Raw genomic sequence first — 114,560 nt, 5'->3', positions numbered from 1 at the left:
CGTGATCGCGCGGTCCAACAGGCGGGTCGCCGTCTCGAAATCCTTGAACAGAAACGAATGCACGTGACCGTCGATCGCCAGCGCGAGCGCATCGTTGCCATCGCGCTCGATTGCCCTGGCGGCATTGCGCGACGCCTCCATGCTGTCGGCCGCGGCGTCGGTGGACCAGCCCTGGCCGACCCTGAACATGTACCAGTATGCGAGGTAGGAATAGGCCGGCGCATAGTTGGGGTCATGCGTGATGGCCTGCTGCAGCAATCCGCGCGCCCGCGAGAACGAGTCATAGTCCATGCGGTACAGATAGCTCAGCGCCTGAAGAACCAGATCGTAGGCGGTCAAATTCTGCGGATGCTTGCGCAGAGCCCGTGCACGCTCCCACTCGCGAACATGTGGCGCGATCGTCGTGACCACGCGCGTCGAGATTTGCTCCTGCAGTGCGAACAGCTCGCTGAGCTCGCCTTCGTGACGATCGGAGTAAATGATGTTGCCCGACTCGGTATCGTTGAGCTCGGTATTGATACGCAGCCGTCCGCCGGAGCGGCGAACACTGCCGTAAAGCACATAGCGCACGCCCAGTTCGCGACCGATGGCGCGGACATCGATGATCTCGCTGCCATAACCCAGCGTCGACCCGCGCGATATCACGAACAGTTCCTTCAGCGCGGAAAGCGCGTGAATGATCTCGTCGACAATTCCCTCGGCGAAATAAGCATCATCCTGACTGGCAAGATTGCGGAATGGCAGAACGACGATGGATGGTCGGCCCTGCGCTCTGATTGGACTATCTGCCACCGCATGCGGTGAACGCTCGATGCGCAGCCCGAACGCTTTGACGGGGCGCGACAGATTCCGAAGATGCAGCTCGCCGAAGTCGACGACGGAGACGCCGGCCTGTTCACTGATCTGATCCGCGACAGCACCCGAGACGACGATGCCGCCGGGCTCGGAGTAGGTCTGAAGCCGAGCGGCGATGTTCACGCCGTCGCCGTAAATATCCTCCCGTTCAAAGATCGCGTCCGCAACGTTGATTCCCATCCGGAGACTGATGAAGCGATGTTCCGGTTCTTCCGCCGACATCGCATTGGCGCCGTGCTGAATTGCAAGCGCGCATTGGGAGGCGTCATTTGCACTGTCAAACACCGCAAGAAAGCCGTCTCCGGTGTTCTTGATCACTTGCCCCCTGTGCTTTGCGATCGTCGGGTCGATAATTGTCGCGCGGAGCGAGAGGACCCGCTTGTGGGTATCTTCCTCGTCCGCTTCCATTAATCGGCTGTAACCCACAATGTCGGCCGCGAGCACGGCCACCAGCTTGCGCTGACCAGCAGCAACCTCTCGCGCGGCGTCCGGCCCTACAGGCGCGTCGAGTCGCGGGCTGGCATCGGGTTCACGGGGGATGGCCATAGTGTATCCGTGGTCACTCTGATGCGTGGGTCCTTGCCGCCGTTTGGATGCTGTTCCCTTAGCTAAGCCCGTTTTTCCCGGTTTCACAAGCCGCGGTTGTTTCGCGCAAATAGATTAATCCTCATTTTCGCAACCAGCCCGTGAAATACGGTCAGGGGCAGGTCGCGATTCCTTGGCGAAAACGGCACCGGCCTATGGCGCGTGCGACGGAAACGGTCTGGTCGATAGCCGATCGCCGGCTTGTGACCCCATCGCGGACTTCAGTCTCCTTCGATCCAAATTCCTGCTTCGCTCAGGGCATTGAGAATGAGGTCTATGTCTTTGGGATCAAGCATTGCCCCCTCACAGAGCTTATTCAGCTCATCGAAGGTAATACGACCGTCAAGTGTACCGATCTCGATGGCTCGTCTGATGATTTCCGGCACGATCAAGTTCTCTCCGTTTCGGCAGCGCCTACTATGGGGGAGAGAGTCGAAGTCTCATCCTAGGCGATGGTCTGCGCCCGCCGGACTAGGGAGTAGCCCGGACCTGAATGCCGGAGCGCCTGGAGCCGAAGCTTGCCCCAAAGTACAGGCCGGGCAGTCGCAATCATTTGAACTCTATGTTTCATGCGGACGAAAGCATGCTTAGCTATTGTGGTTGCAGGGCAAACAAGACGGTTCATCCCATGCCGAAATGGCTTGTTGTACTTGTCGCGCTCCTCGCCGCTATGGCCTACATCCCTCGGGTTCGCCACGGGGTGATCAGCTGGCTTAAGACGCACCCTGTGCTCATTGGACCAGCTCTGACCATCGCCGGAATAATGGCAGCCGTGTATTTGCTCGTGGATCCTACCACGGTCCTGTTCTTGGCGGTTATCGCGGTCGTCTCCGGTCTGTCCGCATTTTTTGACCCAACAACCTATTCGAGCCGATGAGAGCCTCTTACGAACGGCAGCTCGCGGCCTTTGAAGCTGCATATGGCGAATTGCTTCTCCTGGCTTTGCAAGCGTGCGCCAAGGGAGAATGGAGGCTCTTCGGCTCGTATGAACGGGTCGGCTTGCGCAGCCCGGCAAGGGAGAAACTGCTTGAATTGGGCTTAAGAATCGAACGCTTGCGCGACAAGTGCGGTTTGGAACCCTTCGCGCTTCATGCACGTTTCTTGCAGATGGGCTCTCGCCTTTCAAACACTCCGGGTGAGCCGAAACTGGCTCAGAGGTGGTTGGACGAGCTCACGTAAGCAATCCCACCGCTACGATCCTGTGCAGGCCACTCCACATGTTCTATTTCGGAGTGCCGGTCTGACCACCCGAGCCGGTGGTCTGCTCACTTCCCGGCCGGCCCGGAGGATGCGCCGAAGCGGCCGGCTTGTCTTGATCGGCCACGTATCCGGACTCTCCGGAGTTGCGGGTCTTGATCCCTTTGTCCGCATCACGCTGCATCTGCTCGTTGGGCTGGCCAGCCTTGAGCTCCCGGTCCACGTCGCGCTTCATCTCCTCCTTGGTTTGCTCACTGGGTGCGGCCTTTTGCTGTTGGGCCGTTGCTGGGAAGGTCATTGCGCTTCCGGCAACTACAATCAGTGCGAGAATTGCTGTTCGCATGGTTTTCCTCCACCGTTCGCTCCGGCCCCTAAACGCGCGAACGTCCCAAGGTTTCCTAGTTCCAACCATTATTGTCGAAAGTCACGGAGGGCTAACCAAAGAGGACCCGGACGGTCTTATGCGCACGCGCCCTAGGCGAGTCCGCCATCGACCCTGAAACACTGGCTGGTGATGCGCTGGCTTTCGTCGGAAGCGAGGAATAGCGCCATGTTGGCGATGTCCTCGGGCGTTACCGCATCCGGAACGGCCTGGCGCGAGCGCATCTCGGCAATAACCCGATCGTCCGGATACCACAGCCTGCGCTGGCGCTCGGTGATCACCATGCCCGGCGCGATCGCGTTGACGCGAATGCGGTCGGAACCGACCGACCGCGCCAGCGAGTTGGTGAAGCCGACGATCGCTGCCTTCGCCGCGGCATAGACCGGCAGCGCCGGCGCGCCGCGCATCCAGGCGATCGAGGACATGTTGATGATCGAGCCGCCGCCGCGCGCCCGCATCTGCAGCACCACCGCTTGCGCCGCGAAGAAAACGTGCTTGAGATTGACGCCGATCATCCAGTCGAACTCGGCTGGCGTCACCTCGGAAAGAACCTGGCGCTGATCGTTGGCGGCGTTGTTGACGAGAACGGCGGCATCGCCGAGCGAACGGCGAGCCTCTGCCATCGCCGCGCGCAAGGCATCGATGTCGAGGAGATCGCAGGGCACGAATAGCGGGCCGGTCCCGGACGAGGCCGCTATCTCCCGTACCAGGGCTTCGCCGGCGTCCTTGTCGATGTCGAAGAAGGCGACCCGGGCGCCTTGGCCCACGAAGGCCCGGACGAAGGCGGCGCCGATGCCGCTGGCGCCTCCGGTGATCAACACCACGCGGCCGGCAAGGCTGGAATAGGTCGTCTTCGTCATGCGATCAGGCGCTCCGTCTCGGGGTCGAACAGGCAAATGCGGCGGGTGTCGAGCGCGAAGGCGGCGGACGTGCCGGGCGCGGGGCGGATATCCGGCGAGACTCGCGCCATCGCGGGCTCGCCGCCGAGCCGCAGGAGCACCATGGTCTCGGCACCGGTGGGCTCGACCAGCTCCACCGGCGCCTCGACGAGGACAGGCGCTTCGCTGGAAAACGTACGGCTCCCCTCGGCGATGCATTCCGGCCTGATTCCGAACACCACCTTGCGCCCGACGAAGGGTGCCGCGGCGTCGTATCCCGTGAGGCGCAGACGAAGCTCGTCGGGCCGCCCCGCGCCGATCACGACGATCGGCCCGTCATTTTCGGCCTCGAGCCGCGCCGGCATGGTGTTCATCGGCGGCGAGCCCATGAAGCGTGCGACGAACAGATTGGCCGGATAGCGGTACACGGTGTCGGGATCGGCGAATTGCTGCACGCTGCCCTGATGCATCACGGCGATCCGCGTCGCCATCGTCATCGCCTCGATCTGGTCGTGGGTGACATAGACGATGGTGGCGCCGATGCGCTGATGCAGGCGCTTGATCTCCATCCGCATCTCGACGCGCAGCTTGGCGTCGAGATTGGAGAGCGGCTCGTCGAACAGGAAGAGCAGGGGATTGCGCACCAGCGCGCGTCCCATCGCCACCCGCTGGCGCTGGCCGCCGGACAATTGCGAGGGCTTGCGGCCGAGCAGCGGCTCGATCTGGAGCAGTTTTGCGACATTGCCGACCGCAGCGTCCTGCTCGGCTTTGGGAACGTGACGGCATTCCATGCCGAAGGTGATGTTCTGGCGCACCGTCATGGAGGGATAGAGCGCGTAGGATTGGAACACCATGGCGATGTCGCGGTCCTTCGGCGCGACGTCATTGACGACGCGGCCGCCGATTTCGATCGTTCCCGCACTCGGGCGGTCGAGCCCGGCGACGATGTTGAGCAGGGTGGACTTGCCGCAGCCGGACGGGCCGACCAGCACGGTGAACTCGCCGCTCTCGATGTCGAGCGCGATGTCCTTCAGCACCTCCAGATTGGCGTAGCGCTTGGACAGGGCGCGAATGCTCAGTGCTGCCATGACAACTCCATCATTTCACGGCCCCGGCAGTCAGGCCGCGGACGAAGTACTTGCCGCCGAGAAGGTAGATCAACAGCGTGGGCAGCGCGGCGATGATCACCGCTGCGCTCTGCACGCCATGCTGCGGGATATCGGCGATTGCGGCCGACAGCGCGATGAGAGCTGCGGTGACGGGTTGCTGCTGGCCGGTGGTGAACGTCACGCCATAGAGGAACTCGTTCCAGATGTGGGTGAACTGCCAGATCACCGTGACGATCAGGATCGGCCCGGAGAGCGGCAGGATGATGCGCCAGAAGATGCGGAAGAACCCGGCGCCGTCGATCCGCGCGGCCCTGATCAATTCGTGGGGAACGGCGACGTAATAGTTGCGGCAGAACAGCGTGGTGAAGGAGAGCCCCTGAATAGTGTGAATCAGCACGAGGCCGGTCAGCGTGTTGATGAGGCCGACGTCCCGCAGCACGATGGTCCAGGGCAACAGGCGCATCTGCTGGGGGAGGAACAGGCCAAGCGTCACGATGCCATAGATCCAGTTGTCGCCGCGAAAACGCCAGAGCGACACGGCGTAACCGGCGATTGCGCCGAGCAGGGTCGAGATGATCGTCGCCGGAATCGTGACGAGCGCGGAATTCAGCATGTAGGGCCGGATGCCGGCGCAGGTCTCGGCGACGCAGAAGCCGCTCCAGGCCCTCGCATAGTTGTTCCAGGCCCATTGTTGCGGCCAGCCGATCATCGAGGCCTGCGCGATCTCCTCGTTGCTGCGGAGCGAGTTCAGGACGACGACAACCAATGGCGCGAGATAGGCGGCCGCGACCAGCGACACGACGAGATAGATCAGAAGCCGGCTCGGCGCGAAGGTTCGCTCACGCATGGGTGGTCCGCCGTTGTCGGACATAACGCCAGGCTGCATAGGGCAGCAGCACCGCGAGCAGAATGAGCAGCATGAGCACCGCCGCTGCCGCGCCGCGGCCGAGCTGGCTGCGTTGGAACATGAGGTCGTAGACGACGAGCGCCGGCAGCTGGGTCGCGATTCCAGGCCCGCCATTGGTCAGCGCGCGGACGAGATCGAAGGCCGAGATCGCGAATTGCAGCTGAACCACGACCACGGTGATCGTGATCGGCCAGAGCGTGGGCAAGACGACGCGTCGGTAGATTCGAATCGGCCCGGCGCCGTCGATCTGCGCCGCCTTGATGATGTCGGCGTCGACGGATCTGAGACCGGCGAGAAAGAGCGCCATGGCGAAGCCGGAGGATTGCCAGATCGCGGCGATGACGATGGTCCAGATCGCCATGTCGCGGTCGACCAGCCAGTCGAACCTGAAGGATGTCCAGCCGAGGTCGTGAACGAGCTTCTGGATGCCGATGCCGGGATTGAGCAGCCAGCTCCAGACCGTGCCGGTGACCACGAAGGACACGGCCAGGGGGTAGAGGAAGATGGAGCGCAGCACGTTCTCGCCGCGAATGCGCTGATCGAGCAGGATCGCGAGCAGGAGACCGGTCATCAAGCTCAGCAGCACGAAAGCACTGCCGAACAGCAGCAGATTGTCGAAGGCGATCTGCCAGTTCCGGCTCACCAGGACCGCCGAGTAGTTGCGCAGACCCACCCAGCCCGTAACAGGGACCAGGGTGGAGGGGGTGAACGAGATCCAGATCGTCCAGAGCGAAAACGTCACGAGATGCGCCGCGGACAGCAGCAGCGGCACCCAGATCATCAGATATTCCGGCAGCCGGCGCACCCAGTCGGGCGTCGCCGGCCGCGCTGCTGTTGCGACCACGTCAGTCAACGCGCACCCTCGACGGCATCGGCAAGACGAGTGACCGCCTGCTCCGGCTTGATCGTCTTGTTCTTCACGTACTCGGTGAGCACGTCGATCATCGCGGCGGTCAGGCCGTTTTGCTGTGCCATGTTATGGGCGAGGCTGAGGACGGCCTGATTGTTGGCGACCGCGTCCTTCAGCGCGGCTGCGGTCCGCCGTTGGCCGTCCGACCAGCCTTCGCCGGAGAGGTCGACATCGGTGCGCACCGGGATCGATCCGGTGATCTGCGAATACATGGTCTGGATCGCCGGATCCATGACGAGCTGGGCCATCAGCATCTGGCCGGCCTGCAAGTCAGCCTCCTTGCGCTGCCAGAAGATGAAAGCATCGGCATTCAAGAGGAAGACCGGCTTGCCGTTGTCGCTGGGTCCGGGCGCGATGATGAAATCGTCGAACTTGAACCCGGCGTTGCGCAACACGCCCTGGGCCCATCCGCCCTGGATCATCATGCCCATGTCGCCGTCGATGAAGCGCTTCAGATTGGTGGCATAAGGCTGTGCGCCAACATTGGGGTCGCACCAATCGGCGATCTTGCGGGTTTGTGCGAACGCAGCCTTGATCTCAGGCCCCTCCAGCGCCTTCTTGTCGAGGTTCATGATCGCTGCGCGATATGCGACCGGGCTGATGCCGGCAAAGGAGGCCTCGAATTTTTGCCCGTCATCGGGACGGGTGCCGCCATTGGCGAGTGGGTAGTTCATTCCGGCCGACTTCATCTTGTCGGCAAGTTCGTTGAAATCAGCCCAGGTGACGGGAATCTTGTCGGCCTTGGCCTTGTCCATCCCGCGCTTGGAGAGGAACAGCATGTTGGTGCTGTAGATCTGGAGCGGCAGGGCGATCCACTTGCCTCCCGGCTTGTGCAATTTTGCAAGGTCCGGCGCGACCACCTTCTCATATCCGGCGGCGGCGACAATGCTGTCGAGATCCACGGTCGGAGCAATCTTCGACCAGGCCGCGATCTCGGGCCCCTTGAGCTGTGAACAGGCCGGCGGATCGCCGGCAATGATCTGGGCCCGCAGCTTGTTCATCATCTCCGTGGTGAAGCCTGGGACGGGCGAGTGCTGCCAGACCCCGCCCTTCTCCTCGAATTTCTTGCCGAGCGCCGTAATGGCCGCCCCGTCGCTGCCCGCCGACCATTGCGAGATCGCGGTCAGTCGCGGCTTGGCCGCGCCTTGCGCGCGGGCAAAGGCCGGAAATGCGAGCGCGGCAGCAGAGCCAGCGAGCAGACGACGCCTTGTTGTTGTGATCGGCATGGCAGTTCCTCCCGGTGTGAAATCTTTCGCCCTTGCGGGCCGTTTGGGCTCAGCGCATGTCAGGCCGCCTCCGTCGATGCCGCGGGCATGCCGCCACGGCTGGCGAGACAAAAGGCGGCGAAGGCGAGCGCAGCCTGCGGATCGTTGCCCGTCGACGGCGGCACGAAGGCGAGGGAGACCTGCGCCAGCTCGCGTCCGCCCAGCAGGCAGGCGTCGATGCCATCGACCAGCGCTTTCCGATCCTCCTCAGCGAGAAGCGACGGCCAGCCGCTGATCGCAACGCCGCCGCACGGCTTGACGTTGAGCGTATTGCCGATCGCAAGGCCGAGCCGGAACAGCCGCCGGCGCAAATCCTGCCGCACGCGCGCTGAGATCGGGACCGTGTTGACCCATTCGTTGCCGAGCTGGAGCAGCTCGGTCTCGGAAACGCCGAGAAGCGCGGCCAGCGCGGGAATCGACGTATAGGCCTCGACGCAGCCGTGATGTCCGCAGCGGCAGCGCGGTCCGTCAGGCCCGAACACCATGTGGCCGAGCTCGATCGGCTGCAGAGCATCGGCCTCGGCCGGATCATCCATCCAGGCGCCGGCGACGCCGTGGCTGACGAGCACGAACAGATGCGTGTCGTTGAACGGGTAGTTTTCCGTGCGGCAGCGGTGAAAGGTGGCATGCGCGACGACCGAATTGGTGAATTCGAGCGGCACGCCCGCGAACATCTCGCCGAACATGTCGCTGATGCGAGCGACGTCGCAGGGAATGATCGGATTGGCCGATATGCTGAGACGGCCGAGGCCGGGAATCGAGACGCCGATCTGCGAGAGGGTGATCCGGCGGCGCCGCGTCCAGTCGCGCAACAACGCCATCGCTTCGCGAAATGCCCGGCCGACGGTCTCCACATTCGGCGTCTTCGGGAGCGGCACACGCTCGGTGTAGTGCAGCTCACCCGACAGGCCGCCGACCCCGACGCTGAGCCGCTGCGTCGTCAGCTCGAAGGCTGCCAGCGCCACCGCGCCGTCGAGCGACACGAGACCGGTCGGGCCGCCGACGTAGGGGGCAGGGCGCCGCACTTCCTCGATCAGGCCCTCGGCCTTCAGGTCGAGCAGGATGCGCGACAGGCTCGCCTCCGATAGACGCACGGCCTTCGCCAGTGGCGGACGAAACGAGCCGCCCGACTGAAGCAGATGAGTCAAAATGGCAGCGCGCGTCTGCCGCCGACTTCTCGGCTGCTCCGGCATTTCCATCCCTGTCGTCATTCTTACTTAGAGTAAGAATGCGCGCGGAGCATTTCGGCTGTCAAGGCGCTTGCCGCCGTGAGCACGGACTTGTTGTTGTGCGTGGCAGCAAACCGGCCGATGGCGTACCACCACCGGCGGCTCATTTAGAGGGCGCGGCGAAGCGACGTCAGCAATCGATGAGGATGAGCGCGCAATGATGTGATCTCGTCACGCACCTCAGATCGTGAACGTCTTCGCGATCGCCGCGGCCGTCTCCTTCTGGGCAAAATAGTTGGTGTGGTGCACGTGGGGGTTCGTGCCGAAATCATGGACGATCGTCACCTGGCGCCCGTCCGCGACTTCGGACATCGACGAAGTATCGACGACCAGGTCGTTTTCGGACTCGAAGATGATGTCGGCGCCGAGGTCGCCGAGACGCTGCATCGGCTTGGAGAATATCCTGAGGAAATTCCAACCGATCTCCGTCGGCTCGAAATTCGATTTGATCGCGAAGTACTGGATGGGCTGGGCGCCAAACTCGCCGCTCCCGGTATTCATGCGCAGACGTCGAATCTCCTCATTGTTTCCGGTGCGTGATTGCGCATCGAGCCCGGGAACGAGAGCCAAGGCGGCATCGAATATCGGTGTATTAGCGGCGAGATTGGTGACGGTGCTGAACACCCGCAGCAATCCGCTCGCCGCAAGGAAGAAGGGGTTGGCGGCGGCGAGATCCGCGCCCGCCCGCAGGACGTCTGCGATGTTTGTCAAGAGATCGAGCGTGCTGCGGAGACGTGGGGCAGCCGCCAGGCTGGTGCCGCCCAGGGGCGAGCCGACGAAGATCGCCCGGCGCTTCAGTGCGGGCTCGCAAAATCCTTCGCACAGCCACCGGGCCACCAGTCCGCCGCGGCTGTGGCAGACGATGTCGAGCTCCTTCGGCGCAGGTCGCAACAATGCGGCCAGATCGAAAGCATTCATCACCGGGCTCACGCTGAGGGTGGGGTGGTCGTAGGCGATCACCAGGTCGTATTTCGCCTCCGCTCTCGTCAGCAGCTGTTGCCCCTCGGGAACTTTCGCCAGTCCGTTCTTGATGAGAGCCGCAGATCCGCTGAACGTCCCGTGGATCAACAGCAATACGCGCTTTCCCGCAACATCGGCGAGGTCGGCCAGTGTGAGCGGCTGGAGTTGGCCCTGCACCAACCGCCTGAGGCCCGTCGACGGTTTGGCCGCATAAGACGCATCTGGAGTCAGCGTCCTGTCGAGCTTGAGGAGCGCATCATAGACCTGCGACGTGTCGAGAGTCTCAAAGGCGTACTGCTTTACGATCTGTCCCGTCGGGAGCGCGGCGCGCGATCCGGCGCGACTGGACATCATCGGAATGGCGGCGCCGAGGCGCCATCTCAGGATCCCGCCGTCGCGCACGAGTGAAATGATCTGCTGATCCGGCAGCCGGTCCGTCGGATCCGTCGGCGGGCGCTGGCGCCGATAGGTCGGCCGGTAGGATTGCGGCCGCATGCCGTCCGTGAGCCGATCGAGCGGCCGGACGCCTTCAATTTCCGGCATCGACGCGAGCCAATCGTCGAAAGAAAGGAGCGTGGTCATGCGGGCTCCGTGTTTTGTCGCGAGGCGCTAGCCAAGCCGGTCCAGCAGGGGAAGTGGGGTGACGCTTTCGCCGCGGGCGGATTGAATGTCGATCATTGCATCGAAGCTGTGCGGATGCAGATTGCTCGCGCCCCGTTCCAGGGCCTGGAAGAAGCCCTTCCGCGCGGTCACGAAGGTACTCTCGAACGGTACGAGCTCGCCTTTCTGAACGTAGCTCAGGAGCTCGGCGAGATTGTCAGTGCCGGTGAACATCCAGCTCTCGGTCTGGCCTTTGGTATTGGCCGACTGCCCCGTCGTGAAGCCGTCCTGACTACGGCCGATCTGCCCGGGCATCTGCTGTTCGCTCTGGTCGAATCGAAAGCTTTTCATGCGCCACCAGGCCTTGTTGCTTCTCCAGTAGGCCGGAAACGCGTGTCCCGTAATCAGGAACACCGACGAATAGATGCCCACGAACTCCAGGCACGATGCGAACAGAAGCGCAAGATCGATGCAGGTGGCTGCATTGCCCTTGAATATCTCCGTCGGCGTTCGAAGCCGCTGCGACTGGCTCGTGTAGGACGGCGGCGGGTTGATGTAGCTGACGGGCAGATCGTGCTGAAGGGCCGCCCAGATCGCCTGAACCTGAGGATCGACCACGTTGGGAGCATTGGAATCGTCCTCAACCACTTGCTGGTAGCCGTCGAAGCCTGCAGAGCAATCATCGAGCAATGTTTGCAGATAACGCTGGGCACAGGCGACGACCTTCAACACCGTCGGGTCTCGGGGCAGAACGAAGCTGGGCAGCCAGCGATGATCCTCGCCGTCGTCCCGCCACTCGTCTGCCGGAAGCACAGTCACGCGCTCGCTGGACTCGCGCAAGATCCGGTCGCCGCATTGGACCTTGATATAGAGGTTGCTCCTCAAGCTTTCGCTGGTCTGCCGCAGCATGCCCGCGACGAGAGGGAGCCGGATCTTGTCGAGAAGATTGAGTGTGGCGTCTTCCTCCGGCAGTTCCTCCGAGAAGCGGCAGCGGCATGATTCCGTACCGACTTCCAGCACCACTTCGACTTGAAGCAGATCGAGGGGACCTGCCTTGGTTTTGTGGACCGTGAAGATACTGAACGGCGAGCGGTCGTTGTGAAGCAGCGAGTAGTTCAAACTCGCGCTCGAGGTCTTACGCATCCGACCGGGAACGGATTTGTCCTGGACCAAAGTGATGTCCAGCCTGAGATCCTTGTAGGTTGCGCCGTGCTTCGCGGCTCTTCTCGACTGCGCGGAGCGGGCCGCGATCGTTCCAGCCTGAGAGCTGTCGAGGAGCGAAACTTGGCTCCAGAGTGCTACTCCCGAGCGCTGTTCGTTGTCGCCGCCGGGCTGGGACATCCACTGTTGCCGGGCACGAAGGAAAGCGTCCTTGATGTTCCAATCCTGCGTCAAGGTCCGATAGAAGACGCTGAAGAACAGCATGGCGTCGGCATCGGTGATGGTGTCGACGAAACCGATTGCGTGCCTGGCGCCTTGCCCGGTGGCAAGAGGAGCAAGGCGCTGCGCGCTGTAGCAACTGCTGATTGCCACCAGCAGGGGTTTCTGCGCGCCGGCTGTGACGATCGAGGCCAGGTCGACTGAACCGACGGCGTCGTAGGCTTGAGTGCTTCCTTGGGAGCTTCCCTGCGAGCTTGCGCGGAGAACAAAGCCGTCCTCTTCGTTGGTCGCCTGGTCGATGAGCTTTTGCTCGACCAGAGACATCGGGTCTACGCCCACGAGATGCACGATCGAAGGGGAAAGCGCTTCGATCCTCGCGCGAAGGCCTTGACGGTCTGGATCCCGGATGATTTCGGTCCGGACCTCTTTCAGCGCGCTGCTGACCATCTCGATCTCTCGCGCGAATTCGTAGAGCGCGCGCAGTTTTCCGGGTCCGCTGTCGACCGCGAGCGCCGTCAAGGGTGCCAGCTGGTGATGATATGGCGATCCAACTACCAGATGGCGGACGACCGCAAATTCGCTTGGCTCGCTGCGATAGGGGGCGGTGGCCAACCACAGCGCGCTCTCCCAGGGGAACAGTCTTGCCGACCACCCGACTTCCTCCGCACTGTAAGGGATTCCGACTTCGACAAGTTTGGCAGCCGCCATATCCTTGATCCGCGAGAGGATCTGGTCTTCGTCGACATTGTGAGCGTGATCCTTTATCAGCTGCTGAAGCTCCCGGCTGAGATCGTCGCGTGTCGAACGGACGATCCGTCTCCGATTGGCGATCACGTAGCGCCAGCGCTGGACAGAGGGGTAGAATGCCCGATCGTCAATCGGAATGATGAGCTCGTCCAGGCCCTTGCGGCCTCCATAGCGGATTCGCACCACGTACTCGCCGGACTGCTCTTCGACGGGCACGGGCGGTAAATCCTGGCCGGTGTCGTTGGTCGTCGCATCCGTCGTGCGGCGCCGCCGCGCTCGCGCCTTGGCGGCGGGCCTTTTGGCTTTCCGGCGGTCGGCCTTCGCTCGTGGGGACGCTACAGTCTTCGCGGACATGACCGGTCTCCGGGCTTCGCGACCACGGATGCAGCATGCCAGAAAACTCGCGTAGATTGAAAGGAAATCATGCCGGCCATCCGGACGGCACGCAAAATGAAAACAGCGTCACCCGTGGGGTGACGCCGTTTCGCAGGACGATAAAGTCCGGACTTACTTGCGATCGCCGATCGGCACATAATCGCGCTTGGCGACGCCGGTGTAGAGCTGGCGCGGGCGGCCGATCTTCTGCTGGGGATCCTCGATCATCTCGCTCCACTGGCTGATCCAGCCGACGGTGCGGGCGACCGCGAACAGCACGGTGAACATCGAGACCGGGAAGCCCATCGCCTTCAGCGTGATGCCCGAATAGAAATCGACGTTCGGGTAGAGCTTGCGGTCGATGAAGTACTGGTCGCTGAGCGCGATCTTCTCGAGCTCCATCGCCACCTTCAGCATCGGATCGTCGCCATGGCCGGTCTCCTTGAGCACGGCATGACACATCTTCTGCATGATCTTGGCGCGCGGATCGTAGTTCTTGTAGACCCGGTGGCCGAAGCCCATCAGGCGGACTTCGGAATTCTTGTCCTTCACCTTGGCGATGAACTCGGGGATCTTGTCGACCGTGCCGATCTGATAGAGCATGTTCAGCGCGGCTTCGTTGGCGCCGCCATGGGCCGGGCCCCAGAGGCAGGCGATGCCGGCCGCGATGCAGGCGAACGGGTTGGCGCCCGAGGAACCGGCGATGCGCACCGTCGAGGTCGAGGCGTTCTGCTCGTGGTCGGCGTGCAGGATGAAGATCTTCTCCAGCGCGTCGGCGAGCACCGGGCTGACCTTGTAGTCTTCGCAAGGCACCGCGAAGCACATGTTCAGGAAGTTCTCGGCAAAGCCGAGCGAGTTCTTCGGATACACGAAGGGCTGGCCGACGGTGTATTTGTAGGCCATCGCGGCCAGCGTCGGGATCTTCGCGATCATGCGCATGGAGGCGATCATGCGCTGCTTCGGATCGTTGATGTCGGTGCTATCGTGATAGAACGCGGCGAGGGCGCCGACGGCCGCAACCATGATCGCCATCGGATGGGCGTCGCGGCGGAAGCCCTGGAAGAAGCGGGCCATCTGCTCGTGCACCATCGTGTGATGGGTCACGCGGTAGTCGAAATCCTTCTTCTGCGCGGCGGTCGGCAGATTGCCGTAGAGCAGGAGGTAGCAGGTCTCCAGGAAGTCGCCGTGCTCGGCGAGCTGCTCGATCGGGTAGCCGCGGTATTCCAGCACGCCCGCGTCGCCGTCGATATAGGTGATCTTGGACTGGCAGCTCGCGGTCGAGGTGAAGCCCGGATCGTAGGTGAACAGGCCGGACTGGCCGTAGAGCTTGCCGATATCGATGACGTCAGGCCCGACGCTGCCGCTGAGGATCGGGAGATCGAAATTCTTGTTTCCGACCGTCAGCGTCGCGGTCTTTGGGCTGTCTTTTGCGTCCATCAGAGGTCCCCGATGTGTGGTGAAACGGGCCGGAGCCGGAGACCCCCAGGGCGATCATGGGGGCAGGCCGGATGTTCCAGAATGTGGGGGAGATGGGTATATTATTGCTATGTGCGCTGCAAGATCGCCGCACGCATGGTCGACTTACGTCGTAGACTGATCCATGAGCCGGCCGAGGCTTTCCTGTCGCCCCAGCACGTCCAAAACCTCAAATATACCAGGGGACGTCGTCCGTCCGGTGAGCGCCGCCCGAAGCGGCTGGGCGACTGCGCCGAGCTTGAGACTATTTTCCTCGGCAAAGGCGCGCAGCGCCGCTTCCGTGGTGGTGCCGCTCCACGTCTCGACTTTCTCCAGCGCGGAATGAAGCTGGCCGATCAGCTTGCGGTTCTCGGGCGTCAACAGCGCCTGCGCCTTGGGATCCGGCGCCAGCGGCCGGTCGGCGAAGATGAAATGGGCGCCGTCGATCAGCTCGATCAACGTCTTGGCGCGCTCCTTCAGGGCCGGCATGGCCTTGAGCAGCTGCGCGCGCGTGGTGTCGTTTAACTTGGCCTTGATCTCGTCGCGGCTCGGCACGATGTGGTCCAGCACGTCCTCGAACATCCTCACGAGCGATTGATCGTCGGTGTGACGGATGTAGTGGCCGTTGAGGTTTTCCAGCTTGGCGAAATCGAAGCGGGCGGCGGCGCGACCGACGCTGGCGAGATCGAACGCGCCGATCATCTCCTCGGTCGAGAAGATCTCCTGGTCGCCGTGGCTCCAGCCGAGCCGAACGAGGTAGTTGCGCAGCGCAGCTGGCAGGTACCCCATGGCGCGATAGGCATCGACGCCGAGTGCGCCATGCCGCTTGGACAGTTTCGAGCCGTCCGGGCCGTGGATCAGCGGGATATGGGACATGCTGGGCAGCGCCCAGCCCATCGCATCGTAGATCTGCTTCTGGCGGGCGGCGTTGATCAGGTGATCGTCGCCGCGGATTACATGGGTGACGCCCATGTCGTGGTCGTCGACCACCACGGCGAGCATGTAGGTCGGGTTGCCGTCGCCGCGCAGCAGGACGAGATCGTCGAGGTTCTCGTTCTGCCAGACCACGCGGCCCTGGACCTGGTCCTCGATCACGGTCTCGCCGGTCTGCGGCGCGCGCAGGCGAATGGTGGGCTTGACCTCGCTCGGAGCCGTCGCCGGGTCGCGGTCGCGCCACATGCCGTCATAGAGGCGGGTGCGCCCCTCGCTGCGCGCCTTCTCGCGCATGGCGGCAAGCTCCTCGGCGGTGGCGTAGCAGCGATAGGCCTTGCCGTCGGCCAGCAGCTGCTCGGCGACCTCACGGTGCCGGGCGGCGCGGGCGAACTGGTAGATCACCTCGCCGTCCCAGCCGAGCTCGAGCCACTTCAGCCCGTCGAGGATGGCGCCGATCGCCGCCTCCGTGGAGCGTTCCCGGTCGGTGTCCTCGATCCGCAGCAGCATCTTGCCGCCGTGCTTCTTGGCATAGAGCCAGTTGAATAGCGCCGTGCGGGCGCCCCCGATATGGAGGAAGCCGGTCGGCGAGGGAGCGAAGCGCGTGACGACGGAATCGGACATTCTTGGCAGGGCCTATGCATTGGAGGCGGTGGTGTATAGCAGGAACGGGACATAACTAAAGGGCGACGGCGGACCCGGCAGGCCTTGCTTATGCTCTTGGCGCGGCCACGCGAATTTGGCAGAAGGACCGCTGATTTCCCTACAGGATTTTCGTAATGACAGAACCGGTGGCAGCTGAGGTTGGGCGCGATTTCATTCGTGACATCATCCAGGCCGACCTCGATCAGGGCAAATACAAGGAGATCGTGACCCGGTTCCCGCCGGAGCCGAACGGCTATCTGCACATCGGCCACGCCAAGTCGATCGCACTCAACTTCGGCGTCGCCCAGGAGTTTCCGGGCCGCTGCCACCTGCGCTTCGACGACACCAATCCGGTCAAGGAAGAGCAGGAATATATCGATTCCATCCAGGCCGATGTGCGCTGGCTCGGCTTCGACTGGGGCAAGAACCTGTTCTTCGCCTCGGATTATTTCGACCGTCTGTACGAATGGGCGGAGAAGCTGATCCGGGACGGCCTCGCTTATGTCGACGACCAGACCCAGGAAGAGATCCGCCTCACGCGCGGCACGCTGACCGAGCCCGGCAAGAATTCGCCGTTCCGCGACCGCAGCGTGGAGGAGAATCTCGACCTGTTCCGCCGCATGAAGGCGGGCGAATTCCCCAACGGCGCGCGCGTGCTGCGGGCCAAGATCGACATGGCCGCGGGCAACATCAACCTGCGCGATCCCGTGCTGTACCGCATCCTGCATGCGCACCATCCGCGCACCGGCAACGCATGGTGCATCTATCCGAGCTACGACTATGCCCACGGCCAGTCGGATGCCATCGAAGGCATCACGCATTCGATCTGCACGCTGGAGTTCGAGGATCACCGGCCGCTCTACGACTGGTTCATCGAGAAGCTGCCGGTGCCCTCGCAGCCGCATCAGTACGAATTCGCGCGGCTCAATTTGACCTACACGCTGCTGTCCAAGCGCGTGCTGACCCAGCTCGTCCGCGACGGCCATGTCGCGGGCTGGGACGATCCGCGCATGCCGACCATGGCGGGCATGCGCCGCCGCGGCGTGCCGCCGGCCGCATTGCGCGAGTTCGTCAAGCGCATCGGCGTCGCCAAGGCCAACAGCGTCGTCGATGTCGGCATGCTGGAGTTCTGCATCCGCGAGGAACTGAACCGCACGGCGCAGCGGCGCATGGCGGTCTTGAAGCCGCTCAAGGTGGTGATCGAGAATTATCCGGAAGGGCAGACCGAGGAGCTCGAGGCGATCAATCATCCCGACGATCCCTCGGCCGGCACGCGGAAGATCACGTTCGGCCGCGAGCTCTATATCGAGCAGGACGACTTCATGGAGAACCCGCCGAAGAAGTTCTTTCGCCTGTCGCCTGGCAACGAGGTGCGGCTGCGCTACGCCTATTTCGTCAAATGCACCGGCGTGATCAAGAACGACAAGGGCGAGGTGGTGGAGCTGCGCTGCACCTATGATCCCGCGACCAAGGGCGGCAATGCGCCCGACGGCCGCAAGGTCAAGGCGACCATGCACTGGCTGCCGGCGGCGGCATCCAAGCCGGCGGAGATCCGCATCTACAACCAGCTGTTCGCCAATCCGAGCCCGGACGCTTCGAACTTCGCGGCCGACCTCAATCCGAACTCGCTCGAGATCCTCACTGAGGCGCGGGTCGAGGCGTCCGTTGCGGACAGCAATGCGACCGAGCCCATGCAGTTCGAGCGCCAGGGTTATTTCGTGTGCGACAAGGACTCGACGCCGGACAAGCCGGTGTTCTCCCGCACGATCGGCCTGCGCGACACGTTCGCGAAGGAAGTCGCCAAGGGTTGAAAAGGGCTGAGGTAAGGGCATGAGCAGCGACGCCGACGCCATCGTTTCCGCCATCATCGCGAAATGGTGCGCCGGCTTCGCGACGCTCGATGCGGCCACGCTGTCGTCGCTCTATGCGAAGAACGCGTTCTTCTTCGGCTCCAATCCGAAGCTCTATCGCGGCCGGGATGGCGTCGCCGACTATTTCAACGGCCTGCCGCGCTGGGGGAGACCGAGCGCGACCTTCTCCGACGTGAGCGCAGCGCAGGCAGGTCCTGATCTGATCAACATGGCCGCGACCATCTCGTTCGACCTCGCCGGCGAGCGGGACGATCTCGTGGTGAAGATGAGCTGGGTCATCATCCGCGAGGACGGCGACTGGAAGATCGTCAATCACCACGCCTCGTCGCAGGCGCCGCTGATCTAGCCAGGGCGTGATGAAAGAGGAAAAGTAGGGCGCTCGTCGCCTGTTCCCGATCCGTACCGCTATTCGCGCCGCCGCACGGTCCGGTAGCCTCCGCAGCCGTCGCGTATCGTAAGGTGCAGGGGAATGGCGGAGCCGGGCCGGCCAGGACGGTCCCAGGGAGTTGCCGGGACGTGGCCGGTCGGCCGCGCCGCCCCGGCCGGCGGCTTTGTGCCGGCAGGCTTTGGCATCTGGCCGGCGATCGTCGACACGCTGCGCCAATGGGCGCGGGCCGAGGCCGGGCCTGGCCGGCTGTTGCCATGGGTGCCGGTAGCGTTTGGCGGCGGCATTGCGCTTTACTTCGCCGCCGATCATGAGCCGGTGCTGTGGGTGGTTGCCGCCACGGCCATCGCGCTGATGCTCGGCGCGGTGCTGCTCCGGCGGAGCCGGCTGTTTGCGCCCGCCATCATGCTCGCGGCGGTCGCTGCTGGTTTTGCCGTGGCGACCTGGAAGACCGCGCGTATCGCGCACACCGTTTTGGCAAAACCGCTCTATTCGGTGTCGCTGTCGGGCTTCGTGGAAGCGCGCGACATCCGCGAGCGCACCGATCGCTTCGTGCTGCGCGTCAGCGCGATGGAGGCGCAGCGCAGCGACGTCAAGCTCGAGCGCGTCCGCCTCTCGGTGCGCAAGGGCACGGCACCGGAGGTCGGCAGCTTCGTGCAATTGAAGGCGCGGCTGATGCCGCCGATCTCGCCGGTGCGCCCCGGCAGCTACGATTTCTCGCGCGACATGTTCTTCCAGGGCATCGGCGCCTCCGGCTTCGTGATGGGCGCGATCACGGCGTCCACACCGCCGGATGCCGGCGGCCTGCGGCTGCGCTATGCCGCCTTCATGCAGGGCCTGCGCGACGCGATCGATGCGCGCATCCGCGCAACGCTCGAAGGCGACAACCGCGCGGTTGCGACCGCGCTGCTCACGGGGCGGCGCGATGCGATCACCGCGCCCGTCAACGATGCCATGTTCGTCTCGGGACTCGGTCATGTGCTGTCCATCTCCGGCTATCACATGGCGGTCGTCGCTGGCGTCGTCTTCTTCGCGGTGCGCGCGCTGCTGGCCCTGATCCCGGGGCTGGCGGCCGGCTCTGCCATCAAGAAATGGTCGGCGGCGGCGGCGCTGGTCGCGGCGGCGTTCTATCTTCTGCTGTCGGGCGCGGAGGTCGCGACGCAAAGATCTTTCTTCATGACGGCGGTGGTACTGATCGCCGTGATGGTCGACCGCCGCGCCATCACCTTCCGCACGCTGGCGGTGGCGGCGCTGATCGTGCTCGCGGTCGCGCCCGAAGCGTTGGTGCATCCGAGCTTCCAGATGTCGTTTGCGGCAACGCTCGGGCTGGTGGCGCTGGTGCAGATCGGTATGCCGAACCTGCTCGCCGCGCCCGATCATTCCGCGACGGCGCGGATCGCGTTGTGGGGCGGCCGCGAGATCGCGATGCTGTTTTTGGCCTCGCTGATCGCAGGGCTCGCGACCACGCCCTACGCCGCCTTCCACTTCCATCGCGTGACGCCCTACGGCGTGCTCGCCAATCTCGGCGCCATGCCGGTGGTCTCGGCGCTGGTGATGCCGGCCGGGCTGCTCGGACTGCTGGCAGCACCCTTCGGGCTCGACAGCGTGTTCTGGTGGTTGATGGGGATCGGCATCGAGTGGATGGTGCTGGTCGCGCGCTGGGTGGCTGCTCTGCCGGGAGCGGTCGGCCGCATTCCCGCCTTCGGGATCGCGCCGCTGATCGCGGCGAGCCTCGGGCTCATCGTGATGGGGCTGTTGCGCACGCCCTTGCGCTGGTCCGGCGCCCTGGTGCTGCTGGCAGCGATCCTCTGGGGACTGTCGGTGCGGCAGCCCGATATCCTGATTGCCGGGGATGGCGCCAGCGTCGCGGTCCGGGGCGGGGATGGGCGCTTGCAGGTGATCCGCGCCGGCAAGGACAGCTTCCTGCTGAAGGAGTGGTTGGCTGCCGATGCCGATCCGCGCGATGCCGGCAACGCCTCGTTGGCGAGCGGGGTGTCGTGCGACGAGTCCGGCTGCGTGGCGCCGCTCGCGGACGGACGACTGATCGCGTTGGCGACGCGCATCGACGCGCTGGCCGATGATTGCAGCCGCGCCGCGCTGGTGGTGACGGCGCGGCCCGCGCCGTCCGATTGCGCGGCGATGGTGGTCGATCGGGCCCGTCTTGCCAGTCAGGGCGCACTGGCTCTGACGCGAAGCGGAGAGGGTTTTTCGGTGCAGGCGGTGAGGGCGAGAGGGGCAAGCCGTCCCTGGCTGCCGGCCGGCGCCGGCGAGGGGGATTTCGATGGCAGCCTCGTGCCGAAGGCGGCCGTGCCCCGCTACCGGGATGCAACGCCATCGGAAACCGACCTGCAGGCCGACGATTGACGCGGATCACAAATACCAGGCCAGCACGGCGTCAAGCCTTCCGTTGCCGATGACCGGCAGGGCCACCATTCGGCTCAGCCCGGCTGCGCAGGCTTCGGAGCCGGCGATCGAGCCGTCACGGGTGAGATCATCGTTGAGCGCGGGCATGCCGGCGGCCCAGGCGCCGCCGATGCTGCCTTCGCCCCTGGCGATGGACTGCGCCGTATAGCGTGCAGCGAGGTCGGTCTGCGCGCTGCAATCGCCGGCGCGAAAGGCCAGCGCCGAACGGTCCTCATTCGGGACCCAGATCTCGAAGCGTCGCGCAATCGGCGTTGCCTGTGCGGAGAGGAATGTCAGAACCCAGGTCTGGTCGGTGCCGGTTCGGTAGGGCACGCCGACGCCGAGATTGATCCCGACCTTGGCGGCGTCCTCCCAGCGCAGGAAGCTCCTGGCGTCGTGCAGGTCCTTGATGATCAGCGGCAGGCCCGCCTTCCAGGTGCGTCCGGGCAGGCCGAAGCCGCGCGGAAATCTGGTGTGGCGGGAGTTGAATTCGAACATGTCCGCCGTGCCGTAATAGCCATCGACGAGCCCCATCTCGTGCGAGAGATCAGGATCGTTGTGCCAGAGTTCGATCGCGCCGACGTGCGCCTCGTCGTCGCCGCAGAACAGCACCAGCACGGCTTGCAAAAATTCGCCCGCGAACACCGGCACCGCCACGCCGCAGGTGAGGCCGGCCGCAGCGGCCTGGTCGGTCCGCTTGAAATAGGAGTTGGCGAATTTCGTGAGGATGACGGGGTGACCACAGGCCCAGGCCTTGCCTGGAAGTCCCTCGTCATATCCGAAGTGCAGCTCTTCGCTGACGGCCTTGAACGCGGACAGCCCTTCGTCGTAGAGGCCGCCGCCGAATTCCAGCCGCATGCGCGTCCGGTCGGGTACCCAGAGTTCAACGACGCGAATGAAGGTCTTCATCGAGCCTGTCCGCCGCCTCAAACCACTGCAGCATCGGTCATTTGGCTGCGGAGCGGACGTTCAAATTCAGGCAGGACGGCCCAAACTTCGTGCGGCGACAAGGCGCGGCGGCGGGCTCGCCGATCAAATGTCCTGAAACACAAACCCACCGGGCTCGCCGGCCTCGGCCGGCGCCGGCCATTTCAATCCCGGGCTCGGCCTTTCGGCCGAAGGGCGTCAGCCGATCGGCAGGCGCGTGATGGTGGGCCGCGTGTCGGCGACGATCTGCAGCTTGTGCTCGCGCTCGGGGGCTGGCTGCGTCACCGGCAATTGCAGCACGGTCGCGCGCTGGCCTTCGACGAGCTGCGTCACCAGCACGTATTTGCCGTCGGGGAATTCGATCGCGTCATGATGGCGATCGGGAATGTGCGGGTCGATCTTGCCGAACTTGCCGACGCGAGAGTTCACGGTGCGCGTCCAGATCCAGCGGTTGTCGTAGCGGACGTTGTCGGCGAAAGCGAGCTCCGTCCCCGGCAGCAGACAGACCGCGACGGAGGGATCGGCTTCGGAAGCGAAGCCGCGCGTCGAGGTGCCGCGGAAGGTTGTCGTGACGATCGTCTCGCCGACTTCGGCGGGGCGCGTCGCGACGGCATGCAAGCTGTAGTCACACATCGGGTGCTCCTCATGCTGGGATAGCGACCCGCGTCTCTTTCGAGGCGCAGGCCTCTATCAGAGTGGAAGCCTGCAACGCTCTGCTCGGTTATGGGCAAATCTGCGGCTCGCATCCGCAGCGCGCGATCACATTATCTTTCCCGGATTCGATAGGAACAAACCTCGCGTCCTTGCATTCGGCCGGAGCTATCAGCGCTGCCGGCACAACTCTACCGGCGAAGCAGAAATGGCTGCGCGCCTGCGCGGGCGAATTTCGCGGGAAGATGGACCGGACAGCCGGCGCAGGACCAAGAAAACGTCCAGCCGGAGCGGACAAGTATCCGTTCCGATCCTGGATCGCCGATGCCGATCGAAGCGCGCGCGACGCTTGATGCTTCCCGTATCAGTACTTTCGGTAAAGCCCGATCAGCTTGCCCTGGATCTTCACGCGGTTCGGCGGAAGAATGCGGACCTCGTAGGCGGCATTGGCGGGCTCGAGCGCGATCGAGGCGCCGCGGCGGCGGAAGCGCTTGAGCGTGGCCTCCTCGTCGTCGATCAATGCCACCACGATGTCGCCGGTATTGGCGGTCTCGTTGCGCTGGATCAGCGCCATGTCGCCGTCGAGGATGCCGGCCTCGACCATCGAATCGCCGCGCACTTCGAGCGCGTAATGCTCGCCCGAGCCGAGCATGTCCGGCGGCACGCTGATCGTGTGGCTGCGGGTCTGCAGCGCCTCGATCGGCGTGCCGGCGGCGATGCGGCCCATCACGGGCACCGCGACCGGGCGCTCGCCCTCGTCCGCGGACGGGCTGGAGCTCGCGCGCACCTTGCCGAGATTGCCCTCGATCACGCTCGGGGTGAAGCCACGGCGATTGCCGGCGGCGGCCTGGAGCTCGGGCAGCTTGATCACCTCGATGGCACGGGCACGGTTGGGCAGGCGGCGAATAAAGCCCCGCTCCTCGAGCGCAGTGATCAGGCGATGGATGCCTGACTTCGAGCGCAGGTCGAGCGCATCCTTCATCTCGTCGAAGGACGGCGGTACGCCGCTTTCCTTCAGACGTTCGCTGATGAACCGCAGAAGCTCGTATTGTTTGCGCGTCAACATCTCGACCAAAGTCCCCCGGTTGATGTCGTTCGATTCCGAGACGATGAAGTCGGCAATAAGCCGCTACATCCTCGAAACAAATCATGAACGGACACTATATGTTCGATATGTGTTCCGCAACTGCTTAATTTATGGTGAATGCGGCCAAACTCGCGGAATGCGTGTGGCTGGGCCGCTCAGACGGGCAGCCGGAGCACCTCGCAAGGCGTGCCGGCCTCGGCCTTCGGCGCGAACGGTGCGCGCACCAGAAGTACCTGTGCCGCAGCGAGATTCGCAAGCAGGGAGGAGTCCTGGTGGCTGACGGGAAGGGCGACGCGCGTGCCGTCGTCGCGCACCTCCAGCCGCGCACGCAGATAGTCCTCGCGCTGGTCGTTGGCGGCGAGGTCGCGGCCCAGCACGGCGTGCTCGCGCTGATGATGAATCGCTGAACGGCCCGACAGGGCGCGAATCAAGGGCACCATGAACAGGAAGGCGCACACGTAGGACGACACGGGATTGCCGGGTAGGCCGATCACGCGCATCGCGCCTAGTCGACCGTGCATCATCGGCTTGCCCGGCCGGATCGCGATCTTCCAGAACGCCATCGCGATGCCTTCCCCCTTGAGCGCCTGCTGGACCAGGTCGTGGTCGCCGACCGAGGCACCGCCGGTCGTGATCAGGATGTCGGCGCCGCTCTCGCGCGCGCGGCGGATGCCGGCGGACGTCGCCTCCAGCGTATCGGCGGCAATTCCAAGGTCGATGGTCTCGGCGCCCTCGCTGCGGGCGAGCGCATGCAGGGCATAGCCGTTGGAATAGACGATCTGGCCGCGACCGGGCGTGGTGCCCGGCATCACGAGCTCGTCGCCGCTGGCGAGAATCGCGACCTTCGGGCGGCGGATCACGGCGAGATGCGGATGATTCATTCCGGCGGCGAGGGCGAGATCGCGCTCGGTGAGGCGGATTCCCTTGCGCAGCAGCACGTCGCCTTCGCGGAAGTCGACGCCTGCAGGGCGGATGTGGCGGCCGAAAATGGCGGCTTCCTTGATCGTGACATGTTTGCCGTCGGCAGCCGTGTCCTCCTGGATCACGACGGCATCGGCGCCGTCGGGAACGACGCCGCCGGTGAAGATCCGCACGGCTTCGCCGGGGCCGACGCTTCCCGCGAACGGCCGACCCGCCGCGACCTCGCCGACGACGGTCAACCTCGAGTCGTTTGCCGCGTCGGCCGTGCGCACGGCATAGCCGTCCATCGCCGACATCGCCTCCGGCGGCTGCGTGCGCCGTGCCGCGACATCGCGGGAGAGCACACGATGGTAGGCCTCGTCGAGGCAAACCGTCTGTTCAGCCAGCGGCTCGGCGCCGGCCAGCACCGCGGCAAGCGCGTCAGAAACCGGCATCAGGGCCACGGGCGAACTCCTGCTGAGCACATCAGTCATGGGCGGCGAGAGTTCTAGCCGAGTGCAGGCGTGAGGCAAAGCAGCACGCGGGATGATTTATCCTGCGTGATCCCGGGGTGGAGGAGGTCGGCTCAACTCCGCCGCGGCATGATGCGGAAGGCGAGACAGACCGGAACGAGGATTGCCATGGCAAGGACGAGAATGACGAGCGCCACGGCCAGCATCGTTCAACGCCCCGTCGGATCGCCCGGGCCGATGTCCGCGACGTCGGGCGGCTTGGGCCCCTGATCCTTGTCGGGCAGCGGATCGGCCTGGGATTTCAGGTCGGCGGCCTTGCTGATCAGCTTGGCGGAGAGGTCAGAATCCGAGGTGGTTCTGGCGAATTCGAGCAGGAGCGAAGCCTGCTTGGTGAGATAGGTCTTGCCCAGCACGTCGATCAGTCCAATGTAGAAGTCCCAACGGACTCATGAGTCCGAAAGGTGGTATTCCGTTCCCGGAACTCTGTATAAAAATGCACAAAGTGAGCGGGTTCCACATTTTCAGCGAGTTTTGTTCCGGGAAGTGAGCGCGCTCCGGGCTTTCCGCGGCTCAGATACCCAGTGCTTTCAATGCGTTCCCGACATCGAGCGGCGAGGTGACATGCACGGCGGTCAAGCCGCGCGCCCGTGCTCCCTCGATGTTCTCGGCGAGGTCATCGAAGAATACGATGCGCTCGGCCGGCACGCCGATGGCCGCGACAACATGGTCGAAGGCCTCGGCATCCGGCTTGCGCAGGCCGATGCTGGAGGACAGATAGAGCTCGCGGAAATGGCCGAGCAGACCGGCATATTCCTTCGAGAAATAGTCGACGTGCGGCCGATTGGTGTTGGAGAAGGCGTAGAGCGGCATCTGCTTCGCCGCGCGCGGCAGCAGCTCGGCGATATCAGGCATCTCGCCGGCGAAGATCGCGTTCCAGCCTTCCAGGAATTGCGCATCCGAGATGCCGATCCCGAGCGAGGACCGCAGTGAGGCGAAATACTCCGCATCGCTGATCTTGCCCATCTCGTGCAACCGGTAGGCCTCGTCACGCACATAGCGCGCGATGATGGCCTCGGGCTGGCAGCCGGCATGTCCCGCCCAGCAGGCGATCGCCTTGGAAAAGTCGATGTCGAGCACAACGCGCCCGAGGTCGAACAGCAGCGCATCCGCGCTGCCGGGAGAGAGCGATGTCATTGCGTCCTTTTCACTTCAGTAGGCGCGTCAGTAACGATAGGGCTCGTGATCGAACAGCGGGAACGCGCTGAACACGCTGGGTGCGTTGGTGGCGGTCGCCGGATGCAGGCAGGATTTGTCGATCTCGGCGAATGAGGTGGCGCCCAGAAGGCCGAGGCAGCGCAGCACCTCGTCTTCAAGCAACTCCAGCATCCGCGCGACGCCGGCCTCGCCGGCTGCCGCCAGCGCCCAGCATTGCAGCCGGCCGATGCCGACGAGGTCGGCGCCCGCCGCGATCGCCTTGACGATGTCGGTGCCGCGGCAGAAGCCGCCGTCGACCATGATCTTGGCGCGGCCCTTTACGGCGTCGACGATCTCCGGCAGCACGTGCATGGCGCCGCGGCCGTGGTCGAGCTGACGTCCGCCATGGTTGGAGACGTAGATCCACTCGACGCCGTGATCGAGCGCGATCTGCGCGTCCTCGGCCGTGGCGATACCCTTGAGGATCAGCGGAATTTTGAACGTGTCCTTGATCATCTTCACGGTCCGCCACTCCAGGCCCTTCTGGAAATCGCCGCCGGTGGCGCGCAGGCGGCTCTCGCGAACGTAGCGCTTGGCGATGTCACGTTCACGACGGCTGTAATGGGCGGTGTCGACGGTCAGGCAGAAGGCGGCATAGGCGTTCTTCTCGGCCCGGCTGACGACATCGGCGACGAAGGCATCGTCGCCGCGGACATAGAGCTGATAGAGACGCAGTGCATCGGGGGCAGCCTCGGCGGTCGTCTCGAGGCCGGGCTCGGACACCGAGCTCAGCATGTGCGCCGCGCCGAACCTGCCTGCAGCGCGCGCGACGCTCGCCGCGCCATCCGGATCGAAGATCTCGAGTGCGCCGACGGGAGCCAGCACCACCGGCAGGCGCAGCCTGCGGCCGAACTGCTCGACGCTGCCATCGATCCTGCGCACATCGCGCAGCACGCGCGGGCGGAAGGCGATCTCGTCGAGCGCCATGCGGTTGCGCCGCATCGTGGTCTCGGTCTCGGCGGCGCCGACGATGTAGTCCCAGGCATTCTGGTTGAGGTTGGCGCGCGCCTTCCGGATGAACTCGTGCAGGTTCTGGAACGGCTCGTCGCTGGCGCCGAGCTCGACGTTCCGTTCCGGCCGGATGCGGGGCGCTTCATTCATTGTTGTCCTCCCGAGAATTTGAAGTCTTGTCGCCATCGCCTATCGCGTCCGGCCCTCCAAAACCATCCTAAAATCGCATAGCTGCGAAGCGTGGGCGGCCCGACCGGTGTCGTGTTGCTTCGAAACAGTTTCGAAACGTTGCCAAAAGTTTAGGCCAAGGCGAAGGGATTTCTTCGGTGTACCCGCCAGCGTGGCATCCCGGCCTTGAAGAAACCGGAATGGTATTGTGAGAGATGGACTGGATCGCCATTTGCATGGCGTCTCCCGGCCTCAAGAGAAACGCCAAGCAAAAGGCACCTTCATGCGTAAAACCCTGCTGTTCCCCCTGGGCGCGCTCACGGGAGCGTGCCTGACCCTTCTGATAGCCAGCCCGCAGGGCGGCGTATGGGCGGCGCGGGCGGCAGTGAACGCGAATGATGCCTATGCCCAGCTCAATCTGTTCGGCGCGGTGTTCGAGCGGGTCAAGGCCAGCTATGTCGAGAAGCCGGACAATGCCAAGCTGATCGAGGGCGCGATCACCGGCATGGTGACCTCGCTCGACCCCCATTCGCGCTACATGAACGCCAAGTCCTGGACCGAGATGCAGGAGACCACCTCCGGCGAGTTCGGCGGGCTCGGCATCGAGGTCACCATGGAGGATGGCCTCGTCAAGGTCGTCTCGCCGATCGACGACACGCCGGCCTCGAAGGCCGGCATCATGTCCGGCGACCTCATCGGCAAGATCGACGGCGAGGCCGTGCAGGGCATGACGCTCGAGCAGGCGGTCAACAAGATGAAGGGACCGGTCGACACCAAGACCAAGCTGACCATCATCCGCAAGGGCGCGGATGCGCCGCTCGAAGTTGCGATCACGCGCGAGATCATCCATGTGCGTCCGGTGCGCTTCCGCGTCGAGAACGGCGACATCGGCTATATCCGCATCACCTCGTTCAACGAGCAGACCACCGACGGCCTGAAGAAGGCGATCGCCTCGGTCTCCAAGCAGGTCCCGCCGGAGAAGCTCGCCGGCTACGTGGTTGATCTGCGCAACAATCCGGGCGGCCTGCTCGACCAGGCCGTGTCGGTGTCGAGCGCCTTCCTGCAGCGCGGCGAGGTCGTTTCGACCCGCGGCCGCAGTCCGGAAGAAACCCAGCGCTTTACCGCCCATGGCGGCGACCTCACCAAAGGCAAGCCGATCGTGGTGCTGATCAACGGCGGCTCGGCCTCGGCCTCGGAGATCGTTGCCGGTGCGCTGCACGACCACAAGCGCGCTACGTTGATCGGCACGCGATCGTTCGGCAAGGGCTCGGTGCAGACCATCATTCCGCTCGGCTCCGGCAATGGCGCGCTGGCGCTGACCACGGCGCGCTACTACACGCCGTCGGGCCGCTCGATCCAGGCCCAGGGCATCGCGCCCGACATCGAGATCCTCCAGGACGTGCCGCCCGAGCTGAAGGGGCGGATGGACACCATGGCGGAATCCCAGATGCGCGGGCATCTGTCGGCCGACGGCACAGAGCAGACCGGATCGCAGTCCTACGTTCCGCCGGAAGAGAAGGACGATAAGGCTCTGCACGCAGCCTACGACTTCCTCCACGGCGTTACGGCAAATGCCGTCGCTGCCAAGCCAGCGACGAAGTCTGCAGTGCCGAACTAGATCTTACGACGTTCCGGATCATGTTTCGCCCGGGAGCGGAGGACCGCTTCCGGGCGATTTCGTTTGCAGCGTCGTTTCGGGGCGGGATCACGGCCGCGGCAAGCGGCGCGATCACCGCGCGAGGCTCATTGCGGCTTCTTCGCGCCGGTGTGGTGCGGGACTTCCGACTTCGGCCCGCCGCCATAATGGTGGCTGCCGCCGGATCCGCTGGTCGATCCACCGTCTTTTTCCTTCTTGCCCATGTGATGGGGGACCTCGGTCTTCGGTCCGCCAGAATAGTGGTGGCCGTTCTTCTCGTCGGTCGCGCTCTTCTGCGCCATCGCAGGCAGCGCGACGAAGGACATGATCGCGGCTGCGATGATCAGCTTACGGTGACTCATTTGGTTTCTCCTGTTCGATCTTGTCGAGTTGGTGCCAATCAAGTCCCGGTGGCTTGATCTAGCCGTAACCAAACTCGAAGCGTGATCGTCAGGGTTGAGCAAGATCAATGTGCCGATGTGCATGCCGGCGTGCTTAGACGCGAAGACTCGCCGAGTTGCCGCAGGCGACGGGAAGCGGCGAGCTTCTTACAGGAAAAAAAATCTCAAGCCGACGCCCGAATTCGGCGCTCCTGCGCAATGTCCTCGACGCGTCGCCGGGCGGGCCAGGCAGTCGTCGGCGGGTGATGTTCCGCTCGGTGACGAGATCCGTCTCGATTCATTACGCGATTGAATCACAAAAAGATTTGGCTGGTGCGTCGATCGAGTTTGATGTCCGTCAAGCCGGCAACATCGACGCAGCCTAGCGTGGGCGAACGAGCGGCGACGAGGTTGCGACCCGAAATGCCGATCGTAGGGTGGAGAACGTGCAGTTGACTGAAGAGACGGTTAACGACCCCGCGCAGCCCCTGCAAGCTGTGCTGCTGTTGCGTCGTCGGCTGTGGGAGACGATCACGACCAGATCCGTGCTGGTCGTGCCGCAGCGCGATCTGCGTCTCGATCTGTTTCGCGGGCTCGCCAATTGGCTGATCTTTCTCGGGCACATTCCGGATTCCGCGCTGGTCTGGTTCACGACGCGCAACTACGGCTTCAGCGACGGCGCCGATCTGTTCGTGCTGATCTCCGGCTATACCGCGACCTTCGTGTTCGGCGCGATGATGATGGAGCGTGGCTTCGTCATCGGAGCAACCCGGCTGCTGCGGCGGGTGTGGCAGCTCTACGTCGCTCACCTGCTGTTGTTCTTCGTCTATCTCACCGCCGTGCACTACGTCGCGCACAGGTACGACGATCTTCATCTGATGGACCAGTTCAACGTCGCGCCGCTCATGAATTTTCCGGTCGAGACGCTCGCACAGGGCCTGATCCTCAAGTTCAAGCCGCTCAATCTCGACGTGCTGCCGCTCTATATCGTGCTGATGGCGGCGTTCCCCGCCGTGCTGTGGGTCATGCTGCGCTGGCGCAATGCGGTGATGATCGGCTCGATCGCTTTGTATCTGGCGGCCCGCCATTACGGATGGAATTTGCCCTCCTATCCGGCTGGAGTCTGGTACTTCAATCCGTTCGCCTGGCAATTGCTGTTCGTCTTCGGCGCCTGGCTGGCCTTGGGAGGGGCGGCTGCGAACCGCTGGCTGCTGTCGTCCCGCACTGCGCTTGCCTTCAGCTGTGCCGTCCTGCTCTTTGCGCTCATCGTGACGCTGTCTGAACGCATCCCGGGACTACGCGATTCCGTCCCCGATGGGCTCGCTGCGATCTTCATCCCGAACGACAAGACCAATCTGGCGCCCTATCGCGTCATCCATCTGGTCAGCCTGATGCTCATCGTCGTCCGGCTCATTCCGATCGACTGGCCGGGTCTCAAGTCGCCGCTCCTGCAACCTTTGATCAGATGCGGCCAGCAGTCGCTGTCGGTGTTTTGTGTCGGCCTGTTCCTGTCCTTCGTCGCGCATTTCGTGCTCGAGTCCGGGTCCGATGGAATATGGGCGCAGCTGATCGTCGGTGCGGCGGGTCTGTGGATGATGACGATCATCGCCTATTACCGGACGTGGTCGAAGCGCGTCGACAGGAGCCGCTCGGCCCAGGAGGTGGGCGGATGATCAATTCCGAGCCCATCTTCACGGAAGAGATTCGGGGCGTCGTTCTGCACGGCCTGCACTGGACCGCCTCGATGATCGAGCTGCTTGGGGTGGTGGTGATCGTCGGCGGGGTGGTTGCTGCGACGGTCTGGTCGTTGAACGGGATGCGAGGCGGTGCGCCTGCCGATGCATTTCGGTCCTATCGCGCCAATCTTGGTCGCGGCATCCTGCTCGGCCTCGAATTTCTGATTGCCGCCGACATCATCGGGATGGTCGCGATCGTGCCGTCGTTGGACCGGCTCGTCGTCCTGGCATTGATCATCGTGATCCGGACGTTCCTGAGCTTCTCGCTTCAGATTGAAATCGAGGGGCGATGGCCGTGGCGAAGGCATGACAGGGAGGCGTGCGATGCTGCGCGCGCACTTTGACATGTCCGCCGTAAGAGCTGCGGGCGCCTTGCGTCTATCTGGCTCGACCCGCCCCGCGCTGCCTCGCCATCGGCGAGCAGACAATCATCCGATTCAAACCTGGAGAATGAACATGAGCTCGAGAAATTTCGTCATGAGTGCAGCCGCGTTCGCCGTGCTCGTCCTGGGGCCGGTTGCGCCGTCGCCGGCATACTCCGCAGATCCTGCTCGGATCGCGATGATGGACCACGACAAGATGAAGATGCCCGATTCCTCGAATTCCGGCAGCAAAATGAACATGGGCCAGCCGGCAGGGCAATCTCAGAGCATGGGCGGCGGCCGGATGAACGACGACAAGATGAAGATGTCGCCGCAAGGCCAGATGCGGGACTGCCAAGGCGCCGGCTGCCAGGAGAACTCCGGCATGATGCAGATGATGCCGATGATGATGCAGATGATGGAGAAGATGATGCGTGGCCAGATGAGCTCATCCGGCGGCAGCGGCGCGATGAGCGGTCCGGCCGATGTGACCGAGCGGCTCGAAGGGCGGATCGCTTTCCTGAAGGCGGAGCTGCAGATCAGCGACCAGCAGAGTGCAGACTGGACCGGCGTCGCGGATGCCTTGCGGTCGAGCCGGCAGCATCTCTTGGAAGCGCGCAAGATGCTCGTCATGGACGACAAGCTCGGCAGTGCGGATCGTCTGGAGCACTACGAGCGGCATCTGTCCGAGCGTCTGGAAGCGATCAAATCCGCTCGCCTGGCCTATACGCGGCTGTACGCGTCGCTGAACGAAAGTCAGAAGCAGACCGCCGACACGATCCTGCTGCCTCTGATCGTATCGTTCTGACCGCCGATGTGAACGCAAGATCATGTCCGGTCGGTCCCTTCGACGTCGCTTCGGCTTGCTTGCGCTGGGCATCCTGGCGAGTCCGCTCGCCGCGATGGCCGCGCCGGCATCCGACGTCGGCCGCGGCGTGACGCCTGCCTCCGAAAGGTTCGCCCAACGCTGGAAGGTCGCGGAGGCCGAGGGCGATCACGCCGCGCACCATCCCGCCGGAGCCGGCGGCGAGGCGAGGCCGAAGCCGGAGGGATCTGCAAGTGCGAGTGATGGCCGCGCGGCCGCCGGGTCGCCCGGCGCTTCATCCGCCGGAATGATGGGCGGAATGGACGGCATGATGGGCCAGCCGCGCAAGGCCTTCTATCCGGCATTGATGGAGATGCCGGCGCTGTCCGCCGAGCAGAGGAGCACGCTGGAGAGCCAGGCTCGCGCGCGGATCAGCACTGAGGCCGAGCGCCTGGCGGATGCCGAAATGGACCTTCGGCACGCCATCGCCAGCGGCGACATCGTCGCAGCGGATCAGGCCTCGCGCCGGCTTCGCGAGTCCCTGAACGCGGTCCAGAGCGGCGTGGTCGCGCTGCGTTCGCTTCAGGAAGGCAAGCCGCCGCAGCAGATCGCGCAGGCCTGGTTCAAGTCGCAAATGAACCTGCTGCCTGCCCGCAGCACCATGGACGCCGATGACGGCGCCACCGGAATCTCCTGGTTTCACGTCTCCACCATGGCGCTGCTGGCGCTGTTCTCGGTGGGGATGCTCGCCGTTTACGTCGCGCGCATGCGCCGGGCGAACGCGCTCGTCGACCGGCTGACGCGCGTGGCAGCGGCTCCGACGGCGGTCACGTCAGTCGTCAGCACGCCGCCTGTAACCATGCCGGCCGCCGCCCCGCAGAACGACAGCGGCGGAACGATGGCTTCGCGGGCGAGGGATCGCCGACCGCTGCGCGATGCGGCGAGCGGCCCCTGGAAAGGCAAGCTGAGAGTCTGCGCGATCTATCGCGAGACGCCTGACGTGAAGACCTTCCGTCTGCAGGCGGTGGACGGTGGTGCGATTCCGTTTACGTTCCTGCCCGGGCAGTACCTGACCTATGCCATCGAGATTGACGGACAGACGGTCAGGCGCTCCTACACGATCGCCTCGTCCGCGGCCCAGTCAGCCTATGTCGAGACCACGATCAAGCGCCAGGAAGGTGGGCTGCTGTCAGACTACATGCACGGCCAGCTGAAGGAGGGGGACCTCGTCGAGGTCACAGGCCCGTCCGGCGCCTTTACCTTCACGGGCATCGAGGCCGACAGCGTCGTCCTGATCGGTGGCGGGGTCGGCATCACGCCGCTGATGGCGGCGATCCGCTACCTCTCGGACATCGCGTGGCCCGGCCAGATCTACCTCGTCTATGGCGCACAGACCACCGAGCAGTTCATCTTCCGGGACGAATTGGAGTACCTCCAGCGCAGGATGAACAACCTGCACGTTGCGGCCACTATGATGCGGGCCGCAGGCACGTCCTGGATGGGACGCGAGGGGCAGATCACGGCCGAATTCCTGACGCAGGGGGTGCCGGATCTTGCGAAGCGGCGCATCCATCTGTGCGGTCCGCCCGGAATGATGGATGCGCTCCGCAAAACCCTGATCGGCCTCGGCGTGCCGAGCGAGCAGATCAAGGCCGAAGCCTTCGGGCCGGCCCGCGGCGCCGTGCCACCGCCCGGTAAGACCGCCGGCGAAGCGCAAATGGCGGGCGGAGAAGCGGGCAGCCGAGGCGCCGCGGCAGTCGGTCCGGCAACGGCGACCATTCGCTTCGCCAAATCCGGCAAGGTGGCGGCGCTGCCGCCGGACAAGAGCGTGCTCGAGGTTGCCGAGAGCGTCGGCGTTGCGATCGATTATTCCTGCAGGGCGGGCGTCTGCGGCGTCTGCAAGACGCATCTGTTGCAAGGCAACGTGACGATGGAGGTTCAGGACGCCCTGACCGCGGAGGACAAGGCGAATGGTCTCATCCTGGCCTGCCAGGCGAGATCGGTCGGGGACCTGGTCGTCGAGGCCTGACATGATGAACGGGAGAGAGCGCCTGATCGCCGATGCCGTGCTGGCGGCCCTGCTGCTGCTGGTGCCGGCTTTCCTGCTTCATTCAGACGACCGTTTTGCCGGAAGCCTCGCCGGCTTCGTCCTCGGCGCGATCGCGGCCGCGCTAATGATCCTGCTTCTCGCCTATCCCATGACGAAATGCAGCACGAGGCTCAAGGCCCTCGTCACGCGATGGGTGTCGATGCCGACGCTCCTGGCATTTCACGCCTATGCCGGGATCGTCGCTGCATTCCTCGCGCAGCTGCATACCGGGCACAAGCTCCAGAATCCGCTCGGGATTGCCCTTCTGACCAGCATGCTGATCGTCGTCGTCACCGGATTCGTCGGTCGCTATTACCTGCCGCAGACCGCGGCTCAGCTGCGCCAGCAGCAGTCGCAGCTGGCGACCTTGAGGTCGGCCTATGAGCGCTCCGCAGCGGCGATGTCCTCGCCCGATCGGGATCAGCGAGACGGGGGCGGGATGAATGCGCTGGCGTTGCAGGACGTGCCGCTGCTGCAACTCGTCGATGGCATTTCCGATCTCGAAACGGCGATCGGATCGAGCGAGGCGGTCAAGGCGATCTTCATGCAGTGGATCGGGCTGCACGTTCTGGCGGCGATCGTCATGTACGCGCTGCTCGCGGTGCACGTGGCGACCGAGGTCTATTATGGGCTGCGGTGGCTCGCGTGACTATCCGGGGCATGCTCTACGTCGTGGTCGCGACCCTGGCGGTCGCAAGTGCGGCGTTCGCATCGATTTCCCTGTACCGGGGCAATTCTGGTCTCGTTCCGGGCTGGACGAAGCTCGTCAATCCCGGGCCGCTGTCTGCCAAGCATGCGTTTCTGTCCGACAGATGTGAGAGCTGCCATACGCCGGTCAAAGGCGTCGAGGCGGCCGCCTGTATCACCTGTCACGCGCCTTCGGCCGCGGATCTCGCCAAGCAATCGACCGCGTTTCACGCCGCCGTGGGCGGTCAATGTTCCGGTTGCCATCGCGAGCACGCCGGCGATTTGCGGCCGATCAGAATGAACCATGCGTCATTGCTGCAAGTCGCGATCGCAGCCTCCGGCAAGAGGGTGTTCGACCGGACCGCGGTCGATCAAATGAGAGCCGATCTGACCGAGTTTCTGCGCCTGCCAAAGTCCGATTGGCTCGAAAAGGCCGCGCTCGACTGCGCCAACTGCCACAGCAACCGGGAGCCGCACCGCGGATTGTTCGGACGGGAATGCGCCGATTGCCATGCGCTCGCGTCCTGGAAAATCGCAGGCTTCCTCCATCCCTCGCCAACCTCGAAGGACTGCACCCAATGCCATCAGGCGCCGCCGAGCCACTATATGGGCCATTTCATGATGGATCGGATGATCGCGGGACAGCAGCACGCATCGGTCGATCAATGCTTTCTGTGCCACATGACGGACTCATTCAATAACATCAAGGGCGTCGGCTGGATGAAACACCATTGACGGGTGAGGGCGACGCTTGTGGGCCTCCAACATTACAGGGCCAGCGATAAATATTTTATGGTCTGCTTTGCAATGGGCCGCGCAAGGCCGGTGCCGCTGCCAACAAATTCCACCGGACGAATGTGGTGCAAGGTCCGTCCTGCATGGTTGGCTCAGCATGCACCGTTTTCTGTTGGCCGGTGATACAACCAGCGTTATATTTTCCAAGGTTGGCAACGGTGCAGGAATGATTGGCTCGATCAAGCCAAGACGACGGTGGTGGGGATGGCTTATTGCCATGGCCTATCTGCTCGCGTCGATGACACCGTCGCTTGCGATCTCGATCGTTCCCCTCAACTCCATCCCGTGCGAGCAGCCGGCGCATGCGCACGAGCAAATCGACGCCGGATCGGCGGTGCATTCGCACGGGGATTGCGAGACCGACCGAGACCAACCCGGCGACCGCCATGCGGCCTGCTGCGGCTCGGTGTTGTGCTTCAGCGCGGTGTCACCCCAAGCGCCGGGGATTGCGGAGTTCGTGCCGCCGCATTCGCGCTGCGAGGCACAGCCGGACGCGATCGGCGACGAAGGCGCGTTCCGCCGCCACTATCGGCCCCCCATCGCCTGACCTAGCTCCCGAAGATCGTACTGCGTTGCTCCAGGTCCGGGCGCGGATCGACACGTCTGTGACGGGTGCCGTACCCGGCGGATGATGGCGATACGCCAATCTCTCGCGTGACGTTGCGCGTTGAGCGGAAGAACGTCGATAGGGCGATCATTGGCTCGCGGCCAACGCGAGGTTGCCGCGCGAGCACGACAGCGACGATCCCTCGCGACGCTCATTCGGGAGCTGCTGCCTCCGCGGATCGCGCTTGCGCGCGATCCGACGAGTTTCGCTGCGACGAAGCGATCTGCCCAATGGCATGCAAGGACAATAGGTCATGAAATCGCCGAACCAGAACCTGCCGGTAGAGGCAGCCGGTTCCCTGGACGTGCAGGACACGATCGTTCGCGCCGCGCTCGTCGGCAGCTACGATCGCCTCCGCGGCTACCTGCAGCGACGCTTGGGCGGTCGGGCCGAAGCGGAAGAGGTGCTCCAGGTCTTCATGTTGCGCGCATTGGAACGGTCCGGCGACATTCGCGATGCGGACTCGGTTCGCGGCTGGCTGAGCAGGGTTCTGGCGACGACCATCGCCGACTTCCACCGTCAGGCATCACGGAGCAGGGCGCGGGAGATGCCGTTCCCGCATGAGCTCAACGATCGGCTACCGGCCGAGCAGGACGCCACGGCGAATGCCGCGGTCTGCGAGTGTCTCCACGTCCATCTGTCCCTGCTGAAGCCGGTGCATGCCGAGGTCATCAGAAGGATCGATCTCGGCGGCGAGCCGCGGGATTTCGTTGCCGCCGACCTCGGCGTGACCGTGAACAACCTGACCGTTCGATTGCACCGGGCACGACAAGCGCTAAGGGAGCGCCTCGAGCAAACCTGCGTCGTCTGCCTGGAGGAAAGCTTCTGGGAATGCCGTTGCGCCGAGAATCGGGGGCCGGCCTAACCGACCTCGCGGCGGCGGCTCTCGCGGCCTTCGCGCCGGGCGAGCCGGCTGCGGTGCAGCGCGAACAACTCCAGCATTTTGTCGGCCGGCTTGGCAGCGCTGAACAGATAGCCCTGCATCTCGGAGCAGCCGAGCGTGCGCAGCAGGCGCTGCTGCTCCTCGGTCTCGACACCCTCGGCGGTCGTGGTCATGCGGCGGGCGGCCGCCAGGTTGACGACGGCTTGAACGATGCTGGCGGAGCCGTCGGGACGGGCGATGTCATCGACGAAGCAGCGGTCGATCTTGATCTTGTCGAACGGGAAGCGGTGCAGATAGCTCAGCGACGAGTAGCCGGTGCCGAAATCGTCGAGCGCGATGCGCACGCCGATGGCGCGGAGCTGGTGCAGGATCGCAAGCGCGGCATCGTCGTCGCGGATCAGGACTGCCTCGGTGATCTCGAGCTCGAGCCGGCTCGCCGGCAGATTCGACGCTGCGAGCGCCGCCATGATCTTCAGCGCCAGCGTGGCGCTCTTGAACTGCACCGGCGAGACGTTGACAGCGAGACTGATGTCGTCGGGCCAGCTTGCCGCGTCCCGGCACGCGGTCGCCAGCACCCATTCCCCGATCTCGTTGATCAGGCCGGTGTCCTCGGCGATCGGGATGAAATCGGCGGGAGAGACCCAGCCGCGCTCGGGATGGCGCCAGCGCACCAAAGCCTCGCAGCCGGTGATGCGGTCGTCCTTCAGGCCGAGGCAGGGCTGGTAATACACCTCGAGCCCGCCGTCGCCATCGCCTTGCGCGATGGCGAGGCGCAGGTCGCCCTCGAGCTGGCGGCGTTCGCGCACCTTGGCGTCCATGTCCGGCTCGAAGAAGCGGTAGGTGTGGCGTCCGGCGGACTTGGCCGCGTACATTGCCATGTCCGCGTTCTTCAGGATCTGGTCCAGCGCCGTGCCGTGCTCCGGCGCGAGCGCAATACCGATGCTGGCGTCGCTGGTGAGATGATGGCCCATGCAGTCGACCGGCGTGCGGATGGTTTCGAAGACACGCGCGACGAGCTCGTTGACCTGATCCAACGACGTCACCGCGCCTTGCACGATGGCGAATTCGTCGCCGCCGAGGCGCGCCACGAAGTCTGCCGGCCCGGCGCAGCGGCGGAGGTTCGTCGCGATCGATTTCAACAGCTCGTCGCCGACGAGATGGCCGAGAGCGTCGTTGACGCCCTTGAACTCGTCGATGTCGATGTAGTGCACCGCGGTCTGCTCGCCGTCGCGCGCCGTGGCCAGCTCCTGCCGCAGATGTTCGTGGAACATGGCGCGGTTGGGCAGGTCAGTCAGCGCGTCGTAATGGGCGAGGTGGGTGATGCGCTCCTCGATGCGCCGGCGCTCCGTGATGTCCTCGTGGGTCGCCACCCAGCCGCCATCCGCGAGCGGCTCGTTGAGGATGTGAATCGAGCGGCCGTCGGCGGTATCGACCACCATGGAGTTGCGGAGATGGATGTCCTTCAGGACGCGCGCGACGTAGGCATCGACGTCGCCGGTGAACGAGCCGGTTACCTTGCGATGGGCGATGATGTCGCGGAAGCTGGAGCCGGGCTTCACGACATCGGCCGACAAGCCGTACATCTCGATGTAACGCTGGTTGCAGACCACGAGCCGCTGCCCGGCGTCGAACAGCAACAGGCCCTGCGTCATGTTGTTGACGGCACGGTCGAGCCGCTGCTTCTCCAGCGTCAGCCGTTCGTGCGAAAGGCGGTGCTGCTCCAGCAGCTTGCGCACGACGGCGATCAGCACGCCTGCGATCGCGAGCGCCGAAGAGGCTGCGATCGAGATCAGAATGCCGATCTGCTCGCGCCAGTCCGCCAGGGCCGCCGCGCGAGTCGTGGTGGCCATCACCAGGATCGGGAAGTGGGGCAGGGCGCGGGAGGAGATCAGCCGGTCCTGGCCGTCGACGGGGCTGTCGAAGCGGCCGGCGAAATGATCGAGCCCGAACACCCTCTGATGCTCGAACGGACCGGTCTTGAAATTTCGACCCATCAATTCGCCGGAATGCGGATAGCGGGCGAGCAGCGTGCCGTCGCGATGCAGCATCGAGATCGTCGCGCCTTCGCCGAGCGCCACGGAGGCGAAGAATTTCTCGAAATTGGCGGGCTCGATCCCGCGTCCGACCACGCCGAGGAACTCGCCGCGTGGCCCGACGACCCTCCGGGCCACCAGAATGGTCCATGCGCCGGAGATGCGGCTGTGCAGCGGCTCGATCAGGACATCAGGCGCATAGGGATCGTACTTGAAGGTGCGGAAGTAGGCGCGATCGGCGACACTCACCTTGGGCGTCGGCCATGCGGTCGACGAATTGATCAGATTGCCTTCGGCATCGATGATGTTGACGCCGCCCATATAGGGCAGCGCCTCGATCTTCGACCGCAGCATCCGGTGCACGTCCTCGCCCGAGAGGCGCTTGCGATACTCCTCTCCGGTGGCAATTCCGGTGGTGCGGACGTAGTCGACGAAACCCTTCTGGATGATGGCAAAGTCCTGCAATTGCTGATCGAAATGATGAGCAAGCAGCAGCACGGTGTTTTCCAGCTCGCGGCCGGAATTGCGCAGCGCCCGCTCCCGGAAGTTCTGCGCCATCAGGACCGAGCCTATGGCGATGGCCGCGATCAGCAGCGTGCCGCCAACCACAAGCCAGCGGATCGGGCCGCTGCGCACGAAGACCTGGTCAAAGAGACGACTGCCGAATTTCATCTTCATGCTGGATTCGTTGCCGCGCACACGTCAGGATCAATTCAGGACCCTGAGAACATCCGTTGGTTTACGGTGACGGTGTGGAGGTAAAGTTAGGAAGCGCGGTTAACGAGACGTGAATGCTCGCGCGCAAAAGCAATCGATGCGCGCGGCGCGAAAGTGGGGCGCTAACGCAAGCCCGCTTCAGGCGCGGTAATGGCCGGATTTGCCGCCGAGCTTCTCGACCAGATGGATGCCCTCGATGCGCACGCCGCGCTCGACGGCCTTGATCATGTCGTAGATGGTGAGGCAGGCGACCGACACCGCCGTGAGCGCCTCCATCTCGACGCCGGTCGGTCCCGTCACCTTCACGGTGGCCCGTACCACGCAGCCCGGCAGCTTGGCGTCAGGCTCGATATCGACAATGACCTTCGACAGGGCGAGCGGATGGCAGAGCGGGATCAGCTCCGAGGTGCGCTTGGCGGCCATGATGCCGGCGATGCGCGCGGTGCCGAGCACGTCGCCTTTCTTGGCGTTGCCGGACACGATCAGATCGAGCGTCGTCTTGGTCATGACGACGCGGCCCTCGGCGACCGCCAGCCGCTCCGTCGCGGGCTTGTCCGAGACGTCGACCATCCGCGCCTCGCCGGAGGCGCCGATATGGGTGAGGGCGGGGCCGGCCTTGGCTTTGGCCTGCTTCGTCTTGGCTGAAATGGTCTTCGCCGGCTTGCGCGCCATGTCAGCGTGTGCCCGCCGCGCGCGCCGTCGCCTCACGCGCGAGCAGCGCGCGCGTCGCCGCCGTGACGTCGGCCTGCCGCATCAGGCTCTCGCCGACCAGGAACGTCGACATACCGACGCGCTCGAGCCGGGCGAGGTCGGCGGGCGTGAAGATGCCGCTCTCGCCGACCATCAGCCGGTCCGAAGGGATCAGCGGCGCCAAGGCCTCGCTGGTCGCGAGCGTGGTTTCGAAGGTCCGAAGATTGCGGTTGTTGACCCCGATCATCGGCGAGCGAAGTTTCAGTGCCCGGTCGAGTTCGGCGCGGTCATGGATCTCGATCAAGACGTCCATGCCGTAGGCGAGGGCGGCGTCCTCGAGGTCCCTGGCAGCGGCGTCGTCGAGCGCCGCCATGATGATCAGGATGCAGTCGGCACCGTGCGCGCGGGCCTCGGCCATCTGATAGGTGTCGAACATGAAATCCTTGCGCAGCACGGGGAGCGAGGTTGCTTCGCGCGCGGCTACCATGAAGTCGAGATGGCCCTGGAACGAGGGCGTGTCGGTCAGCACCGACAGGCAGGCGGCGCCGCCGGCTTCATAGGCCTTTGCGAGTGCCGGCGGGTCGAAATCGGCGCGAATGAGACCCTTGGAGGGTGAGGCCTTCTTGATCTCGGCGATCAGCGCGTAGCCGCCCTTGGCGTGCTTGGCCTCGATCGCGCGCAGGAAGCCGCGCGGCGCGGAGGCGGCCTTGGCCTGCGCCTCGACGGTCGAGAGCGGACGCGCTCGCTTCGCCGCCGCGATCTCCTCGCGCTTGTAGGTCTCGATCTTGGTCAGGATGTCGGACATGCGGGAGTTCAGCTCTTGGAGACCGTGACCAGGTGCTTCAGCTTTGCGTTGGCTGCGCCGCTGTCGATCGAGCGGACGCCGATCGCGACGCCCTCCTTGAGGTCTTTGGCGCGGCCGGCCACGACCAGCGCGGCGGCTGCGTTGAGCAGCGCCACGTCGCGATAGGGGCTCGGCTTGCCGTCGAGCACGCTCTGCAACGCGATCGCGTTGGCATCGGCGTCACCGCCTTTGAGCGCACCGGCCTCGCAACGCGGGAGCCCGGCTTCCTCCGGCGTCACCTCGAAATTCCGGATCTCGCCGTTGTGGAGCGCGGAGACGAAGGTCGGGCCGGTGAGGGTGATCTCGTCGAGACCGTCGGAGCCGTGCACCACCCACACGGAGTCGGAGCCGAGATTCTTCAGCACCTGCGCCAGCGGCTGCACCCATTGCCTGGAGAACACGCCGACCATCTGCCGCTTCACGCCGGCCGGGTTGGACAGGGGGCCGAGCAGATTGAAGATCGTGCGCGTGGCGAGCTCGACCCGGGTCGGGCCGACGTTCTTCATGGCGGGATGGTGGGCGGGGGCAAACATGAAGCCGATGCCGCATTCGCGCACGCAGCGGCCGACCTGCTCCGGCTTGAGATCGATCTTCACCCCGAGCGAGGCCAGCACGTCGGCGGCGCCCGAGCGCGACGACAGCGCGCGGTTGCCGTGCTTGGCCACGGGCACGCCGGCGCCCGCGACGATGAAGGACGCGCAAGTCGAGACGTTGACCGAGCCGGAGCCGTCGCCGCCGGTGCCGACGATGTCGACCGCCTCCGGCGGCGCCTGCACGGTCAGCATCTTCGCGCGCATCGCCGCGACCGCGCCGGTGATCTCGTCTACGGTCTCGCCGCGCACCCGCAGCGCCATCAAGAGCCCACCCATCTGCGAGGGCGTGGCCTCGCCGCTCATCATGGCATCGAAGGCGGAAGCGGCTTCGTCACGCGACAGGCTGGCGCCGGTCGCCACTTTTCCAATGATCGATTTCAGGTCGTCCATCGCGTGCTTTCAACTCACTGGTTCGCGCCGGTCACCTGCGCGAAGGCGGCCTGATTAATGGTGGTCCCGATGTCGGTTTCAAGCTTGTTGACGTAGGAAGCGACCTGCTCCTCGGTCTGGGCGCGGTCGAGGCTCTCCCTCAGCTTCTTGACCGCGTCGGAGGCAAAGTCGACCGAGGGATCGACGATGTCGGTGACGCGGAAGACGATCACCTCGCCGCCGCCGCTCACGGCCGTCTGTCCGATGCCGTCCTTGGCGGTGCGGAAGGCCGCCGCCACGACGGTGCCGGGCACGCCGGCGGGCGAATCGTCGCGCTTGAAGCCGGTCGCGGTCTCGACCTTGGTGCCGACGGCGGTGGCCTCGTCGGCGAGCTTGCCGCCCGCATCGAGCTTCTGCACCATCTCGGTCGCCTTGGCCTTCAGCTTGGCCGCGATCTGGTCCTGGCGCCAGCGCGCCTCGACCTGATCGCGGACCTCGTCGAGATTGCGGTCGCGCGAGGGCGTGATGGCGAGCACGTCGTACCAGACATAGCCGCCCCTGAACGAGATCGCGTCGTTGTCGACGCCGACATCGGTGGTGAAGGCCTGCGACACCACGTCGAGGCCCTGCGGGATGCTGGCGACCGGCTGGCCGTTCGGGGCGCGACCGGAGCGGTCGACGGCCTCGATGGTCACGGCGGTGAGGCCGAGCTTCTGCGCCGCGTCGATCACACTGGAGCCGCCGCCACGCTCGTCTTCCATCTTGTCGCGGAGGTCGGCGACCTTGACGCGTGCACGCTCAGTCGCGATCTCGCGCTTGATGTCGCCGACAAGCTTGGCGTAGTCGGCCTCGGCGCCCGGCTCGATCTTGTCGACCCTGACGATCGCGACGCCGAGCCCGCTCTGGATCGGCTGGCTGATCTCGCCGGCAGCCAGCGCGAACGCGGCATCGCCGACGGCGGGCGTGAGCGAGGACTTGGTCACCAGTCCCAGGTCGACGTCGGAGGCGCTCAGCCCGCGTTCCTTGCCGATGTCCTCGAACGACGTCCCGCCGACGAGGCGCTCGCGAGCGCCCTGCGCTTCGGCAACGTTCGGAAACACGATCTGCTGGATCTGGCGCTTTTCCGGCGTGCCCAGCCGATCCTTGCGCTGCTCGAACACCTTCCGGGCATCCTCGTCCGAGACCTCGGTCCATTTGCCGATCTCTTCCGGCGAGACCACGACGAAGGAGATCTTGCGATATTCGGGCGCGCGGAACTGGACCTTGTGATCCTCGAAATAGGCGGCAAGCGCCTCGGGCGATGGCGGGTCGATCGGACCGGCCTGCGCGGCGTCGAGCCGGACGAATTCAATCGAGCGTTGTTCGTTCTGGTAGCGCGTCAGGACGTCGACCATGGCCTTCGGGGGCTCGAGGCCGGCGCCGACCGTGCCGGTGATCTGCCGGCGCAGCGATACCTTGCGCTGCTCGGCGACATAGCGCTGCTCGGTGTAGCCGAAATTGCGGATCAAGGCTTGGAAGCGATTGGGGTCGAAATTGCCGCCGATACCCTTGAAGTTGGGGTCGTTCATGATCAGCTGGCGGATCTGCTCGTCGGATTGGCCAAGGCCGAGCCGGCGCGCCTCTTCGTCGAGCGCGGCCTCGGCAATGGTCTGCTGCAGCACCTGGCGGTCAAGGCCGAAGGCGCGCGCCTGGTCGGGCGTCAGCGGACGTCCGAACTGGCGGCTGATCTGCTGCAGGCGGTCGGTGTAGATCTGGCGGAACTCGTTGAGCGAGATCTCGGTGCTGCCGATCTTGGCGACCGTGGACTGGCCGAAGCCCTTGAAGATGTCGGCAATGCCCCAAATGCCGAAACTGATGATCAACACGCCCATCACCACGGCCATAACGATCTTGCCGAGCCAGTTCGATGAGGCCTTGCGTATTCCTCGGAGCATTTGGTCCAACTTGTTTGGTCAGGAGGGGAACGGAGCGCGTCTTAATGCAGATTCCGCAAAAGCGCGTCACCAAATTGATAGATCATCATAAAGTGGCGGCTTTCCCCCCGCAACCTCGCCCCGGGCGACCGCTTGAAGCTGCGGCGAAAGGGCCTTTGGTCTCTGGAACTGCAGGAGCACCTCTGCTAGCGCATGAACAAACCTCATTCTGCTGGACATTGACATGACCGACGCCATCCGACCGCTGATCGCGGGCAACTGGAAAATGAACGGCCTGAAAGCCCAGGCTGCTGAATTCGACGCCATGCTCAACGGCGCGGCAGACGTGGCTGGCAAGGCCGACCTGCTGGTCTGCCCGCCGGCGACCCTGGTTGCGGCGTTCGCCGAGAAGGCGCGCGGCAAGAAGGTCGCGGTCGGGGCCCAGGACTGCCACCCCAAGGCCTCCGGCGCCCACACCGGCGATATCGCCGCCGAAATGCTCGCTGATGCAGGCGCGACTGCCATCATCGTCGGCCATTCCGAGCGCCGCGCCGACCACGGCGAGGGCGACGCGCTGATCCGGCAGAAGGCCGAGGCGGCCTGGCGCGCCGGGGCCGTCGCGATCGTCTGCATCGGCGAAACGCAGGGCCAGCGCGACGCCGGCCAGACCCTGGACATCCTGCGCGGCCAGCTCGATGGCTCGCTGCCGAATGGCTCGACGGCGGCCAATCTGGTCGTGGCCTATGAGCCGGTCTGGGCGATCGGCACCGGGCTGACTCCCACAGCTAAGGATGTCGAGCAAATTCATGGGTTTATCCGGGAATTCCTGACCTCCCGGTTCAAGGCTGAGGGCGCGAAGATGCGAATCCTCTACGGCGGCTCGGTCAAGCCCTCGAACGCGGCCGAACTGATGGCGGTGAAGAACGTCAACGGGGCGCTGGTCGGCGGTGCCAGCCTGAAAGCGGCCGATTTCCTTGCTATAGCCAAAGGCTGTCCTAACTAAGCGCTGCCAACCCGAACCGTGGGTCCGGGGCCCGATCAGGGGTGGTAATGCCACCTCCGATCGTGTAACACCGCGCAACTTCAGGAAAACCCGCGAAGCGCGATCGGCCGCCGTCAGGCGCCGCCCGCTTGTGACGGAAGGATATCATGCAGACCGTTGTCATCGTCATCCACCTCATGATCGTCGCCGTCATGATTGGTGCCGTCCTGCTCCAGAAGTCGGAAGGCGGCGGCCTCGGCATGGGCGGCGGCGCGGGCTTCATGTCGAGCCGCGGCACGGCGAACCTTCTGACGCGGACCACCGCGATCCTGGCCGTCGGCTTCTTCCTCACCAGCCTGTTCCTGTCCTGGTATGCCGGTTACGACCGCAAGCCGTCGTCGATCATCGGCCAGCCCTCGCAGACCCAGCCGGCCGGCGGGTCACCGATCGCGCCGCCGACCTCGGGCGGCATCCTGGATTCGCTGAAGAAGGCCGACGAGCAGCAGCAGGCACCGGCTCCGACCGGTCCGCAGGTGCCGCGCTCGCAATAAAGCAGGGGGGCCATGCAGGGCGGTGGCTACCGTCCTGCATCAACAATCCCCATCAAGGCACTGTCATCACTCTTCGTTTCGGCTCACCCACAGGCCCGCAAAATCTTTGGGGCGGAATACGAATCGCTTTGGCGAATCGTATTTAGGGGATTAGAGGTTAAGTCCCATGGCGCGGTACATATTCATCACCGGCGGCGTGGTTTCTTCGCTCGGCAAGGGTCTGGCTTCGGCGGCACTCGGTGCCCTGCTGCAGGCCCGGGGCTACAAGGTCCGCCTCCGCAAGCTCGACCCTTATCTCAACCTCGATCCCGGAACGATGTCGCCATATCAGCACGGCGAAGTGTTTGTGACCGATGACGGCGCGGAGACCGATCTCGATCTCGGTCACTACGAGCGCTTCACCGGCCGGCCGGCGACCAAGGCCGACAACATCACGACCGGGCGCATCTACCAGGACATCATCTCCAAGGAGCGCCGCGGCGATTATCTCGGCGCGACCATCCAGGTTGTTCCGCACGTCACCAACGCCATCAAGGAATTCGTCCTTGACGGCAACGACGATTACGACTTCGTGCTGGTCGAGATCGGCGGCACCGTGGGCGACATCGAGGGCCTGCCGTTCTTCGAGGCGATCCGCCAGCTCAAGAACGAGCTGCCGCGCGATCACGCCGTCTATATCCATCTGACGCTGCTGCCCTATATTCCCAGCGCCGGCGAATTGAAGACCAAGCCGACGCAGCACTCCGTGAAGGAGCTGCGCTCGATCGGCATCCAGCCGGACATCCTGCTCTGCCGCACCGATCGCGAGATCCCGAAGGAAGAGCGGCGCAAGCTCGGGCTGTTCTGCAACGTGCGCGAAAGCGCCGTGATCGAGGCGCGCGACGTCGACAACATCTACGCGGTCCCCGAGGCCTACCACAATGCGGGCCTCGACGACGAAGTGCTCGCCGCCTTCGGCATCGCCTCGCGGATTCCGCCGGAGCTGCGCAGCTGGCAGCAGATCAACGAGCGCATCCGCAACCCCGAGGGCAACGTCACCATCGCCATCGTCGGCAAGTACACCGGCATGAAGGATGCGTACAAATCGCTGATCGAGGCGCTCTCGCATGGCGGCATCGCCAACAAGGTGAAGGTCAATCTCGACTGGATCGAGAGCGAGATCTTCGAGAAGGAGGATCCGGCGCCGTTCCTCGAGCACGTCAACGGCATCCTGGTGCCCGGCGGCTTCGGCCAGCGGGGCGCCGAAGGCAAGATCAAGGCGGCGCAGTTCGCGCGCGAGCGCGACGTGCCGTATTTCGGCATCTGCTTCGGCATGCAGATGGCGGTGATCGAGGCCGCGCGAAACCTCGTCGGCATCGAGGACGCCAACTCCACCGAGTTCGGCCCGACCAAGGAGCCGCTGGTCGGCCTGATGACGGAGTGGCTGCGCGGCAACGAGCTGGAGAAGCGCTCGCAGGCCGGCGACCTCGGCGGCACGATGCGGCTTGGCGCCTATCCGGCAACGCTCAACCGCGGCAGCCGCGTCTCGCAGGTCTATGGCGGCGCAACCGAAATCTCCGAGCGTCACCGCCATCGCTACGAGGTCAACACCGCCTACAAGGACCGCCTCGAGCAGCACGGCTTGAAGTTCTCAGGCCTCTCGCCCGACGGCGTGCTGCCTGAAATCGTCGAGTACGAGGACCACCCCTGGTTCATCGGCGTCCAGTTCCACCCCGAGCTGAAGTCGCGCCCCTTCGAGCCGCATCCGCTGTTCGCTTCGTTCATCGAGGCGGCGGCGAAGCAGAGCCGGCTGGTGTAGCCGGCTCGGTCTGCCCTGCCAAAGTCTTGCTCGCACGTCCGGCTACGCGGCCGCGATGTCCATCCTGCGGCAGAAGCAAGAGGCCTTGATCGGCACCTCCGCCCGCGACTGGGCGAGGTCAAGTCGCTGCTTGATCAGCGGCCTCTCGGCCTTGTCGCCCCGCCGCATGAGACATTCGTGCAAGCCGTGAAGCGACCAGAGATTGTCGGGATGCTGGCAGGCCCGGCTCAGCTTTCCATCGAGGCCGAGATCGGAACGGTACACTGCCTCGGCTTCCTCGATCCGTCCCTGCTCCAGCAGCAGCGCGCCGAGTGCGTGACGCGGTGGCTGCATCCATCCCCACGGCTCGTCATAGGGCAAGGCGTCGCTGAGCGCGACCGATCTGCGCAGCTCAGCGAACGCGAAGTCGTAATTGGCTTTGCGATATTCCAGTTCGCCATTCAACATGGCTTCGGCCACGCCGAGCAGGGCGACGACCTTGTTGTTGTGCACGAGCCGGCTCTCCGGCACGCGCGTCTTCGCCTGAGCGAACAACGCTTTCTCGGCTTCGGCCTCAGTGACGTGGCCAAGCGCCGAATGAGCCACCGCCTTGGCGTAGTGGATCATCGCCGTCACAGAGCAGTATAGCTCGCGATCCTCCGGCAGCTGTTGGGCAATGATGTCGTGCCATTTGCCGAAACGCACGAGAACGTGCTGCTTCATCGTCAAATAGCCTTCCAGGAAGTCCGCCATGGGGGGCGATTGAATGCGCAGCACTGGCTCGGGCACGGTGGCAATGAGTTCCTCGGCCGCTGCGATAGCGGGGGCGTATTGACCCAGGAACATCGCGCCGTAGATGGCGAAGTGGAAGTTGTGGATGACATAGACCAGGTAGACACCCGGATCGTCCGAATAAGCGAGGAACCTGCGGTCGGTCGCCAGCGCCTTCTGATTGTAGAGCAGGACGTCGTTGTACTGCCCGCACAGCACGTCGAGATGCGTCGGCATGTGGATCAGATGGCCGCTATCGGGGGCGATCCCGCGCAGCCGGTCGCCAGCCCGCATCGCCCTTTGCGGGAAGGGCGACATCTCCATGAGGTGGACGTAGAGATGGAGCAGCCCGGGATGATCCCACGCAGCCGGCCATCGATCGAAAGCTTGTTCGAGCACGGTCCTGCATTCCTCGGTGCCAGCGCCCTTGGTGGGTTCTCCGGACTCAAGGTCCCACATCAGCCACGGCGTCTCGTTCATGATCGATTCGGCAAAGATGGCTCGGACCTCGAGATCTTCGGGATACGTGGCGAAGACCTTTCGCATCTCTCGCGTGAAGGCCTTGTCCCACGGCGCCATGTCCTCGATCGCCTCACGCTGCGGATAGCGCACCGACAAGGCGCGGATCAGCGCTTGCTCGACCGGGCTCGCCCTATCCGCCTGCGCGAGCGCGTCCTGCGTCGCATCGTATGATGCCGCCAGCGCCAATTGACGGCCTTGCGCGTCATAGCGGACCCAGGGCAGGTTGTAGTTGGGACCCGCGGCGTAGCCGATGCCCCAATGTGCCATGGCGCAGCTGTTATCGAACTCGAGCGCCTTGCGGAAACATTTGATCGCCTCGCCGTGGTTGAATCCGAACACCCAGTTGAGGCCTCGGTCGAACCAGAGCTGCGCATCGGTCGACGTCGTGGTGATTTTGCGGCTGTAGGGTCCGAGATCAAAATAGGTCATTGCCTTCGCCCCCTTTGATCGCTTCGGTCGTTTCGCCGATTGCTCTTGGGCGATCGGCGGCTGATACGCCGGACCGAGCCTGCACATTATCAAGAGCGCCGGCCCCGCGCTATCGAGCTATGCGCGAGACGCCGTGAGGGTCGCCCGGGCGAGGCTCAAGACAGAGTTGTGGCCAGCAGGTATAACCGCCGCTCCTGTCAGGGAGGGAGCAAGAATGATCTACGAAATGCGCATCTATCGCTGCGTGCCGGGCCGGTTGCCGGCGCTGCTGAAGCGCTTCGAGACCGCCACACTGAAGATCTGGGAGAAGCACGGCATCAAGCAGGCTGGCTTCTTCACCACCCTGATTGGCGAATCCAACCAGGAGCTGACCTATTTCCTCGCCTGGGACTCGCTTGCCGAGCGCGAGAAGAAGTGGGGCGCGTTCATGACCGATCCGGACTGGATGAAGGCGCGCGCCGAGAGCGAGGCCGACGGCCAGATCGTCGCCAACATCGTTAGCCAGATACTGACCCCGACCGCTTTCTCGGCGGTGAAGTAGCAGGCAGCGGGCAGGGAACCCTGGCGCAACCCTGATATTCGGACCGTCCGGGCGGAAGAGGGTTGATCCGACCCTCATCGCGGCTATGGTCGCGCCGAAACGAGGGATTTGCCTTGAGCTCTTCGAATTCAGCGGCGCCGGTCGTCACCATCGGCAGGGTCAAATTCGGCAATGATTTGCCGATCTCGGTCATTGCTGGGCCCTGCCAGCTCGAGAGCCGCCAGCACGCGCTGGAGGTCGCCTCCGCGCTGAAGGAGATCGCCGCGCGGCTGAACATCGGCCTCGTCTACAAGACCTCGTTCGACAAGGCCAACCGCACCAGCGCGGCGGCGGCGCGCGGGCTGGGTCTTGCGCAGTCGCTGCCGATCTTCGCCGAAATCCGGTCCTCGCTCGGCTTGCCTGTCCTGACCGACGTGCACGAAGCCACCCAATGCGCCGAGGTGGCGCAAGCCGTGGACATCCTGCAGATTCCGGCCTTCCTGTGTCGGCAGACCGATCTGCTGCTGGCGGCGGCTGCGACCGGCAAGGTCGTCAACGTCAAGAAGGGCCAGTTCCTGGCGCCCTGGGACATGGCCAACGTCGTGACCAAGATCACGAGCGCGAACAATCCGAACGTGCTCGTCACCGAGCGCGGTGCGTCCTTCGGCTACAACACGCTCGTCTCCGACATGCGCGCGCTGCCGATCCTGGCGCGCACCACCGGTGCGCCCGTCATCTTCGACGCCACCCATTCGGTGCAGCAGCCGGGCGGGAAGGGGACGTCCTCGGGCGGCGAGCGCGAATTCGTGCCCGTGCTCGCACGCGCGGCCGTGGCGGTCGGCGTTGCCGGCGTCTTCATCGAGACCCATCCCGATCCCGATCGCGCGCCGTCGGACGGCCCCAACATGGTGCCGCTGCGCGAGTTCGAGGGGCTTATCGCCCGGCTGATGGCGTTCGACGCGCTGGCAAAGAATCCGCGCTAATGCAGAAGAGCGAGGCGCGGCCGCCAGATCACGGCTTGCCGACGGCGCTCTACGTCATCTCAGGCGCAAGCTTTGCTGCTGCCTTGTCGGCCCGCGCGCTCGATCCGGTGCTGCCGCACGTCGCCGAGGATTTTGGCGTCAGCATCGCGACCGCCGCGGGCTTTGCCGCGGTGTTCGCCTTCACCTTCGCGATCATCCAGCCGATCATCGGCGCCGCCGCCGACCTGTTCGGCAAGACGCGGCTGATGATCGGCTGCCTCGCGCTGCTCGGCCTCGCCAACATCCTGGGCGCATTCTCGACGTCGTTCTCGGTTCTTTTTGCGACCCGCATCCTCGCGGGCATCGGCTCCGGCGGCGTATTTCCGGTGGCGCTCAGCCTGACCAGCGATCTCGTCGGGCCTGAAAAACGCCAGGTTGCGATCAGCCGCACGCTCGCCGGCGCCATGACCGGCAATCTGCTTGGCGCCTCGGCCTCCGGCCTGATCGGCGATTTCCTCGGCTGGCGCGGCGTCCTGGCGGCGCTCGGTGCGCTCGTGATCGTCGCATCGATCGCGGTCGCCGCCGGCTTTCGTGGCGCCAAGGTCAAGCATCCGCCGAAAACGAGCCTGTCGGCGCTGAAGGCCGGCTATCGCACCATCTTCACCAACCCGAACGCCTATGTCTGCTATTCGGCTGTGTTCATCGAAGGCTGCTGCGTACTCGGGTTGTTTCCTTATATCGCTTCGTTCCTTTTCGAGCTCGGCCAGACCTCGCTCTCGATCGCCGGCATCGTCATCGCCGGGTTTGCGGTCGGCGGCCTGTTCTACACGCTCACGGTGTCGCGCCTGCTGCCTTGGCTCGGCGTGAAGGGCATGATGATCGCAGGGATGACCCTGGTCGCCTCACAGCTCATCGCCGTCGCCTTCGGTCCACGCTGGGAAGTGCAGGCGCTGAATCTCGTCGTGATGGGCTGGGGCTTCTACATCGCCCATGGCTGTCTCCAGGTCTTCGCCAGCGAGCTCTCGGTCGAGGCGCGCGCCACCGCAATGTCGCTGCATTCGTTCTTCTTCTTCATGGGGCAGACGGTGGGACCTCTCGCCTACGGCTTCGGGCTCCAGCATGCCGGCAAGATGGCGACGCTGTCTGCGAGCGCCGCGATCATGGTGCTGCTCGGCCTCGTCTGCGCGCGGCTGCTCAAGCAGCGGGCGCCGTCAGATGCCCGCGTCTGAGGGCGCGTCCGGGAGAAGCGCCCCTTAAAAAAGCTTCGCGAGCTGTCCTTGTGGAAACTCAGGCGCCCGCGTGGACCCCCTGCCAGAGGTCAAGCACCTCGTGACGCGTAATGCCACGGGTGATGAACACGATGCGCGAACGGCGGTCGGCATTTGGCCATTTTGCAAGCGCCACCGGCGGATGGAAGACGTGGTGGACGCCATGGACCGCGACTGGCGTCGCTTCATCGCGAAGATTTAAGATGCCCTTGACCCGCAACAGATCCTCGCCCCGCGTGGCGCGCAGATGCGCGAGCCAGCGCGATACGGCCATCCAGTCGAGGGGATCGTCGAACGCGATCATGAAGCTGAGGATCGACGCATCGTGGCTGTGATGCTCGTGATGGGCATGACCGCCATCGTGATGATGGCCGCGCTCATGCGCCGCCTTGGCGAAGTCGGCAAACGCCTGCTCGTTGAGCCAGCGCTCGATATCGGCGGTCTTCTTTTCGGGGTCAATGAGGGCGGCGCCGAACAGTTGGGCCGGATCGACCTCGCCATGCACCACGCTCTCGATCCTGGCGCCAGGATTGAGCCGACGTAGCCGCAAGTCCAATGTGTCAGTGTCCTTGACCAAATCGCGCTTAGTGATCAGCAGCCGGTCTGCGAGCGCGATCTGCTTCACCGCCTCGTATTGGCGGTCGAGCTGCCGCGCTGCATTGACCGCGTCGACGGTGGTCACCACGGTGTCCAGCCACAGGAAATGCGAGACCAAAGGGTTGTTCAGCAGCAGCTGAGCGATGGGAGCGGGGTCAGCCAACCCCGTTGTCTCGACCAGAATCCTGCGGAACGGCGGGACCTCGCCACGATCGCGGCGCACCAGCAGCGCGCGCAGGGTTTCTTCCAGATCGCTGCGAATAGTGCAGCAAATACAACCGCTCGCGAGCACAGCGACTTCGCCGTCCACGCGTTCCACGAGGAGATGGTCGAGGCTGACCTCGCCATATTCGTTGATGACGACGGCGCTGTCCTTCATCGCGTCGTGGCGCAGCAGGCGGTTGAGCAATGTGGTCTTGCCGCTGCCAAGAAAGCCGGTGATCAGTGACACCGGAGTCCGCTCGGCGGATTTGTCGCTCTCGAACAGGCTCATCGGCGTCCTCAACCCTGGTCTTATTTTTGTCGCTGGACAACAGCCTAATGGAGGACGAGCATTCCGAAAACAGGATCTTAAGCCCGATCTCAGCGGGCACACCCCGGGAGGAAGCGATGGACGATACCAAAGGCGATGAAGAGAAGGGCGGTGCGGCGACCGATCGGCGGACCTTGCTCCGCACGGCAGGCCTTGCTGGTGCGGCCGGAGCGGCATTCGCAGGTGCGATGCACGGCAAGTTCTCACTTGCACCGATCACCGCGGCCCAAGCCCAAACCCCGGCGATGCCAAAGGGCGTGGACAAGCCTTGGTGGCCCTCGAAATGGGGCAAGGACGACGAGGCTGGCGCGTCGAACCACATCACGCCGGCGAAGGTTCTCGATGCCGTGAAGTGGATCAAGGATGGCAAGATCTACAAGATCGGCCGCGTTTACGAGCAAGGCATGCCGTTGTTCGGCGCCCGCGCATTTTCGTTGCGCATTCCCGGCGGGCCGACTGGCGGCCCGTTCGGCGACAACAAGCTCGTCTATCACGACGAGTTTCTCGCCACCGAAATCGGCCAGACCGGCACACAATTCGACGGACTCGGCCATATCGGTATCCAGCTGGGCAAGGACGGCGACAAGAGCGAGATGCGCTTCTACAACGGCTTCAGCGCCGCTGAGATCGGCGACGCCTACGGCCTGAAGAAGCTTGGCACCGAGAAGCTCAAGCCGCTGTTCACACGCGCCCACCTGATCGATATGGTCGCGCTGAAGGGCGGCATGATGGATGCGGGCCAAGAGATCACCTCGGCCGATATCAAGGCGGCGCTGGCGAAGCAAAGCATCGCGGAGAGCGACATCAAGCCAGGCGATGCGATCATGTTCCACACCGGCTGGGGCTCCCTGTGGATGAAGAACAATGATCGCTATAACAGCGGCGAGCCTGGAATCGGCCTCGATGCCGCGAAGTGGATCATCGAGAAGGATCTCGCGCTGACTGCGGCCGACACCTGGGCGGTCGAAGTGGTGCCCAATCCCGACAAGTCGCTCGCCTTCGTGGTTCACGCCGAATTGCAGACCAAGCACGGCATCCTCAACCACGAGAACCTGATCTTCGACGAGTTGATTGCCGACAAGAAGTACCAGTTCGTCTACTGCTTCACGCCGTCGCCGATCAAAGGCGCGACCGGCAGCAATGGCTGTCCGATCGCGATCACCTGAGGCGGATGAAAAAGCGGGTGGGCGGGACATCCCGCCCACCGCGCGAAGGGCCGCTCAATCACCCCGTCCACGATAGGGCCCGACGCAGGGGGCATTGCTCCCCACCACGACACCACCGGCCCGGTATACATGGCACACGAATTGCTTCGTTTCTGGGCAAATCGAGGTGTGAGACCGTGGACGTCCAGACCAGCCATTCGGCCAGCGCAGCCGGTCCGGCCCGTTCGACCGGATACCTCACCAAGCCGCCGCTGCGGCGTTTCCTCGCTGATTGCCACGCCGAATTCCGGACCGACAATTCCGGCGAGCTCGCCGACTACATTCCCGAGTTGAAGCGCGCCAACCCCGATCATTTCGGCATCGCGCTCGTCACCATCGACGGCCATGTCTACGAAGTCGGTGACAGCGAGGTGCCGTTCACGATCCAGTCGGTGTCCAAAGCCTTCGTGTTCGCGCTGGCGCTGGAGCTGGTCGGCGAGGCGCGCGTCTCGGCCACGATCGGCGTCGAGCCGAGCGGCGAGGCCTTCAACTCGATCCGGCTCACCAACGACAACCGTCCCTTCAATCCCATGGTCAATGCCGGCGCCATCGCCTGCTCGGGCCTGATCTATGACGTCGAAGGGAAGGGCGCCTTCGAGCGCGTCCGCGCCAAGCTCAGCGCGTTCGCCGGCCGCGAGCTCGGCGTCGACGAGGCCGTACACGCCTCGGAGACTGCGACCGGCAACCGGAATCGGGCAATCGCCTGGCTGCTGCGGAATTACGCGGTGCTGCCCGACGACGTCGATGCCGTGCTCGAGGTCTATTTCCGCCAATGCGCGATCCTGGTCACTGCGCGCGACCTCGCGGTGATGGCGGCAACGCTCGCCAACCGCGGCATCAATCCGGTGACGGGCGTGCAAGTGATCACGCCGCACGTCGTCGCGCGCACGCTCTCGGTGATGACGAGCTCGGGCATGTACGACTACGCCGGCGAGTGGACCTATCGCGTCGGCATTCCCGCCAAGAGCGGCGTCGGCGGCGGCATCGTCGCGGCGCTGCCCTCGCAGCTCGGGCTCGGCACCTTCTCGCCGCTGCTCGACGACCATTTCAACAGCGTGCGCGGCCTGAAGGTCTGCGAGGCGCTGTCGGCGCGGTTCGACCTGCACATGCTCAACCGCAACGCAGACGTCCGCACCAGCATCATGGCGGACTACGACGTCTACGGCATCTCCTCGCGTCGCAGCCGCCAGCCGCACGAGCAGCAGATCCTCGACGAACGCCACAGCGACATCCGCGTGCTCGAGCTGGTCGGGGCGATGAATTTCGCCACGATCGACTATGTCACCCGAAGGCTCACCAGCGAGCCGCCGAACGCGCCGCTCCTGATCATCGACTTCCGCCGCGTCCCCGACATCACCGCGGCCGGCGCCGCGCTGCTCGGCGAGACGCTGACCGCGCTCGGCAATGCCGGCGTCACCACCATTCTGTCCGGCTTCGAGGGCACCTCCGCGGTGTGGAGCGCGATCGCCGCACGCACCGCCGAGCCGCGCCGGCTGCGCCGCTTCGCGCTGCTCGACGACGCCATCGAATGGGCCGAAGACCAGGTGATTTACCGCTTCGGCGGCTTCACCGATCTCAAGGAGAACGCCCAGCTGGTCGAGCAGGCGTTGCTCGCCGAGCTCGACGCCGAGGAGATCGCCGCCATCGTCAAGCTGTCGACCACGCGGCATTACGCGGCCGGCCAGCGCATCATCGCGGCCGGCGAGCCCGCCAATTCGCTGTTCTTTCTCCAGAGCGGCATGGTCAGCGTGAAGCTGCCGAGCGGCGTGCGGCTCGCCTCGCTTGGGCCCGGCATGGAATTCGGCGAGATGGCGATCCTGGAGCAAAGCCGCAGCGCCGACGTCTTCGCCGACACGCCCGTCACCAGCCTCGAACTGCCGCTCGACAGCTTTGCCGATTACCGGCGGCTGCACCCGGAAACCTCGTTGAAGATCATGCGCAATCTCGCCGCGATCCTGGCACGGCGCCTGGTGCTGGCGAATGCGAAGGTGGATTTGCTGAGCGCGTATTAGGAGCTGGGCACATCGGGCTCGCCCTGCGACTGACCTGGTTTCCAGCCCGATATCGCTGGGTGCCCGGGAAATGCGCAACCTAGTGTTGCTCGACAATCACACGCGGGGGAAATCGCCGAGTCATCCGGCGATGGAATCCATCATCAATGGTTCTTCGCTGGCGAAGCAGCTAGATATTTTTCGCTCAAGAATTGGTAATTGAGGGTGGCGCAGGGGCCCAGCGGAATTTCGATGATCGGGGCAGGCGGGGTTGGACTCGTACGTGGGGCCGTCTTGACTAGAGCTTTGCTGACCGGCACGGCGCTGGCGACGCTTGCATTGCTCCCGTCCCTGGCGCGAGCGCAAGTCTGGCAGGACGGCGGCGTCGACAACGGCAATTACAACGAGCCGACCAATTGGTCGACAAACACCGTCCCCGACACCGCAGGCGAAACCGCGACCTTTTCCAACACGGGCACGACGGCGGTCACTGTCACCCTTGGCCCCATCTCACCCCAGTCCTGGATTTTCGACGCTGCGTCCCCGGGCTACACGATAAGCGGTCAGGCGGTGAATTTTGTCGCCGGCATCACCAACAATGCCGTCGGTGTCGGCACTTTCATCTCGATCAGCAACAATATGACCGGCGCCACGATCTCGCAGGCAGGGTCGAGCCGGTTGACGCTGTCCGGCACCAACTCGTTCACCACCACCAGCGTTGCCGCCGGGACCTTCGTCAACACTGGCACTCTGAACACGTCGCTGACCAACAGTGCGATCACGAGCAATCAAGGCGCCCTGACCGGCGACATCACCAATACCGGCAATTTCTCCAACATTCCCGCCGGCGTCGTCTCCGTGACCACGATTGCAAACAACGGTGGCACGATCTTCAACAATGGCTTGATCACGACGACCGGCGGCACGACCAATTCCGGCGTCTTCAACACGACGGACACGGTCAACGGCGGACTGACGAATTCGGGCACGGCCAACGCGAGGGGCGTGTTCAATGACGGCATCACCAACCAGGGCAGCGGCTCCTTCGCGCTGAGCGGCGATCTGACCACCAATGGTGCGGTGACCAACAACGGGACATCGAGCTTGGCCGTGCAGTTCGGCAGCTTCACCGGCATCACGACGCTGACGAACAATTCGACCTCGGCCACGGCGGTCCAGGTCTCGGCAGGCCGGACGCTGAGCGCGACCAGCATCGTCAACAACGCCGGTACCTTCACTAACGCTGGTACGGTCACGACCACCGCCGGGACGACGAACGCAGCCGCCGGTACTTTCACGACGACTGGAACGGTCAATGGCGGACTGACGAATTCCGGCACGGCGAATGCAGCCGGCACGATCAACGGCAACGTCGACCATCAAGGCGGTACCTTCACGGTGACCGGTGCGCTCACCGTCAATGGGACCCTGACCACCGGTGCAATATCCGACCTTTTTGTCTCAGGCGGCGATCTCACCGTAACGACGCTGATCAACCAGGCCAGTGCGATGATTCACGCCACCTGGATCGACGCCGGCCGGACGGTCAATGCGACGACCGTGACCAACGACGGCAATCTCGGAATCACGGGAACGCTGAATGCGACAAACACGATCAGCAACGCCATCGGCGCCAATATTGTCGTCGACCCCACCGGGACGATCAATGGATCGATCAACGCCGCCGGCGGATACACGCAGCTCTATGGGACGATCAACGGCAACGTGACACTGTCCGGCGGTCTCGCTTCGATGAACACCTATGGCGGCACCGTCACGGGGCGGGTGGACATGACGGCTGCCGGTGCGAATGTCTACTCGACCTCGGGCGGCGCGACCTACGGCTCACTCGCCGGCGTGGCGGGCACCCAGCTCAATACGGGCGCATTTGCCTTCACCGTCGGGGGCGACAATTCGACGTCTGTGTTCGCCGGATCCATCATTGGCACCGGCAGCTTCGTGAAGACCGGGTCCGGCTCCCTGATCCTGTCCGGCGACAGCAGCGGTTACACCGGCACTACCACGGTTGACGGGGGCACGCTCGTCGTGTCGGGGTCGATGGCGTCGTCGACTCTCACCACCGTCAATTCCAATGGATACCTGACCGGAAACGGTGCAGTCGGAGCCGCCCTGATCGCGGGAGGCTATTTCTCGCCGGGTGCGCCAGGTGGGCCGGGAACCTCGATGGCAGTGACAAGCCTCGTGATGCAACCCGGGGCGTACTTCAATGTCTTCGTCAATCCCACAACCTCCACCTTTGCCAATGTTGCCGGCAATGCATCGCTTGGCGGCGCCACCGTTAGTGCAAATTTTGCGGCTGGCTCTTACGTCGCCAAGCAGTACACGATCCTGAATGCGGCCAGCATCACCGACGCGTTCAGTCCTACGGTGACCAATATTGGCCTGCCGTCGGGCTTTCACACCAGTCTGAGCTACGACGCCACCCATGCCTACCTCAACCTCGCGCTGAACTTCGTGCCTCCCTCCGGCAGTCTCGACGCCAATCAGCAGAGCGTCGGCAACGCGATCATCAACTATTTCAACAGCAACGGCACCATCCCGATGGTGTTCGGTAGCCTGACGCCCGCCGGCTTGACCCAGCTCTCCGGCGAGGTCGGCAGCGCGCCGCAGCAGGCGACCTTCAATGCGATGAACCAGTTCATGGGCGTGATGACCGATCCGTTCATCGCGGGCCGCGGCGATCCGGTCGGTGCGGGCGGCGCGCCGAATGCTTATGCCGACGAGAGCTTGGCTTATGCGGCAAAGAACGCCGGTCGCAACAACAGCGAGCGCGATGCATATGCTGCGATCTACGCCAAGGCACCGATCGCACCGGCGTTCGAGCAGCGCTGGAGCGTCTGGGCGGCGGGCTTCGGTGGCGCGCAGCAGACTGACGGCAGCACGGCCGTCGGGTCCAACACCACCACAAGCAATCTCTATGGCACCGCTGTCGGCGCGGATTATCGCATCTCCCGCGATACGCTGGTCGGCTTTGCGCTCGCCGGCGGCGGCACCAACTTCACCGTGGCGAATGCCCTCGGCGGCGGCCGGTCCGATCTGTTTCAGGCCGGCGCGTTCTTCCGTCATATCATTGGACCTGCCTACATCACCGGCGCGCTGGCCTATGGCTGGCAGGAGATCGTCACCGATCGCACGGTGACGGTGGCCGGCGTCGATCGCCTCCGCGCCGAGTTCAACGCCAACGCTTATTCTGGCCGACTCGAGGGCGGCTATCGCTTCGTCGCACAGGGCGTCGGCCTCACACCTTACGCCGCGGCGCAATTCACGACGTTCGATCTGCCGGCCTATGCCGAGCAGGCGATCGTCGGCAGTAACATGTTCGCGCTGGCCTATGGCGCCAAGAGCGTCACCGACACCCGCACCGAGATCGGTCTGCGCAGCGACAAATCCTTCGCCCAGGTTGACGGCATCGTTACGCTGCGCGGGCGGCTCGCCTGGGCGCATAACTTCAATCCGGACCGCGTCATCGGTGCGACGTTCCAGACGCTGCCCGGCGCGAGCTTCGTCGTGAACGGCGCGGCCATGGCCGCCGATTCTGCGCTGGTGACGGGATCAGTCGAGAAGAAGTGGCTGAACGGCTGGTCCGCCGCCGGCACGTTCGAGGGCGAGTTCTCCAGCGTGACGCGCTCCTATGCCGGCAAGGGTGTGGTGCGGTACGCGTGGTAAGACGAAGGATGCGCGGCTCAGCCGCGTCCGCGATAGGACGCGACACCTTGCTCGGGCACCCATAGGCCCTTCGGCACGCGGCCGGTCTGCCAGAACACGTCGATCGGAATGCCGCCGCGCGGATACCAATAGCCGCCGATGCGCAGGAATTTCGGCTTGATCTCGGAAGCGATGCGCTTGCCGATCATCACGGTGCAATCCTCGTGGAACGCGCCGTGATTGCGGAAGCTCGCGATGTAGAGCTTGAGCGATTTCGATTCCAAGAGCCACGCGCCCGGCGCGTAGTCGATCATCAGATGCGCGAAATCCGGCTGGCCCGTGACCGGGCAGAGCGAGGTGAATTCCGGCACGGTAAAGCGCACCAGATAATCCGTGCCCTTCTGCGGATTGGGCACGCGGTCGAGCTGGGCCTCTTCCGGCGTGTGCGGCCATTCGACCGCGCGGCCGAGCTGGAGGGATTTTTTCGCCATCGTCGTCACATCCTGTTTCGGATGCGGGGATGGACGCAAATCCCGCTGTCGTCAACCGGCGGCGATCGTCTGGATCATGACGATCCGGTCGTTGCCGGACTCGCAGCCCCATAGCTCGCCCGGACGGCCGTCGAGCTGGCGGACATTGGCGTTGGCCTTGTCGCTGGCGAAGACGTTGAACTTCTCGGTAGCGGGATCGAAGCGGACGATGGCATTGGCGGAGAAATCGGTCAGCCAGACCTTGTCCTTGTCATCGACGTACACGGCATAGGCGCGGGGACGTTCGCCCGGCAGCTTCCAGGTCTTCCACGAGCCGTCGGCGGGATCATGCACCGAGACGTGGCCGCTGTTCCACTCGCTGACCCAGATCCGGCCCCTCGAATCCGACCAGACGCGCCGTGAACCCTGGTTCGGGGTCGGCGGCTCGACCACGGTCGCATTGCCGCCCGCGCGGTCGATCTTCGCGATATGGCTGCCGCCGAGGGAGGCGTACCAGACATCGCCCTTGGGGGTCACCGTGATGCCGTAGGGGCCGACCCCCTTCGGCGCCTTGAACACATTCATCTCGCCGGTCTTCGGAGACAGCCGGCCGTAATAGCCGGACTGTCCGGTGAACCAGTAGGTGCCATCCCTGTCGAACACGCCGGTGTTAAGATTGGCAGAGGCGAACTTTTCCGGCAGGCGGAACAGCGTCACCTTGAGATCGGCAGGGTCGACCCGCGCAATCGCGTTCTGGCCGCCCTCGGTGATCCAGGGCGCGCCGTCGGGCCCGATGGCCACGCCGTGTGGGGCCGCGCCCTGGCCGAGGCTGACCGTCTTGAAACGGCCATCGCGTGGATCGAGACTGCCGAGCAGGCCCTTGCCCTGCGCCGTGAACCAGATGGTGCCGTCAGGGGCGGGCGTGAGATCGTGCAGGCCGATACCCGGGCTGATGGGGTAGTATCTCGTCCGGAACGGGCCTTCCTGCGCAAAACCTGGGCGGGCGGCGAGCAGCGTGGCGCTCGAAGCGAGAAATTGGCGGCGATTCATGGCGTTACCCCGACTGTTTGAGAATGAGGTTGGGTACGCGGACCAGATGCGGTCGAGCATATTCTGAGGCGCCTTGCGCGTCAGTCGGAGCGGTGCGTCCAAGCGTTCACATTTGCTTGCGGCCCGTGTAAGACCCGCGGCACCGATCAGCCCTAACGAACGGAAGTGGACATCATGACCGCCATCATCGACATCATCGGTCGCGAAATTCTCGATAGCCGGGGCAATCCCACCGTCGAGGTCGATGTCGTGCTGGAGGACGGGGCGCTCGGCCGCGCCGCGGTTCCGTCCGGCGCCTCCACGGGCGCCCATGAGGCCGTGGAACTGCGTGACGGCGACAAGGCGCGCTATCTCGGCAAGGGCGTGACCAAGGCGGTCGGCGCCGTCAATGGCGAGATCTTCGAGGCCCTGAGCGGCCTCGACGTCGAGCAGCAGGCCCAAATCGACCAGATCATGATCGACCTCGACGGCACGCCGAACAAGAGCCGGTTAGGAGCCAACGCCATTCTCGGCGTCTCGCTCGCCTGCGCCAAAGCGGCCGCGAACTCGCTCGACATGCCGCTCTATCGTTACGTCGGCGGCACCTCGGCGCGGCTGCTGCCGGTGCCGATGATGAACATCATCAATGGCGGCGTGCACGCCGACAACCCGATCGATTTCCAGGAATTCATGATCCTGCCGGTCGGCGCATCCTCGTTCGCCGAAGGCCTGCGCTATGGCGCGGAAGTCTTCCACACGCTGAAGTCCGAATTGAAGAAGGCCGGCCACAACACCAATGTCGGCGACGAGGGCGGTTTCGCGCCGAACCTGCCGTCGGCGGACGCCGCGCTCGACTTCGTCATGAACGCGATCGGCAAGGCCGGCTTCAAGGCAGGCGCCGACATCATGCTCGGCCTCGACTGCGCCTCGACCGAGTTCTTCAAGGACGGCAAATATGTCTATGAAGGCGAAGGCAAGACCCGTTCGATCTCCGAGCAGGCGAAGTATCTTGCAGACCTCGTCGCGCGCTATCCGATCGTGACCATCGAGGACGGCATGTCGGAAGACGACATGGACGGCTGGAAGGAGCTCACCGACCTGATCGGCAAGAAGTGCCAGCTGGTCGGCGACGACCTTTTCGTCACCAACGTCAAGCGCCTCGCCGAAGGCATCAAGACCGGCCGCGCCAACTCGATCCTGATCAAGGTCAACCAGATCGGCACGCTGACCGAGACGCTCGCCGCGGTCGAGATGGCGCACAAGGCCGGCTACACCTCGGTGATGTCGCACCGCTCGGGCGAGACCGAGGATTCCACCATCGCCGACCTCGCGGTCGCCACCAATTGCGGTCAGATCAAGACCGGCTCCCTTGCAAGGTCCGACCGGACCGCCAAATACAACCAGCTCCTGCGCATCGAGCAGCAACTCGGCAAGCAGGCGCTCTATGGCGGCAAGGCGGCACTGAAGGCGCTGGCATAAGCCGGCGTCTCGATCCGCGCGAAAAGGACAGGGGAGGATCGGACATGAGTGACGGCAAGACCGGACTGGAATTGCGTTCGCTGCTCAAGAAGAGCGGCGAGCTGGAATTGTCTCTCGTGACGGTCCCGACGCCGGAGCCGGCCGATGATGAGGTCGTGGTTCGCGTCGAGGCCACCCCGATCAACCCGTCCGACCTCGGCCTGCTGATCGGGCCGGCCGACATGTCGGCCGCCAAGGTCTCCGGCACCAAGGAGATGCCGGTCATCACCGCCACGATGCCGGAGGCGGCGATGCGGATGATGGCGGCGAGATTCGATCAGTCGTTGCCGGTCGGCAACGAGGGCGCCGGCACGGTGATCCGGACTGGATCGTCGGATGCGGCCAAAGCCCTGATGGGCAAGACGGTGTCGATGATCGGCGGTGCGATGTACACGCAGTACCGCGTGCTCAAGGTCCGCGACGTCATGGAGCTGCCTGCGGGCACCACGGCGGCGGACGGCGCTTCCTGGTTCGTCAATCCGCTGACCGCGCTCGGCATGACCGAGACGATGCGACGGGAGAACCACAAGGCGCTGGTGCACACCGCCGCCGCCTCCAATCTCGGCCAGATGCTCAACAAGATCTGCATCAAGGACGGCATTGGCCTCGTCAACATCGTCAGGAACAAGGAGCAGGCCGACATCCTGCACAAGATCGGCGCAAAATACGTCGTGGATTCCAGCGCGCCCAGCTTCATGGACGATCTCACCAACGCGCTGGTCGAGACCGGCGCCACCATCGCCTTCGACGCCATCGGCGGCGGCAAGCTGGCGAGCCAGATCCTCACCGCGATGGAAATCGCGGCCAACAAGACCGCGAAGGAATACAGCCGTTATGGCTCCAACGTGTACAAGCAGGTCTACATCTACGGTAGCCTCGACACGCGGCCGACGGAACTGAACCGCTCTTTCGGGCTCTCCTGGGGTGTCGGCGGCTGGCTGCTCACGCCGTTCCTTCAGAACATTGGCCCGGCCGAGATCGGCCGCCTGCGCCAACGCGTGGCATCCGAGCTCAAGACCACCTTCGCCAGCCATTACACTAAGGTGGTGTCGCTCGCCGAGGCGCTCGATCCTGCCAATATCGCGGTCTACGCCAAGCGCGCCACCGGCGAAAAATTCCTCATCAACCCGAACAAGTGATCGGTTCGGTCGGTTATCGACACGCATCAGGCCGCCGCTTGGCGGCCTGAATGTTTTCTTGATCGTGGCCCGGATGGAGCGCACGCGGACCCATTTCTAGAAACGCAGCGTTTCCAAATCGGAACGGTTCATGCACTTGCATCTATCGGGGCGGATGGCTTAAGTGCCGTTCCGGCATTCCCGCCCAAGCCTTCAAGGACACCCAATGGCCTACAACATCGTCACGATCGCTGGCAGCCTGCGCAAGGACAGCTTCTCGCTCAAGATCGCCAATGCGCTCGCCAAGCTCGCGCCTGCCTCGCTCAAGCTCGAGGTGATCACGCCGGCGGGCATCTCGTTCTTCAACCAGGACCTGGAGGGCGCGCCGCCCGCGGACTGGCTCGCCTTCCGCGAGAAGCTCAAGACGTCGAATGGCGTCCTGTTCGTTACGCCCGAATACAACCGCTCGATTCCGGGCGTCCTCAAGAATGCCATCGACGTCGCCTCGCGCCCCTACGGCAAGAGCTCGTTCCTCGGCAAGCCGGTCGGCATCATCTCGAATTCGCCGGGACCGCTCGGCGGCATTGCCGCGGCCAAACATCTGCAGAATATCCTGCCGGGCATTTCCGGTCCGCTGCTGCAGCAGCCGGAAATCTACCTCAACGGCGTCGGCGATGCCTTCGATGCGGACGGCAACCTCACCAAGGACTCCCTCAAGACGGTGCTGCAGCAATACATCGACGCCTTCGCCGCGCATGTGGCGAAGAATCAGGGCTAAGGCACTCACTCTCTCCCGTCATGGCCGGGCTTGACCCGGCCATCCACGTCTTGCCGACCCCACCGAAGAACGTGGATGCCCGGGCCTTCGCCACGCCGAAGCGGCTTCGGCCGCGCAGGCGGGACAAGCCCGGGCATGACGATTGGTGGGTTGAGAGAGAGAGTTAGCACTCCCTTAACCAACCTGTCCCATCTTCCGAAGATGGTCTCCCGCGCGCGCCTGAAATCGATCCTGACCGGTCTTGCCCTCTATGCGATGGCGGCGGCGATCGTCGGCTATTTCGGCGTCAACGCTTACACGGGCAAATACGGTCTCAACGCCCGCCAGGAGCTCGACCAGGAGATCATCGCGCTGACCAGCGAGCTGGCTCAGCTCAAGCGCGAGCGTGCCAGAAGCGAACAACGGGTGTCGCTGCTGCGGTCCGAGAAGATCGACCCGGACATGCTGGACGAGCGCGCGCGCTTCCAGCTCGACTATGTCCATCCGCGCGATCTCGTTCGGATGATCCCGGCGAACTAGCGCATTCGCAGCTTTCGAAAGCCGCAGCGAAAGTCGCTGCTGAAATCCGACCACCGCACCTTTTCCTCCTCCTGCGAAGGTCGTAACCCTGGAACCGGGCGGTTGCCTTGACGGCGGCGCCGCGGCGGGCTCATGCCTTTGCTGGCGCGCGCTGAAGTTGACGCAGATCAACCGGGGAGCACCGGCGCGTCCTACAATCGACATCCGGAGGAGACTGTGATGAATGGGACAATGCCCCGGCATCACGCGGCCCGCGTCGAGGCCGCCATCGCGTCAGGCCAGGCGGCCCGGTCCGCGCTCGTGGCCTCGTGGCGCCGTTCCTCCCGATTGCATCATCTCGATCCCGGCGGCCACGCCGCGCCGATGCGGCTGACCGAAGCCGAGCTGCGGCAGGCGCGCGAGCGCATCGCGCCGCTTCTGGCGGCCGCGCAGGGCGCCATGGACCGGCTTTATCAGGCTGTCGGCGCAGCCGGCTGCTGCGTGCTGCTCGCCGATCGCGAGGGCGTGCCGGTCGATCGCCGCGGCACGGTGGCGGACGATGCGACGTTTCAGTCCTGGGGCCTTTGGACCGGTGCGCTCTGGAGCGAGGAGCACGAGGGCACCAACGGTATCGGTACCTGCCTCGTCGAGCAGCGTCCGCTGACCATCGATCGCGACCAGCACTTCTTTGCGCGCAACACGCTTCTGAGCTGCACCGCCGTTCCGATCTACGATCACGAGGCGGCGCTCGCGGGCGTGCTCGACGTCTCTTCCTGCCGCGCCGACCGCACCGACGCCTTCGCCAGCCTGATCGCGCTCGCGGCAGGCGAGGCGGCCAAGCGGATCGAGGCCGACCTGTTTCGCAAGGTCTTCGCCCGTGCCCGCATCGTGCTGACACAAGCGGCAGATGGAAGCTGCGGCGGCCTCGTTGCGGTCGATGCGGACGATCTGGTGATCGGCGCAACGCGCTCCGCCCGGCTGGCGCTCGGCATCGCGCCCGGCGGTGCGTTGCGGCCGGTGCCCGCGGCCGATCTTCTCGGCGGCGATGCCGCGCGCGATCATCTTGCCGGTGGCCAGCGTGCGGTGCTGCAGCGCGCGCTGCTGCGTGCCGGCGGCAATGTCTCCGCCGCCGCCAAGGCCCTCGGCGTCAGCCGCGCCACGCTGCACCGGAAGCTGAAGCGGTTCGAGCTGAGCCACTGAGCTGATTTTCCCGCCGTCATTGCGAGCGCCGCGAAGCAATCCAGAATCTTTCCGCGGAGGGACTCTGGATTGCTTCGCTGCGCTCGCAATGACTGTGGGGGTGGCCGTGAGCGCTCCATCTCACGCTTGCCTCGTCCACGACTGTCGCAGAACTGCGACAGGTCGGCTCCGCCATCGCGTCCGCCCGGGCTGACAGACATCGCCTCCCGCATCATCGTCGGCGCAAGTCGCGAACAGGCGACGACAAGCGCAAACAGCAAGATCGGGAGTGATCAATGAACAAGGTGGAATTCCTCAGCGTCACCAAAGTGCCCTTTGCCGAACGCTACGACAATTTCATCGGCGGCAAGTTCGTGGCGCCGATCTCCGGGAAATATTTCGACAATGCCTCGCCCCTGACCGGCCAGGTGGTCTGCAAGATCGCGCGCTCCGACGCGCAGGACATCGAGGCAGCGCTCGACGCGGCGCATGCCGCCAAGTCCGCCTGGGGCCGCACCAGCGTCGCCGAGCGCGCCGCGGTCCTGAACCGGATCGCCGACCGCATGGAAGAGAACCTCGAGCGCCTCGCGATTGCCGAGACCTGGGACAACGGCAAGCCGATCCGCGAGACGCGCGCCGCCGACCTGCCGCTCGCGATCGACCATTTCCGCTATTTCGCCGGTGTGGTGCGCGCCCAGGAAGGCTCGATCGGCGAGATCGACCACGACACCATCGCCTATCATTTCCACGAGCCGCTCGGCGTGGTCGGCCAGATCATTCCCTGGAACTTCCCCCTGCTGATGGCCTGCTGGAAGCTCGCGCCGGCGCTGGCCGCCGGCAATTGCGTGGTGCTCAAGCCCGCCGAGCAGACCCCGGCCTCGATCATGGTCTTCGCCGAGATCATCGCCGACCTGCTGCCGGCTGGCGTGCTCAACATCGTCAACGGCTTTGGCCTCGAAGCCGGCAAGCCGCTGGCGTCGAGCCCGCGCATTGCCAAGATCGCCTTCACCGGCGAGACCACGACGGGCCGGCTGATCATGCAATATGCCAGCCAGAATCTGATTCCGGTCACGCTCGAGCTCGGCGGCAAGTCGCCGAACATCTTCTTCAAGGACGTCACCGCCGAGGACGACGATTTCTTCGACAAGGCGATCGAGGGCTTCGTCATGTTCGCGCTGAATCAGGGCGAGGTCTGCACCTGTCCGAGCCGGGCGCTGGTCCACGCCGACATCTATGACCGCTTCATGGAGCGGGCGCTCAAGCGCGTCGCCGCAATCAAGCAGGGCGATCCGCGCGATCCGACCACCATGATCGGCGCACAGGCCTCCAGCGAGCAGCTCAGCAAGATCCTCTCCTATATCGACATCGGCAAGCAGGAGGGCGCCAAGGTGCTGGCCGGCGGCGGACGCGCCGATCTCGGCGGCGATCTCACCGGCGGCTTCTACGTCCAGCCGACCGTGTTCGAGGGCCACAACAAGATGCGGATCTTCCAGGAGGAGATTTTCGGCCCCGTCGTCTCGGTCACGACCTTCAAGACCGACGAAGAGGCGCTCGCGATTGCCAACGACACGCTCTATGGGCTGGGTGCCGGCGTCTGGAGCCGCGACGCCAATCGCTGCTACCGCTTCGGCCGGCAGATCCAGGCCGGCCGGGTTTGGACCAACTGCTACCACGCCTATCCCGCCCATGCGGCGTTCGGCGGCTACAAGCAGTCGGGCGTCGGGCGCGAGACCCACAAGATGATGCTCGATCATTACCAGCAGACCAAGAACCTCCTGGTCAGCTACAGCCCGAAGAAGCTCGGCTTCTTCTGATCGGCAAGTTCTGATCGGAGGAGAGGGCGGCGCCGCTTCGGCGCCGTCCGCTCCGCATGTCGGGATTGGCGTCGCGCACTGTTCTTGATCCGGTCACGAATCTGCGCGCGCGATGGCGCTCATAGATTTGTTGCCCGATCAGCGCCAAAGATTTTGCAATATTTCGATCACGTTGCAGTGCGGCATAATGAAAGTCGTGCCATGCCGCCGCGGTGCTTTCCAAGGGCGTTTGACTTGGGTTAGAGAGGGCGAAAGTTTTCTCTGACCCGGAATTCCCATGGCCGCACCCAAGAAAGCCGCCGCAAGCGCTCCACAGGACAGGACCGACGGCGGTTCGCCCCCGGAATTCACGAAGGAGCAGGAACTCAAGGCGCTCCGCGACATGCTCCTGATCCGGCGCTTCGAGGAAAAGGCAGGCCAGCTCTACGGCATGGGTGCCATCGGCGGCTTCTGCCACCTCTATATCGGCCAGGAGGCCGTGGTGGTCGGCATGCAGATGGCCCTCAAAGAGGGCGATCAGGTCATCACCGGCTATCGCGATCACGGCCACATGCTCGCGACCGGCATGGATGCCAATGGCGTGATGGCCGAACTGACGGGTCGCCGCGGCGGTTATTCCAAGGGCAAGGGCGGCTCCATGCACATGTTCAGCAAGGAGAAGCACTTCTACGGCGGCCACGGCATCGTCGGCGCCCAGGTCTCGCTCGGCACGGGTCTCGCCTTCGCCAATCACTATCGCGGCAACGACAATGTCAGCGTCACCTATTTCGGCGACGGTGCGGCCAACCAGGGCCAGGTCTATGAGAGCTTCAACATGGCGGAGCTCTGGAAGCTGCCGGTGATCTACGTCATCGAGAACAACCGCTACGCCATGGGCACCTCGGTCTCGCGCGCCTCGGCGCAGCAGGATTTTTCCAAGCGCGGGGCGTCATTCAACATCCCGGGCAAGCAGGTCGACGGCATGGACGTCCGCGCCGTGAAGGCGGCGGGCGAGGAGGCGGCGGCCTGGTGCCGTGGCGGCAAGGGTCCCTTCATCCTGGAGATGCAGACCTACCGCTATCGCGGCCACTCGATGTCCGATCCTGCAAAATATCGCACGCGCGAGGAGGTCGAGAAGGTTCGCCACGACCAGGATCCGATCGAGCAGGTACGCAATCGCCTGCTCGCCGCCAAGGTCAGCGAAGCCGATCTCAAGGCGATCGACGCCGAAGTGCGCGACATCGTCAACGCCTCCGCCGATTTCGCCCAGCATGATCCCGAGCCGGATGCCGCCGAGCTCTGGACCGACGTGTACCGCTGAACGCGCGCAAGCTTTCTTTGGAGAAGATATGCCAATTCAAGTGCTGATGCCCGCGTTGTCGCCCACGATGGAAAAGGGCAACCTCGCCAAATGGCTGAAGAAAGAGGGCGAGACGATCAAGTCCGGCGACGTCATCGCCGAGATCGAGACCGACAAGGCGACTATGGAGGTCGAGGCGACCGACGAGGGCACGCTCGGCAAGATCCTGATCCCCGAGGGTACCGCTGACGTCGCGGTGAACACCCCGATCGCGACCATCCTCGCCGACGGCGAGAGTGCGGCTGATCTCGCCAAGGCACCCGCAGCGGCGGCGAAGGCTGCGGAGTCCGCGCCGCCGGCCGCAGCAAAGGCCGAGGCGCCCGCGCCGAAGGCCGCGCCTGCTCCGCAGGCCGTTGCCGAGCCCGATCCGGAAGTCCCCGCCGGCACCGAAATGGTGACGCAGACCATCCGCGAAGCGCTGCGCGATGCCATGGCCGAAGAGATGCGCCGCGACGCGGACGTGTTCGTGATGGGCGAAGAGGTGGCCGAATATCAGGGCGCCTACAAGGTGACCCAGGGGCTGCTCCAGGAGTTCGGCGCCAAGCGCGTCATCGACACGCCGATCACCGAGCACGGCTTTGCCGGCGTCGGCGTCGGCGCCGCGATGACCGGCCTCAAGCCGATCGTCGAGTTCATGACCTTCAACTTCGCCATGCAGGCGATCGACCAGATCATCAACTCTGCGGCCAAGACGCTCTACATGTCGGGCGGTCAGATGGGCTGCTCGATCGTGTTTCGCGGTCCGAACGGTGCGGCCGCGCGCGTCGCCGCCCAGCACAGCCAGGACTATTCGGCCTGGTATTCGCACGTCCCCGGCCTCAAGGTGGTTGCGCCATATTCGGCAGCGGACGCCAAGGGCCTGCTCAAGGCTGCGATCCGCGATCCCAACCCGGTGATCTTCCTCGAGAACGAGGTGCTGTACGGCCACACCGGCGAAGTGCCCAAGCTCGACGATTTCATCATCCCGATCGGCAAGGCGCGCATCGTCCGCGCCGGCAACCACGTCACCATCATCTCCTGGTCGAACGGCATGACCTATGCGCTCAAGGCCGCCGACGAGCTCGCCAAGGAGGGCATCGAGGCCGAGGTGATCGATCTGCGCACGCTGCGCCCGATGGATACCGAGACCATCATCAATTCGGTCAAGAAGACGGGCCGGGCCGTCACCGTGGAAGAGGGCTGGGCCCAGAGTGGCGTCGGCGCCGAGATCGCCGCGCGCATCATGGAGAACGCCTTCGACTATCTTGATGCGCCGGTGACGCGCGTGTCTGGCAAGGACGTACCGATGCCCTATGCCGCGAACCTGGAGAAGCTCGCGCTGCCCTCGGCGGCGGACGTCGTCGAGGCCGCCAAAGCCGTCTGCTACAGGTAAGACCATGGCAGGCCCGAAGGAGCAGCCACTGCCGCCAGACGTCGTGACCCGCGACGACGCGGTCGAGATCCTGCGCGTGTTCGTGCTTGACGGTGGGCTGTCGATGGCGTTCCAGCGCGCCTTCGAGGAGCCGGACATGTGGGGCCTCCTGCTCGTCGATCTCGCACGTCATGCCGCGCGCGCCTATGCGCGCGAGAGCGAATATACCGAGGAGGACGCGCTGAACCGGATCCTCGACATGTTCCAGGCCGAGATCGAGCGTCCCACCGACACGGGCACCACCACGCCACGCGGCAAGGGGCACTGACCATGGCGATCGAATCCCATCATTACGATTTCATGCTGGAAGCGATCCGTGAGGCGGAAGCCTCGATCGCGCAGGGCGGCCTGCCGATCGGCGCGGTGCTGACGCGCGACAACAAGATCATCGCCCGCGGCCACAACAACCGCGTGCAGGAGAACAATCCGATCCTGCATGGCGAGATGAGCTGCCTGCGCGAGGCCGGCGCGATCTCGTTCCACGACACCGTCATGTACACCACGCTGTCGCCATGCTCGATGTGCGCCGGCGCGCTCGCGCTGTTCAAGGTCAAGCTGGTGGTGATCGGCGAGTCCATCACCTTTCCCGGCTCCAAGGACATCCTCGACAAGTTCGGCATCCCCTGGATCGACCTTGCCGACGACCGCTCCATCACCATGATGAAGAATTGGCGATCCATCCCCGCCAATGAGCGCCTGTGGCAGGGCGACATCGGCAACTAAACCTGGTCCGTTCGTCTTCGCTGTCGAAAGACGACGTTTTGCAAAGTTCTTCTTGAGGTCAGCATGCCCATCAACATCCTGATGCCCGCTCTCTCGCCGACGATGGAGAAGGGCAACCTCGCCAAGTGGCTGAAGAAGGAGGGCGACAAGGTCAAGTCCGGCGACGTCATCGCCGAGATCGAGACCGACAAGGCGACCATGGAGGTCGAGGCGATCGACGAGGGCACGATCGCCAAGATCCTGGTGCCCGAGGGCACGCAGGACGTCCCGGTCAACGACGTGATCGCGGTGCTCGCCGGCGAGGGCGAGGATGTGAAGGCCGCAGGCAGCGCCAAGCCCAGCGCTTCGGCCGCGCCGCCGAAAGCTGCTGAAGCACCTGCTGCTGCCCGGGCGCCGGCGCCTGCTGCGCCCAAGGCCGCGCCGCAGCCGGCAGCTGCGCCCGCGCCGCAGCCCGCAGCTCCGGCCGCGCAGGCCAATGGCCACGGCGGTCGCGTGTTCTCATCGCCGCTGGCGCGGCGTCTCGCCAAGGAAGCTGGCATCGATGTCGCCATGGTCACCGGCACCGGCCCGCACGGCCGCGTGGTCGCCCGCGACGTCGAGCAGGCCAAGTCCGGCAAGGGTCTCAAGGCACCCGCTGCGGCGCCATCGGGCGCGCCCGCGATCGCGCCGACCATGTCGGACAAGCAGATCCTGTCGCTGTTCGAGCCCGGCTCCTACGACATCGTCCCGCATGACGGCATGCGCCGCACCATCGCCCAGCGCCTGACCGCGTCGATCCAGAACGTCCCGCACTTCTATCTCACCATCGACTGCGACATCGGCAAGCTGCTCACTGCCCGCGAGGAGATCAATGCGGCGGCTCCGAAGGACAAGGAGAAGAAGCCGCTCTACAAGATCTCGGTCAACGATTTCGTCATCAAGGCGATGGCGGTGGCGCTGCAGAAGATCCCGAACTGCAACGTCAGCTGGACCGAAAGCGGCATGGTCAAGCACCACCATTCCGACGTCGGCGTCGCCGTCGCGATGCCCGGCGGCCTGATCACGCCGATCATCCGCAAAGCGGAGACCAAGACGCTGTCGACCATCTCCAACGAGATGAAGGATTTTGCCGCGCGGGCTCGTTCCCGCAAATTGAAGCCCGAGGAATATCAGGGCGGCACCACCGCCGTCTCCAACCTCGGCATGTACGGCATCAGCCACTTCACCGCGGTGATCAACCCGCCGCATGCGACCATTCTGGCCGTAGGCACCAGCGAGGAGCGTCCCGTCGTGCGCGGCGGCAAGATCGAGATCGCGCACATGATGAGCGTGACCCTGTCCTGCGATCACCGCGCCATCGACGGCGCGCTCGGCGCCGAGCTGATCGGCGCGTTCAAACAGCTGATCGAAAACCCCGTGATGATGATGGTCTGACGCGGCGGCAGAGGGGGCAACCTTGCATGTCCGGACCCGCTGGCCATGGATATCGCCATTGCTCGGAGCCATCGTGGCGCTCAACCCGGTCGGGCTCGATTTTCTTCACTCTGCGTTCTTTGCCGGCGAGCAGCTGGCACGGAACATCGCCCAGCCGATCGTGCTCACTGCGCTTGCCATCATAGTCCTGGTGGTGCTGCTCGAATGGCTGGTGAGGTCTTTTCTGGTCAAGCGCCGCGCCCGCGGCGCCTCTTGAGTTGAACGGGAGCCGCTATGGCCGACACATCCTTCGACGTCATCATCATCGGCTCCGGCCCCGGCGGCTATGTCACCGCCATCCGCGCCGCGCAGCTCGGCTTCAAGACGGCGATCGTCGAAAGATCCTATCTCGGCGGCATCTGCCTGAACTGGGGCTGCATTCCGACCAAGGCGCTGCTGCGTTCGGCCGAGATCTATCACTACATGCAGCACGCCAAGGACTACGGCCTGTCGGCGGAGAAGGTGTCGTTCGATCCCAAGGCCGTGGTGCAGCGCTCGCGCGGCGTCTCCAAGCGGCTGAACGACGGCGTCGGCTTCCTGATGAAGAAGAACAAGGTCAGCGTGATCTGGGGCGCAGCCTCCATCGATGCGCCCGGCAAGGTCACGGTGAAGAAGTCCGACGTCGAGGGCCCGAAGGGTGCGCTGGGCGAGGGGGCCTATCAGGCCAAGCACATCATCGTCGCCACCGGCGCGCGGCCGCGCGTGCTGCCCGGCCTCGAGCCCGACAAGAAGCTGGTCTGGACCTATTTCGAGGCGATGGTGCCGGAGCGGATGCCGAAGTCGCTGCTGGTGGTCGGCTCCGGCGCGATCGGCATCGAGTTCGCCTCGTTCTTCCACACCATGGGAAGCGACGTGACCGTGGTGGAGGTGCTGCCGCAGATCCTGCCCGTCGAGGACGCCGAGATCGCGGGCCTCGCCCGCAAGCGCCTGGAGAAGCAGGGCATCAAGATCATGTCCTCGACCAAGGTCACGAAGCTGGAGAAGAAGGCCGACAGCGTCCTCGCCACCATCGACGACGGCAAGGGCAAGCCCGTCACATCAGAGTTCGAGCGCGTGATCTCGGCGGTCGGCGTCGTCGGCAACATCGAGAATCTCGGCCTGGAAAAAGTCGGTGTCAAAACCGACCGCGGCATCATCGTGGTCGACGGCTACGGCAAGACCAACGTCCCCGGCATCTATGCGATCGGCGATGTCGCCGGCCCACCGATGCTGGCGCACAAGGCCGAGCATGAGGGCGTGATCTGCGTCGAGGCGATCAAGGGCCTCAATCCGCATCCCCTCGACAAGAACATGATCCCGGGCTGCACCTATTGCCAGCCGCAGGTCGCCTCCGTCGGCCTCACCGAAGCAAAGGCCAAGGAGAGCGGCCGCGAGATTCGCGTCGGCCGCTTCCCCTTCGTCGGCAACGGCAAGGCGATCGCGCTCGGCGAGGACCAGGGCTTGGTCAAGGTGATCTTCGACAAGAAGACCGGTCAGCTTCTCGGCGCCCACATGGTCGGCGCGGAAGTGACCGAGCTGATCCAGGGCTACGTCGTCGCCATGAACCTGGAGACGACGGAAGAAGAGCTGATGCACACGGTGTTCCCGCATCCGACCCTGTCGGAGATGATGAAGGAAGCCGTGCTGGATGCCTATGGACGGGTGCTGAACATTTGACAGCCGTCATGCGCGGGCTTGACCCGCGCATCCATCCAGCGAAGCGCTCTTCAAGGGATGGATTGCCGGGTCAAGCCCGGCAATGACGGAGGCAGGAAACTGGCAACAAGGAAGAAGAAAGAATCGAGCCATGCACGACAACGACAATCTCACCATCGAACGCCCGACCTTCGTCACCCATCTCGAATGCGCGATGGAGGGCGATCATTACGCGGCCGACGAGGTTCACAACCTCTCCAAGGCCGGCAAGCCGCTTCTGGTGCGCTACGACCTCGCGGGCGTGAAGAAGGCGCTGACCAAGGATGCGCTCGCCCAGCGTCCCGGCGACATGTGGCGCTACCGCGAACTCTTGCCCGTGCGCAAATGCCAGGACATCGTCTCGCTCGGCGAAGTCACGACGCCCCTGATCCGGCTGCCGAAGCTCGGCGCAAAACTCGGCGGCGGCGAGATCATCGTCAAGGACGAGGGACGGCTGCCGACCGGCTCGTTCAAGGCGCGCGGCCTCGTGATGGCGGTGTCGATGGGCAAGGCGCTCGGCATCAAGCATATGGCGATGCCGACCAACGGCAATGCGGGTGCTGCGCTCGCGGCCTATGCGACGTCCTGCGGCATCAAGACCACGATCTTCTGTCCGGCCGATACGCCCGAGGTGAACGTCAGCGAGATCGAGCTGCAGGGCGCGACCGTCTACCGCGTCAACGGCTATATCGACGATTGCGGCAAGATCGTCGGCGAGGGCAAGGCGAAAGTCGGCTGGTTCGACACCTCGACCTTGAAGGAGCCGTATCGCATCGAGGGCAAGAAGACGATGGGCCTTGAGCTCGCCGAGCAGCTCGGCTGGGACGTGCCGGACGTGATCTTCTATCCGACCGGCGGCGGCACCGGCCTGATCGGCATGTGGAAGGCCTTCGACGAGCTCGAGAAGATCGGCTTCATCGGCTCAAAGCGCCCACGCATGGTCGCGGTGCAGGCCTCGGGCTGCGCGCCGATGGTGCGCGCCTATGAGGCCGGGACCGAGCATGCGACGCGCTGGGAGGACGCCCACACCATCGCCTCGGGCATCCGCGTGCCGCAAGCGATCGGCGATTTCCTGATCCTGCGCGCGGTGCGCGAGAGCAAGGGCTTTGCCATCGCGGTCGACGACGACAAGATCTCGGCGGCGTTGAGCGAGGTCGCGCGCGAGGAGGGGCTGCTGCTCTGCCCCGAGGGCGCCGCGACTTACGCCGCCTACAAGGAAAGCCTCGCCGACGGCCGCGTCAGCAAGACCGATCGCGTCATGCTGTTCAACTGCGCGACCGGCCTGAAATATCCGCTGCCGCCGGTCAACCGCGCGCTCGATCGCCACAAGCCGATCGACTATTCGCAGTTCTAGCGCGGCAATACGCGACGAATGATCCCTCTTCCCGTACGCGGGAAGAGCAAGAACAATATCGACATCGCTGGGGAGAAGACAATGAAGAAGGCCGTCTGGGCTGCGTTGATTGCTGTTCTCGCTCTTGCCGGCGCGGCCCGCGCCGACGATTTTCCCTCGCGTCCCATCACCATCATCGTGCCGTTCGCGGCGGGTGGTCCTTCGGACGCAATGGCGCGGGTGCTCGCCGAGCGAATGCGGGTGCCGCTCGGCCAGCCGGTCGTGGTCGAGAACGTCACCGGAGCAGGCGGCTCCATCGGTGTCGGCCGTGCCGTGCAATCGCCGCCGGACGGCTACACCATCTCGTTCGGCCATCTCGGCACCCACGTCGCCAACGGCGCCGTCTACAAGCTCAAATTCGACCTCGTTGCCGATCTCGAGCCGGTAGTGCTGCTGCCGAGCAACCCGATGATCGTGGTCAGCAAGAATGCGGTGCCGGCGACCTCGCTGAAGGAGCTGATCGACTGGCTGAAGTCGCGGCCGTCGCCGCCGACCGCCGGCACGGCCGGCGCAGGCTCCGGTAGTCACGTCGCCGGCGTCTATTTCGAGAGCGTTTCCGGCATCAAGCTGCAATACGTGCCGTATCGCGGCACTGCGCCGGCATTGAACGATCTCATCGCCGGCCAGATTGACATCATGGTCGACCAGACCTCCAACTCCATCAGTCAGGTCCGCGCCGGCACCATCCGCGCCTACGCGGTCACCGACGACAAGCGCCTCGCCTCCGCGCCCGAGATCCCAACCGCGGACGAGGCGGGCCTGAAAGGCTTCAACATGACGCTGTGGTCGGGCATGTGGGTACCGAAAGGCACGCCGAAGGAGATCGTCGCAAAGCTCAACGCCGCGGCCGTGGAAGCGCTGAACGATCCGGCGGTGAGGAAGCAGCTCGAAAGCCAGGGTCTCGAGATGACGCCCAAGGATCAGCTCACGCCCGAAGCGCTCGGCACGCGACAAAGGGCCGAGATCGCCAAATGGTGGCCGATCATCAAGGCCGCCAATATCAAGGTGGATTGAACCGGTCACCGCCGCGTTTGCTGGCGGCGGGGCGCTCACGACGAGGTTTGGTGACCTGGTGCCAGCGCACGGTCCAGGCATTGCATCAGATCCGAGGCGGCGAACGGCTTACCGAGAAAACAGATTGCGCCCGCATCGAGCGCCCGTACACGCACGCCCTCATCCGGGAAAGCTGTGATGAATATGAATGGTGTAGCCGAACCCTGCGACCGCATCTTCGTCAACAGATCGATTCCGCTCATCAGCGGCATCTGCACGTCGGCGATCACGCACGAGGTGTCGCTCGAATCGGTCGAGCTCAGGAACTCTTCCGCCGAGGCGAATGTGTGGACGTTGTATCCGCGCGATTCCAGGAGGTTGTTGATCGCGGCCCGAACGTAGGGGTCGTCGTCAAGCACCGAGATGACCGAAGCCACTGACAAGACGTCCGCTCCTCGCCGGGAATTACGCTTGCCGTCGCCACGGCTAGAACATAAAGGCGCAAGGTGGACCTGCTTGTCACGATTGGAAACTCATACTTAGGTTTGTGCATCGGGCTTGTTCGGGCCAATCCCGAGCGCCTCGCTCATTCTCACCAGATCGGCCAGCGACTTCGCGCCCATCTTCCGCATGATCTGGCCGCGGTAGATCTTGACGGTGATTTCGGCCAATCCGAGCTGCGCGGCGACCTGCTTGTTCATCAGGCCGGACGTCACCAGTGACAATACGTCTCGCTCCCGCGAGGACAGTGACTCGAAGCGTGATCTGACCGTCGAGACCGTCCGGTTGAGGTCGCGGCGCTTGCGGTCTCGCTCGATCGCGGCCTGGACTGCGTCGAGAATGTCTTGATCGCGGACCGGCTTGGTCAAGAAGTCGATCGCCCCGCTCTTCATGGCCCGAACCGTCATGGGGATATCGCCATGACCGGTAATGAAGATGATAGGCGTGTGGATATTTGCCTTGGCAAGGTCGGCCTGCAGCTCGAGGCCGCTCGTTCCGGGCAGTCGGATGTCGAGCACCAGGCAGCTCGGGACGTCTGGCGGCTTGGCCTGGAGGAGCTGCGGCGCCGAGCCGAATGCTTCGACCTTGAGACCGACCGACTCGAACAGATTGGTGAGCGCACGGCGCATGGACGCGTCGTCGTCGACGATGAGGACAAGGGGCTGATCGCCGTCCTTCTGCGGCGGCGAAGAGTCCGCGCGCTCGGTCACGATGCTTCCTCTCGGTGGAGGGGCAAGGCGATCTGAAAAGTCGCGCCGCGCTCCTGATTTGGTATGGCGGAAAGTCGCCCGCCATGGGCCTCGATGATCGATCGACAGATCGACAGGCCCATGCCCATGCCGGAGGACTTCGTGGTGAAGAACGGCGTGAACAGGCGGTCTATCGCCTGTTCGCTGATGCCGGTTCCGCAGTCGGAAACGCTCACCTGCATCGCGCCATCGCCGCTCGCCTGCGAGCGGATCGCCAGCTCGCGCGGGCGATCGTGGACGTCTGCCATGGCCTCGATCCCGTTCATGATCAGGTTGATCAGGACCTGCTGCAATTGGATGCGATCGCCAAAGATCTTCGGCAGCGCCGAGGACAGCTCCATGCGGACGGACACGGCGTGGCTGGCCATCTCGCGCTGAACCAGCGCGACGGCCTCCCGCACGACCGCATTGGCGTCGAGCGGAACCATCTCGATGTCAGACCGCTTGGCGAGCGCCCGAACGTGACGGATCACGTCGCCGGCGCGCCTGCCGTCCTCGATGATCCACTCGACGGAGCGGCGGGCCGCTTTGAGATCCGGCGGACTGCGCTGCAGCCAGGCGAGGCAGGCGTCCGCGTTTGCGATCACTGCGGCGAGCGGCTGATTGATTTCGTGCGCGATCGAAGCGGTCAGCTCACCCAGTGTCGTGACACGTGTCACATGAGCGAGCTCGGCCTGGGCCTTGCGCAGCGCGTCTTCGGCTTGGTTGGCCCGGATGGCGGCGGTTACGTCCGTGCAAACGCCACGGTAGCCCAGGAAAGCGCCATCCGCGTCGAAAAAGGGCTTGCCGCTGGTCCGGACGTAGATCGGCTGCCCATTGCGGTCCTTGCTGCGATACACCAGGTCGCGGAACGGGACGTGGGCGTCGAGCGCCGCTCGATGTTGTCGCCATTTTTCGGGCTCGAGAGCGGCGTCGGGCGCAATGTCCCAACGCGTGAGCCCGATTAGGCCGGCGGGGGCGGTGTTGGTATCGGAGTGCTCGGATATCTGGGTGACCCGGTGGTCCGGCCCGGTTTCCCAGAACCAGTCAGACGCAGTTTCGGCATAATCGCGAAAGCGCTGCTCGCTGTCACGGAGCCTGCGTTCGGCCTCCTTGGTCGCCGTGACGTCGCTGACCGATCCGACGAACTCTACCCGACCGCTCGCATCTCGCGTTGCCCGTGCCACCGCTCGGACGTGTTTGATGGAACCGTCGGGCATTACCAGCCGGTATTCGTGATCATAGTCCTTGCCCTCGCGCGCCGCCCGGCCCGTGGTCTGCTGCACGGCGAGCCGGTCCTCCGGATGGATCCGCTGGAGCATGAAGGGGATCGCGGGCTTCGTCCCCTCTTCGCATTCGAAGATGCGATAGGTCTCCCTGGACCAGGTGATCTCGCGGGTTGCGGCCTTCCAGCCGAAACTACCTGTGTGGCTCAATTCCTGCGCCTGGGCGAGGTAAGCCTCGCTCTGTCGCAGCGCGTTCTCTGCCTCCTTGCGTTCGGTGATGTTCTCGCAGGCGACCAGCACGATCGGCCCGCCATTGGCTCGCAGCATGGCCTTGGCGTTCTCGCGCACCCATAACATCGAGCCGTCCTTGCGAACCTTCCGGATCTCCCAGGTGTGTGACTGATCAAGGGTCTTGAGGCACAACGCGACACAGGCGCGGACGGTGGCGCGATCTTCCGCGAGGAAGACATCCAGCACGGATCGGCCGATCAACTCCGCCGGCGTGTAGCCCAGTTGCTCGGCGCCGAATGTGTTCACGTTGATCACGGTACCGGCCGGATCGACCATGAAGTACATGACCGGCGTGTGCTCGAAGACCTGCTGCCATTGCTTGACCGCCTCGAGCAAGTCGGCGGCATTGGCATCGGTGCGCTGCTTGGCGGGAACAGTTTGCCTCAGGCAGCCGACGAGGAATTGCGCGGCTGACTTTCCGAACGTCGCTGCCCGGCCAGGCTTCATCGCTGACGCTCCCGGCACTCTCTGCGTGAACAGGAGTAGAGCACGTTGCGGCGAGAGGAGCAATTCCAGCCAAAGTCGGGTCGGCCGTCATGACGTTCGCCTTTGGACCGTCCGCTCACCGCCAGGTCCATTGGGGCGCCTGAAGGACACCGTGCCGGCCGAGGTTCACGGTGACCGTGCAGCCGGTGCGTCGTGCGCCGTCTCGTTGAACTCGAGCAGGGTGGGCCCGGGCGAATACGGGACAAACCTAGGTATAGCTCCTCCATGCCTAGTCATGTCGGCCATTTTACCTCCGTACAATTGAGCGTTTCGTGCCCGGCGGACTAGCCTCTCGACCATCGGGAGAGTCGAAGCGAACAGTCGAGAAAAGCGCAAGCAACAGAGGGAGACAACAATGTGCGATATGTCGGTACTTCCTGAGCGTCGCCTATCGGCGTCCGAAAGTTGCTCCTCAGTCAATGGCTGTGCGGTGTGCGGCGGCAAGTTTGGCCTGATCCGCTACTATTCCTGGCGCACGGCGCTCTGCTCCAAGAAGTGCGTTGATCGTTTCCGCACGCGAAGCGAACGCGACCGCCGGTGGTTGTTTCGGGCCCAGGTCGCATAAGGCTGGATTGGAGAGTTGATCCGGGAGGCCGTGCGTTGAACCGCTCATGCAAGCTGTTCTGCTGGATCGTTCTCATCGCCCCCATCGCGGCCGGCCAGGCACAGGAGACGGGACACGGTGCCGTTCATCGCCAGCACCCACCCCAGGACCAGGCGCTGCACGACAAGTTCTATTCCACCTGGCATATGCCTGATAACCCGAGCCTCAGTTGTTGCAACAGCGCCGACTGTTATCCGACCGACATCAAGTACATCGACGGCCAGATCTATGCGCGGCGCCGGGAGGACGGGAGATACATTCTGATCCCACCGCAAAAGGTGGAGCGAAACAGGGATAATCCGGACGGACGGAACCATCTGTGCGCTCCACCGCCTGCACTGTCTCCGCTCGACAGCGTTTACTGCTTCGCTTTGGGAGGTGCCACATGAGATTCGCGTTCGTGCTGGTCAACGGCCGGACCCCGTTCCGGCAGACCTCGTGCATGCAGTGCTGCGAGCCGATCAGCGGCAGCTATTTGCGCGAGATCGCGACCCGTCTGCCTTACTGCGATCATCAGTGCTACGCGCTGTTCTGCGAGACGCTCGCGAAAGATGGCGTGAGAGCGGTTTCATGAAATTCGTGGTGGTCAATCACGAGCCGCCGTTGCACGCGGCCGCGTGCAGCACATGCTCGCGGTCGCTCCGCTCCGGCTACGTCCGGCACGCGCGGACGCAGCGCCGTTACTGTGACGACCATTGTTACCGACGCGGCGAATTCTCCACGCTGTTCATGCACTGGCCGGTGCCTGGACGGACGGAATCGATTGCCGGCAAGGTCGAGCTCGCCGCTGGCAGCATGATCGAGACGTTGACGGTGATGAGTGCTGTCTGGTGCTGGAGCTGCACGATCACCGCCTGGACCTTCGCGAGAGCTTTGACCGGCGCATATTTGGACAGTCGCGACCCGATCACGATGGAAGGAGGTGACACCTAGCTGCGCGACTGCACTCGCGTAGAAGCCGCAGCACCGTATCCTTGCAGGCGCCGCGTCCAGCCCCGGCGGCGTCGATCAGGGAATGGGTGCTGCGGCCCCCGCTGGCTCCGTTGCGCTGGCCTCGTGCGTCACCACGCGCTGGTCGCTCTTGCCGGCAATCATGCTGCTGCCCTCGAACCTTGCGCGGTAGACCAGCACGTTCTCGATCACGCGCTGGACGTAGTTGCGCGTTTCCGACAGCGGAATGCGCTCGACCCAATCGACCGGATCGACATTGGGGTTCCGGGGGTCGCCGCGCTTTTGGACCCATTCGCGCACGCGGCCGCGGCCGGCATTGTATCCGGCGAAGGTCATGATCTGGTTACCGCGATATTCCGTGAACAGCGCGCTGAGCTCGGCGGCGCCCATCTGCGTATTGTAGACGGGGTCGGAGACCATCCTGTCCCAGTCGTAAGTCAGGCCGAAGCGCCTGGCGGTGTCGCGTCCCGCTTCCGGCGTCACCTGCATCAGCCCGACCGCGTTGGCATGCGACTTGTCGCGCTGCTCGAACGAGCTCTCGGTGCGTGCCACCGAATAGATCACGCTGGTCTCGATCGCCGGTGCGACCTGCTTGTGCTCGGGGATGCCGATGGTCGGGAAGGCGTAATGGTCGAGCGCGAGCCCGCGCGCCAGCGCGGTCTTGCCGACCTCCAGCATCACGCGCGCGTCGTTGCGCCGGCCCGCAAGCTCGCCGAGCGCTTCCAGCGCGGCGACGTCGGTGCTCTCTTTGGCGAAATCCTCGGCGTAATAGAACACCATGTCGCGCTCGCCGATGCCGTAGAGCATGTCGGCGGCGCGCACGCGCTCGTCCGCAAGCTGCGCATCGGCCGAGGCCAGCACCGGCGAGGGCGGACGCAGCTCGATGCCGTCGAGGCCGAGCTTGGCGCGAGCGAGCTGGCCGTAATAGGCGGTGTGATAGCGCGCTGCCGCCCGGTAGCTCATGCGCGCGTCGGCTGTCGCGCCCATGGCTTCGGCCGCGCGGCCGCGCCAGTAATGCGCCCGCGACAGAGCGATCGGATTGGACGAGCCAGCGTCGATCGAGGCGAAATGCACCATCGCCGTCTTGGGATCGTCGAGATAGCGTAGCGCGATCCAGCCGCACATGAAGTGATAGTCGACGCGATAGACTTCCTTGTCCGGCACCGCGGCCGTGCGGACCACGTCATAGGCGGTCCTGGACTTGCCCTGGTCGAGCAGCTTGCGCGCCAGCATGCGGCGCTCGCGCCACCAGGCGTCGGTGTCCTGGGCCGCCATGGTCTCGGGCGCGGCGGCGAGGATCACCTCAGCGGCGTCGTCGATGCGGTCGTTCTGAAGATGCCACTGCGCGCGGCACAGCACATAGCCGAGATCGCGGCGTGCTTCTGCCGACACGTCCTCGAGATAGTCCTTGGCCTTGTTGGCCTTGCCGGTGACGGCGGCGCAGGCCTTGACGATGGCGAGCGCATCCTCGCCGAGCCGTTTGGCCGCGCGCCTTGCGCCGTCATAGTCCTTGGCGCCGAGACGCTTGTCCATGCGGGCGCGATGATCGTCCGCCGTGAGCAGATCACGGAAGGCCTGGTAGGAGTCATCTTCGCTCCGCTCGGACAGTTCCTCCGCGCGCCAGGTTTCCCGGACCAGCCGCGCAGCCCTGTCGGTCTCGCCTTCGGCGAGCAGGACGCGCGCGAGTGCGAACTTGCCCTTGGCGCTGGTCGGGCGATCCATCGTGAACTTGTGCACGATGGCCGCGTCGGCCTTCTCCTGCCACAGCCGTGCCTCGGCACGGCGGCGGAACAGGGCGCTGCTCGGCCAACCGGGATTGGCGGCGAGGAAGGCGGCGTAGCGCTTGAAATTCGCGATACTGTCGGGATGGCGCAGCATGAACCAGTCGGCGAGCTTCTGTCCGGCAGGATCCGTGATGCGGTCGCGCGCAGCGCTCGCGTCTTCGGTCTTGCCCTTGCGCGTCAGGTCGATGGCGTCCTTCAGCGCGGCGAGATCGCCGGTCAGCGGCGGCAGCGCCGGCTTGGCCGCGGGCTGCTCGACCGCCTTCTTCGATTTGCGCTTGGCCTCGGCGTGCTTGCCGTGTCGCGCTTTGCCGGCGGCGGCGTGGCGGTGCTTGCCCGCTTTCGCCTCATGCGTCTTCTTCGGTGCGGATGATTTTTGGTTGCTCTTCGCCGCCAGCTCGGTGGGAAGGAGGGCCATGGCGGCCACGGCAACGACACACGCGAGCGAGCGTAGGCACTGGTTCATTGGATGGTCCCCCCTGCGAAAACCACTACAAACCAAGGTCCGCGACATGCGGCTTGCGAATCAGAGCACCGAACGATGCGTCGGCATCGTGTCGCATCCTCAAGCTGTCGCAACAATGCGGCAAAATACGGATGGGAACTGGGGAACTTCCGAAAGACGGAAGAGACAGCGGCTTCAACCTTCGTTAACGATCAGGCTTCGCGCGACGATTGCGCACGGTACAGGACGCCAGAACGGCCAGATTGCACGTGTTCCCTCGGCGAAATCCGGTGTATGAGTTCCCTCTCGTCATCCTTTCAGCCTTTGCCCTGTACCTATGCCGATTTTCAACCAGTCGATCCGGCGCAAGATCGTCGGCATCGCGCTCGGATTGATCGTCCTGATGCTGGTCACCTCGATCCTGTCGATGGTGATGTCCAGCCAGGTCGGCATTTTGCTCGACGAGCTGACCAACCGCTACATCCCGGCCTATAGCCATCTGGCGCGCGCGAACATCCGCTCGCTGGAACGGGCGCTGGCGCAGCGGCGGATGGTGATGACCAGGATGGAGGCGCCGTCGGACGAGGAGGCCTACGCGGCGCGGCTTCGCGACTTCGAGGCGTTGGACCGCAATTTCGAGCGGGAAGCCGAGGCCGCTCGCAAGCTTATCAACGCGATCATCGACGACCCCAAGACGTATTCCGACAACGCCGCGCTGGCACGGCTCGACGTCCGGATCGAAAGCTCCGTCACCGAGCTGCGGCGCGATCTGGACGAGGGCAATGCGAAACTGCTCAAGCAGGTCGAGGCCAAGGATATGGCCGCGGCCCGCGGCACGCTGGAACACCTCGACACGCTGCGCGATGCGTTCAACCGGAAGGTCGATGCGATCCGCGCCGACATGCTGGCGCAGGTCTATTTCTCGACGTCTCAGGTGATCGGCCGCCAGCACCAGGCGATCATCGTCTCGGGGGTCGTAACCCTGCTCGCGGCGATCGTCGGCTTCGTGTTTGCGCTGCTGGTGAGTAGCGGCATCACGCGACCGGTGCGCCTGCTGCTGGCCGGCGCCCGCGAAGTCGAGGCGGGCCGGTTCGACAAGCCCATCACCGTCTCGACACAGGACGAGATCGGCGAGCTCGCTGCCGCCTTCAACCGCATGATCGAGCAGCTCAGGCACAACGAGCGCATTCGCGAGACCTTCGGCCGTTACATCGACCCGAAGGTGGTGCAGGGCCTGATCGACCGGCCGGAGGTCGCCATCGACGGTGAGCGCCGGGTGATGACCATCTTGTTCTGCGACATGAGCGGCTTCACCTCGATGAGCGAGGGCATGACGCCGCGTGGCCTCGTCAAGGTGATGAACCACTACTTCACCGTGATGTCCGCTCCCATCAGGAACAATCGCGGGATCATCGACAAATATATCGGCGACGCCATCATGTCCTATTGGGGGCCGCCCTTCATCGAGGAGGATGAGCAGGGTCTGCTCGCAGGGCTCGCCGCCGTCGAGATGACCGATCAGGTGCCCGCGCTGCAGAAGCAGCTGCCGGACCTGCTCGGCATCCGCGCCATGCCGGCGCCGTGCGATCTTCGCGTCGGCATCGCCACGGGCGAGGTCCTGACCGGCAGTATCGGTTCCGAGCTGATGATGAGCTTCACCGTGATGGGCGATGCCGTGAATCTTGCCTCGCGGCTGGAGGCCGTCAACAAGGTCTACGGCACCCGCATCCTGATCTCGCAGGCGACCGCGGACGGGATCGGATCGCGCCTGGAATTGCGCGAGATCGATCGTCTGGCGGTCGCGGGCCAAAGCGCGCCGCAGGCGATCTTCGAGCTGATGGCCAGACCGGGCGCGCTCAGCGATGCGCAAGTGAGCTTGCGCACGCATTATGCCGATGGTCTCGCCGCCTATCGTGCGCGGCGCTTCGACGAGGCCCGCGCCGCCTTCAACGCGGCGCTCGAGGCGGTCCCCGGCGACGGCCCCTCGCGCACGATGCTCGGCCGCATCGCTCAATTTGCGGCCAATCCGCCGGATCCCGATTGGGACGGCGTCTGGCGGCTGGAGCAGAAATAGCCGTGCCTTTGCGGTCGGGCACGCCGCGCCGGAAAAAAAGATGCTACTCCATAACGATGTTCGCCGTGACCTATTTCCCGGGCTTAGGTTGGATGTCCATGAGGCGTCTGATGGGGACACGCCGATGACACATCTCGAGGACAGGCTGGAACGGTTCGAGACGCTCACCGCCGAATGCGAGCTGATCGCCAAGCTCGCCACCGACAGCAGCAAGCGCGAGTTCTATTTGAAGCTGGGGGAAGAGTACCGTCAGCTGGCCGTCAATATCCGGCAGGCGATCGCGATGACGGCGGCGGCCTGAGCCGGCTGAAATCCGTTCTTAACGTTTGGCGCGCATCCTTGCAGCAAGCGAGCATCGCCGGTCCGCGACGCTCGTTGGTGGGAAGGCCGGGGTTCGCTGCAATGCAGCGCGCCTCGTGAGTGTGATTTGCCATGTCTGACAGGGCAATCCCATGCGCCTCGTTGCAGTAATCATATTCGCGCTTATGACGGCGGCTTGCGATCAGGAGCAGGACATCACCGGCTCGACGGCGCCGGCGTGTCCGTTGCGCAACTACAGCTACAATCCACGCGACATGAACCAGTGCGTCAGCGCCTGCAAGACGTGCGACCGCGGCACGACGGTCACCTGCACGACCTCCTGTACCCTCAAGGGCGCTCGCTGAGGGGGATCGCCGTCTCTGCCTTGCAGCGATCGCGACCGAATCGCAGCCCGCGCATGCGGGAACCGGGAGCGGTCCCGAGCCAGGGCCGGAGGTGTTGGAGCACCGGAACGATTCACATGGATTAATCATTGAAGGGAGGCGGCAGGACGCGGAGTCCATGGAATGGGTATGCTCGATCCCGGTCGATTTCTGGTGTCGTGTTCGCATTGCGATGCCTGGCCGATGGCGGCCAATGTGAAACGGTCGAGCTGGTCGGCGTCGCCGCACGAGGTCCGCTTCGTTTGTACGCGTTGCCGTCGCGAAGAAACGGCGATCGTCTCGGCCTCCGGCGAATTGACCCCCATCAAGCGCGTCGATGTCCCGCCACGCGACGTCGCTGTCGCCTGGGCTCAGGCGCAACGTTCGCGCGGGCGGTCCTGATGATTGGTATCGCCGGTGCCCGGCTCCAGGTGAGAGCTGCCGGCTGTCAGGGACCAGCCTGTTTCGCTTCTCTGTCAATCCATCCGCGCTAAAATATTCTGCTTTAATTCGAAAATGGTGGCTCAATCTCGAGGGGCGACCATGCGGTCGTCATTGTCGCGAGCCGGGCTTGCGGTGGACGCGGCAGCGTCGTGTACGAGATGCCAAGGGCAAGGCGGATTGCTCTCCGTGAGCCCGAGGCTTCGTGCGGACGGACGGCGCTGCTAGGCTTCGTCTCGCCTGTAAGTTTCCGGCTCCGTCGACAGGGCCGGGAAAACTCCCGGCTCTGCGCCGCAACGCTCTGCGCGCTGCAGCTAGTCCGGGACAGGAGCGATGCGCCTCGCTCCACGACGGGCCGAGGGCGACTCACTTCCGGTATGCCCGTCCGTCGTTTCAGATCGGATGTTCTGTGCCTTCCGAAAGATCTCAGGTTGTGGATCGTCATTTTGGCGAGGTATCCACGTAAGCAAACTCGTGTCTTCCCGGTAACGATTGTGCTGCCTGTGCAACACCTACATCGGATTTAACCCTCATCACCGGCGGTTCGCATCGCCGCCGCTTTTTGGCCACACCCGAACATGAATAAAATCGCTCTAATGTTTTAAGGGCAGTGGCGGTCTTCGAAGGCGACGAGAAAATCCCAAGGTCGATTCAAATCTTGGCTCTGATTTTTCGGGTCTGAAAGGGTTGGCCGGGGAAGCTGGTTGCGATGGGCGCGAAGATCAACAAGCAAAGGCTGCCGAGCCGTCACGTGACGGAAGGCCCTGCGCGCGCGCCGCATCGGTCCTACTTCTACGCCATGGGTCTGACCACCGAGCAGATCCACCAGCCCTTCGTCGGAGTCGCCTCGTGCTGGAACGAAGCTGCTCCCTGCAACATCGCGCTGATGCGTCAGGCGCAGGCGGTGAAGAAGGGCGTCGCGTCCGCCGGCGGCACGCCGCGCGAATTCTGCACCATCACCGTGACCGACGGCATCGCCATGGGCCATGACGGCATGCGCTCCTCGCTGCCGTCGCGCGAATGCATCGCCGATTCGGTCGAACTGACCGTGCGCGGCCATGCCTATGACGCGCTCGTCGGGCTTGCCGGCTGCGACAAGTCGCTGCCGGGCATGATGATGGCGATGGTCCGCCTCAACGTGCCCTCGATCTTCATCTATGGCGGCTCGATCCTGCCCGGCAATTTCCGCGGGCAGCAGGTCACTGTGCAGGACATGTTCGAGGCGGTCGGCAAGCATTCGGTCGGCGCCATGTCGGACGAGGACCTCGACGAGATCGAACGCGTCGCCTGTCCCTCGGCCGGCGCCTGCGGCGCGCAGTTCACCGCCAATACCATGGCGACCGTCTCCGAGGCGATCGGGCTGGCGCTGCCGTACTCGGCCGGTGCTCCGGCGCCGTACGAGATTCGTGACGCCTTCTGCATGACCGCGGGCGAGCAGGTGATGGAGCTGATCGCCCAGAACATCCGGCCGCGCGACATCGTCACCCGCAAGGCGCTGGAGAACGCGGCCGCCGTGGTCGCCGCGTCCGGCGGCTCGACCAATGCTGCGCTGCACCTGCCGGCGATCGCGCACGAGGTCGGCATCAAGTTCGACCTGTTCGACGTCGCCGAAATCTTCAAAAAGACACCATATGTCGCGGATTTGAAGCCGGGCGGCCGTTATGTCGCCAAAGACATGTTTGAAGTAGGTGGCATCCCGCTTCTGATGAAGACGCTGCTCGACAACGGCTTCCTGCACGGTGATTGCCTTACCGTCACAGGCCGCACGATCGCCGAAAATCTCAAGAGCGTGAAATGGAATCCGCACCAGGACGTGGTGCACCCGGCAGACAAGCCCATCACCGTGACAGGCGGTGTGGTCGGCCTGAAGGGCAATTTGGCGCCAGAAGGTGCGATCGTGAAAGTCGCGGGAATGTCCAACCTCAGGTTTACCGGTCCGGCCAGGTGCTTCGACCGTGAGGAGGATGCGTTTGAGGCGGTCCAGAACCGCACCTACCGCGAAGGCGAAGTCATCGTGATCCGCTACGAGGGGCCGAAGGGCGGTCCCGGCATGCGGGAAATGCTCCAGACCACGGCAGCGCTGACCGGCCAGGGCATGGGCGGCAAGATCGCGCTCATCACCGACGGCCGCTTCTCCGGCGCCACCCGCGGCTTCTGCATCGGCCATGTCGGGCCGGAGGCGGCGGTCGGCGGCCCGATCGGGCTGCTCGAGGACGGCGACGTCATCGAGATCGACGCGGTGGCCGGTACCCTTAACGTAAAATTGAGCGACGCCGAGCTCGCCCAGCGCAGAACCAAATGGAGCGCCCGCGCGACTAACCACACGTCGGGTGCGCTCTGGAAATATGCTCAGCAGGTTGGACCGGCGCTCGGGGGGGCAGTGACCCATCCGGGCGGCGCGCACGAGAAACAGTGCTATGCGGACATTTAGGCGTGCCAAAGTTGCGTTTGTGTTGGGGGCGGCTGCGCTGGCCGCGCCGGCGTTCGCCTTCGACGGTGCGCCGGTCAACCCGAAGGACGCCACCATCCCGGTCGTGACGACCTTGCCCGGCGCTGCGGGTGCGGTGCGCACCAAGGTTCCGCCGCAGGTCGCAACCCAGGAAGCCTCGCTCAGCGCGTTGCAATATGCCGCCGAGGGCGGCCACCCCATCGCGCAGTGGAAGCTCGGCCGCATGTACGCCAACGGCGACGGCGTCGCCCAGGACGATCTGCGTGCCTTCGAATATTTCAGCCGGATCGCCAACGCGCATGCCGAGGACAGCCCCTCGGCGCCGCAGGCGCAGATCGTGGCCAACGCCTTCGTCGCGCTCGGCCGCTACTATCTGGCCGGCATCCCGAATTCGAAGGTCAAGGCCGACCCGGACCGCGCCCGCGAGATGTTCTCCTATGCCGCATCCTATTTCGGCAACGCGGACGCGCAGTACGACCTCGCCCGTCTGTACCTGAAGACCCCCGACGCCTCGCGCGAGGATTACCGCTATGGCGCGCGCTGGCTTGGCCTCGCCGCGCAGAAGGGCCAGCATCAGGCCCAGGCCTTGCTCGGCCAGATGCTGTTCAACGGCGACCGCCTGCCGCGGCAGGCCGCGCGCGGCCTGATGTGGCTGACGCTGGCACGCGACAGCGCCGGTGCCGACGAGGTCTGGATCAAGGAAAGCTACAACCGCGCCTTCGCCAAGGCCTCCGACGACGACCGCGCCATGGCCCTGCAAATGCTGGAGCAATGGGTGCAGGGGCGTCGGGAATAGGCGCATGACATTGTCATTCCGGGTTCGATGCTTCGCATCGCCCCGGAATGACCAATCTGATGGCTACGCCGCCTCGAGGTCGATATCCGCCCACACCGGCACGTGGTCCGAGGGCTTCTCCCAGCCGCGCACATAGCTGTCGATGCCGACATTGGCGAGCTTGTCGCTGGCCTGCGGCGACAGCAGCAGGTGGTCGATCCGCAGCCCCTGGTTCTTCTGCCAGGCGCCCGCCTGGTAATCCCAGAACGTGTAGAGCCCGCCCTCGTCGGTGACGGCGCGCAAGGCGTCGCTGAGGCCGAGGCCGAGCAGGGACTGGAAGCTCTCGCGCGTCTCGGTCTTGAACAGCGCGTCCTCGGTCCAGGCGGCCGGATTGTGCACGTCGCGGGCATGCGGGATGACGTTGAAGTCGCCGGCCAGGATCAGCGGGACCTCCTCCTTGAGTCGCTCCTTCGAATAATCAAGAAGCCGCGACATCCATTTGAGCTTGTAGGGATATTTATCGGTCCCGACCGGATTGCCATTGGGCAGATAGAGGCAGGCGATGCGCAGCACCCCTCGCTTCAGCGTCACTACGCCTTCGAGGAAGCGGGCATGGGTATCCTCGTCGTCGCCGGCGAGGCCCGACTTGGTCTCGTCGAACCTGAGCTTGGAGAGCAGGGCGACGCCGTTGAACGTCTTCTGCCCGTGCGTCACCACGTTGTAGCCGAGCGCCTCGATCTCCAGCCGCGGAAAGGCCTCGTCCACGCACTTGATCTCCTGCAGGCAGACGATGTCCGGCTGGCACTCCTTCAGCCAGGTCAGGAGCAGATCGATCCGCTGCCGGACCGAGTTCACGTTCCAGGTGGCTACTCTGATGGGCATTGGAAGGGCTCCGGGCGGGGGTCTTGGTTAGAACAAAATGCAAACGCACCCGTCAAGCCGGCTGCAAAATCTCCCACAAAATTAACCCGGCCTAAGCAGGCCGCAGGCCATTGATCGTCGAGAGGTTCCTCGGATGGATGGCCGGACAAGGCGATGAATCGAACTCAGCCGCGTGACGGCCTGATCGGCGCGTTTCTGTATTGGCTCGGCGGCTTCGAGATCGAGGACGGTCTGACCGCCGGCCTCAGCGAGCGCGAGATCCGCCGCATCCGCGCCAAGCAGATCGACGCGGTGACCCAGCTGATCCCCGTGACGATGGCCGTGACGATGCTGAATGTCGCCATCGTGCTGATCCTGTTCTGGGGCAGGGGCTGGAACGACTTCCTGGCGATCTGGGGCCTGACGCTCGCCGCTACCGCTTCGCTCGCGGTGCGCGCGTGGCACAAGTCGCATCAGAGCCCGCCGCAGGAGGCTTCGCCCCGCGCGGCGCGGCAGACGCTGCGGCAGGCGTTTTTTCTCGCCGCGATCTGGGGGGCGCTGCCGCTCGCTCTGTTCAGCCGCATCGAGCCGACCAGCCAATTGCTCCTGGCCTGCCTGATGGTCGGCATGATGTCGGGCGGCGCCTTCACGCTCTCGACCTTCCCGCGCGCGGGCCTCGTCTATCTCGCCACCATGACGATCGCCTGCGCCGGCGCGCTGCTCCTGTGCGGCACGGGGCCATATCTGGTGACCGCCGTGTTCCTGCTGCTGTTCGCGTTCTTCATGGCGCGCAACATCGTCTCCCAGGGCAACCTCTTCCTCGGCAATCTCAAGGCCCAGCTCGAGCTCGAGCGCAAGACCGAGATCATCTCGCTGCTGCTGAAGGACTTTCAGGAGAACGCCAGCGACTGGCTGTGGCAGACCGATGCCGAGGGACGCCTCGTCGACGTGCCGCAACGCTTCGCCGACGTCGCGCAGCTGCCGCTTCCGCTCCTGAAAGGCTCGCATTTCGCCGACGTGCTCGACATGCTCTGTCCCGAGGACAAGAGCGCCGCCTACAACATCATCGGCCTGATGGAGCAGGCCGAGCCGCTGCACGAGATGAATCTCAAGGTCGTCGCAGGCGGCGAGGCCCGGCTGTGGTCGTTGACGGCGAAGCCGGCCCATGATCGTGACGGTCATTTCCTCGGCTATCGCGGCTTCGGACGCGACGTCACCGAGCGCTGGCGCGCGGAAAAGGCCGAGGCCGAAAGCCGCGCCAAGTCCGACTTCCTGGCGGTGATGAGCCACGAGATCCGCACGCCCATGAACGGCGTGCTCGGGCTCGCCAGCATGCTGCTCGAAACCAGTCTCGATCCGGAGCAGCGCGATGCCGTCACCACGATCCGCGAATCCGGCGACAATCTCCAGCGCATCCTCAACGACATTCTCGACCTCTCCAAGCTGGAAGCCGGCCGCTTCCAATTCGAGGCGATCGACTTTGCGCCGCAGGCTCTGGTCGAGACGGTTGCGACAATGGTGCGCGCGGGCGCCAGGAGCAGGGGGCTCACGATCAAGGTCGAACTCGATCCGAACCTGCCCCCGACGCTCCGCGGCGACGTCGCGCGCATCCGCCAGGTGCTGCTCAATCTCGCCTCCAACGCGGTGAAGTTCACCGACGAGGGCGAGGTGACGATATCGGCGACCTGCCAGGCGCGACGCGACCTGCTGGCGACGGTCGAATGGACTGTGACCGACAGCGGCATCGGCATCGCGCCCGACAAGCTCGGCCTGCTGTTCAGCGACTTCGCCCAGGCCGATGCCTCGATCAGCCGCCGCTTCGGCGGCACGGGCCTCGGCCTTGCGATCTCGAGGCGGATCATCGAGCAGATGGGCGGCACGATCGGCGTCACCTCGACGCCGGGCGAGGGCTCGACCTTCCGTTTCACCCTGGTGCTGCCCTGGAGCCAGGCGCAGGCCTCCGATCAGGCTGGCGGCCGCGACGAAGCCGATGACCTGAAAGCCCGGATCGCCGGCCTCGACCGGCCGCTGAAGGTGCTTGTCGCGGAGGACGATGCCGTCAACCGCATGGTCGTGAGCAAGATGCTGGGGGCTTTCGACATCGAGCAGCGTGTCGTCGCCGACGGGACCGAAGCCGTCGCGGCTGCCTCCGAAGGCAATTACGATGTCGTGCTGATGGACGTGCGCATGCCCGACATGGACGGGCTCGCCGCCACCCGCGCGATCCGCGCACTGGGCGGGCGCTTCGATGCCTTGCCGATCGTCGCGCTGACCGCCAATGCCTTCCCCGAGGACATCAAGATCTGCCGCGAGGCCGGCATGTCGGACTTCCTGGCCAAGCCGCTGCGAAAGCCGGCGCTGGTCACGGCGCTGCTGGGTGCGTTGGACGGCCACGTCATGTCGGGGGACGCACCGCTGCAGCCGGAGCTAATGCCGGACGAGGTGGAGTGGACGGACGAGGAAAGGCAGATAACGGGCACGTAGGCCCGTCAGACCGAGAAACTCGTCCCGCAGCCGCAGGACGCGGTGGCGTTGGGATTGTTGACGCGGAACGAGGCGCCGATCAGATCGTCGACGAAATCGACCTGCGATCCCGCCAGGAACGGCTGGGAGGCGGAATCGACCAGCACCACCGCATTGTCCTGCTCGATCACGAGATCGTCGTCGGTGCGGGCACGGTCAATGTCGAACTTGTACTGGAAGCCCGAGCAGCCGCCGCCCTCGACGGAGATGCGCAGCATCGCGCCGGAACCTTCGCCCTTGAGGATCTCCCCAATCCGGCGTGCGGCCCGGTCGCTGATGGTCACGGCAGTCGTCATCGTTCGTCTCCGATAGTCCCGCAGTCATACCCAATTCATTTGGTATCCCGCGCCCGACATAGTTAAGTGCCACCATACGCAGAATCAAATGGATAGGGACTAAATTCGCCGTGTCCGTCGGAATGGCAGCCCCCCGCGCGCCCTATGCCTGTGATCCCGATCGCAGCCGCGGCCGGCTGGTCGCCGAACCCCCGAGCCGGACCCGCAGCCCGTTCCGGCGAGATTGCGACCGGGTGATCCATTCCACCGCCTTCCGCCGGTTGAAGTACAAGACCCAGGTGTTCGTATTCCACGAGGGCGACCATTACCGCACCCGGCTGACCCATTCGCTGGAGGTGGCGCAGATCGCCCGGGCGCTGGCCCGGCAGCTCGGGCTGGACGAGGACCTCACTGAAACCCTCGCGCTCGCGCACGATCTCGGTCATCCGCCGTTCGGGCATGCCGGGGAGCGGGCCCTGGACGCCTGCCTGAAGGAGTTCGGGGGGTTCGACCACAATGCCCAGACGCTGCGCGTCGTGGCTTCGCTCGAGCACCGCTATCCCGAGTTCGACGGGCTCAACCTGACCTGGGAATCGCTGGAGGGCATCGTCAAGCACAACGGGCCGCTGACCGATCGCAGCGGCGCTCCGGCCGGGCGCTACCGCGAGCATGGCGTTCCCGTCGGGATCGCCGACTACGTCAAGACCTACGATCTCGAATTGTGGAGCTTCGCCTCGCTGGAGGCGCAGGTCGCCGCGATCGCCGACGACATCGCCTATGACGCCCATGACATCGATGACGGCCTGCGCGCTGGCCTGTTCCAGCTCGACGATCTCAAGGTGATGCCGCTGACGGCGGAGATCATCGCCGAGACTGCGGCGCATTATCCCGATCTCGAAGACGTCCGGCGCGGTGCCGAGCTGGTGCGCGAGCTGATCTCGCACCTGATCGGAGCGGTGTTTGCGGAGACAGGGAAGAACCTCGCTGCCGTGAAGCCCCAATCGGCCCAGGACGTGCGCCGGCAGGGCCGGGCGCTGGTCGCGTTTCCCGCCGAGGTGGCCGAGGAAGAGGCCGCCATCAAGTCCTTCCTCTACCAGCACATGTACCGCCACGCGCGGGTGATGCGGGTGATGGGCGAGGCCGAGCAGATCCTGTTTGACCTGTTCGCAAAATACCTGAAATCCCCCAGCGAGCTGCCGCCGGAATGGCTGCTGGGGTCGGAGGCGGACGACGAGGGCGACCGGGCCCGCCGGATCGGCAATTTCATTGCCGGAATGACCGACCGTTTCGCCCTGACCGAGCACCAGCGGCTCTTTGACTCGACCCCGGATTTGCGTTAGGCGGCGGCCATGCCCCAGACATCCTCATCGCTGCATCTGTTCGCCGACGTGCTCGCACGCGTGCACGGCGTCTGCCGTGCGCTTGCGGCGGATTCCAGCTGGCCCGAGGGCATCGATTTCTCCCGCGTCGTGGTCGAGCCGCCGCGTGATGCCTCCCATGGCGACATGGCGACCAACGCCGCCATGGTGCTTGCGAAAGAGGCAAAGGCAAAGCCGCGCGATCTCGCCGAGCAGATCGCCGAACGGCTGCGCACGGATGCGCTGATCGCCAAGGTCGATGTCGCAGGCCCCGGCTTCATCAATCTGACGCTGAAGCCGGCCGCCTGGGCTGAGGCGTTGCGCACCGTGCTGCGCGAGGGTGCCGAATACGGCCGCATCCGGGGCGGCGCCAAGGTCAATGTCGAATACGTCTCCGCCAATCCGACCGGGCCGATGCATGTCGGCCATTGCCGCGGCGCCGTGTTCGGCGACGCGCTGGCGAGCCTGCTCCAGTTCGCCGGCCACGACGTCACGCGCGAGTACTACATCAACGATGCCGGCGCCCAGGTCGACGTGCTCGCGCGCTCAGCCTTCCTGAGGTATCGCGAAGCGCTCGGCGAGGACATCGGCGCGATCCCGGAAGGGCTCTATCCCGGCGACTACCTCAAGCCGGTCGGGCAGGCGCTGGCGACGGAGCATGGCGAGAAGCTGCTCGCGATGAGCGAGGCCCAGTGGCTGCCGACCGTGCGCGCCAAGGCGATCGCGATGATGATGGACGAGATCAAGGACGATCTCGCCGCCCTCAACATCCGCCACGACGTGTTCTTCTCTGAGCGTTCCCTGATCGAGACCGGCAACAACAAGGTTGCCGAGACCATCGACTTCCTGAAGGCCAAAGGCGACATCTACGAAGGCCGCCTGCCGCCGCCGAAGGGCGCGCCGGTCGAGGATTGGGAAGACCGTGAGCAGTTGCTGTTCAGGGCGACCGCCTATGGTGACGACGTCGATCGTCCGCTGATCAAGTCGGACAATTCCTACACCTACTTCGCCTCCGACATCGCCTATCATAAGAACAAGTTCGACCGCGGCTTTGTTGAGATGATCGACGTCTGGGGCGCCGATCACGGCGGCTACATCAAGCGCATGCAGGCGGCGGTGAAGGCAACGACGTCGGCTAAGGGATCGCTGGACGTCAAGATCGTCCAGCTCGTGAAGCTCTTGCGCAACGGCGAGCCGGTGAAGATGTCCAAGCGGAGCGGGGACTTCGTCACCTTGCGTGAAGTGGTGGATGAAGTCGGCCAGGACGCCGTCCGCTTCATGATGCTGTACCGGAAGAACGACGCGGTGCTGGACTTCGACCTTGCGAAGGTCATGGAACAGTCTCGCGACAACCCGGTGTTCTACGTCCAGTACGGCCATGCCCGCGGTCACTCGATCTTCCGCAATGCCCGCGCCGAGGTGTTCCCGGAACTCCCAGAGGATGCCGGCGCGCGGATCGCATGGCTCGCTGAGTCGGCGGTGGAACGGCTGTCGGACCCGGTCGAGCTCGATCTTCTTAAGCGCCTCGCAATTTATCCGCGCATGCTGGAAGCTGCCGCCGCGGCCCATGAGCCGCACCGAATTGCCTTTTATCTCTATGATTTAGCCAGCGAATTTCATGCACTTTGGACGAAAGGGCGCGATTTGCCCTATTTACGCTTCATTATCAATAATGATGCAGATCTTACAAAGGCGCGAATGGCAATGGTCCAGGGCGTCGTCTCGGTCCTGGCATCGGGCCTCGCCATCCTCGGCGTCCATGCCCCGGACGAGATGCGGTAGTTTGGGGCGAACTACTTAAGGGGAATTCGGGGGTAACCGGCAGAAGCCGGATCGCTTAGACTTGGTTGAAAGCCTTGTGGGTCGAAAGCCGTGCCTTGGTCGAGGGGCGCGCGGCTTTCCCGAAGGGACGCATCATCACGATGGCCGAACGATATCAGGACAGACCGTTTCCTTCCGATGACTATGGTCGCGGCGGCGACCAGCATGGGAAGGCGGATAGCGATCCGTTGGCCGAGCTCGCCCGTCTGATCGGGCAGACCGATCCGTTTGCAGCGCAGTCGCGTCCGCCGGCGGCGCCCGCCCAGAGCTATCAGGACCACGATTACCGCGAGCTCGATGATCAGCAGGACTACGCGGAGCAGGCACCGTCGCCGCCCTCATGGATGCGGCGTGCCAACGTGCAACCGCAGCCGGCACCCGCGCCGGAGCCTGACTATCCGGTCACCGTAAGCCCGGTCCACCCGCTGCATCGCTACGCGGCCAAGCCTGCCGCGCCCGAGCCTGTCGTTCAGCAGCCCCAGGCCTATCAGGACACCTATCAAGATCAGGCTCACCAGGAGCAGGCCTATCGGCAGCATGGTGAGGCCTACCAGGAGCAGTCCTATCAGGAGCCGTATGCGCAGCCCGATCCGTCGCGCTACGACGATGCGCTGTATGGTCGGCTGGAGACGGGCAAGCAGGACTATCAGCGCGAGCCGGCCTATCCCGACGACCCTTACGCCTACCAAAGCGACTATCCCGAGGAAGAGGTCGAGGAGCCGAAGAAGCAGCGCGGCGGCATGATGACGGTCGCGGCGATCCTGGCGCTTGCCGTGGTCGGCACCGGAGCCGCGTTCGCCTACAAGACCTATATCGGCTCGCCTCGCAGCGGCGAGCCGCCGATCATCAAGGCCGACAACACGCCGACCAAGATCGTGCCGGCGCCGACGGACTCCGCGGCCAAGGTACCGGACCGCATGGTCAGCGGTGACGGCACCGAAAAGATCGTGCCGCGCGAGGAGGCGCCCGTCGACGTCAACGCCAAGGCGGGCGGGCCGCGCGTGGTGTTCCCGCCGCTGAACCAGAATGCGAACCCGCCCTCGGTGGCGAGCGTGTCGCCATCCACCGTGCCGCCGCCGAGCGCGGGTCCGAGCCCGAGCAACGGCACGCTGCCGAACAATTCGCCGCGCGCGATCAGGACCGTTGCGGTGAAGGGCGATCAGACCGATAGCGCCGTGCCGCAATCGGCCGCCGCCAAGCCGGCGCCCGCGGCGCCGAAGCCTGTTGCCACGCCGTTTGCGCCCGCCGCGCCGCGCAATCCGCCGACCTCGGCCAATGCCAGCGCCAACCAGCCGATGTCGCTGGCGCCGCAATCGTCCCCGGCGGCCGAGCCGCCGCAGCGGATGGCTGCGACCAACCCGACGCAGATCGCGCCCACCAGCAGCGGTGGCGGCTACATCGTGCAAGTCTCCTCGCAGCAGAGCGAGGACAGCGCCGCCGCGTCCTACCGGGTGCTTCAGAGCAAATACGGCAGCGTGCTCGGCTCGCGGTCCCCGGTCATCAAGCGGGTCGATCTGACCGACAAGGGCAAGGGAGTCGTCTACCGCGCCTTCGCCGGTCCCTATGGTTCGGCTGAGGAAGCGACGCAGGCCTGCAACAACCTGAAGTCCGCAGGCCTGTCTGCCTGCTTCGTCCAGAGGAATTAACGGCCGTTTCCTTGACCCCCTCGCGGGGCAGGGTTAATCGGCCGTTATGAGCACGCGGGCCTTCATTACCGGCGTATCCGGAACGGAACTGACCGCCGCCGAGCGGGAGTTTATCCGTGCCCAGCACCCATGGGGCTTCATCCTGTTCAAGCGCAATGTGGCAACACCGGCGCAAGTTGCTGCTTTGGTTGCGGAATTGCGCTCGGTCGCGAATGCTCCTGACGCGCCTGTCCTGATCGACCAGGAGGGGGGACGGGTGCAGCGGCTGGGGCCGCCGCACTGGCCGGTTTATCCGCCGGGGGCCGTATTCGCGAATTTGTACGACACTGATTCGGCCCTCGGGCTCACCGCGGCGCGCCTCAGTGCCCGCCTGATCGCAGCCGATCTTGCCGATCTCGGCATTACCGTGGATTGCCTGCCCTTGGCGGACGTGCCGGTGCCGGGCGCCGATGCGGTCATCGGCAACCGGGCCTATGGCACCGAGCCGGGCAAGGTCGCCGCGATCGCCCGCGCGGTCACCGAGGGCCTGGAGCAGGGCGGTGTGCTGCCGGTGCTCAAGCATATTCCCGGGCATGGCCGCGCCACCGCCGATACCCATTTCAAGCTGCCGACCGTCGACACGCCGCGGGACGAGCTGGAGCGGACCGATTTCGCGGCCTTCAAGCCGCTGTCGGACCTGCCGATGGCCATGACTGCACATGTTGTGTTTAGCGCCTTCGACCCCGCCCATCCGGCGACGACATCTGCGACAATGATTGCTGACGTGATTCGCGGCGCAATCGGGTTCCAGGGTTTGTTAATGAGTGATGACGTGTCGATGAACGCGCTGTCGGGGAATATCGCCGAGCGGACTCGCGCGATCTTCGCGGCCGGCTGCGACGTGGCCCTGCATTGCAACGGCAACATCGAGGAGATGCGCGACGTCGCCGGCGAGACACCTGAATTGGCCGGTACGGCGCTGGAGCGGGCGAGCGCCGCGCTCGCCGCACGCAAGCCGCCGCAGCCGTTCGACCGCGTGGCCGCACGCGCCGAACTGGATGCATTGATCGCACGGGCAAATACGGCATCGGCATGACTGCAGAAATCCTATCGTTCGAAACCGGGCGGCCCGCAGAGCTCGCCGAGGGTGAGCCGGCGTTGGTGGTGGACGTCGAGGGCTATGAGGGCCCGCTCGATTTGTTGCTCGCGCTGGCGCGGCAGCAGAAGGTCGACCTCGCCAAGATTTCGATCCTCGCGCTCGCCGACCAGTACCTGCATTTCATCGAAGCCGCGCGAAAGATCCGGCTGGAGCTCGCCGCGGACTATCTGGTGATGGCCGCATGGCTTGCCTTCCTGAAGTCGCGCCTGCTGCTGCCGGAGCCGCCGAGCGCGGAAGGCCCGAGCGCCGAGCAGATGGCGACGGCGCTCGCCAACCGCTTGCGCCGCCTGGAAGCCATTCGCGAAGCCGCCAACCGGCTGATGAACAGGCCGCAATTGCAGCGCGACATCTTCCCGCGTGGCGAGCCCGAGCACATCGCCGAGATCAAGCACCCGAAATACACGGCCACGCTCTATGATTTGCTCACCGCCTATGCCGCGCAACGCCAGTCGCGCGTGCTGGCGAGCGTGCATCTGGCCAAGCGCACGGTGTGGTCGCTCGCCGAAGCACGCGCCACGCTGGAGCGGCTGGTCGGCAGCATCACCGAGCAGGACGATTGGGGTGTTCTCGACGACTTCCTGATCCGGCATGTCGCCGATCCGACGCAGCGCGCAACGGTATTCGCCTCGAGCTTTGCCGCCGCGCTCGAATTGGTGCGCGAAGGTCAGCTGGAGCTGAATCAGAAGGAAGCGTTTGCGCCGATCTATTTCCGGAAGGGGCGCCCAAAACCGGTCCCGGACGCAGCTCCTGCGCCTGATGCGCCGGTCGCTTAAGTGCAAGAAGGAGAATCTGCCATGGCAAGCCTGGCTGAAGTGCGGGTAGAAGAGGCCGAGCCGATGGAGAACGAATCCCAGGCGCGTCCCGAGGAATTGCGGCTGCTGGAGGCGCTGCTGTTCGCCTCGAATGAACCGCTGGACACCGCGACGCTGGCCAAGCGCATGCCCGAAGGCGTCGACGTCAAGGCTGCGCTCGAGCAGTTGCAGGCCGATTATGCCTCGCGCGGCGTCAATCTCGTTCGCGTCGCCAACAAATGGACGTTCCGCACCGCCGGCGATCTGGCCTGGCTGATGACGCGGGAGAGCACCGAGACCCGCCGCCTGTCGCGGGCCGCAATCGAGGTGCTCGCGATCATCGCCTATCACCAGCCGGTGACGCGGGCCGAGATCGAGGAGATCCGCGGCGTCGTCACGTCGAAGGGCACGCTCGACGTGCTGCTGGAGACCGGCTGGATCAAGCCGCGCGGCCGACGCAAGACGCCGGGCCGGCCCCTGACCTTCGGAACCACCGAGGAGTTCCTGTCGCAATTCACTCTGGAACAGCTTGGCGACCTGCCGGGCCTGGAAGAGTTGAAGGGCACCGGCCTGTTGGATTCGCGCCTGCCCACCGGGTTCAGCGTGCCGACGCCGTCGGATGATCCGGCCCTGCGGGAGGACGAGGATCCGCTGGAACCGGGCGATGACCTCGATCTCGCCCTTGCGCCTGCGGTCGAGCCCGAGAGCCCGCCAGAAGGCGGCAATGAGGGTGGCAGCGAAGGCGGCGCCGAGGACTGACGTACCGGCGAATTACGGCCCCTGCGACCAGTTAACACTAGCAAGATTGCGTAGCGCCGACAGCGAATTGGCGCTGCCTTGGTCCTTGTTTTTGAGGCCTGCCAAGCCTAGGTTTCGGTGAAGATCGGCCGGGTCCCCGGCCATGCGCGTTTGGAGGGTTGCAGGATGGGTTCACTCAGCATTTGGCACTGGATCTTGGTGATCGCAGTGGTCCTGCTGCTGTTCGGCCGCGGCAAGATTTCGGATCTGATGGGCGACGTGGCGCAGGGCATCAAGGCGTTCAAGAAGGGCATGCAGGACGAGGACAAGCCCGCCGAGAAGCCCGAGCCGGCCAAGTCGATCGAGCACAATGGCGCGCCGACCGCGACGCGGTCCGACGTCGGCAGCAAGGCCGTCTGAGCCGGAAGCAGCACGCGAGACGCGGGTAGCGGCCCCGATCCTGCGCGCGAGGGATTGGGCCGGCTCCGGCTTTGCGTGAACGGAAGACCTCATGTTCGACATCGGGTGGAGTGAACTGGTCCTCATCGGGGTCGTGGCCCTGATCGCCATCGGCCCGAAAGAGCTGCCGGGCGTGCTGCGCATGGTCGGGCAATGGATGAGCAAGGCCCGCAAGATGGCCGCCGAATTCCAGGGCCAGTTCCAGGAAGCGATGCGCGAGGCCGAGATGGCCGACCTCAAGAAAAGCTTCGACGAGGTCAAGGAAGCCGCCACGGGTTTCAATCCGATGACTTCGCTCCAGAAGGACGTCAGCGACGCGCTTCGCATCGATGCGCTGGACAAGCCGGCCGAGACGCCGGCCGCCACTGCCGTCGATCCGCCCGTCACGCCCACGACACCGGAGAACCCGACGCCTTCGACCTTCATGGAAGCCGAAGCGCATGCGGCGGCGAACGAGCCGCTCGCGATCACCCGTGAAGTCGAACAGGCGAAGGTTGCGCAGGACACCGCGCCATCCGAAGCGATCAAGGACGCCAAAGCGTCATGACCGACGCCGATATCGAGGCCAGCAAAGCGCCGCTGATGGACCATTTGATCGAGCTGCGCTCGCGGCTGATCAAGGCGCTGCTCGGCTTTGGCCTGGCCTTCATCTTCTGCTTCTTTTTCGCCAAGCAGATCTACAACGTGCTTGTCTGGCCGTTCGTGTGGATCGCGGGTCCCGAGAACTCGAAGTTCATCTACACGGCGCTGCTCGAATATTTCATCACCCAGCTCAAGCTCGCGCTGTTCGGCGCCGGCTTCATCTCGTTCCCGATCGTGGCGACGCAGATCTACAAGTTCGTCGCGCCCGGGCTCTACAAGCACGAGAAGCAGGCGTTCCTGCCGTATCTGGTCGCGACGCCGTTCTTCTTCGTGCTGGGCGCGGCGCTGGTCTATTTCGTCGTGCTGCCGATGCTGGTGCGCTTCTCGCTCGGCATGCAGCAGGCCGGCGGCGACGAGACCGCGCAGATCCAGCTGCTGCCCAAGGTCGGCGAATATCTGTCGCTGATGATGTCGCTGATCTTCGCCTTCGGCATCGCCTTCCAGCTGCCGGTGATCCTGACGCTGCTCGGGCGGATCGGCATCGTCAGCTCGAAGATGCTGCGCGAGAAGCGCCGCTATTTCATCGTCATGGCCTTCGTGATCGCAGCCGTGCTGACGCCGCCCGACGTGCTCAGCCAGTGCTCCCTCGCGTTTCCGCTGATGGCGCTGTACGAGGGCTCGATCATCGCGGTTGGGATAGTGGAGAGGAAGGCGGCGGCTTCGTCGCAAGCCACCGGCACCGACGTGTCGACGCCGGCCAATCCGGCGGAGTAGGGCGACCAAGCCCACCGGTGTCATTCTCCGCGAAAGCGGGGAATCCAGTACGCCGCGGCCCTTGGGGGAAACACTGACGTCTCTTGAATACTGGATCGCCCGCTTTCGCGGGCGATGACAGAGTGCTAGGGGAAGCACTGATGTAGATTGTCAACATAAGATGTTGACTGTCTACGCGCTTCCTTAGGACCACAGCCATGCACGACATCAAATCGATCCGCGACAATCCGCAAGCCTTCGACGCCGGCCTCGCACGGCGCGGTTTGAAGCCGATGTCGGCATCGCTGCTGGCGATCGACGAGAAGCGGCGTGCGGCGATCCTGGCCTCCGAGCAGGCGCAGGCGCGGCGCAATGCAGCCTCGAAGGAAATCGGCGATGCCAAGAAGGCCAAGGACGAGGCGCGCGCGGCCAAGCTGATGGCCGAGGTCGCCGAGCTCAAGACCACGATGCCGGAGCTCGAAGCGGCGACGAAAGCCGCCGACGATGAGCTGATCAAGGAGCTGGCCGCGATCCCGAACATTCCGTTCGAGGACGTGCCCGACGGCGTCGACGAGCACGGCAACGTGCAGCACCACGTGTTCGGCAACAAGCGCAATTATGGCTTTGCGCCGAAGCTGCATGACGATCTCGGCACCGCGCTCGGCTACATGGATTTCGAAACGGCGGCAAAGCTCTCCGGCGCGCGTTTCGTCGTGCTGAAGAAGGGGCTGGCGCGGCTCGAGCGTGCCATCGGCCAGTTCATGCTCGATCTGCACACTACCGAGCACGGCTACACCGAGATCAATCCGCCGCTCTTGGTGCGCAACGAGGTGATGTTCGGCACCGGACAATTGCCGAAATTCGAGGACGATCAGTTCTGGGCGATCAAGGGCGAGCTGCTCGCCTCGCCGGACCATGAGCGGCTGAAGACCGAGCGCCTCGGTCTGATCCCCACCGCCGAAGTGTCGCTCACCAATCTCGTCCGCGAATCCATCCTCGATGAGAAGCAATTGCCGATGCGGCTGACCGCGCTGACGCCATGCTTCCGCGCCGAGGCGGGGGCGGCGGGGCGCGACACCCGCGGCATGATCCGCCAGCACCAGTTCACCAAGGTCGAGCTGGTCTCGATCACGACGCCGGACGTGAGCAAGGACGAGCTGGAGCGGATGCTGTCCTGCGCCGAGCAGGTGCTGCAGAAGCTCGACCTGCATTACCGTGTGATGACGCTCTGCGCAGGGGATATGGGCTTCTCGGCGCAAAAAACCTACGACATCGAAGTCTGGATGCCGGGGCAGGGCGAGGGCGGGGCGTTCCGCGAGATCTCGAGCTGCTCGGTCTGCGGCGACTTCCAGGCACGGCGCATGGATGCGCGCTCGCGCGGGCCCGACGGCAAGCCCCGCTTCGTGCACACGCTGAACGGCTCCGGCACTGCCGTCGGCCGCGCGCTGATCGCGGTGATGGAGACCTATCAGCAGGAGGATGGCTCGATCGCGGTCCCGGACGTGCTCCAGCCCTATATGGGCGGGCTGAAGGTGATCGCGCGCGACTAAAGCGTTTTCCCGCGAAGTGGGCACCGGTACGCGTCCGAAAACACGGCATGACGAGAATCGCGTTGCGAAGATCGGGCGGCCGGCTATCCTGCCGGCCCGTCCACGCGAACCCTCCGTTCATGGCCTTGCACCGCGACATCTTCTGGGTCGGAAGACAATGGGCGGTGACGGGCGCCGGGATCCAGGCCATCGATCAGCGCCTCCGCGGCGTTCTCGACATCGAGATCGCGCGGCTCTGGGACAATGATCTCGTGCAGAGCCGGCGGGCCAAGCCCGGGGTCAATGCTGCGGATTTCGACATGGCGCTGAGCGTGGCACGCGAACGCTTTCCGCAGGAGCCGACGTCCGATCCGTTCGTCGCGCAGCTGAAGGCGCTCGGCGTCATCGAGGCTTCCGTCGTGAACCCGGTCGTGCCGGCGATGCAACTGCGTGCAGAAGGCCGGCTTGCGCGCTTCCTGCCGCAATGGCGCGTTCGCCGCTAGCGGGACCAGCCCAGGGAACCAGCCGCCGGACCGCAATCGTCCGGTTTGCCTGATCGGCGCTGGCCGGATAAGACGGCTCAGACCCGCTTTCAGGAATCGAACCTTCCGCATGCGCATTCTCTGCACCAATGACGACGGAATCCACGCTCCCGGCCTCAAGGTCGTGGAGGAGATCGCGCGCGCTTTGTCGGACGATGTCTGGGTGGTGGCGCCCGAGCTCGACCAGTCCGGCGTGTCGCATTCGCTGTCGCTGAACGATCCCTTGCGACTGCGCGAGGTCGGCCCGCGGCACTTCGCCGTGCGCGGCACGCCGACCGACTGCGTCATCATGGGCGCGCGCCATATCCTGGGTGCCAAGCTGCCCGATGTCGTGCTGTCCGGCGTCAACAAGGGCCGCAACGTCGCCGAGGACGTGGTCTATTCCGGCACCATTGCCGGCGCATTGGAAGGCACCATCCTGGGGTTGCCGTCATTCGCATTGTCGCAGGAGTTCAGCGTCGAGACCCGCGAACGTCCGCCGTGGGATACGGCCCGCAAATTCGGGCCGGATATCCTGCGCAAGGTGATCGCCGCCGGCGTTCCGAAGGACACCGTCATCAACATCAACTTCCCGTCCTGCGCGCCGGAGGATGTGCTGGGCATCCGCGTCACGCGGCAAGGCAAGCGCAATCTCGGCTTCCTCAGGATCGACGAGCGCCGGGACGGCCGCGGCAATCCCTATTTCTGGATCGGCTTCGAACGCACCGCGATGCTCGACACGCCCGCCGACGGCACCGATCTCGCGGCGCTGCGCGAGCGCTACGTCTCGGTCACCCCGCTCAGGCTCGACCGCACCGACGAGGCGTTTTCGGAGCAGCTTGGCGTCACTCTGAAATAAGGGTTAGCTGCCGCGAAGCGCGGCTTCGATGGTCTTGCCGAGCGCGTCGAGCTGAAACGGCTTCTGGAGCGCCGGCCGGTCGCGATATTGCTCGGGCAGGCCGGAGGAGCCGTAACCAGTGGCGAAGATGAACGGGCAGCCCTTGGCCATGATGACATCGGCGACCGGCGAGATGACCTTGCCGTTGACGTTGACGTCGAGAATGGCGAGATCGAACTCGGTGGATTGCGCAAGCCGCATGGCCTCATTGATGTCGCCCGCTTCGGCGGCAACCTTGTAGCCAAGCTCCTCCAGCATGTCTGCGACCATCATTCTGATCATGACCTCGTCCTCGACGAGGAAAACAGAGCGGCCCGAAAGCCCTGTCGCAGTCATGGTTGAGTCCTTGCCCATTCTCGTAAACGTTCGCAGATAACGATAGGCGACGCAATGCGCGTTTCGGCGAACGCAAACCTCGCAAATGGCTTAGCGCTTTGAAGGCCTTGCTGTGGTCAAATGCTGCGCCGAAAGGATATCATGAGTTCCTGAGCCGGAACAAGATTCTCGTCTCGGGTTCTTGCGGTGCAATGCGGCGATCCGCCTAACGAGACGAGCGATACCAGCAATGACGTCCCACCAGCACCCGCCGGAAAAGATGATGTTTCAGCTCACGTTGAGGCGTCGGGGCATCAGCGATCAGGCCGTGCTCCGAACCATGGAAGAGGTGCCGCGCGAGCTTTTCGTCGACGAGGCCGATCGCGAGGGCGCCTATCGTGACAGCGCGCTGCCGATCGACTGCGGGCAGACCATCAGCCAGCCCTTCGTCGTCGCCTACATGACCGAGCAGCTCCAGCTCCAGAAGCAGCACCGGGTGCTCGAAATCGGCACCGGCTCCGGCTACCAGGCCGCCGTGCTGTCGCGGCTGGCCGGCCAGGTGCTGACTGTCGAGCGCTATCGCAAGCTCGCCGACACGGCACGCGCCCGGCTTGAGAAGCTCGATTGTCACAATGTCGAGGTGATGCTCGCTGACGGTCTCAATCTGCCTCCCAACATCGGCCCGTTTGACCGCATCATCGTCACCGCGGCGGTGGAGCAGATACCGGAGAACCTGGTCGAGCGGCTTGAGGTCGGGGGCATCCTGATTGCCCCGGTCGGCCCGCATCAGGGCGTGCAGACGCTGACCCGCCTGGCCCGCAGCGAAACCGGAATCGAGCGCAAGGAACTCGTCGAGGTCCGCTTCGTGCCGGCACTGCCCGGCGTGGCGCGGGAGCTGTAGAATCCCGGATCGGCAGTGCCGCCAACATCTTATTGCGAGGGTTAAGCCGTTATTTACTCGGCGCGTGTTTACTTAAAACACCAGTTCTGTTGCGTACGAGTGAGTAACCATGTCCGCTGTCGCCGAGTTGCTTTACTCGCGCCGCGTGCCGCAGGTCGCGGTGCTGGCGCTGATTTCCTTCAGCTTTGCAGGGTGCAGCGCCGACATGTCGTCGCGGCTGTCCCAGACCAACTTCTCCAATCCTTTCGCCTCCGAGCAGACCGGTTCGGTGCAGCAGGCACCGCCGCCGCAGCGTGAGCTGCCGCAATATGCGCGGCCGCAGACGCAGCCCGGTTACTACCAGTCGCAGGCTTTGCCTCCGCCCGCGGTATCTACCCCGCAGTCCTATCCCGTTGCCTCCGGCGGCGGCGTGTCCGGTGGCGGACGCGGCGTCAGCTCATATGCGCCTCCGGCGCAACCGCACCTGGAGACCACGGCCACCGTCCCTCCGCGGTCGGTCGCGGCCGCCCAGCCGGCCGGCGGAACCAAGATCATCGTCGGCACCAGCGACACGCTCGACGTGCTCGCCAAGCGCTATCACGTCACGCCGCAGGCGATCCTTGCCGCCAACGGCTACAAGGGTCCGCGGGCGCTCTCGCCCGGCCAGCAGTTGATCATTCCGTCTGCGGCGACCGCAGCTGCACCGGCGCCCGCGATGGCCCCGGTCGCGGCAGCGCCTGCGGCGAAGCCGGTTGCTGCCGTCGCGGCACCGCCGAGCACGCACTTCGTCAACCGCGGCGACACGCTCGCCAGCATCGCGCGCAAGAGCCGCATCTCGGCGGCAGAGCTCGCCCGTGCCAACGGCATCGATCCGTCGGCGAAGCTGAAGCTCGGCACCAAGCTGACCGTGCCCGGCGCCAAGACCGCTGCCGTTGCGGCGCCAGTTGCTGCGGCTCCGGTCGCGGCTGCACCGGTGGCCGGAACGCTCCAGCCCGTTGCGGCGGCTCCGGCACCCGCGACCAAGGTGGCCGCTGCCGCCGCGCCCGTGCAGAGCGCGCGGCTCGCCCAGGCCACGAGCAATGTGGAAGAGAAGGCTGCCGAGACGCCGGCGAAGGCTGCGGAGGCCACCGGCGCGCTGCCGACCTTCCGCTGGCCCGTCCGCGGCAAGGTGGTCACGAGCTACGGTGCCAAGACCAATGGCAAGTCGAATGACGGCATCAATCTGGCGGTGCCCGAGGGGACGCCGGTCAAGGCGGCCGAAGATGGCGTCGTCGCCTATTCCGGCAACGAGCTGAAGGGTTACGGCAATCTGGTTCTGGTTCGGCACTCCAACGGCTACGTCACCGCATATGCCCATGCGAGTGAGCTGTTGGTGAAGCGCGGCGATACCATCAAGCGCGGCCAGGTCATTGCCAAGTCGGGTCAATCCGGGGAGGTGGCGTCGCCGCAGCTCCACTTCGAGATCCGCAAGGGATCGAGCCCGGTTGACCCGCTTCAATTCCTCAACGGGGCGTGAGGCGCAAGTAACCTCAGCACGAAGGGTGTCGTCGCCCGGCTTGACCGGGCGACCCAGTATTCCAGAGATAGTTATTGTGAGCCGATAGGCCGCGGCGTACTGGATTCCCCGCTTTCGCGGGGAATGACAGTGGGGGCGCGAGATCGCTTTCGCTACTACGCCGTCAGCTTCACGCCCAGCCGTCCCGCCAGCTCCTGCACGAACTGCCAGGCGACGCGGCCAGAGCGCGAGCCGCGCGTCGTGGACCATTCGAGTGCCTCGCGCTCCAGCGCCTCGTCGTCGATCCTGATGCCGAAATGGCTGCAATAGCCCCGCACCATGGCGAGGTATTCGTCCTGGCTGCAGCGGTGAAAGCCGAGCCAGAGTCCGAAACGATCCGACAGGGAGACCTTCTCCTCGACCGCTTCGCCCGGATTGATCGCGGTCGAGCGTTCGTTCTCGATCATCTCGCGCGCCAGCAGATGGCGCCGGTTGGAGGTGGCGTAGAGGACGACGTTCTCGGGCCGGCCCTCGATGCCGCCTTCGAGCACCGCCTTGAGCGACTTGTAGGAGGCGTCGTTGCCGTCGAAGGAGAGGTCGTCGCAGAACACGATGAAACGGAAGGAGGAGGCCCGTAGCTGCTCCATCAGGGCCGGCAGGCTCTCGATGTCCTCACGGTGGATCTCGATCAGCTTGAGCTTGTCGGCCGGTTTGCGCTCCGCGTTGATGCTGGCATGCGCCGCCTTCACCAGTGACGACTTGCCCATGCCGCGTGCGCCCCAGAGCAGAGCGTTGTTGGCCGGCAGGCCGTTGGCGAAGCGCTCGGTGTTCTCCATCAGGATGTCGCGCATCCGGTCGACGCCCTTGAGCAGGAACAGCTCGACTCGGCTCACGCGCGGCACCGCCGAGAGGCGTCCGTCGGGATGCCAGACATAGGCATCCGCCCGCTTGAACGACTCGGCCTCGACCGCCGGCTTGGCCTGCGCGGAAAGCTGCGCCGCAATGGTCTCCAGGGCGCGGACGATGCGCTCCTGCGCGAGGTCCGGGCCTGCCTTGGTGACCGCCGCCGTGGGGCGTTTTGCCGCGACGCGGCTGGGCTTGTTGGCAGGGATGCGGGGGCCTTTGCCGGCCGGGCTTTTGCTATGGTTTTTGGGCATGTCCGAAGTTCCTGAGAACGCAGCCTTATCGGGCCTCACGGGCCGCCGCAAGGTGGCCCAAAAGGGCGGTCTGGCAGCGTTGCAATTGGGGCAATGGCCGCTATAGTCCGCGCGAATTTGACCGAACCGGTCGCCTTTGAGGGCCTGACCGGCTGTCCCCCGTTCTCACGAGGATCGTCCGAATGCTGATTACCCCTGCGTATGCCCAGGCCGCGGCCGCTGGCGACACCAACAGCATGTTGATGTCGCTGCTGCCGTTCGCCCTGATCTTCGTGATCATGTACTTCCTGATTCTGCGCCCGCAGCAGAAGAAGGTCCGCGACCACGCCGAGCTCGTGAAGAATATCCGCCGCGGCGACACCATCGTGACCTCGGGAGGCCTCGTCGGCAAGGTCACCAAGGTGGTCGACGACGACCAGATCGAGTTCGAGATTTCCGACGGCGTGCGCGTGCGGCAGATGCGCCAGATGATCTCGGGCGTGCGCGCCAAGGGCGAGCCGGCCAAGGAAAGCGCAAAAGAGAGCGCCAAGGACGACACCGCGGCGAAGTGAGAGCTTCCCCGCGAGTCTCAAGTCTCCTGATCTGACAGGTCCAGTCGATGTTGTATTTCACGCGGTGGAAGGCGCTGGGGATTATCCTGACGGCGCTGATCGTGTGCCTCTGCGCGGTCCCCAACTTCTTCCCCGAGGCGCAAGTCAAGAGCTGGCCCGCCTGGGCGCAGCGCCGCCTCGTGCTCGGCCTCGACCTCCAGGGCGGCTCCTATCTGCTGCTCGAGGTCGATTCCAACTACGTGAAGAAGGAACGGCTCGATCAGATCCGCGACGAGGTTCGCCGGACGTTGCGCGACGCCAAGATCGGCTTCACCGGCGGCGTCACCGTGCGCAATGACGCGGTCGAGGTTCGCATCACCAAGGAAACCGACGTGCAGCCGGCGCTCGCCAAGCTGCGCGAGCTGTCCCAGCCACTCGGCGGATTGATGGGCTCCAGCGGTCAGCGCGACCTCGAGGTGACTGATGCCGGCGGCGGTGTGATCCGCCTGAGCGTTCCGCAGCCGGCGATACTCGATCGCCTGCGAAAGACCATCGAGCAGTCGATTCAGATCGTCGAGCGCCGTGTCAACGAGCTCGGTACCGTCGAGCCCGTGATCCAGCGCCAGGGTAACGACCGCATCCTGGTGCAGGTCCCGGGCCTGCAGGATCCGACCCGCCTGAAGGAGCTGCTGGGCAAGACCGCGAAGATGGAATTCCGCATGGTCGACAGCTCCGTGCCGCCGGATCAGGCGCAAGCGGGCAGGTTGCCGCCGGAATCCGAGCTGCTCATGAGCGCCTCGCCGCCGCCCACGCCCTACGTGATCAAGAAGCAGGTGCTGGTTGCCGGCGGCGATCTGACCGACGCCCAGGCGACTTTCGACCAGCGCACCGGCGAGCCGGTCGTCAGCTTCAAGTTCAACACTTCGGGCGCCCGCAAGTTCTCGCAGGCCACGACCGAGAACGTCGGACTGCCTTTCGCGATCGTGCTCGACAACAAGGTGATCTCGGCACCGGTCATCCGCGAGCCCATCACCGGCGGCCAGGGCCAGATCTCCGGCAATTTCACCGTGCAATCGGCCAACGACCTCGCAATTCTCCTGCGCGCCGGCGCGCTGCCGGCGCCGCTCACGGTGGTCGAGGAGCGCACCGTCGGTCCCGGCCTCGGCCAGGACTCGATCGAGAAGGGCGAGCTTGCGGCCTATGTCGGTTCGATCCTCGTCATCATCTTCATGCTCGTGACCTACCGGCTGTTCGGCGTGTTCGCCAATATCGCGGTGGCCATCAACGTCGCCATGATCTTCGGCCTGCTGTCGCTGCTCAATGCCACGCTGACGCTGCCCGGCATCGCCGGCATTGTGCTCACCGTCGGCATCGCCGTCGATTCCAACGTGCTGATCTACGAGCGCATCCGCGAGGAGCTGCGCGGCGGTCGCAACGCGATCTCGGCGATCGACGCCGGATTCAAGCGGGCGCTCGCCACCATCCTCGATTCCAACATCACCACTTTCATTGCCGCCGCGGTGCTGTTCTACATCGGCACCGGTCCGGTGCGCGGCTTTGCCGTGACGCTCGGCATCGGCATCATCACCACGGTGTTCACCGCCTTCACCCTGACCCGGCTGATCGTCGCCTGGTGGGTGCGGTGGAAGCGGCCGCAGAGCGTGCCGATCTAGGAGCCTGATCGTGACTCACACCGTTCTCATCGGGCTCGGCGTCCTCATTGCCATCCTCACCGTGGTCTCGGCCCTCGGCCTGTTGCCGTCGCTGCGCATCGTCCCCGACGATACGCATTTCGACTTCACGCGTTTCCGTCGCATCAGCTTTCCGATCTCGGCGGCGCTGTCGATCGTCGCGATCGTGCTGTTCTTCACCCACGGCCTGAACCTCGGTATCGACTTCAAGGGCGGCACGTTGCTGGAGGTGAAGGCGAAGTCCGGCACCGCCGACATCGCGGCGATGCGTGCCTCGCTCGACGGCCTGGGCCTCGGCGAGGTCCAGCTGCAGCAGTTCGGCGGTCCCGAGAACGTCCTGATCCGTGTTGCGGAGCAGCCGGGCGGCGACGCCGCCCAGCAGGCAGCCCTGCAGAAGCTTCGCGGGGCGCTTGGTGACAGCGTCGACATTCAGCGCTCCGAAGTGCTCGGTCCGCGCGTCGCGGGCGAGCTCCTGGCCTACGGCATGCTCGGCCTGATGCTGGCGATCGTTGGGATCCTGATCTATCTCTGGTTCCGGTTCGAATGGCAGTTCGCGCTGGGCGCCATGATCGCCAACGTGCACGACATCGTGCTGACCATCGGCTTCATGTCGATCAGCCAGGTCGATTTCGATCTGACCAGCATCGCCGCGCTTCTGACCATTCTCGGCTACTCGCTCAACGACACCGTCGTCATCTACGACCGCATCCGGGAAATGCTGCGTCGCTACAAGAAGATGCCGATGCCCCAGCTGCTCAACGAATCCATCAACTCGACGCTGTCGCGCTCGATCATCACTCACGTCACGGTGACGCTCGCGCTGCTCGCGCTGCTCTTGTTCGGCGGCCATGCTATCCACAGCTTCACCGCGGTGATGATGTTCGGCGTGGTGCTGGTCGGCACCTACACCTCGATCTTCATTGCAGCGCCGATCCTGATCTATCTCGGCGTCGGCGAGCACCGCGAAGACGCGCCCGATACGGCGACGCCGGCGAAGAAAAGCAAGGCATGATCCGAACCTCAAGCCCTTGCAGGCGTTTGCGAGGGCAGTAAGCCCATTCGGACGAGGCTCATGGCCGGCGATCCCAACGCTCCGCATTTCCCGCGCTCGGCGCCGATCGACGCCTATGGCAAGGGCGGCTTCGCCTTTGCCGGCATGTCCCATCGCGGCTCGCTGCTCTGCCTGCCCGACGCGATCTGGGCTTGGGACGTGATCGATCCCGCGAAGATCGACCGCTACTCGCTGGATCGGGTGTTCACGGCGGCCAACAGCATCGACACGCTCCTGGTCGGCACTGGAACGGGGCTGTGGCTGCCGCCGCCGGAGCTGCGTCAGGCGCTCAAGGCGGTGAGGGTGGTACTGGACACGATGCAGACCGGCCCG

At 64.7% G+C, this 114,560-nt stretch carries 103 protein-coding genes (2 of these 103 running past the window's edge); 65 read left to right on the top strand and 38 right to left on the bottom strand.

Features of this window, described 5'->3' with window-relative positions:
* From P0R31_RS03870 to gltX, 13 genes are all read right to left on the bottom strand, one after another.
* On the bottom strand, window positions 1-1,401 hold the 5' portion of the coding sequence (locus P0R31_RS03870) for an adenylate/guanylate cyclase domain-containing protein (protein ID WP_275512937.1). The gene continues 423 nt to the left of window position 1, outside the view; 1,401 of the gene's 1,824 nt are visible here — the first part of the coding sequence; it begins with the start codon at window positions 1,399-1,401; its stop codon lies beyond the left edge, outside the window.
* Window positions 1,402-1,661: 260 nt separating this feature from the next.
* Window positions 1,662-1,826, bottom strand: coding sequence for an RNA polymerase sigma factor region1.1 domain-containing protein (locus tag P0R31_RS03865; RefSeq protein WP_275513084.1), 165 nt, complete (start codon window positions 1,824-1,826; stop codon window positions 1,662-1,664).
* 836 nt (window positions 1,827-2,662) lie between these two features.
* Entirely contained in the window at window positions 2,663-2,980 is a 318-nt protein-coding gene (locus P0R31_RS03860; protein ID WP_275512936.1) for a hypothetical protein, read from the bottom strand.
* A 131-nt stretch (window positions 2,981-3,111) separates the two neighbouring features.
* Window positions 3,112-3,879, bottom strand: a complete 768-nt coding sequence (locus P0R31_RS03855) for an SDR family NAD(P)-dependent oxidoreductase (protein WP_275512935.1) — start codon at window positions 3,877-3,879, stop codon at window positions 3,112-3,114.
* A complete protein-coding gene (locus tag P0R31_RS03850; RefSeq protein WP_275512934.1) occupies window positions 3,876-4,985 on the bottom strand; it encodes an ABC transporter ATP-binding protein in 1,110 nt (369 codons plus the stop codon). The genes P0R31_RS03855 and P0R31_RS03850 overlap by 4 nt, the downstream gene beginning before the upstream one ends.
* A gap of 10 nt (window positions 4,986-4,995) precedes the next feature.
* Window positions 4,996-5,853 (bottom strand): carbohydrate ABC transporter permease, encoded by an 858-nt coding sequence (locus P0R31_RS03845; RefSeq protein WP_275512933.1) that lies wholly within the window; start codon window positions 5,851-5,853, stop codon window positions 4,996-4,998.
* Window positions 5,846-6,766: a carbohydrate ABC transporter permease gene (locus P0R31_RS03840; RefSeq protein ID WP_275512932.1), complete on the bottom strand. Its 921-nt coding sequence runs from the start codon at window positions 6,764-6,766 to the stop codon at window positions 5,846-5,848. The genes P0R31_RS03845 and P0R31_RS03840 overlap by 8 nt, the downstream gene beginning before the upstream one ends.
* Window positions 6,763-8,049, bottom strand: coding sequence for an ABC transporter substrate-binding protein (locus P0R31_RS03835; RefSeq protein ID WP_275512931.1), 1,287 nt, complete (start codon window positions 8,047-8,049; stop codon window positions 6,763-6,765). Before P0R31_RS03835 ends, P0R31_RS03840 begins: the two co-directional genes overlap by 4 nt.
* 59 nt (window positions 8,050-8,108) lie before the next feature.
* Window positions 8,109-9,287 (bottom strand): ROK family transcriptional regulator, encoded by a 1,179-nt coding sequence (locus P0R31_RS03830; RefSeq protein ID WP_275512930.1) that lies wholly within the window; start codon window positions 9,285-9,287, stop codon window positions 8,109-8,111.
* Window positions 9,288-9,497: 210 nt separating this feature from the next.
* Window positions 9,498-10,859 carry an esterase/lipase family protein gene (locus tag P0R31_RS03825; RefSeq protein ID WP_275512929.1) on the bottom strand — a complete coding sequence of 454 codons (1,362 nt, stop codon included), beginning with the start codon at window positions 10,857-10,859 and terminating at the stop codon, window positions 9,498-9,500.
* Window positions 10,860-10,886: 27 nt separating this feature from the next.
* Window positions 10,887-13,358 carry a CHAT domain-containing protein gene (locus tag P0R31_RS03820; protein WP_275512928.1) on the bottom strand — a complete coding sequence of 824 codons (2,472 nt, stop codon included), beginning with the start codon at window positions 13,356-13,358 and terminating at the stop codon, window positions 10,887-10,889.
* Between the two features lie 153 nt (window positions 13,359-13,511).
* Window positions 13,512-14,816: a citrate synthase gene (gene gltA / locus P0R31_RS03815; RefSeq protein ID WP_275512927.1), complete on the bottom strand. Its 1,305-nt coding sequence runs from the start codon at window positions 14,814-14,816 to the stop codon at window positions 13,512-13,514.
* Between the two features lie 144 nt (window positions 14,817-14,960).
* Window positions 14,961-16,388 (bottom strand): glutamate--tRNA ligase, encoded by a 1,428-nt coding sequence (gene gltX, locus P0R31_RS03810; RefSeq protein WP_275512926.1) that lies wholly within the window; start codon window positions 16,386-16,388, stop codon window positions 14,961-14,963.
* Between the two features lie 155 nt (window positions 16,389-16,543).
* On the opposite strand from gltX, the gene P0R31_RS03805 reads away from it, so the two are divergent.
* From P0R31_RS03805 to P0R31_RS03795, 3 genes are all read left to right on the top strand, one after another.
* The gene (locus P0R31_RS03805; protein ID WP_275512925.1) at window positions 16,544-18,220 is read left to right on the top strand and encodes a glutamine--tRNA ligase/YqeY domain fusion protein; all 1,677 of its coding nucleotides are present in this window, start codon (window positions 16,544-16,546) and stop codon (window positions 18,218-18,220) included.
* 19 nt (window positions 18,221-18,239) lie between these two features.
* The gene (locus P0R31_RS03800) at window positions 18,240-18,626 is read left to right on the top strand and encodes a YybH family protein (RefSeq protein ID WP_275512924.1); all 387 of its coding nucleotides are present in this window, start codon (window positions 18,240-18,242) and stop codon (window positions 18,624-18,626) included.
* A gap of 123 nt (window positions 18,627-18,749) precedes the next feature.
* Window positions 18,750-21,029 (top strand): ComEC/Rec2 family competence protein, encoded by a 2,280-nt coding sequence (locus tag P0R31_RS03795; protein ID WP_275512923.1) that lies wholly within the window; start codon window positions 18,750-18,752, stop codon window positions 21,027-21,029.
* Between the two features lie 6 nt (window positions 21,030-21,035).
* On the opposite strand, the gene P0R31_RS03790 is transcribed toward P0R31_RS03795, so the two are convergent.
* From P0R31_RS03790 to P0R31_RS03760, 7 genes are all read right to left on the bottom strand, one after another.
* Entirely contained in the window at window positions 21,036-21,977 is a 942-nt protein-coding gene (locus tag P0R31_RS03790; protein WP_275512922.1) for a GAF domain-containing protein, read from the bottom strand.
* 216 nt (window positions 21,978-22,193) lie between these two features.
* The gene (locus tag P0R31_RS03785; protein ID WP_275512921.1) at window positions 22,194-22,628 is read right to left on the bottom strand and encodes a hypothetical protein; all 435 of its coding nucleotides are present in this window, start codon (window positions 22,626-22,628) and stop codon (window positions 22,194-22,196) included.
* A 382-nt stretch (window positions 22,629-23,010) separates the two neighbouring features.
* Window positions 23,011-23,712 carry a transcriptional repressor LexA gene (gene lexA, locus P0R31_RS03780; RefSeq protein ID WP_275512920.1) on the bottom strand — a complete coding sequence of 234 codons (702 nt, stop codon included), beginning with the start codon at window positions 23,710-23,712 and terminating at the stop codon, window positions 23,011-23,013.
* Between the two features lie 176 nt (window positions 23,713-23,888).
* The gene (locus tag P0R31_RS03775) at window positions 23,889-25,097 is read right to left on the bottom strand and encodes a molybdopterin molybdotransferase MoeA (protein WP_275512919.1); all 1,209 of its coding nucleotides are present in this window, start codon (window positions 25,095-25,097) and stop codon (window positions 23,889-23,891) included.
* A 218-nt stretch (window positions 25,098-25,315) separates the two neighbouring features.
* Window positions 25,316-25,519, bottom strand: coding sequence for a hypothetical protein (locus P0R31_RS03770; protein WP_275512918.1), 204 nt, complete (start codon window positions 25,517-25,519; stop codon window positions 25,316-25,318).
* A 157-nt stretch (window positions 25,520-25,676) separates the two neighbouring features.
* Complete coding sequence (locus P0R31_RS03765; RefSeq protein WP_275512917.1) at window positions 25,677-26,300, bottom strand: HAD family hydrolase; 624 nt, start codon at window positions 26,298-26,300, stop codon at window positions 25,677-25,679.
* A 27-nt stretch (window positions 26,301-26,327) separates the two neighbouring features.
* The gene (locus P0R31_RS03760) at window positions 26,328-27,461 is read right to left on the bottom strand and encodes an alpha-hydroxy acid oxidase (protein WP_275512916.1); all 1,134 of its coding nucleotides are present in this window, start codon (window positions 27,459-27,461) and stop codon (window positions 26,328-26,330) included.
* A gap of 301 nt (window positions 27,462-27,762) precedes the next feature.
* On the opposite strand from P0R31_RS03760, the gene P0R31_RS03755 reads away from it, so the two are divergent.
* Entirely contained in the window at window positions 27,763-29,097 is a 1,335-nt protein-coding gene (locus tag P0R31_RS03755) for a S41 family peptidase (protein ID WP_275512915.1), read from the top strand.
* 125 nt (window positions 29,098-29,222) lie between these two features.
* Here P0R31_RS03755 and P0R31_RS03750 read toward each other — a convergent pair whose 3' ends face one another.
* A complete protein-coding gene (locus tag P0R31_RS03750; RefSeq protein WP_275512914.1) occupies window positions 29,223-29,477 on the bottom strand; it encodes a hypothetical protein in 255 nt (84 codons plus the stop codon).
* A gap of 155 nt (window positions 29,478-29,632) precedes the next feature.
* On the opposite strand from P0R31_RS03750, the gene P0R31_RS03745 reads away from it, so the two are divergent.
* The 9 genes from P0R31_RS03745 to P0R31_RS03705 all read left to right on the top strand — a co-directional run bounded on the left by P0R31_RS03745 (window position 29,633) and on the right by P0R31_RS03705 (window position 37,441).
* Entirely contained in the window at window positions 29,633-29,881 is a 249-nt protein-coding gene (locus P0R31_RS03745) for a hypothetical protein (RefSeq protein ID WP_275512913.1), read from the top strand.
* Between the two features lie 144 nt (window positions 29,882-30,025).
* Window positions 30,026-31,168 carry an OpgC domain-containing protein gene (locus P0R31_RS03740; protein WP_430516798.1) on the top strand — a complete coding sequence of 381 codons (1,143 nt, stop codon included), beginning with the start codon at window positions 30,026-30,028 and terminating at the stop codon, window positions 31,166-31,168.
* The gene (locus P0R31_RS03735; RefSeq protein ID WP_275512911.1) at window positions 31,165-31,575 is read left to right on the top strand and encodes a DUF1622 domain-containing protein; all 411 of its coding nucleotides are present in this window, start codon (window positions 31,165-31,167) and stop codon (window positions 31,573-31,575) included. Before P0R31_RS03740 ends, P0R31_RS03735 begins: the two co-directional genes overlap by 4 nt.
* Before the next feature lie 112 nt (window positions 31,576-31,687).
* Window positions 31,688-32,401, top strand: a complete 714-nt coding sequence (locus P0R31_RS03730; protein WP_275512910.1) for a Spy/CpxP family protein refolding chaperone — start codon at window positions 31,688-31,690, stop codon at window positions 32,399-32,401.
* Between the two features lie 22 nt (window positions 32,402-32,423).
* Window positions 32,424-34,427, top strand: a complete 2,004-nt coding sequence (locus P0R31_RS03725) for an FAD-binding oxidoreductase (RefSeq protein ID WP_275512909.1) — start codon at window positions 32,424-32,426, stop codon at window positions 34,425-34,427.
* A 1-nt stretch (window position 34,428) separates the two neighbouring features.
* Window positions 34,429-35,136, top strand: a complete 708-nt coding sequence (locus P0R31_RS03720) for an iron reductase (protein WP_275512908.1) — start codon at window positions 34,429-34,431, stop codon at window positions 35,134-35,136.
* Entirely contained in the window at window positions 35,037-35,909 is an 873-nt protein-coding gene (locus P0R31_RS03715; RefSeq protein WP_275512907.1) for a class III cytochrome C family protein, read from the top strand. The genes P0R31_RS03720 and P0R31_RS03715 overlap by 100 nt, the downstream gene beginning before the upstream one ends.
* A 277-nt stretch (window positions 35,910-36,186) precedes the next feature.
* On the top strand, window positions 36,187-36,516 hold the full coding sequence (locus P0R31_RS03710; protein ID WP_275512906.1) for a hypothetical protein: 330 nt from the start codon (window positions 36,187-36,189) through the stop codon (window positions 36,514-36,516).
* A 313-nt stretch (window positions 36,517-36,829) separates the two neighbouring features.
* The gene (locus tag P0R31_RS03705) at window positions 36,830-37,441 is read left to right on the top strand and encodes an RNA polymerase sigma factor (RefSeq protein ID WP_275512905.1); all 612 of its coding nucleotides are present in this window, start codon (window positions 36,830-36,832) and stop codon (window positions 37,439-37,441) included.
* On the opposite strand, the gene P0R31_RS03700 is transcribed toward P0R31_RS03705, so the two are convergent.
* The 5 genes from P0R31_RS03700 to P0R31_RS03680 form a co-directional block, all read right to left on the bottom strand.
* Window positions 37,438-40,170 (bottom strand): bifunctional diguanylate cyclase/phosphodiesterase, encoded by a 2,733-nt coding sequence (locus P0R31_RS03700; RefSeq protein WP_275512904.1) that lies wholly within the window; start codon window positions 40,168-40,170, stop codon window positions 37,438-37,440. The two genes, P0R31_RS03705 and P0R31_RS03700, sit on opposite strands and share 4 nt — an antisense overlap.
* Window positions 40,171-40,347: 177 nt before the next feature.
* Window positions 40,348-40,881 (bottom strand): cyclic pyranopterin monophosphate synthase MoaC, encoded by a 534-nt coding sequence (gene moaC, locus P0R31_RS03695; protein ID WP_036025198.1) that lies wholly within the window; start codon window positions 40,879-40,881, stop codon window positions 40,348-40,350.
* Window position 40,882: 1 nt separating this feature from the next.
* On the bottom strand, window positions 40,883-41,704 hold the full coding sequence (gene trpC / locus P0R31_RS03690; RefSeq protein WP_275512903.1) for an indole-3-glycerol phosphate synthase TrpC: 822 nt from the start codon (window positions 41,702-41,704) through the stop codon (window positions 40,883-40,885).
* An 8-nt stretch (window positions 41,705-41,712) separates the two neighbouring features.
* Window positions 41,713-42,726 (bottom strand): anthranilate phosphoribosyltransferase, encoded by a 1,014-nt coding sequence (gene trpD / locus P0R31_RS03685; protein WP_275512902.1) that lies wholly within the window; start codon window positions 42,724-42,726, stop codon window positions 41,713-41,715.
* Between the two features lie 14 nt (window positions 42,727-42,740).
* On the bottom strand, window positions 42,741-44,639 hold the full coding sequence (locus tag P0R31_RS03680) for a SurA N-terminal domain-containing protein (protein WP_275512901.1): 1,899 nt from the start codon (window positions 44,637-44,639) through the stop codon (window positions 42,741-42,743).
* A gap of 223 nt (window positions 44,640-44,862) precedes the next feature.
* On the opposite strand from P0R31_RS03680, the gene tpiA reads away from it, so the two are divergent.
* The 3 genes from tpiA to P0R31_RS03665 all read left to right on the top strand — a co-directional run bounded on the left by tpiA (window position 44,863) and on the right by P0R31_RS03665 (window position 47,949).
* Window positions 44,863-45,621, top strand: a complete 759-nt coding sequence (gene tpiA / locus P0R31_RS03675) for a triose-phosphate isomerase (protein WP_275512900.1) — start codon at window positions 44,863-44,865, stop codon at window positions 45,619-45,621.
* A 146-nt stretch (window positions 45,622-45,767) separates the two neighbouring features.
* A complete protein-coding gene (gene secG, locus P0R31_RS03670) occupies window positions 45,768-46,151 on the top strand; it encodes a preprotein translocase subunit SecG (RefSeq protein WP_036009912.1) in 384 nt (127 codons plus the stop codon).
* Between the two features lie 166 nt (window positions 46,152-46,317).
* Complete coding sequence (locus P0R31_RS03665) at window positions 46,318-47,949, top strand: CTP synthase (RefSeq protein ID WP_275512899.1); 1,632 nt, start codon at window positions 46,318-46,320, stop codon at window positions 47,947-47,949.
* Window positions 47,950-47,991: 42 nt separating this feature from the next.
* Here P0R31_RS03665 and P0R31_RS03660 read toward each other — a convergent pair whose 3' ends face one another.
* Complete coding sequence (locus P0R31_RS03660) at window positions 47,992-49,650, bottom strand: hypothetical protein (RefSeq protein WP_275512898.1); 1,659 nt, start codon at window positions 49,648-49,650, stop codon at window positions 47,992-47,994.
* 214 nt (window positions 49,651-49,864) lie between these two features.
* Between P0R31_RS03660 and P0R31_RS03655 the strand changes: the two genes are divergently transcribed.
* The 3 genes from P0R31_RS03655 to P0R31_RS03645 all read left to right on the top strand — a co-directional run bounded on the left by P0R31_RS03655 (window position 49,865) and on the right by P0R31_RS03645 (window position 52,361).
* The gene (locus tag P0R31_RS03655) at window positions 49,865-50,191 is read left to right on the top strand and encodes an NIPSNAP family protein (protein ID WP_275499708.1); all 327 of its coding nucleotides are present in this window, start codon (window positions 49,865-49,867) and stop codon (window positions 50,189-50,191) included.
* 113 nt (window positions 50,192-50,304) lie between these two features.
* Entirely contained in the window at window positions 50,305-51,153 is an 849-nt protein-coding gene (gene kdsA, locus P0R31_RS03650) for a 3-deoxy-8-phosphooctulonate synthase (protein WP_275512897.1), read from the top strand.
* On the top strand, window positions 51,153-52,361 hold the full coding sequence (locus tag P0R31_RS03645) for an MFS transporter (RefSeq protein WP_275512896.1): 1,209 nt from the start codon (window positions 51,153-51,155) through the stop codon (window positions 52,359-52,361). Before kdsA ends, P0R31_RS03645 begins: the two co-directional genes overlap by 1 nt.
* Before the next feature lie 58 nt (window positions 52,362-52,419).
* Here the strand turns inward: P0R31_RS03645 and P0R31_RS03640 are convergent, their stop codons facing one another.
* On the bottom strand, window positions 52,420-53,490 hold the full coding sequence (locus P0R31_RS03640) for a CobW family GTP-binding protein (RefSeq protein ID WP_275512895.1): 1,071 nt from the start codon (window positions 53,488-53,490) through the stop codon (window positions 52,420-52,422).
* Window positions 53,491-53,606: 116 nt separating this feature from the next.
* Between P0R31_RS03640 and P0R31_RS03635 the strand changes: the two genes are divergently transcribed.
* The 3 genes from P0R31_RS03635 (at window position 53,607) to P0R31_RS03625 (ending at window position 60,412) form a co-directional block, all read left to right on the top strand.
* Window positions 53,607-54,695: a cyclase family protein gene (locus tag P0R31_RS03635; protein ID WP_275512894.1), complete on the top strand. Its 1,089-nt coding sequence runs from the start codon at window positions 53,607-53,609 to the stop codon at window positions 54,693-54,695.
* Between the two features lie 176 nt (window positions 54,696-54,871).
* Entirely contained in the window at window positions 54,872-56,746 is a 1,875-nt protein-coding gene (gene glsA / locus P0R31_RS03630; protein WP_275512893.1) for a glutaminase A, read from the top strand.
* A 273-nt stretch (window positions 56,747-57,019) separates the two neighbouring features.
* Window positions 57,020-60,412, top strand: coding sequence for an autotransporter outer membrane beta-barrel domain-containing protein (locus tag P0R31_RS03625; RefSeq protein ID WP_275512892.1), 3,393 nt, complete (start codon window positions 57,020-57,022; stop codon window positions 60,410-60,412).
* Window positions 60,413-60,429: 17 nt separating this feature from the next.
* On the opposite strand, the gene queF is transcribed toward P0R31_RS03625, so the two are convergent.
* Window positions 60,430-60,882, bottom strand: a complete 453-nt coding sequence (gene queF, locus P0R31_RS03620; protein ID WP_275512891.1) for a preQ(1) synthase — start codon at window positions 60,880-60,882, stop codon at window positions 60,430-60,432.
* A 51-nt stretch (window positions 60,883-60,933) separates the two neighbouring features.
* The gene (locus tag P0R31_RS03615) at window positions 60,934-61,911 is read right to left on the bottom strand and encodes a virginiamycin B lyase family protein (protein WP_275512890.1); all 978 of its coding nucleotides are present in this window, start codon (window positions 61,909-61,911) and stop codon (window positions 60,934-60,936) included.
* A gap of 174 nt (window positions 61,912-62,085) precedes the next feature.
* On the opposite strand from P0R31_RS03615, the gene eno reads away from it, so the two are divergent.
* The 15 genes from eno (at window position 62,086) to P0R31_RS03540 (ending at window position 77,801) form a co-directional block, all read left to right on the top strand.
* Window positions 62,086-63,369, top strand: coding sequence for a phosphopyruvate hydratase (eno, locus tag P0R31_RS03610; protein WP_275512889.1), 1,284 nt, complete (start codon window positions 62,086-62,088; stop codon window positions 63,367-63,369).
* Window positions 63,370-63,413: 44 nt separating this feature from the next.
* Window positions 63,414-64,547, top strand: a complete 1,134-nt coding sequence (locus P0R31_RS03605; RefSeq protein WP_275512888.1) for a zinc-binding dehydrogenase — start codon at window positions 63,414-63,416, stop codon at window positions 64,545-64,547.
* A 205-nt stretch (window positions 64,548-64,752) separates the two neighbouring features.
* Window positions 64,753-65,304, top strand: coding sequence for an NADPH-dependent FMN reductase (locus tag P0R31_RS03600; RefSeq protein ID WP_275512887.1), 552 nt, complete (start codon window positions 64,753-64,755; stop codon window positions 65,302-65,304).
* A gap of 201 nt (window positions 65,305-65,505) precedes the next feature.
* On the top strand, window positions 65,506-65,823 hold the full coding sequence (locus P0R31_RS03595) for an FtsB family cell division protein (protein WP_025036496.1): 318 nt from the start codon (window positions 65,506-65,508) through the stop codon (window positions 65,821-65,823).
* 219 nt (window positions 65,824-66,042) lie between these two features.
* Window positions 66,043-67,002, top strand: a complete 960-nt coding sequence (locus P0R31_RS03590; protein ID WP_275512886.1) for a helix-turn-helix domain-containing protein — start codon at window positions 66,043-66,045, stop codon at window positions 67,000-67,002.
* Window positions 67,003-67,277: 275 nt separating this feature from the next.
* A complete protein-coding gene (gene adh / locus P0R31_RS03585; protein ID WP_275512885.1) occupies window positions 67,278-68,795 on the top strand; it encodes an aldehyde dehydrogenase in 1,518 nt (505 codons plus the stop codon).
* Between the two features lie 277 nt (window positions 68,796-69,072).
* Window positions 69,073-70,095: a pyruvate dehydrogenase (acetyl-transferring) E1 component subunit alpha gene (gene pdhA, locus P0R31_RS03580; RefSeq protein WP_275512884.1), complete on the top strand. Its 1,023-nt coding sequence runs from the start codon at window positions 69,073-69,075 to the stop codon at window positions 70,093-70,095.
* Between the two features lie 28 nt (window positions 70,096-70,123).
* Window positions 70,124-71,506 carry a pyruvate dehydrogenase complex E1 component subunit beta gene (locus P0R31_RS03575; RefSeq protein WP_275512883.1) on the top strand — a complete coding sequence of 461 codons (1,383 nt, stop codon included), beginning with the start codon at window positions 70,124-70,126 and terminating at the stop codon, window positions 71,504-71,506.
* Window positions 71,507-71,510: 4 nt separating this feature from the next.
* Window positions 71,511-71,813 carry a DUF5076 domain-containing protein gene (locus tag P0R31_RS03570; RefSeq protein ID WP_275512882.1) on the top strand — a complete coding sequence of 101 codons (303 nt, stop codon included), beginning with the start codon at window positions 71,511-71,513 and terminating at the stop codon, window positions 71,811-71,813.
* 2 nt (window positions 71,814-71,815) lie between these two features.
* Window positions 71,816-72,268, top strand: coding sequence for a nucleoside deaminase (locus tag P0R31_RS03565; RefSeq protein ID WP_275512881.1), 453 nt, complete (start codon window positions 71,816-71,818; stop codon window positions 72,266-72,268).
* A gap of 63 nt (window positions 72,269-72,331) precedes the next feature.
* On the top strand, window positions 72,332-73,681 hold the full coding sequence (locus tag P0R31_RS03560; protein ID WP_275512880.1) for a pyruvate dehydrogenase complex dihydrolipoamide acetyltransferase: 1,350 nt from the start codon (window positions 72,332-72,334) through the stop codon (window positions 73,679-73,681).
* 73 nt (window positions 73,682-73,754) lie between these two features.
* Window positions 73,755-73,937, top strand: coding sequence for a hypothetical protein (locus P0R31_RS03555; RefSeq protein ID WP_430516793.1), 183 nt, complete (start codon window positions 73,755-73,757; stop codon window positions 73,935-73,937).
* Between the two features lie 17 nt (window positions 73,938-73,954).
* Complete coding sequence (gene lpdA, locus P0R31_RS03550; RefSeq protein WP_275512878.1) at window positions 73,955-75,376, top strand: dihydrolipoyl dehydrogenase; 1,422 nt, start codon at window positions 73,955-73,957, stop codon at window positions 75,374-75,376.
* Window positions 75,377-75,506: 130 nt separating this feature from the next.
* The gene (locus P0R31_RS03545; protein ID WP_275512877.1) at window positions 75,507-76,748 is read left to right on the top strand and encodes a threonine synthase; all 1,242 of its coding nucleotides are present in this window, start codon (window positions 75,507-75,509) and stop codon (window positions 76,746-76,748) included.
* 81 nt (window positions 76,749-76,829) lie between these two features.
* Complete coding sequence (locus P0R31_RS03540; RefSeq protein WP_275512876.1) at window positions 76,830-77,801, top strand: tripartite tricarboxylate transporter substrate binding protein BugD; 972 nt, start codon at window positions 76,830-76,832, stop codon at window positions 77,799-77,801.
* A gap of 35 nt (window positions 77,802-77,836) precedes the next feature.
* On the opposite strand, the gene P0R31_RS03535 is transcribed toward P0R31_RS03540, so the two are convergent.
* The 3 genes from P0R31_RS03535 to P0R31_RS03525 all read right to left on the bottom strand — a co-directional run bounded on the left by P0R31_RS03535 (window position 77,837) and on the right by P0R31_RS03525 (window position 80,973).
* Entirely contained in the window at window positions 77,837-78,223 is a 387-nt protein-coding gene (locus tag P0R31_RS03535) for a response regulator transcription factor (protein ID WP_275512875.1), read from the bottom strand.
* Between the two features lie 96 nt (window positions 78,224-78,319).
* Entirely contained in the window at window positions 78,320-78,991 is a 672-nt protein-coding gene (locus P0R31_RS03530) for a response regulator transcription factor (protein ID WP_271537795.1), read from the bottom strand.
* Window positions 78,988-80,973 (bottom strand): PAS domain S-box protein, encoded by a 1,986-nt coding sequence (locus tag P0R31_RS03525; protein ID WP_275512874.1) that lies wholly within the window; start codon window positions 80,971-80,973, stop codon window positions 78,988-78,990. The genes P0R31_RS03530 and P0R31_RS03525 overlap by 4 nt, the downstream gene beginning before the upstream one ends.
* Window positions 80,974-81,612: 639 nt before the next feature.
* Between P0R31_RS03525 and P0R31_RS03520 the strand changes: the two genes are divergently transcribed.
* Genes P0R31_RS03520 through P0R31_RS03510 form a run of 3 tightly spaced genes read left to right on the top strand, consistent with a single transcriptional unit; the run spans window position 81,613 to window position 82,549 of the window.
* Entirely contained in the window at window positions 81,613-82,005 is a 393-nt protein-coding gene (locus P0R31_RS03520) for a hypothetical protein (protein ID WP_275512873.1), read from the top strand.
* Window positions 82,002-82,190: a hypothetical protein gene (locus P0R31_RS03515; RefSeq protein ID WP_275512872.1), complete on the top strand. Its 189-nt coding sequence runs from the start codon at window positions 82,002-82,004 to the stop codon at window positions 82,188-82,190. The genes P0R31_RS03520 and P0R31_RS03515 overlap by 4 nt, the downstream gene beginning before the upstream one ends.
* Window positions 82,187-82,549 carry a hypothetical protein gene (locus P0R31_RS03510; RefSeq protein ID WP_275512871.1) on the top strand — a complete coding sequence of 121 codons (363 nt, stop codon included), beginning with the start codon at window positions 82,187-82,189 and terminating at the stop codon, window positions 82,547-82,549. The genes P0R31_RS03515 and P0R31_RS03510 overlap by 4 nt, the downstream gene beginning before the upstream one ends.
* 75 nt (window positions 82,550-82,624) lie before the next feature.
* Here the strand turns inward: P0R31_RS03510 and P0R31_RS03505 are convergent, their stop codons facing one another.
* Window positions 82,625-84,814, bottom strand: a complete 2,190-nt coding sequence (locus P0R31_RS03505) for a lytic transglycosylase domain-containing protein (RefSeq protein ID WP_275512870.1) — start codon at window positions 84,812-84,814, stop codon at window positions 82,625-82,627.
* Between the two features lie 316 nt (window positions 84,815-85,130).
* On the opposite strand from P0R31_RS03505, the gene P0R31_RS03500 reads away from it, so the two are divergent.
* The 6 genes from P0R31_RS03500 (at window position 85,131) to P0R31_RS03475 (ending at window position 91,236) form a co-directional block, all read left to right on the top strand.
* Window positions 85,131-86,867: an adenylate/guanylate cyclase domain-containing protein gene (locus tag P0R31_RS03500; RefSeq protein ID WP_275512869.1), complete on the top strand. Its 1,737-nt coding sequence runs from the start codon at window positions 85,131-85,133 to the stop codon at window positions 86,865-86,867.
* 124 nt (window positions 86,868-86,991) lie between these two features.
* On the top strand, window positions 86,992-87,168 hold the full coding sequence (locus P0R31_RS03495) for a hypothetical protein (protein ID WP_275512868.1): 177 nt from the start codon (window positions 86,992-86,994) through the stop codon (window positions 87,166-87,168).
* A 151-nt stretch (window positions 87,169-87,319) separates the two neighbouring features.
* A complete protein-coding gene (locus tag P0R31_RS03490; RefSeq protein WP_275512867.1) occupies window positions 87,320-87,532 on the top strand; it encodes a hypothetical protein in 213 nt (70 codons plus the stop codon).
* A gap of 162 nt (window positions 87,533-87,694) precedes the next feature.
* On the top strand, window positions 87,695-87,952 hold the full coding sequence (locus P0R31_RS03485) for a hypothetical protein (protein WP_036044359.1): 258 nt from the start codon (window positions 87,695-87,697) through the stop codon (window positions 87,950-87,952).
* Window positions 87,953-88,700: 748 nt separating this feature from the next.
* Window positions 88,701-90,422, top strand: coding sequence for a dihydroxy-acid dehydratase (gene ilvD / locus P0R31_RS03480; RefSeq protein WP_275512866.1), 1,722 nt, complete (start codon window positions 88,701-88,703; stop codon window positions 90,420-90,422).
* A complete protein-coding gene (locus P0R31_RS03475; protein WP_275512865.1) occupies window positions 90,409-91,236 on the top strand; it encodes a tetratricopeptide repeat protein in 828 nt (275 codons plus the stop codon). Before ilvD ends, P0R31_RS03475 begins: the two co-directional genes overlap by 14 nt.
* Window positions 91,237-91,299: 63 nt before the next feature.
* Here the strand turns inward: P0R31_RS03475 and xth are convergent, their stop codons facing one another.
* Window positions 91,300-92,097, bottom strand: coding sequence for an exodeoxyribonuclease III (gene xth, locus P0R31_RS03470; protein ID WP_275512864.1), 798 nt, complete (start codon window positions 92,095-92,097; stop codon window positions 91,300-91,302).
* A gap of 153 nt (window positions 92,098-92,250) precedes the next feature.
* Between xth and P0R31_RS03465 the strand changes: the two genes are divergently transcribed.
* Window positions 92,251-94,560, top strand: a complete 2,310-nt coding sequence (locus tag P0R31_RS03465) for an ATP-binding protein (protein ID WP_275512863.1) — start codon at window positions 92,251-92,253, stop codon at window positions 94,558-94,560.
* A 5-nt stretch (window positions 94,561-94,565) separates the two neighbouring features.
* On the opposite strand, the gene erpA is transcribed toward P0R31_RS03465, so the two are convergent.
* On the bottom strand, window positions 94,566-94,895 hold the full coding sequence (gene erpA / locus P0R31_RS03460) for an iron-sulfur cluster insertion protein ErpA (protein WP_024342679.1): 330 nt from the start codon (window positions 94,893-94,895) through the stop codon (window positions 94,566-94,568).
* Window positions 94,896-95,005: 110 nt separating this feature from the next.
* Between erpA and P0R31_RS03455 the strand changes: the two genes are divergently transcribed.
* From P0R31_RS03455 to surE, 12 genes are all read left to right on the top strand, one after another.
* On the top strand, window positions 95,006-96,214 hold the full coding sequence (locus P0R31_RS03455; RefSeq protein ID WP_275512862.1) for a deoxyguanosinetriphosphate triphosphohydrolase: 1,209 nt from the start codon (window positions 95,006-95,008) through the stop codon (window positions 96,212-96,214).
* A gap of 9 nt (window positions 96,215-96,223) precedes the next feature.
* A complete protein-coding gene (gene argS / locus P0R31_RS03450; protein WP_275512861.1) occupies window positions 96,224-98,014 on the top strand; it encodes an arginine--tRNA ligase in 1,791 nt (596 codons plus the stop codon).
* Between the two features lie 140 nt (window positions 98,015-98,154).
* Window positions 98,155-99,699 carry an SPOR domain-containing protein gene (locus P0R31_RS03445; RefSeq protein WP_275512860.1) on the top strand — a complete coding sequence of 515 codons (1,545 nt, stop codon included), beginning with the start codon at window positions 98,155-98,157 and terminating at the stop codon, window positions 99,697-99,699.
* 46 nt (window positions 99,700-99,745) lie between these two features.
* Window positions 99,746-100,774, top strand: a complete 1,029-nt coding sequence (gene nagZ / locus P0R31_RS03440; RefSeq protein ID WP_275512859.1) for a beta-N-acetylhexosaminidase — start codon at window positions 99,746-99,748, stop codon at window positions 100,772-100,774.
* Window positions 100,771-101,610, top strand: coding sequence for a segregation and condensation protein A (locus P0R31_RS03435; protein WP_172783664.1), 840 nt, complete (start codon window positions 100,771-100,773; stop codon window positions 101,608-101,610). The genes nagZ and P0R31_RS03435 overlap by 4 nt, the downstream gene beginning before the upstream one ends.
* A 21-nt stretch (window positions 101,611-101,631) precedes the next feature.
* Entirely contained in the window at window positions 101,632-102,387 is a 756-nt protein-coding gene (gene scpB / locus P0R31_RS03430; RefSeq protein WP_036012763.1) for an SMC-Scp complex subunit ScpB, read from the top strand.
* A gap of 165 nt (window positions 102,388-102,552) precedes the next feature.
* Window positions 102,553-102,786: a twin-arginine translocase TatA/TatE family subunit gene (locus tag P0R31_RS03425; RefSeq protein ID WP_275512858.1), complete on the top strand. Its 234-nt coding sequence runs from the start codon at window positions 102,553-102,555 to the stop codon at window positions 102,784-102,786.
* A 91-nt stretch (window positions 102,787-102,877) separates the two neighbouring features.
* On the top strand, window positions 102,878-103,372 hold the full coding sequence (gene tatB, locus P0R31_RS03420) for a Sec-independent protein translocase protein TatB (protein ID WP_275512857.1): 495 nt from the start codon (window positions 102,878-102,880) through the stop codon (window positions 103,370-103,372).
* Complete coding sequence (gene tatC, locus P0R31_RS03415) at window positions 103,369-104,181, top strand: twin-arginine translocase subunit TatC (RefSeq protein WP_275512856.1); 813 nt, start codon at window positions 103,369-103,371, stop codon at window positions 104,179-104,181. The genes tatB and tatC overlap by 4 nt, the downstream gene beginning before the upstream one ends.
* A gap of 197 nt (window positions 104,182-104,378) precedes the next feature.
* The gene (gene serS / locus P0R31_RS03410; RefSeq protein WP_275512855.1) at window positions 104,379-105,710 is read left to right on the top strand and encodes a serine--tRNA ligase; all 1,332 of its coding nucleotides are present in this window, start codon (window positions 104,379-104,381) and stop codon (window positions 105,708-105,710) included.
* A gap of 119 nt (window positions 105,711-105,829) precedes the next feature.
* A complete protein-coding gene (locus tag P0R31_RS03405; RefSeq protein ID WP_275512854.1) occupies window positions 105,830-106,192 on the top strand; it encodes a hypothetical protein in 363 nt (120 codons plus the stop codon).
* Window positions 106,193-106,301: 109 nt separating this feature from the next.
* Entirely contained in the window at window positions 106,302-107,069 is a 768-nt protein-coding gene (gene surE, locus P0R31_RS03400; protein WP_275512853.1) for a 5'/3'-nucleotidase SurE, read from the top strand.
* Window positions 107,070-107,072: 3 nt separating this feature from the next.
* Here the strand turns inward: surE and P0R31_RS03395 are convergent, their stop codons facing one another.
* The gene (locus tag P0R31_RS03395; protein ID WP_036044248.1) at window positions 107,073-107,444 is read right to left on the bottom strand and encodes a response regulator; all 372 of its coding nucleotides are present in this window, start codon (window positions 107,442-107,444) and stop codon (window positions 107,073-107,075) included.
* Between the two features lie 229 nt (window positions 107,445-107,673).
* Here P0R31_RS03395 and P0R31_RS03390 point away from each other — a divergent pair, with 229 nt between their 5' ends.
* Window positions 107,674-108,324 (top strand): protein-L-isoaspartate(D-aspartate) O-methyltransferase, encoded by a 651-nt coding sequence (locus tag P0R31_RS03390; protein ID WP_275512852.1) that lies wholly within the window; start codon window positions 107,674-107,676, stop codon window positions 108,322-108,324.
* 109 nt (window positions 108,325-108,433) lie between these two features.
* Complete coding sequence (locus tag P0R31_RS03385) at window positions 108,434-109,819, top strand: LysM peptidoglycan-binding domain-containing M23 family metallopeptidase (RefSeq protein ID WP_275512851.1); 1,386 nt, start codon at window positions 108,434-108,436, stop codon at window positions 109,817-109,819.
* A 155-nt stretch (window positions 109,820-109,974) separates the two neighbouring features.
* On the opposite strand, the gene P0R31_RS03380 is transcribed toward P0R31_RS03385, so the two are convergent.
* Window positions 109,975-110,955, bottom strand: coding sequence for an ATP-binding protein (locus tag P0R31_RS03380; protein ID WP_275512850.1), 981 nt, complete (start codon window positions 110,953-110,955; stop codon window positions 109,975-109,977).
* A 182-nt stretch (window positions 110,956-111,137) separates the two neighbouring features.
* On the opposite strand from P0R31_RS03380, the gene yajC reads away from it, so the two are divergent.
* The 4 genes in view from yajC to P0R31_RS03360 are tightly spaced (at most 60 nt apart) and all read left to right on the top strand, a layout consistent with a single transcriptional unit that may run on beyond the window.
* Window positions 111,138-111,506: a preprotein translocase subunit YajC gene (gene yajC, locus P0R31_RS03375; RefSeq protein WP_036012751.1), complete on the top strand. Its 369-nt coding sequence runs from the start codon at window positions 111,138-111,140 to the stop codon at window positions 111,504-111,506.
* 47 nt (window positions 111,507-111,553) lie between these two features.
* Window positions 111,554-113,158: a protein translocase subunit SecD gene (gene secD / locus P0R31_RS03370; protein WP_275512849.1), complete on the top strand. Its 1,605-nt coding sequence runs from the start codon at window positions 111,554-111,556 to the stop codon at window positions 113,156-113,158.
* Between the two features lie 10 nt (window positions 113,159-113,168).
* On the top strand, window positions 113,169-114,188 hold the full coding sequence (gene secF / locus P0R31_RS03365) for a protein translocase subunit SecF (protein ID WP_275512848.1): 1,020 nt from the start codon (window positions 113,169-113,171) through the stop codon (window positions 114,186-114,188).
* 60 nt (window positions 114,189-114,248) lie between these two features.
* On the top strand, window positions 114,249-114,560 hold the 5' portion of the coding sequence (locus tag P0R31_RS03360; protein WP_128261560.1) for an Mth938-like domain-containing protein. Its footprint extends 72 nt past the window's final position; 312 of the gene's 384 nt are visible here — the first part of the coding sequence; it begins with the start codon at window positions 114,249-114,251; its stop codon lies beyond the right edge, outside the window.

It is taken from the genome of Bradyrhizobium yuanmingense, assembly GCF_029167105.1.
GTDB lineage: Bacteria > Pseudomonadota > Alphaproteobacteria > Rhizobiales > Xanthobacteraceae > Bradyrhizobium > Bradyrhizobium yuanmingense_A.
Note: the sequence above shows the minus strand (reverse complement) of the source record. Positions and strands in the feature narration are given on the sequence as shown.

What these genes read in the sequence shown, in the direction of transcription:
- P0R31_RS03860 (WP_275512936.1), bottom strand. Translation starts at nt 2,980, where the DNA reads ATGCGAACAGCAATTCTCGCACTGATTGTAGTTGCCGGAAGCGCAATG.
- P0R31_RS03855 (WP_275512935.1), bottom strand. Translation starts at nt 3,879, where the DNA reads ATGACGAAGACGACCTATTCCAGCCTTGCCGGCCGCGTGGTGTTGATC.
- P0R31_RS03850 (WP_275512934.1), bottom strand. Translation starts at nt 4,985, where the DNA reads ATGGCAGCACTGAGCATTCGCGCCCTGTCCAAGCGCTACGCCAATCTG.
- P0R31_RS03845 (WP_275512933.1), bottom strand. Translation starts at nt 5,853, where the DNA reads ATGCGTGAGCGAACCTTCGCGCCGAGCCGGCTTCTGATCTATCTCGTC.
- P0R31_RS03835 (WP_275512931.1), bottom strand. Translation starts at nt 8,049, where the DNA reads ATGCCGATCACAACAACAAGGCGTCGTCTGCTCGCTGGCTCTGCTGCC.
- P0R31_RS03830 (WP_275512930.1), bottom strand. Translation starts at nt 9,287, where the DNA reads ATGGAAATGCCGGAGCAGCCGAGAAGTCGGCGGCAGACGCGCGCTGCC.
- P0R31_RS03825 (WP_275512929.1), bottom strand. Translation starts at nt 10,859, where the DNA reads ATGACCACGCTCCTTTCTTTCGACGATTGGCTCGCGTCGATGCCGGAA.
- P0R31_RS03820 (WP_275512928.1), bottom strand. Translation starts at nt 13,358, where the DNA reads ATGTCCGCGAAGACTGTAGCGTCCCCACGAGCGAAGGCCGACCGCCGG.
- gltA (WP_275512927.1), bottom strand. Translation starts at nt 14,816, where the DNA reads ATGGACGCAAAAGACAGCCCAAAGACCGCGACGCTGACGGTCGGAAAC.
- gltX (WP_275512926.1), bottom strand. Translation starts at nt 16,388, where the DNA reads ATGTCCGATTCCGTCGTCACGCGCTTCGCTCCCTCGCCGACCGGCTTC.
- P0R31_RS03805 (WP_275512925.1), top strand. Translation starts at nt 16,544, where the DNA reads ATGACAGAACCGGTGGCAGCTGAGGTTGGGCGCGATTTCATTCGTGAC.
- P0R31_RS03800 (WP_275512924.1), top strand. Translation starts at nt 18,240, where the DNA reads ATGAGCAGCGACGCCGACGCCATCGTTTCCGCCATCATCGCGAAATGG.
- P0R31_RS03795 (WP_275512923.1), top strand. Translation starts at nt 18,750, where the DNA reads ATGGCGGAGCCGGGCCGGCCAGGACGGTCCCAGGGAGTTGCCGGGACG.
- P0R31_RS03790 (WP_275512922.1), bottom strand. Translation starts at nt 21,977, where the DNA reads ATGAAGACCTTCATTCGCGTCGTTGAACTCTGGGTACCCGACCGGACG.
- P0R31_RS03785 (WP_275512921.1), bottom strand. Translation starts at nt 22,628, where the DNA reads ATGTGTGACTACAGCTTGCATGCCGTCGCGACGCGCCCCGCCGAAGTC.
- lexA (WP_275512920.1), bottom strand. Translation starts at nt 23,712, where the DNA reads ATGTTGACGCGCAAACAATACGAGCTTCTGCGGTTCATCAGCGAACGT.
- P0R31_RS03765 (WP_275512917.1), bottom strand. Translation starts at nt 26,300, where the DNA reads ATGACATCGCTCTCTCCCGGCAGCGCGGATGCGCTGCTGTTCGACCTC.
- P0R31_RS03760 (WP_275512916.1), bottom strand. Translation starts at nt 27,461, where the DNA reads ATGAATGAAGCGCCCCGCATCCGGCCGGAACGGAACGTCGAGCTCGGC.
- P0R31_RS03755 (WP_275512915.1), top strand. Translation starts at nt 27,763, where the DNA reads ATGCGTAAAACCCTGCTGTTCCCCCTGGGCGCGCTCACGGGAGCGTGC.
- P0R31_RS03750 (WP_275512914.1), bottom strand. Translation starts at nt 29,477, where the DNA reads ATGAGTCACCGTAAGCTGATCATCGCAGCCGCGATCATGTCCTTCGTC.
- P0R31_RS03735 (WP_275512911.1), top strand. Translation starts at nt 31,165, where the DNA reads ATGATCAATTCCGAGCCCATCTTCACGGAAGAGATTCGGGGCGTCGTT.
- P0R31_RS03730 (WP_275512910.1), top strand. Translation starts at nt 31,688, where the DNA reads ATGAGCTCGAGAAATTTCGTCATGAGTGCAGCCGCGTTCGCCGTGCTC.
- P0R31_RS03725 (WP_275512909.1), top strand. Translation starts at nt 32,424, where the DNA reads ATGTCCGGTCGGTCCCTTCGACGTCGCTTCGGCTTGCTTGCGCTGGGC.
- P0R31_RS03720 (WP_275512908.1), top strand. Translation starts at nt 34,429, where the DNA reads ATGATGAACGGGAGAGAGCGCCTGATCGCCGATGCCGTGCTGGCGGCC.
- P0R31_RS03710 (WP_275512906.1), top strand. Translation starts at nt 36,187, where the DNA reads ATGGCCTATCTGCTCGCGTCGATGACACCGTCGCTTGCGATCTCGATC.
- P0R31_RS03705 (WP_275512905.1), top strand. Translation starts at nt 36,830, where the DNA reads ATGAAATCGCCGAACCAGAACCTGCCGGTAGAGGCAGCCGGTTCCCTG.
- P0R31_RS03700 (WP_275512904.1), bottom strand. Translation starts at nt 40,170, where the DNA reads ATGAAGATGAAATTCGGCAGTCGTCTCTTTGACCAGGTCTTCGTGCGC.
- moaC (WP_036025198.1), bottom strand. Translation starts at nt 40,881, where the DNA reads ATGGCGCGCAAGCCGGCGAAGACCATTTCAGCCAAGACGAAGCAGGCC.
- trpC (WP_275512903.1), bottom strand. Translation starts at nt 41,704, where the DNA reads ATGTCCGACATCCTGACCAAGATCGAGACCTACAAGCGCGAGGAGATC.
- trpD (WP_275512902.1), bottom strand. Translation starts at nt 42,726, where the DNA reads ATGGACGACCTGAAATCGATCATTGGAAAAGTGGCGACCGGCGCCAGC.
- P0R31_RS03680 (WP_275512901.1), bottom strand. Translation starts at nt 44,639, where the DNA reads ATGCTCCGAGGAATACGCAAGGCCTCATCGAACTGGCTCGGCAAGATC.
- tpiA (WP_275512900.1), top strand. Translation starts at nt 44,863, where the DNA reads ATGACCGACGCCATCCGACCGCTGATCGCGGGCAACTGGAAAATGAAC.
- secG (WP_036009912.1), top strand. Translation starts at nt 45,768, where the DNA reads ATGCAGACCGTTGTCATCGTCATCCACCTCATGATCGTCGCCGTCATG.
- P0R31_RS03665 (WP_275512899.1), top strand. Translation starts at nt 46,318, where the DNA reads ATGGCGCGGTACATATTCATCACCGGCGGCGTGGTTTCTTCGCTCGGC.
- P0R31_RS03660 (WP_275512898.1), bottom strand. Translation starts at nt 49,650, where the DNA reads ATGACCTATTTTGATCTCGGACCCTACAGCCGCAAAATCACCACGACG.
- P0R31_RS03655 (WP_275499708.1), top strand. Translation starts at nt 49,865, where the DNA reads ATGATCTACGAAATGCGCATCTATCGCTGCGTGCCGGGCCGGTTGCCG.
- P0R31_RS03645 (WP_275512896.1), top strand. Translation starts at nt 51,153, where the DNA reads ATGCAGAAGAGCGAGGCGCGGCCGCCAGATCACGGCTTGCCGACGGCG.
- P0R31_RS03640 (WP_275512895.1), bottom strand. Translation starts at nt 53,490, where the DNA reads ATGAGCCTGTTCGAGAGCGACAAATCCGCCGAGCGGACTCCGGTGTCA.
- P0R31_RS03635 (WP_275512894.1), top strand. Translation starts at nt 53,607, where the DNA reads ATGGACGATACCAAAGGCGATGAAGAGAAGGGCGGTGCGGCGACCGAT.
- queF (WP_275512891.1), bottom strand. Translation starts at nt 60,882, where the DNA reads ATGGCGAAAAAATCCCTCCAGCTCGGCCGCGCGGTCGAATGGCCGCAC.
- P0R31_RS03615 (WP_275512890.1), bottom strand. Translation starts at nt 61,911, where the DNA reads ATGAATCGCCGCCAATTTCTCGCTTCGAGCGCCACGCTGCTCGCCGCC.
- eno (WP_275512889.1), top strand. Translation starts at nt 62,086, where the DNA reads ATGACCGCCATCATCGACATCATCGGTCGCGAAATTCTCGATAGCCGG.
- P0R31_RS03605 (WP_275512888.1), top strand. Translation starts at nt 63,414, where the DNA reads ATGAGTGACGGCAAGACCGGACTGGAATTGCGTTCGCTGCTCAAGAAG.
- P0R31_RS03600 (WP_275512887.1), top strand. Translation starts at nt 64,753, where the DNA reads ATGGCCTACAACATCGTCACGATCGCTGGCAGCCTGCGCAAGGACAGC.
- P0R31_RS03595 (WP_025036496.1), top strand. Translation starts at nt 65,506, where the DNA reads ATGGTCTCCCGCGCGCGCCTGAAATCGATCCTGACCGGTCTTGCCCTC.
- P0R31_RS03590 (WP_275512886.1), top strand. Translation starts at nt 66,043, where the DNA reads ATGAATGGGACAATGCCCCGGCATCACGCGGCCCGCGTCGAGGCCGCC.
- adh (WP_275512885.1), top strand. Translation starts at nt 67,278, where the DNA reads ATGAACAAGGTGGAATTCCTCAGCGTCACCAAAGTGCCCTTTGCCGAA.
- pdhA (WP_275512884.1), top strand. Translation starts at nt 69,073, where the DNA reads ATGGCCGCACCCAAGAAAGCCGCCGCAAGCGCTCCACAGGACAGGACC.
- P0R31_RS03575 (WP_275512883.1), top strand. Translation starts at nt 70,124, where the DNA reads ATGCCAATTCAAGTGCTGATGCCCGCGTTGTCGCCCACGATGGAAAAG.
- P0R31_RS03570 (WP_275512882.1), top strand. Translation starts at nt 71,511, where the DNA reads ATGGCAGGCCCGAAGGAGCAGCCACTGCCGCCAGACGTCGTGACCCGC.
- P0R31_RS03565 (WP_275512881.1), top strand. Translation starts at nt 71,816, where the DNA reads ATGGCGATCGAATCCCATCATTACGATTTCATGCTGGAAGCGATCCGT.
- P0R31_RS03560 (WP_275512880.1), top strand. Translation starts at nt 72,332, where the DNA reads ATGCCCATCAACATCCTGATGCCCGCTCTCTCGCCGACGATGGAGAAG.
- lpdA (WP_275512878.1), top strand. Translation starts at nt 73,955, where the DNA reads ATGGCCGACACATCCTTCGACGTCATCATCATCGGCTCCGGCCCCGGC.
- P0R31_RS03545 (WP_275512877.1), top strand. Translation starts at nt 75,507, where the DNA reads ATGCACGACAACGACAATCTCACCATCGAACGCCCGACCTTCGTCACC.
- P0R31_RS03540 (WP_275512876.1), top strand. Translation starts at nt 76,830, where the DNA reads ATGAAGAAGGCCGTCTGGGCTGCGTTGATTGCTGTTCTCGCTCTTGCC.
- P0R31_RS03525 (WP_275512874.1), bottom strand. Translation starts at nt 80,973, where the DNA reads ATGAAGCCTGGCCGGGCAGCGACGTTCGGAAAGTCAGCCGCGCAATTC.
- P0R31_RS03515 (WP_275512872.1), top strand. Translation starts at nt 82,002, where the DNA reads ATGAGATTCGCGTTCGTGCTGGTCAACGGCCGGACCCCGTTCCGGCAG.
- P0R31_RS03510 (WP_275512871.1), top strand. Translation starts at nt 82,187, where the DNA reads ATGAAATTCGTGGTGGTCAATCACGAGCCGCCGTTGCACGCGGCCGCG.
- P0R31_RS03505 (WP_275512870.1), bottom strand. Translation starts at nt 84,814, where the DNA reads ATGAACCAGTGCCTACGCTCGCTCGCGTGTGTCGTTGCCGTGGCCGCC.
- P0R31_RS03500 (WP_275512869.1), top strand. Translation starts at nt 85,131, where the DNA reads ATGCCGATTTTCAACCAGTCGATCCGGCGCAAGATCGTCGGCATCGCG.
- P0R31_RS03495 (WP_275512868.1), top strand. Translation starts at nt 86,992, where the DNA reads ATGACACATCTCGAGGACAGGCTGGAACGGTTCGAGACGCTCACCGCC.
- P0R31_RS03490 (WP_275512867.1), top strand. Translation starts at nt 87,320, where the DNA reads ATGCGCCTCGTTGCAGTAATCATATTCGCGCTTATGACGGCGGCTTGC.
- P0R31_RS03485 (WP_036044359.1), top strand. Translation starts at nt 87,695, where the DNA reads ATGGGTATGCTCGATCCCGGTCGATTTCTGGTGTCGTGTTCGCATTGC.
- ilvD (WP_275512866.1), top strand. Translation starts at nt 88,701, where the DNA reads ATGGGCGCGAAGATCAACAAGCAAAGGCTGCCGAGCCGTCACGTGACG.
- P0R31_RS03475 (WP_275512865.1), top strand. Translation starts at nt 90,409, where the DNA reads ATGCGGACATTTAGGCGTGCCAAAGTTGCGTTTGTGTTGGGGGCGGCT.
- xth (WP_275512864.1), bottom strand. Translation starts at nt 92,097, where the DNA reads ATGCCCATCAGAGTAGCCACCTGGAACGTGAACTCGGTCCGGCAGCGG.
- P0R31_RS03465 (WP_275512863.1), top strand. Translation starts at nt 92,251, where the DNA reads ATGAATCGAACTCAGCCGCGTGACGGCCTGATCGGCGCGTTTCTGTAT.
- erpA (WP_024342679.1), bottom strand. Translation starts at nt 94,895, where the DNA reads ATGACGACTGCCGTGACCATCAGCGACCGGGCCGCACGCCGGATTGGG.
- argS (WP_275512861.1), top strand. Translation starts at nt 96,224, where the DNA reads ATGCCCCAGACATCCTCATCGCTGCATCTGTTCGCCGACGTGCTCGCA.
- P0R31_RS03445 (WP_275512860.1), top strand. Translation starts at nt 98,155, where the DNA reads ATGGCCGAACGATATCAGGACAGACCGTTTCCTTCCGATGACTATGGT.
- nagZ (WP_275512859.1), top strand. Translation starts at nt 99,746, where the DNA reads ATGAGCACGCGGGCCTTCATTACCGGCGTATCCGGAACGGAACTGACC.
- P0R31_RS03435 (WP_172783664.1), top strand. Translation starts at nt 100,771, where the DNA reads ATGACTGCAGAAATCCTATCGTTCGAAACCGGGCGGCCCGCAGAGCTC.
- scpB (WP_036012763.1), top strand. Translation starts at nt 101,632, where the DNA reads ATGGCAAGCCTGGCTGAAGTGCGGGTAGAAGAGGCCGAGCCGATGGAG.
- P0R31_RS03425 (WP_275512858.1), top strand. Translation starts at nt 102,553, where the DNA reads ATGGGTTCACTCAGCATTTGGCACTGGATCTTGGTGATCGCAGTGGTC.
- tatB (WP_275512857.1), top strand. Translation starts at nt 102,878, where the DNA reads ATGTTCGACATCGGGTGGAGTGAACTGGTCCTCATCGGGGTCGTGGCC.
- tatC (WP_275512856.1), top strand. Translation starts at nt 103,369, where the DNA reads ATGACCGACGCCGATATCGAGGCCAGCAAAGCGCCGCTGATGGACCAT.
- serS (WP_275512855.1), top strand. Translation starts at nt 104,379, where the DNA reads ATGCACGACATCAAATCGATCCGCGACAATCCGCAAGCCTTCGACGCC.
- P0R31_RS03405 (WP_275512854.1), top strand. Translation starts at nt 105,830, where the DNA reads ATGGCCTTGCACCGCGACATCTTCTGGGTCGGAAGACAATGGGCGGTG.
- surE (WP_275512853.1), top strand. Translation starts at nt 106,302, where the DNA reads ATGCGCATTCTCTGCACCAATGACGACGGAATCCACGCTCCCGGCCTC.
- P0R31_RS03395 (WP_036044248.1), bottom strand. Translation starts at nt 107,444, where the DNA reads ATGACTGCGACAGGGCTTTCGGGCCGCTCTGTTTTCCTCGTCGAGGAC.
- P0R31_RS03390 (WP_275512852.1), top strand. Translation starts at nt 107,674, where the DNA reads ATGACGTCCCACCAGCACCCGCCGGAAAAGATGATGTTTCAGCTCACG.
- P0R31_RS03385 (WP_275512851.1), top strand. Translation starts at nt 108,434, where the DNA reads ATGTCCGCTGTCGCCGAGTTGCTTTACTCGCGCCGCGTGCCGCAGGTC.
- P0R31_RS03380 (WP_275512850.1), bottom strand. Translation starts at nt 110,955, where the DNA reads ATGCCCAAAAACCATAGCAAAAGCCCGGCCGGCAAAGGCCCCCGCATC.
- yajC (WP_036012751.1), top strand. Translation starts at nt 111,138, where the DNA reads ATGCTGATTACCCCTGCGTATGCCCAGGCCGCGGCCGCTGGCGACACC.
- secD (WP_275512849.1), top strand. Translation starts at nt 111,554, where the DNA reads ATGTTGTATTTCACGCGGTGGAAGGCGCTGGGGATTATCCTGACGGCG.